This is a genomic window from Phascolarctobacterium succinatutens (assembly GCF_023497905.1).
In the GTDB taxonomy this organism is placed as follows: Bacteria; Bacillota; Negativicutes; order Acidaminococcales; family Acidaminococcaceae; genus Phascolarctobacterium_A; species Phascolarctobacterium_A succinatutens.
Map to the genome: position 1 here is coordinate 172,042 of NZ_CP097284.1, position 115,343 is coordinate 287,384.

Sequence of the window (115,343 nt, forward strand, 5' to 3'; positions counted from 1 at the left end):
TGGTTAATCTGGCAACAATTTTTACGGCGGCAATGACTATCAGCTTGGTGCCGTCGATTTCCGAATCTCGTGCGCTGGGCAGCTTTGATGCAATCCGTGATAAAATCCGTATCGCCTTCCGCGTAGCGATGATTATCACCTTCCCATGCTTTATGGGCTTGTATTGTCTGGCAGAAAAGGTTGCGGCGCTTGTGTATAACGCTCCCGGTGCGGCACCTGCGATTCAGACGATGAGCATCGGTATTCTGTTTTTAGGTATGCATCAAATCAGTACAGGTATTCTGCAAGGCCTTGGCCGCACGGCAATCCCTGTAATCAATATGATTATTGCCTGCATTGTAAAAATCGTTATGAGCTGGTATCTTACTGCTGTGCCGGAGCTGGGCATCCGCGGTGCGTCGATGGCGACGGTGGCAGATTTTGCCGTGGCAGCGATTATCAATATGGGCTTTATTTACAAGCTGACAGGCTATAGCTTCTCTGTTGGCAGCATTATCCGTCCCTGCTTTGCTTCCTGTGTCATGGGCGCGGCGATTTACGGCGTGCTGATGCTTACGGAAAGCATGGGTATGTGGTGTGTGCTGTTTGCTATGGCGGTAGCTGTTCCTGTCTATGCATTGGCGCTGCTGGCCTGCGGTGGTCTGAATAAAGAGGATTTGGACAACGTGCCCTTTGTGGGACGCAGATTGTTGGCAGTAGGCCAACGCTTTGGTCTTTTCAAGTGAGGTAATTAAAATAATGGAGGAAAGGAAATGTGAGCTGCGCTTGCCAAACGGCAAGGTAGTAAATTTTTCGTATGCTAAGCTCAAGGCAGGCATTGCTGTTACTGCCCTGGTGCTTGTCGGAGCAGTCGGCGGAGCCGGCTATTTATATCATCAGCTGGCGGATTATCGCAGCGAAGCAACCGATTATGCTGCCTATAAGCAAAACAAGGCTGAGCAGCAGACAAAGCTGCAGAAGCTTTTACAGGATAACGAAAGAATGCTGCGCGATATGGCCGAAATTTCCAATCTGGAGAAAAAGCTGCGCCGTGCTGTCATCCGTGATGTAGACAGCAGCAAGCTGGGCGAAGGTACCAGTATGGTTGATTCGACAGCGGCAAAGGAAACGTCTGCCAATACGTCTTATACAGGCAAGGGCGGGCCTGCTAAAATGGATATCAACGGTACCATGGCGGTGCTGACAGCGCAAAATGCCAATATCAAAAAGATGCTTGATAGTACCAAAAAATCTGTCAGCGAGCTCTTAAGTGAGGTTGAAGGCTCCGGTGGCGGCATGGCGTCCTTCCCGGACAAATGGCCGACCGACGGCGGCACTATCAGCAGTAATTACGGTGTGCGTACCGGTCCGATTGAGGGCGGGTATGATTGGCATCCCGGTCTGGATATAGCAGTCGATTTTGGCACACCGGTTTATGCTACGGCTGCCGGTACGATTGAACAGGCAGGTTGGAACGGTGGCTACGGACGTTATGTGCGTATCAATCATGGTAATGGCTATAAAACGGCCTACGGACATATGAGCGGCATTGCCGTTGCTGCAGGGCAGAGGGTCATCAAAGGCGAGATTATCGGCTTTGTCGGCAGTACAGGCTACAGTACAGGTCCGCATATTCATTATGAGGTACTGGCTGACGGACAGAATATCGATCCGTTCTATGTGCTGAAAAATAAATAAAGACTGCTGTGCATTGATATCAGCGGCAAAACAGTTCAGTGCTAAGCTGACCGTTAAAATTAAAAATAGATTTTGCAAGCCACTATGACAAATTTGTTGTAGTGGTTTTTTGTATGTCTTGGTCAGAATTTATGAGGGATATGCAGAGATGGATTTAGTGTAAAAAATACGTAAAACATTCTTTAGAGCGCTATTATTGCTTTACAGCAGGAAATGCAGGTGTTATCATTATCTTAATATTATAAATAATTACAGGCGAGGAGGTCCGCATTATGTCCATCAGAGAAATTTCCTTCCCTTCTGCCAACGGCAGAGATACCATCAAGGCCTGGTCCTACAGTCCTTTAGGCAAACCGAAAGCTATTGTACAGCTGATTCACGGCTATGGTGAGCATTCACGCCGCTATCTGCATATGATTAGCAAGTTCAATGAAGCAGGCTTTGTAGTGTTTGCTGATGACCATCTCGGTCACGGTAAAACCGGCTATGACGGAGGCACCCTGGGTGACCCGCATTCCGGCGGCTATATGACTTACCTGAAGGATGAAAAGGCTTTGCATGATATTGCTAAAGAGGCATATTCTGAGCTGCCGTATTTCGTTTTCGGCCATAGCTGGGGTTCTATGCTGGCGCGTGCTTATGCGTCAATCTACGGTGAAGATATCAAAGGTATGATGCTGTGCGGTGTCTGCTCGCAGTGGAAGGGCTGTGAGGATGCCTATGTTAATGCGGAATTCAAGGCTGCCTATGAGGCAGATCCGTATCAACCCTGCGGCGTCTGGTTTGAGCGTGTTTTCTGCGGTATGACGGACAGAGTGGAAAATCCCAACGGTCCTGCAGATTGGATTGCAACAGATCCGCGTATTGTTGAGGACCATGCAGGCGATATGTTCAATACCTTTGATACTACGCTGGAGCTGTGCTATGATTTCGTGCAGTTGTATCATTATATTGAAAATGATGAGTGGGCTGCCAAGGTGCCGCAAAATATTCCCAGCTATCTGATTGCCGGTGACCAGGATCCCTGCGGTAATTACGGCGAGGGCTTGTATCATGTAGCAAATCTGCTGGCAAAAACCGGACATAAGGTTTCTGTAAAGCCGTATCCGGGATTCCGTCATGAAATTCACAATGAGCTGTGCTTGCGTGACGAAGTTGAAGCCGGACTGATTAAATTTATGTATGATTGCTTAGCTTAAAATAGTTATAAAATAAGAGGCTGTCGTGAGGCAGCCTCTTTTACTTTATAAGCTTCCAGATATCGCCAACGGTTTCAGCCAGCAGCTTGGCACCATGTGCTTCCAAAAAGGCGCGGCCCCTGAAGCCCCAGCAGGCGCCGATGCAGTCTACGCCTGCATTGCTTGCGGTGGCAATGTCGGTATCCGAATCACCGATATAGATAGTGCTTGCAGGCTCAGCCTTTAATTGCTGCATGATTGCCAACAGCATATCCGGCGCAGGCTTTTTGGCGATGCCGGCGCGTTCGCCGCAGGCAGCATCGAGCTGTCCGTTAAAGTATTGTTTAGCCAGCGCTTGTACGCCGTAATCCGCTTTGTTGGAAACAATGGCGGTGCAGCAGCCTGCAGTGCGCAGCTGCTGCAAAAGCTGCGGTACGCCGTCATAGGGGCGGGTGCTGTCGGCGCAGTGCTGCTTATAGTATCTGTTGAAGCTTGCAAAGACCTCCTCTTGCAGCTCTGCAGGGGTGTCAGCCGGTACCGCACGCTCAATCAGCTTGCGGATGCCATTGCCGACAAACTGGCGCACCTCGTCTGTGGTGCGCTGAGGTAGCTTGTGCTCTGCTAAAGCATGGTTGGTAGCGACAGCTAAATCTGCCAATGTGTTGAGTAAGGTACCGTCAAGGTCAAAAATAATGGTTGTATATTTCATAGTTAATCTCCTTTGGAACTTCAGATTTTCTTCCTTGTCTATTGTAGCACAAAAAAGGCAAATGCTTTATAATATTGTTATATTTAAGTATGGAGGATAGGGCATGACTTATGATTACGCTCGCTTAGCGAAAATTAAGTGTTTTCTTTTTGATATGGACGGAACCATCAACCTGGGCAACGAACTGATTCCGGGTATGGAGGGCTTTTTTGATAAATTGAAGGCTGCAGGTAAGGAATATTATCTGCTGACAAATAATTCTTCCCGCAGCCACGAGCATTATGTGCAGAAGATGAACGGACTTGGCGTGCCGGTTACGCGTGAGAATATCCTGATCTCATCGGATGCGCTGACAAACTGGATGCAGAAGAATAAACCGGGCGCGAAGCTGTTTGTGCTGGGAACGCCGCAGCTGCTGGCAACGATTGAGAAAGCAGGTTTTACGCTGACGAATACGTTGGAGGAGGGCGCTGATTATGTAGTTGTCGGCTTTGACCAGACACTTACCTATGACCGCCTTACTACCGCCTGCCGCCTGATTGACAAGGGGGTGCCTTATGTTGCAACGCATCCTGACGTGCGCTGCCCGATTGAAGGCGGCGAATTCATTCCTGATACCGGTGCGATGTTGGAGCTGATTAAAACTGCTACCGGTAAAAAGCCGCAGCTGATTTTCGGTAAGCCTTATAAGTATATGGTAGACGTGGTTTTAGACAAAACCGGTTATAAAAAAGAGGAAATTGCTATGGTGGGTGACCGCCTGGCGACAGATATTGCCTTTGGCCTGAACAACGATATTCTTTCTGTGATGGTGCTGACTGGTGAGGCAACCATGGAAGATGTAGAAAACGGTTCTATTAAGCCGGATATTATTCTACCGCATGCTAAGGAAATTTTGCAATATCTTGGTTAATAACGTATAAATACTTTGCTTTGATAACGAAAGGAGTATTGCTATGGCTGTTTTGGAGCAGACTGCTGTATTGACTGATGCTATTCGCCCCGTGCCCGCAAGTGAGCTTGAGGCGCGTCTGGAGAAATTTCGCCGAATGATGGATGAAATGCATCCCGGTTGGGAGATGGCTGCAGTTAATCATAAGATTGCAATGTATTATTTTACAGGTACAATGCAGGAGGGTGTGCTGCTGATTCGTCCGCAGGATGCAATTTTCTGGGTGCGCCGCAATTATGAGCGTGCAGTAAATGAATCGCATTTCAGCGATATTCGTCCGATGCACAGCTTTCGTGAAGCTGCTGCCTATTATGGCAGTGCGCCGCGCATTATGTATGTAGAAACGAAGAAGGCTACCTTGGACTGGGAGCGTATGCTGCATAAGTATTTTGCTTTTGAAGAGGTTGGCTCCTTTGATGCTGTGCTGCAGGAGCTGCGTCTGCGCAAGAGTGCTTATGAGCTGCAGCAGATGGAACACTCCGGCGCTATTCACGAAACAGTGCTGGATGTTATTGCACCGAAGCTGATTCATGCAGGTATCAGCGAGGCTCAGCTGGCCATTGAGCTTTACAGCGAGATGGTGCAGCGCGGCTCGCACGGAACAGCGCGCTTTAACCAATCCTTGGGCGAGGAGGTTGTCGGTTTGGCTTCCTTTGGCAAGAGTGGTCTGGTACGCACAGGCTTTGACGGCCCCGGCGGTACCGGCGGCACATGTATAGCGGTGCAATCCATAGGCAATGCTTTCCGCAAGCTGCAGCATGGCAGACTGGTTTATCTTGATGTTCCCTGCGGTTTTGACGGTTACCATACAGATAAGACTGTCGTTTATTATTTCGGCAGTCTGCAAAAGGACGAGCAATGTGCAAGACTACTGGCAGCGCAGGAGCGTTGCCTGGAGCTGGAGCAAGAGGTAGTGTCCATGATGGTGCCGGGTGAGCCGATTGAAAACCTTTATTTGCGCACTATGGAAAAGTTTGATAATGTCTACGGCGATGCGTTTATGAACGGCGGTAAATTCCTGGGCCACAGCATTGGTCTGGTGATGGATGAAGCGCCGGCTATAGCGAAGGGCTTTAAGCAGCCGCTGGAGCCTGGTATGACTTTTGCCGTAGAGCCTAAAATTGCTTTGCCGGGTTTAGGTCTGGTAGGCACGGAAAATACCTATGTGGTTACGGAAAAGGGCGCACGTTCGCTGACTGGTCGCTCGCACGCGCTGCGTGAAATTGAATAGTAGTACAGTACAACAAAAATGCTGCGGGCGCAAAGCCTGCAGCATTTTTCAGTAATAGTCTTATTCAGCTAATTCCTTGGCGCACTCTACGAATTTTACTCCGGCAGCAGCCATTTCCTGCATAGCGCTCTCGATGGTTTCGGGAGCAATGCCGCGGCAGGCAGCTTTGTTCAGGATAACGTCGAAGCCTGCAGCCTTCAGCTGCAGTACAGTGTTTTTTACGCAGTAATCGGTTGCCAGACCGCCGCAGATAACGGTGGTGATACCGTGACAGCGCAGATATTCGATGGCACCGGTGGAAAGAGTGTCCTTCAGGTCATGGTAGCAGGCACCGTAGGGATGCTTGTCTGCTTCAATGCCCTTGAATACCTGATAGTTATAGGCAGCTTCATCGAGGCCGTCGATGAAGTCAAAGCCTTTGGTGCCGATAATAGCGTGTGCCGGCCAACGGATATCGAGATCAGGATAGCCGCTGATGGGAGTGAGCGGAGCGTGCTCGGCGTCGCTGATCCAGAGTGCGCAACGGCTGTGCGCATCGCGGGAAGCGAGGCGCAGGCTGGCGAATTGCGCTTGGGCGTTCAGCTCGGGAGCAATGGTATCGCCTTCGGCAACCGGCAGTTCATCGGGGCAGACCGGGGTGAAGGTGTTTTGCGCGTCAATATCAAAGGAGGCAATGTATTTTTTTTCCGGTAATTGCATAGTAAACCCTGCTTTCTGTTTTAATTTAGACTTATTGTAGTATACCGCAGTGATTTTATCAATAGGGAAAACGCTTTTGCTATAGGAATATATGGTGAGTTAAATAAAATGTCGCAAGCAATATATTGTTTCGCTCAGGAAAAATTTTCCAGTGTCACTCTTTCACAAAGAATTCATTTGTCAAAAGCATAATTTTGGTTTACACTATAGCTAGAATTCTTGGTTAATATAACAAATAATGATAATTATAAAGTGAGGCAGACTGATGGCAACCTATATTATTGGTGGTTTGTTGGTAATATTGGTGATTTTGGCAGTGCGCAGTTATTTTGGCAACAAGTATCGCGGCGGGTGCAACGGCTGTTCCGGCTGTCCGCATGCTAAAAACTGCAACTCGATAAAAAAATAAAATGTTGACAAAATCCCCTGTTGGTTATATGCTAATATTAGAGTTTTGTAAAATTATTGTATGCTAAACAAAATTCACGGGTAAGTTTGATGCCGCAGCAACGATGCTTTGCCTGCGGTTTATTTTTTGGACGATAAGCTGAGGAGGATGCCATTGTGCATATTCAACGTGGTGCGTGGGCAGAAATAAATTTAGATGCAGTTGCACATAACGTGCAGATGGCTAAGGCCAATCTGAAGCCGACAACCAAATTATGTGCTGTCGTCAAGGCAGATGCCTATGGTCATGGCGCTGTGCGCGTAGCGCAGGAAGCAGCGCGTAACGGTGCAGACTTTTTTGCGGTAGCTCTCCTGCAGGAGGGAGTGAAGCTGCGCGAGGCCGGTATTGAAACGCCGATTCTGGTGCTTGGCTCAATGCTACCGGAGGTTGCGGAAATTTGCGTGCGTTATGATATCAGCCATGCAGTATTTGATGAAGAACGCTTATATGCTTTGAATGCGGCGGCTTTGAAGCTGCATACTAAGGCTAAAATACATATTAAGATTGATACAGGTATGCACCGTATCGGTGTACATGTGCGTGATGCCGGCAGGTTTGCCAAGCTGGCAGCGTCCTTGCCCGGTATCTATATTGAGGGCGTGTTCAGTCACTTTGCGACTGCTGACGCTGATGATAAGCAGTATGCTGCCTATCAGTTTGAACGCTTTCAGGAGGCGTTGCGCCTGATTGAAGCGGAGGGAGTGCATATCCCTATCCGTCATATCGCCAACAGTGCTGCGCTGACGGAGCTGCAGGAATATCAGCTGGATATGGTGCGTCAGGGAATCACCCTGTATGGCCTGCACCCGGCGCATATGATTGACTGCTACAAGGATTTTGAACCTGTTATGACTGTGAAGACGCAGGTTGCTTTTGTGAAAACACTGCCGCCCGGTGAAACAATCGGCTATGGCAGAACCTATACATTGACGAGACCGAGTGTTATCGCTACTGTGCCTATCGGTTATGCCGACGGCGTGAGCCGCCGCTTATCTAACCGCGGGTATATGCTGGTCAACGGCAAAAAGGCGCCGATTATCGGACGCGTATGCATGGACCAGACGATGCTGGACGTAACGGATATTCCGGACGTTAAGCTGGGCAGTGAGGTCATCGTGTTTGGCGGTCGTGAGCTGCCAATGGAGCTGGTTGCGGAATGGGCAGATACTATCTGCTATGAAATTGTCTGCGACGTGAGCCCGCGTGTGCCGCGTGAATATGTACGCGGCAACTAAAAAGAAGCATTGGCGTGAACCGCTGCTTCTTAACTAAATACGCTTTCCCTTATTTTATGGCTGCTGGACGCATTTGCGAAAGGCAGTCCTTTTTTTGTTGGCGGGGGAGCTGTAGCAACCTAAAAAGGCTATTGCGTAAGCAATTTTACGCAATAGTCTTTTTTACATGCTTATTTTTCAGCAAAAGGTATCTTTATAGCGCTGCTGGCACTGCTTGATGATTTCCTTTGCTTTGTCTACATCATGTGCCTCTTCAAGAGCGGTGCTTTTGCCCTCGAGCGATTTATACACGCTGAAGAAGTGAATCATTTCATCGCTGATATGCTGCGGCAGCTCGCTGATGGATTTGTAGGAATTATACATCGGGTCACCGAAGGGAATCGCAATGATTTTTTCGTCCATATCACCGCTGTCCTCCATGATGATAACGCCGATGGGGTAGCAGCGCATCAAGGTCATCGGCACAACGTTTTCGGAGCATAAAACCAATACATCTAACGGGTCGTTATCTGCTGCGTAGGTACGGGGAATAAAGCCGTAGTTGGCAGGATAGTGAGTTGCGGTGTACAGGATGCGGTCCATTTTGAGCAGACCTGTTTCCTTGTCCAGCTCGTACTTAACCTTGCAGCCTTTGGGGATTTCGATAACTGCAATAAAATCGTCAGGAGAGATACGTTTGGGATCAATGTCATGCCAAATATTCATAGTCATTTCGTTTTTGCCTCCTCTTGTGCTTTGGGACAGAAATAAATATGTTTCTCACAAATTCCTCTCTTAATCATAGATGTTATGAAGGCTGATGTCAACTTTTGCAGGGCGATTTTGCATAACTTTTACCAAACGTTATTACAGCCTCATATAAGCACTCATTACGCACGCTCCGCGTGCTCCATTCGCTTGAAGCTCGGCGTGCTGCGCAGCATCGAAGCCTATGCCGCCGATAGCGTAAACCAGCAAGCTTACAGCACTGCAGACGGCCTGCAGAAAGCCAAGACCGCGCGGTGCAAGGCCTGCCTTACACTGCGTAGTATAGATGTGTCCGGCGATGAGTACAGTAGCACCAAGCGCTTGTGCTTCGATTGCTTCTTCAACGCTGTGAACAGATGTAGAAAGCCAGGTGAAATGCGCACACTCGCAAGTTGGCAGTTGGCGCAGCAGAGCAAGCGGCAGATGTAGTTTTTTTATGCCAAGTTCACTTGCCAGCTGCCAATCACTGTGCAAAATAAGCGGTATGCCTGCAGCTTCGCAGCTTTGTTGTGCTTGCAGCGCGAGCGTGCGATAGGCTGCTTTGTCTAAAGATTTCGCACGCAGGATAACAGCCTGCGGCCGCAACTTCGTAAGCTTTGCCAAACGCTCTATTTGCTCAGCCAGCGGACGGGGACAGGTGGCGCTGTCCGTAACGGCAATCAGCGGTAGCTCAGACATAAACGTACTCCGACATTACAGGCTGCAGGCCGATTTTCAGCAATGCATCATAGATTTCCTGCAGGCTTCTGCTGTCATCAATCTCAAACTGCTCGTCACCAAGCTCCTGCTTTTTGCTGTGTGCACCGATGCCTGTATTGACACCGGCGGAAATCTTGTTGGCGGCAATGAGCATCAAATTGTCACGCACACGCGCGCATTCACGGCTGGAAACGGTAATTGAAGCGAAGGGCATGAACAGGCGGTAGGCGCAGACAACCTGCAGCAGCTGGCGCTCGTGCACGTCCATCGGTTTAATTTTGTCGTTGTTGATGATGGGGCGCAGGCGGGGGCAGGAGAAAGCGATTTCCGCATGCGGATATTTCTTTTGCAGCAGGTAGGCATGCAGGCCGGTAGCGAGGGCGTCGCGACGGAAGTCGTCTAGGCCGAGCAGAGCAGCGAAGCCGACGCCGCGCATTTTGCCGCGCAGGGCACGCTCTTGTGCGTAAAAACGGTAGGGAAAAACGCGCTTATGACCTGCCAGATGCAGTTGTGCGTATTTATCCTTGTTATATGTTTCCTGGAAAACAGTTACGTAATCCACGCCGCATTCATGCAGATAAGTGTATTCATCGCTGTTGAGCGGATAAATCTCTACGCCGACTACCTTAAAGTATTGGCGTGCCTGCTTGCAGGCTTCACCGATGTAATGCACGTCGCTCATCTTGCGGCTTTCGCCTGTAAGAATGAGAATTTCCTGCTGGCCTGTGGCGGCGATTGCCTGCATTTCGGCAGCAATCTGTTCACTGCTGAGGCAGGCGCGCTGAATTTTGTTGTGACTGTTGAAGCCGCAGTAGATGCAGTAATTTTCGCAGTAGTTGGCGATATACAGCGGTGTGAAAAAGGTAACGTTATTGCCGAAGTAACGCTGGCGCTCAATCTGTGCGGCGCGGGCAATTTCCTCTAGAAGCGGCAATGCGGCAGGTGAAAGCAGGGCAGCGAAGTCATCGGGCGTACGCTCGCTGTGAGCGAGTGCTGCGCGTACGTCTGCTTCCGTATATTTTGTGTAATCATAAGCGGCACGGGCAGTCTGCACCTTATCAAAAATATCGGAGTCGATAATTTCCATGCCTTCCTGATACTGCATTGGGTCAGTCAGCTGTTTTTCACTGAAGGCTGCTGCCTGTTCATCATAAATGCTATTATTGAAAAATTTGTCTTCGTTCTTCATGCTGCCACCTCAATCATGCAGAAATCCTGTCAGCGGGGAACTGGCGCTGGCAGTGTCGCGGACACTGCCGCAGCCTGCGAGATAAGCCTTGCGGCCGGCGTTGATGGCATCGCGGAAGGCACTTGCCATAAGCGGCAGATTACCGGCGCTGGCAATCGCGGTGTTCGCCATGATAGCCGCAGCTCCCATTTCCATAGCCTCGCAGGCCTGAGAAGGCTTGCCGATGCCTGCGTCGACAATAATCGGCAGGTCGATTTCGTTAATCAGAATTTGAATGAAATCCTTCGTGCACAAGCCCTTGTTGCTGCCGATTGGTGCGCCCAGCGGCATGATGCAGGCAGCACCGGCGTCACGCATATCACGTGCGCTCTGCAGGTCAGGATACATATAGGGCATAACGATGAAGCCCTCTTTGGCAAGGATTTCTGTTGCCTTGATGGTTTCATGATTGTCGGGCAGCAGATATTTGCTGTCCTTAATTACTTCGATTTTTACAAAGTAGGTGTGGCAAAGCTCGCGTGCAAGGCGGGCGATGCGCACTGCTTCTTCGGCATTACGTGCACCGCTGGTGTTGGGCAGTAAGGTAACGTTTTCCGGCACATAATCAAGAATGTTGGCAAGAGCACCGCTGTTGGCGCGGCGCAGAGCGAGTGTAAGGATTTCCGCACCGGCCTGCTCTACGGCTGCTTTGATTAAGTCCAGCGAATATTTGCCGCTGCCTAAAATAAAACGGGAATGAAATTCGTGTCCGCCTAAAGTCCACGTATCGTTTGTCATTTTAATTTTCCTCCAAGTCTAAAATAATGCGTGCGGCAAGCAGTGCCTGCTGCATGGCGCAGAGTGCGACGCGCGCACCGCAGAGCGGTAAATCGTGAAAATCGCTGCTGCCGTCGCCGCAAAGATAAAGATTTTTTCTGATTTTTTTACTGGTGATTTCTTCAGCTTTGCCGAAGCCTGCAATGCCGCTGCCGGCGATAATCTTTTTATCACTCCAGGTGCTCAAAACAGTGCTCACGAGCATAGCCTTGCTTGAAGCATCATCGAGCGCTTCGCAGATAATATCGCAGTCACCTAAAAGTGCGGGGATATTTTCCTGATTTACCTTGACTACCTGCGAATGCAAAGTTGCGTAGGGGTTAATCCGGAGCAGATGCTTCACAAGGGCGTCGGCCTTGTAATGCCCTATATCATCAAGAAAATAATATTGGCGGTTGAGATTAGAAAGCTCTACCCTGTCAAAATCATAAAGATAAAGCTGAGCTATGCCAAGACGGGTTAAGGCGACTGCTATGTTGCTGCCAAGTCCGCCGAGGCCTACGACAGCAACGCGCGCGTTATGCAGAGCGTCGAGCTGCTCCTGTGTCAGTCCTTTGCCAAGTGCGGCATTGATTTCCTCCTTGCTAATCATTCAGCCACCTCCTACGAAGCTGACGATTTCCAATTTATCGGCGTCGGTAATTGTTGTACTGCCAAAGTCCGCCTGCTTGATGATATTGCCGTTAAGCTCGATGGCAACAAATGCAGCGCGATAGCCGAGCTGCGTGAGCAGCTCGCTGAGCACGGTGGGGCAGGCTAAAGCTTTTTCTTCTCCGTTGATAAGCATGATTTTCTCCTTTCGGGTAATAAAAAAGCTCATGAAAAAGCTACACCCGTGGTGGTGTACCCCTTCATGAGCTAAATTTCAGACTCACTCTAAGCTTTGTTTATGAAGTTGTTAGCATAAGTATAATGTTTTTGTCAGTAAGTGTCAAGGAGATAACTTACATATGCTGTCAGAGAAATATTTGCCTGCAGCGTCAAATAGGCATATAATGGAAGAAGTACAAAAAGAGGGGGCTTTGCTTATGAAAATAACAAACAGCAAAACAGACATCTGCGCCAACCGCTTTGGTGGCAATGGTGACGTAATTATTGAACATTATCTTGACGAGAGCATGCTTAATGACAGCGTAGTAATGTACGCTAAGGTAACTCTTAAACCGGGCTGCAGCCTTGGCTATCACATTCACGACGGCAACAGCGAAACTATCGTGGTGCTGCAGGGAACTGCCGAGTACAACGATAACGGCAAGGCCATGACGCTGCATGCAGGCGACAAGGTGCACTGTCCCAGCGGCGAAGGTCATGCTATCGGCAATCCGGCAGATGCTGCCGAGGATTTGCTGCTGCAGGCTCTGGTAATCAAAAAATAATTATAGCTTCTATGTCTAAACTAAAAGGACTGACGCCTTGGCTGTGCGTCAGTCCTGAATTTTTTTATTTACCTTTGAAAAGACTTCCTAAAATACCGCGTACCAGCTTGCTGCCGATTTGGTTGCCTACTGTGCGGGTAGCGGAATTGACAGCGCTGTCCAAAACCTTGTCCAACACGCTCTTGGTTTGGCGGCCGCTGCTTCTTTGTGCAGCACGTTCTGCTGCAATGCGCTCACGTTCCGCAGCTTTGGCGGCACGCTCCGCTTCCTTGGCCTGCTTGGCTTCTTCTTTTGCTCTCAGCGCTGCTTCCTTCGCTTCAGCTTCAGCCTTCGCTGCCGCTTCGGCTTCCGCCTGTGCTTCTTGCGCTTTTTGTGTCAGCAGCTCGTAGGCGGATTCACGGTCAACAGCTTCTGCATATTTGCTGTAGAGCGGGCAGTCCTTGATCAGCTGTTGGCGTTTGGCGTCATCACACACGCCAAGATAGCTGCGCGGCGGTATTACATAAGCACGCTGTACGATAGAAGGAATACCTTCGGGGTCCAGCATAGAAACGAGGACCTCGCCTGTGCCAAGCTCGCCTAAGGCAGCTTCTGAATCTAATGCAGGGTTTTCGCGGAAGGATTGTGCGGTAGCTTTAAGGCTCTTGCGTTCTTTAGGAGTGTAGGCGCGCAGTGCATGCTGCAGCTTGTTGCCCAACTGTGCCAGTACGCTTTCGGGTACGTCGGTTGGCTGTTGGGTGATAAAGTAAATACCGATGCCCTTGGAACGGATGAGGCGGACAATCTGTTCAATCTTATCCAAAAGGGATTGCGGTGCATCCTTAAAAATCAGATGAGCTTCGTCAAAGAAGAAAACCATTTTGGGTTTATCCAAATCGCCTGCTTCCGGCATCATTTCGTAGAGCTCGGAAAGCATCCACAGCAAGAAGGTGGAGTAGAGCAGCGGACGTTGGAACAGTTCGGTAGCATGCAGCAGGTTGATAACGCCGCGGCCGTCTTCTGCCGTAGCAAACCAGTCCTTGATATCAAGTGCCGGTTCACCGAAGAAAATATCCGCACCCTGGTCCTCCAGACGCAGTAAAGCTCTTTGGATAGCACCGATGCTGGCGGGAGTGATGTTGCCGTAGCTTGTTTTGAACTGGGCAGCATTATCACCGACGTATTGTACCATGCTGCGCAAATCCTTGAAATCCAACAGCAGCAGGCCTTGGTCATCTGCTACGCGGAAAACAATATTCATTACACCGCTTTGGGTTTCGTTCAGCTCCAGCAGACGGCTGAGCAGATCAGGTCCCATTTCCGAAACGGTAGCGCGTACGGGAATGCCTCCTTTGCCGTAAACGTCCCAGAAGCGTACCGGATAACCGGCGAATTTCCATTCTGTTTCCAGGCCAAGCTTATTTCTCAAACGCTTGCGGAAGCCTTCGCTGTCCTCACCGGGCAGGCACATACCGGAAACGTCGCCCTTGATATCTGCCAGAAAAACAGGTACGCCCATTTCACTGAAGCTTTCTGCCAGCACCTTGAGCGTAACGGTTTTGCCTGTACCGGTAGCACCGGCAATCAGGCCGTGACGATTTGCCATTTTGGGATACATATAGATACCGCCATTGTCATTTTGACAAAGCCAGATTTTGTGCAGTTTAGGGATATACATCTTGCATTCCTCCTTGCGGCATTATGATTTAGTACGAACGCTTACCCCACAGCGGATGAGTGCAGGGGCGCAGCGCAAGACGATGAACCTGCTGTGCCGCTTCTTCAAGAGGCAGGTCCTCGCGGCTGCCGCCGCGTTCCAGCACGCAAAGAGGCGCTTCGCTGCCAACCTCGCCGCCGGGCAGGTAAATATATTCTTCGTTATCATTATCGCCGAAAATAATTCCGGCGAGCAGTTTTTCTTGCGTAATTTTAGACATTTTCTAACCTCAGAACATTCGCTTCTTCCACAGCATGAAGGCAGTGCCGATGGCAATACACGCCGCCAGACTGATGACGATAAGGAACCCGAAGGGGTTTTCCGCAAAGGGGACAGGTACGTTCATGCCCCACAAACCGCTGATGAGTGTAGGAATCGCCAAAATAATGGTGACGGATGCCAAAAATTTCATGACCAGGTTCAGGTTGTTGCTGATGATGCTGGCAAAAACTTCCATCATGCTGTTAAGAATGTGGCTGTACATTTCAACCATTTCTACAGCCTGCTTATATTCGATGATAACATCGTCCAGCAAATCCTCATCTTCTTCGTATACCTTTATAAGATGCTGGGACTGTGTCGCATTGCGCAGACGCAGCAGTCTTTCCAGTACAATGGAATTACTGCGCAGAGATGTGGAAAAGTAGGTTAAGGACTTCTGCAGATCAAGTAGGTTGAAGAGCTCGCTGTTTTCCATGGACTGGCGCAGGTGAATTTCCAGTTCGTCCGTACGACGGATGATGATACGGATATATTTCAGATAGAGAGTAGCGGATTTATAAAGAATCTGGAACAAAAAGCGCGTTTTTTTGAAGGTGCTGAACATTTTGCTGTTGTGCGTGCCAAAATCTGCAGTTACGGCGTTTGGCTCCAAACAGATAGTGGCAATGCCTTCTTCGGTTACTACGATACCTAAAGGCAGGGTATCGTAATCTTTATTGCTGCGTAAAAAAGGAATATCGACCAAAATCAGAATCTGGTCATCCTCTACTTCGATACGGGATTTTTCTTCCTCGTCCAGTGCGGCACTCAAAAAATCCATCTGGATTTTTGTCGCTGCCGCTATTTCCTGCAGCTCTTCTACAGAAGGAGCCACTATGTCAAGCCAGTAGCCCTTTTCCAGATGTTCCAGCTCCAGCTCGTCCAATCCTTGGTCGGTACTTTTTAAAATTTTGTACATAGTAGGGTTCCTCCTTTCCTCTTTCCTGTCAGGCGTGATATAAAGCACCGTCTGCGTCACAACAATCTTTATATATTACAGATGCTCGGAGATAGCTTTGGCCAATTGGTCGGCGCAGCTGGTGCCGCGGCCGCGGCAGTCATTGCCCTTGAGCAAATCAGCAACTGCTTTGGCATCCTGGCCTTCTACCAGCTTGCCGATAGCAGCCAGGTTTCCGGGGCAGCCGCCGTCAAAGCTTACATTGTGCAGCTTGCCGTCAACTATATCAAAATGAATCTCGCGGGAGCATACTCCGATGGTTTTATAAGTAAACATATTTCTTTCCTCCATTGTATCACAACATACATTAGACAATTCGACAAAAATAAATAAAATCCTTTTTCTTACGCTTGCGCAAGAAAGATTTTACGTAAATTTTATTTCAAAAAATTTCCCGCTGCAGAAAAGTTTTGGCGGGAGCTTTAATTTACTAAAAAAAGTTGGTATAATATAAGACAAATTATTGTACGTTGTAGGATGGTAGCATGGTTTATATTCTTACAGCACAAGTATTATGCTTTTGTAGCATGGAAGAAAGGTAGTGTAGTTTTTATGTCTATTCAGTTGGTAATTGTTGTAGTGTACATCGCGTTGCTTTTTGGCATCAGCTTGTGGGTTAAGCACAAGGCTGATTCGGGTTCGACAGCGTTTTTGCTGGCCGGACGTAAGCTGAACACGATTCTGGTAGCTGTCAATGTTACCGGTCTGGCAGTCGGCGCTGCTTCTACAGTCGGCGTAGCACAGCGTGCCTTCAGTGTTGGTCTGGCAGCAGGCTGGTATAACGGTGCCTGGTCTATCGGTGCTATTGTTATGGGCCTTTTGGCAGCAGGCAAGCTGCGTTCTATGAAGGTTTCCACTATTCCGGAATTCTTTGAGTTCTACTATGATACTAAAGGCCGTGCAATCGCTGCTATTGGTCTGGTTATCATTATGTGCGTTATTACTGCTTTGCAGTACATGGCAGGCGGTGCGATTTTGTCCTCGCTGCTGCCGGAGATTTTCTCCTTCCATGGCGGTATGATTATGAGTGCCGTGGTATTTATCGGTATTACGCTGATTGGCGGTCTTTGGTCCAGCGGTCTGGCAAATATTGTCAGCGTTACCTTGATTTATATCGGTATTATCTACTCTGCAATTCAATCTGTATCCAACGTAGGCGGTTGGGATGCAGTGCTCAGTAAGCTGCCTAACCCCGAGGTTATGGGCAGTCCGGTAGCAGGCCTGGCTTTTGCTACTATTCTCGGCTGGATTATCGTTATGATTACTCAGACTATTACCGCGCAGGGTCCTGTACAGATTGCCTGCGGTGCAAAAAATGCCAAGGCTGCCCGTAACGGTTATGTGCTGGCCGGCCTGATGATTTTCCCTGTAGGCTTCATCTGCGCTGTATTGGGCGTTGTCTGCAAGGCAATGTATCCGGAAATGCCGGTAGCGCAGGCTGCACTTGCTATGCCTAAGGTTGTTATGACTCTGGATCCTCTTGCCGGCGGTGTAACTCTGGCTGCTTTGTGGGCTGCGGATGTATCTACTGCCTGCACTATTCTGCTGGGTGCGGCTACGCTCTTCAGTAATGATATTTACAAACGCTTTATTAATCCTACTGTTGCGGAAAATAAATTTGTCATCATCAATCGTCTGTCTGTTTTTGCTGTCGGCCTGATTACTCTGTGGTTTGCCTTCAATGCGGCAGGCATTGTTAAGACGATGATTGCCGGTTTGTCTATGACCTGCGGCCTGACCTGTGTATTCTTCTTTACGATGTTCGCTCCCGGCCTGTGCCGTCGCAGCTCTGCTTTCTGGACTACATTGGTGAGCCTTATCGGCATTGCTCTCTGGTTTGTTCCCGGCAGCCCGCTGGCAGGCATCAAACCGCTTTTTGCCAACGAAGTAATTTACTTTGAATGGCCTATCTGCATTATTACCTTCCTGTTGGTAGCAATGCTGGATAAAAATAAAATCAAAGAGGTTGTAGAGGTTCCTGAAAAGGACGAATAATCTCTGCGCCTGCTGATATAAAAATTGTTTTGTGAGGGGTGTGACTAACATGCATGAATGTGGTAAAAGCTGCATCAACAGCATCGAAATCGGCCGTGCTGCCTTGCGTATTGCACTTACCTCCAGTCGTGTGGAGGAAACGAATGTAAAGGAACGCTTAGCGGAGCATGGCATCCGTTCAACAGCTGTTGATTTCGGCGGTGAATTTATTCCTTCTATTGTAAAAATTGTCGAGCGTGCCGTAGTGGCTGCGCAGCGTCAGGGACTTGTAACCGAATCTCATGTGGGTGCCGGTGCTGTGGCCGGTGCGGCGCACGAAGCACTGGAACAGGTAAAGGTTAAGGCCTTTGGCTTCAATGTCGGCGGTAAAATAGGTATTGCCCGCGCCGGAGAGCATCTTTGTGTTGCTATTTATATGGGCGTTGGCGTGCTTAATCTCAATGAGCTGTGTGTCGGCTTGGCACATCGTTCGCTGGCCAGTGATGAATAGAGGTGCTTTATGAGTATTTTGGATATTATCGGACCGGTGATGATTGGTCCCTCCAGCTCGCATACTGCCGGTGCTGTCCGTCTGGGACTTTTGGCTACCAGTATTCTTGGCAGTAAGCCGGTAAAGGCAGAGATTTATCTGCATGGCTCCTTTGCTGAAACCTATAAGGGACATGGCACGGATATGGCGCTGCTTGCCGGCCTGATGGGCTGGCTGCCGGATGATGAACGCATTCCGCAGGCTGACCGCTATGCGGAGAAAAACGGCTTAGAATATTCTTATCATAAAATTGATTTGGGCAATAAGGCTCATCCCAATACTGTGTTTTTTAAGCTGACTGCAGCTAATGGTGCCCGTTGTGATATCGTCGGCTCTTCTGTTGGCGGCGGTCAGGTACAGGTTACGGAAATTGACGGGTTCCCAGTGGAGCTTACAGGACGCTTGCCTGCTATTTTGACAGTGCATATTGATACCAGAGGTGTTATTGCGCTGGTTACCAGTACCTTGGCCAATGCCGGTGTAAATATCGCTACGATGCGCTTGTTCCGCAGCGATAAGGGCGGTATGGCATCTATGGTTATTGAATGTGACGAGGCAGTGCCGCAGGAGATTATCAATCTTATAAGCGCGCTGCAGCAGATAGAATCGGTGCGTTTTATCGCCAGTGTTTTGTAAGGGGTGCAGCATGAAGAAAGAAATGCTGTCTTTGAACAGCTGGATTAAAGAGGCTGCTGAATGGCAGCAGCCGTTAGATGAATTTCTCATAGACTACAATATGCGTGAGCTGGAATGCAGTCAGGAAGATTTGTTGGCGAAAATGCAGGAAATGCTGGACGTTATGGAGAAATCAGTAGAGCATGGGTTAACCGGTGTCCGCTCGCACAGCGGTCTGACCGGCGGTGATGCCAAAAAGCTGGCTGCAGCCGCAGGTGCCGAAGGCTTTGTTAATCTTTTGGGCGAGAAGGCCTTAGATGCCGTTATCTATGCTACAGCAGTTGGCGAGTGCAACGCGGCTATGGGACGTATAGTTGCTGCTCCTACAGCAGGTGCCAGCGGCGTGCTTCCGGGAGTGTTATTCGCACTGAAAAAGCACTGTGGACTAGACGATGCAACCTTGCAGCGCGGTATGGTGGTTGCCGGCAGTATCGGTATGGTAATCAACGAGCGCGCTTCTCTGGCAGGTGCTATGGGTGGCTGTCAGGCAGAATGCGGCAGTGCTGCAGCGATGGCAGCAGGTGCTGCTGTTTCTATGCTGGGCGGCACACCGCAGCAGGTTGGTACAGCAGTAGCAGTCGTTTTTAAAAACGTGCTGGGCCTTGTTTGCGATCCTGTGGCAGGCCTGGTAGAAGTACCCTGCATTAAACGTAACGGAGCCTGTGCTTTGCAGGCGCTGTTGGCAGCAGAGCTGGCACTGGCCGGAATCAGCAGCTTTATTAATGCTGATGAAGCAATTGATGCCATGAAGAGCGTAGGGGATGCGCTTCCCTGTGCTTTGAAGGAAACCGCAGGCGGCGGTATGGCCGCAACGCCTTCGGCTATAGAGTGGGCAGCAAAATACTTTGCCCGTAAATAAAAAAATAGCAAAGGAGACTTTAATCATGGAAGTTATTGCAACAACAAATGCACCCAAAGCTTTAGGTCCTTATTCTCAAGCTGTATTGGCAGGTTCTATTCTGTTTGTATCCGGTCAGATTGCTATTAATCCGGAAACAGGTGAAATGGTTCAAAGCTCTATTGAAGCTGAAACTCAGCAGGTTTTAGACAATATTGAGGCTATCCTGACGGAAGCACGTTTCAGATTCATGGACGTTGTAAAAACTACTATTTTTGTAGATGACATCAAGAATTTTGATGCTATTAATGCTGTTTATGCAAAAACCTTTAAGATTGAGCCGCCGGCACGCTCCTTTGTACAGGTAGCAGCTCTGCCTAAAGGCGCTCATGTAGAAATTGAAGTTATTGCCCGCCGCTGATTGACAGCTGCAAAGCAATTTTTGACTATGTCCGGTGATTGCTGTAAAATTTTTTATAAAAATTAAATTTTCCTATTGACGCAGTGCCGGTAATATAGTATAATACTATTCGTCGCCAAGCTATTCAGCTTGGAAACAAGATGGTGGCTGTGGTGAAGTGGTTAACACGGCGGATTGTGGCTCCGTTACGCGTGGGTTCGACTCCCACCAGTCACCCCACCTTTTCAGATTTGGTAAATCTGAATAACCACTAATAAGCTTGGGGCGTAGCCAAGTCGGTAAGGCACGGGACTTTGACTCCCGCATGCGTTGGTTCGAGTCCAGCCGCCCCAGCCAATGATCCACTAGCTCAGTTGGTAGAGCACCTGACTTTTAATCAGGGTGTCCCGAGTTCGAGTCTCGGGTGGATCACCACGAATTTAAGGCCGTTCTTCGAAAGAAGGACGGCTTTTTGTTTACATGGACAGTTGCCATAGATGTTCTTGTTATGATATAATATTTTATATGCGAGTGTGGCGGAACTGGCAGACGCACTAGACTTAGGATCTAGCGCCTTTCGGCGTGCAGGTTCGATTCCTGTCACTCGCACCAACTTTATAAATCAGGCTCACGTGGAATGGTCACGTGAGCTTTTTGATTATTTGCTTCAACTGTTAAACAAAAGAATGCTGTTGGATGTTTTACTGCTCACGTGGCAATAGCTGCGTGGGCTTTTTTGTACACTGAAATCTGTAATAGTGTTTACACTAATAAGCTGTAATCAAAAAATAATATACAAATATTACACTTTTTGTTGACAAAAAAACTGCTTGCTGAAATAATAAAAAAACACTGATTATATGATGCCGGCAAGCCTGACAGATTTGTAAGAGCATCAGAGCTGTAGACATGTTATTGCAGGAGGGAAAGATATGGAGCAAATTTTATCGATTGTTGTACGTAATCAGCCTGGCGTACTGATGCGTGTAGCAGGCATGTTTTCACGCCGTGGCTTCAATATTGACAGCCTGGCGGTAGGCACGACGCAAAACCCGGAGTTCTCGCGTATGACAGTGACGATGGAAGCTGACGAGCCGACCATTATTCAGGTTACCAAACAGCTGGCGAAGCTGGTTGAGGTAGAGCGTGTCAAGGTGTTGCCTCCTAAATCCAGTGCTACCCGCAGTATGATTTTGGTTAAGGTAAAGGCCGGCAATAAGCGTCCGGAGCTGCTGCAGCTGGCGGAAGTGTTCCGTGCGCATGCCGTGGATGTAACCGGTGAGTCACTGATATTTGTTGCTACCGGCGATGAAGGCAAGCTGCGCGCTTTTGTTGATGTTATGCGTCCATATGGCGTAACCGAAATGGTACAGACCGGCCTTGTTGCTTTAGAGCGCGGAGATACGTCGCTGGCTGTGGAAAAATCACGTTTTGAATGGCCGCAGATGGATGATGGTCATGCGGCAATATAAGAGATAGATTTGCGGAAGGAAGTGAGCGTATGCAGTTAAGCGGCGCAGAGATTATGTGCAGAATACTGGCAGAAGAAGGGGTAACAACGGTTTTCGGATATCCCGGGGGTGCGATTCTCCCTTTTTATGATGCATTACGGCAAAGTACGATACAACATATATTAACGGCGCATGAGCAGGGTGCTACACATGTGGCAGACGGCTTTGCGCGTGCTTCAGGTAAGGTTGGCGTGTGTATAGCTACATCAGGTCCCGGTGCAACCAATCTGGTCACAGGTCTGGCAACGGCATTTTTAGATTCCGTACCGGTTGTGGCCATTACAGGTCAGGTAAACAGGGCGCTTATCGGCCATGACGCGTTCCAGGAGGTAGATATCACAGGTATTACAATGCCTATTACCAAGCATAATTTTTTAGTTAAAAAGCCGGAAAATCTGGCGCAGACATTGCGACTTGCCTTCCAGCTGGCGCGTGAAGGACGCCCGGGACCGGTGTTGGTAGATGTGCCGCGCGATGTGCAGACGGCACTGATAGATTTTGAGGAATCCCGTCTGGCGGAGCTGCAGCCGCTGGAGCCTGATGCTGAACGTGTGGCAGCGGCTGCAGCAGCTATCAATAAGGCAAAGCGTCCGGTAATGCTGGTCGGCGGTGGCGTTATCAATGCCAATGCAGAATATGATGCCATGCATTTGTGTGAAAAGCTGCATATTCCAGTTGTCAGCACGTTGATGGGGCTTGGTGCGATTAGTGCCTACAGACAGCTGTTTTTGGGAATGACAGGCCTGCATGGACATGAACGTGCCAATAATGCCGTTAAGGAAGCCGACCTGATTTTGGCTGTCGGCAGCCGCTTTAATGACCGCGTTACAGGCGAACGCAGCAGCTACAGTGCCAACAAGCTTATTATCCATCTTGATATTGACCCTGCCGAGGTAGATAAAAATATTGATTCGGGTATAGGCATAACCGGAGATATGGTAGCAACGCTGAATGCTTTGGAAAAGGCAGCGCAGCCGCACGATTTGAGCTCATGGTGGGATAAGATAAATTCCTGGCCGGGTATGGATGATGATTTTGGGGACGAGGAGGCGCCCCGGTTCTTTAAAGCATTGAATCCGGTGCTCAAGGACAAGGATTATATTATTACTACGGACGTAGGGCAGCATCAGATGTGGGCAGCGCAGCATTTGAAGATACAGTTTGCCCGCCAGTGGCTGACAAGCGGTGGCTTAGGTACGATGGGATTCGGCCTGCCTGCTGCGTTAGGCGCACAGCTGGCGCGTCCGCAGAGCCGTGTCATCAGCATAAGCGGTGACGGCGGCTTTAAGATGACAGGCAGCGAGCTTTTTACTATTGCCAGCAATAATGTGCCTGTTATCGCTATAGTGTTCAATAACAGCGGACTGGGAATGATACGCCAGCTGCAGACGGTGCAGTTTGCCAAACGCTTTACGGCCTGCGAGCTGCCGGGCTATGTTGATTTTGTAAAATATGCTGCTGCCTTCGGAATTGAAGGAGAGCATGCGGATACGCCGGAGGCTTTGGCTCAGGCAGTGGCCAAGGCGTGGGAATGCAGGAAGCCTTATCTTATAGAGGTTTGCATTAATCCTAAAAATATGGTACTCCCAATGGTAGCTCCGGGACTGGGAATTAATGATTTTGTAAAATTCGCTGACGATGAGATAAACTGAATTGGCTAAGATTTTGCTTAGTTACTCTTAAAACTCTTGCTGAAACAGGTTAAAAATGTTACGATAAAGGGACAGAAGAAAATATCATCTGTCCTTTTATTTTTTTATGCTTTGGAGAAGAAAATGGGAAATTTATCACAAACTTCTGCTCCGGTGTACGAGGCACTGGAGCGTTTTCGTAAAAAACGCGTTGTGCCATTTGATGTACCAGGTCATAAGCGCGGTCGTGGCAACCCGGAGCTTCGCGAGCTGCTGGGAGAAAAATGCGTAAACCTGGATGTCAATTCCATGAAGCCTCTTGATAATCTCTGCCATCCTGTTTCGGTAATCCGCGACGCAGAGGAGCTGGCAGCAGAGGCTTTCGGTGCGGCACACGCATTCTTTATGGTAGGAGGTACGACCTCGTCCGTGCAAAGCATGGTCTTGGCCTCCTGTAAGGCAGGCGATAAAATTATCCTGCCGCGCAATGTACACAAAAGTGTGATTAACGCGCTCGTACTTAATGGCGCGATTCCGGTTTATATCAATCCGCAGGTTGACAGTAAGCTGGGAATTTCTCTGGGGATGGAGATCGGCGAGGTAGCTAAGGCAATTAAGGCAAATCCCGATGCTACGGCGGTGCTCGTAAACAATCCTACTTATTATGGTATCTGTTCGGATTTGCGTTCTATCGTCAAGCTGGCGCATGAGCATAACATGCTCTGCCTGGTAGACGAGGCGCACGGTACACATTTTTATTTCGGAAAAAATATGCCTGTTAATGCGATGGCGGCCGGTGCTGACATGGCATCTGTTTCTATGCATAAATCAGGTGGCAGTCTGACGCAGAGTAGCCTTTTGCTGACAGGGCCTAATGTCAACTGGGAGTATGTAAGCCAGATTATCAATCTGACGCAGACTACCAGTGCTTCTTATCTTCTGCTTTCCAGCCTGGATATTTCACGCCGTAACCTGTATATGCGCGGTGAGGCATCCTTCGGCAAGGTGCAGGAGATGGCGGAATATGCCCGTGAGGAAATCAATTCTATCGGCGGCTTCTATGCTTACGGACGCGAGCTGAAAAACGGCAGCAGTATTTATGATTTTGATGTTACCAAGCTTTCGGTCTATACGCGTGATATCGGTCTTGCAGGCATCGAGGTTTATGACCTGTTGCGCGATGAATATGATATCCAGATTGAGTTTGGTGATATAGCCAACATTCTTGCTTATATTTCTATCGGTGACCGTATTCAGGATATTGAACGTCTTGTGGGTGCTTTGGCAGATATCAAGCGCCTGTATTCCAAGGATCCGTCGCAAATGCTCAATACCGAATATATCGCACCTAAGGTTGTTGTTTCGCCGCAGAAGGCTTTTTATGCCAAGGACGAATCTTTGCCTATACGCGAAACTGCGGGACGCATCTGCAGTGAATTTGTAATGTGCTACCCGCCGGGAATTCCTATTCTGGCGCCGGGTGAGGTTATCACCAAGGATATTATCGATTATATTATTTATGCCAAGGAAAAGGGTTGCTCCATGCAGGGACCTGAGGATCCGGATGTTAATAATATCAATGTATTAGTATAAAGGACGTGATTAAATGGAGCTATGGTTTTCTGACTATCATACAGAAGATGTGAAGCTGGATATCAAAATCGAAAAGCAGCTTTTCGGTGCGGATACGGATTTCCAAAGAATAGACGTTTTTGAATCCAAGGAATTCGGTCGCTTTATCAGCTGTGACGGTACCATAGTCTTTTCGGAAAAGGACGAATTTGTTTATGACGAAATGATTGTCCATGTGCCTATGGCAGTGCATCCGCATGTGCGCAAGGTACTGGTAATAGGCGGCGGCGACGGCGGTGTAGCGCGCGAGCTGACGCATTATGATGAAATAGAGGAAATCGACGTAGTAGAAACAGACCATGTTTTTATCGATGTCTGCCGTGACTATTTCCCGGACAACGCCTGCGGTCTTGATGACCCGCGCGTAACTGTATTCAACGCTAACGGTCTGCGCTTTTTGCGTACCAAGGTTGATGAATACGATTTGATTATCAGCGATGCTATCGATCCCTTAGGACATGCAGCGGGCCTGTTTACCAAGGAATTCTACGGTAACTGCTTCCGTGCGCTCAAGGAGGACGGCATCATGGTTTATCAGCATGGCAGCCCCTTCTACGATGAGGATGAGGAAACCTGCCGCGCTATGCACCGCAAGGCCAGCCACAGCTTCCCCATCAGCCGTGTATATCAGGCGCATATTCCGACATGTCCTTCCGGCTACTGGCTGTTCGGCTTCGCTTCCAAGAAGTATCATCCGCTGAAGGATTTTGATGCCAAGAAGTGGCTGGAGCGTGGTATTAAAACATGGTATTATTCCGAGCATCTGCATAAGGGAGCGTTTATGCTGCCTAAGTATGTTGAAGATATGTTGGAGGAAGAAGAGAGGTAGACGCACGATAGTGCATCATCTGCGTCGTTGCGGCTCCTAGACGTACTGGAAGTACGCCGTTGTTATTCTTTGCATCTGGGACACTATCATGTGTCTTTAAGATATAATTGATTTTATATGCAAGTTATTTATGAACAGGAGATGATTTGAATTATGAGTAAATTATTAGTAATCGGCTGCGGCGGTGTTGCCGGCGTAGCTATCGCAAAATGCTGTCAAAACAGTGATGTTTTCACCGAGCTGTGTATTGCCAGCCGTACGAAGTCCAAATGTGACGCAGTTAAAGAAAAGCTGCAGCCCACGACCTCTACTGTGATTACTACAGCACAGGTTGACGCTGACAGCAAGGAACAGCTTGTGCAGCTGATTAAGGCTTACCAACCGGATGCAGTGCTGAATGTTGCTCTGCCTTATCAGGACCTGACTATTATGGATGCCTGCCTGGAATGCAAGGTTGATTACATCGATACCGCTAACTATGAGCCGGAAAACATTGACGATCCCGCATGGCGTGCAGTTTATGACAAGCGCTGCAAGGAAGAGGGCTTCTCTGCTTACTTCGATTATTCCTGGCAATGGGCTTATAAAGAAAAATTTGAGCAGGCCGGCATCATGGCTCTGCTCGGCACCGGCTTTGACCCCGGTGTTACCAGTGTTTTCTCTGCTTATGCACTGAAGCATTATTTTGACGAAATCGAAACTATTGATATTCTGGACTGCAACGGCGGCGACCACGGTTATCCGTTCGCTACCAACTTCAACCCGGAAATTAACCTGCGTGAGGTTTCTGCTCCCGGTTCTTATTGGGAAAACGGTCATTGGGTAGAAATCCCGGCGATGGCTATTAAACGCGAGTATGATTTCCCTGAGGTTGGCATGAAGGATATGTATCTGCTGCACCATGAGGAAATTGAATCTCTGGCTAAGAATATCCCCGGCGTAAAACGCATTCGCTTCTTCATGACCTTCGGTCAAAGCTATCTGACATATATGAAGTGCCTGGAGAACGTTGGCATGCTGTCTACCAAGCCGATTAACTATGAAGGCAAGGAGATTGTTCCTATTCAGTTCCTTAAAGCGTTGCTGCCGGATCCTGCTTCCCTCGGTCCTCGCACCGTAGGCAAGACCAATATCGGTTGTATTTTCACCGGTACCAAAGATGGCAAGAAAAAGACCATTTATATTTATAATGTCTGCGACCATCAGGAATGCTACAAAGAGGTCGGCTCTCAGGCTATCAGCTACACCACCGGCGTTCCTGCAATGATCGGTACTGCTTTGGTTATTACCAAGCAATGGCAGGGTAAGGGCGTATTCAATGTGGAAGAATTCGATCCGGATCCGTACATGGATATGCTGAACAAGTTCGGCCTGCCGTGGGTTGTTGACGAAAACCCGGCTACGGTAGAATAAGATGACGGATGCTAAGGAAACTGTAATGCCGGCATATGTTGTCGACAAGGCTGAGGGGGCTTCCCGTCTGGCTGATTTGCAGAAGAATTTGCGCGCAGAGCGCGAGGAGACGGCGCTGAAGGCGCTGCCGACTCCCTGCTACGTGGTTGATGAAGCGAAGCTGCTGAATAATCTGCGCCTTTTGCAGCATGTGCAGCGTGCAAGCGGTGCGCATATTCTGCTGGCACAGAAATGCTTTTCTATGTTCCGCCTCTATCCGCTGATGGGTGAATATCTGGCAGGCACGACGGCAAGCGGTATTTACGAAGCGCGCCTCGGTCATGAGGAGATGGGCAAGGAGAACCATGTTTTTGCACCTGCTTTTAAGGAGCAGGATATGCAGGAGCTGGTGCAAATCTGCGACCATATTATTTTCAACAGCTTTGCGCAGTTTGAAAAGCATAAGGCTGTTTGCGCTCAGGCCGGTGTGAGCGTTGGTATCCGCGTGAACCCGGAATGCTCGACGCAGGAGGGTGAGCATGCAATTTATGATCCCTGTGCCTATGGCTCACGTTTGGGTGTAACACTGGCTAACTTCCCGCAGGTTTTACCGCCGGAAATCGAGGGCCTGCATTTCCATACGCTGTGTGAGCAGAACGCTGATGATCTGCTGACGACCTGGAAGGCCTTCGAGGCGAAGTTCAGCAAGTATTTTGCACAGCTTAAATGGCTGAATTTGGGCGGCGGTCATCATATTACGCGCAGTGATTATGATGTGGAAGCACTGATTGATTTAGTAAAATATATTCGCGCTACCTATCACGTTGAGGTATATCTGGAGCCCGGTGAGGCTGTGGCGCTTAATGCCGGCTATCTCGTAACAGAGGTGTTGGATATTGTGCATAACGGTTTGGATATTCTTATCCTTGATGCCTCGGCTGCCTGCCATATGCCTGACGTGCTGGAGATGCCTTACCGTCCGCCTCTGCGCGGCGGCTATGAGGCTGACGAAAAGCAATATAAATACCGTTTGTCCTCTATGACTTGTCTGGCCGGTGACGTGATTGGCGATTACAGCTTTGATAAGGAAATCAAGGTTGGCGATAAGCTGATTTTTGAGGATATGGCGATTTATTCCATGGTTAAAAATAATACCTTTAACGGCATTCCGCTGCCTGATATTGTGCTGTTGCACAAGGATGGTACTACGGAGCTTGTACGCCGTTTCGGTTATGAAGATTTTAAAGGACGTTTGTCATGATGTTAGAGAAAAACTTTACTCCCGCTGCCGACGGCTTTCACATGCCTGGCGAATACGAACCGCATGACGGCTGCATTATCGTTTGGCCGCAGCGTCCGGGCTCCTGGAGCTTTGGCGCAGTTGCGGCCTGCGAAGCGTTTACGGCTGTGATTAAGGCGATTGCGGCGAGCGAAAAGGTTTATGTTATCTGCGGTGCTAAGCACTTTGCCGTAGCGCAGGAATATCTTGCAGGTGTCGCTAACGTTGAGCTGCTAGCTATGGAAACAGATGACAGCTGGGCGCGTGACATCGGTCCGACGTTTGTTGTGCGTGACGGCGCGCAGGGACGCGAGCTGCGCGGTGTAAACTGGCGCTTTAACGCCTGGGGTGGCGAGGTAGACGGCCTGTATCCCGATTATGAGCAGGACGATGCTTTTGCGGAAAAGTTTGCCGAGCATTATGGTGCTGCGCTGTATGATGCTGTTCCCTTTGTGCTGGAAGGCGGTTCTATTCACTGCGACGGCGATGGTACGGCATTGGTGACGGAGGCCTGCCTGCTGAGCGCCGGGCGTAATCCCGACCTTTCCAAAGAGCAGATTGAGCAAAAGCTTAAGACTTACCTGGGCGTGGAAAAGGTTTTGTGGATTCCGCGCGGTATTTATAACGATGAAACAAACGAGCATGTAGATAATGTCTGTGCCTTTATCCGCCCCGGTGAGGTGGTGCTGGCGTGGACAGATAATGAAGCTGATCCGCAGTATGCTTTGAGCAAGGCTAGCCTGGATGCTTTGGAGCAGCTGACGGATGCCAAGGGACGTAAAATCATCGTGCATAAGCTGCCTGTGCCTGCGGTGCCTGTGTGCATCACCGAGGACGAGGTAGCAGGCTTCGACTTTGTTGAAGGAGAGGATATGCGCGAGGCCGGTGAACGTCTGGCGGCTTCGTATGTAAACTTTTATTTCAGTAATGACAGTGTTGTAGTGCCTGCCTTTGGCGGGGAGAATGCGGCAAGCGATGCGCTGGCTGCGGAAATTCTTGCCAAGCTCTGTCCTGAGCGTAAGGTAGTGCAGATACCGGCGCGGGCAATTTTGACCGGTGGCGGCAATATTCACTGCATTACACAGCAAATTCCGAAGGGAGTGTGCTTATGAGCAAGGTAAAGGTGGCAGCAGTGCAGATGCGCTGTGCGCCGACCGTAGAAGAAAATTTACAGCACGCTGAAGCACTGGTGCGTGAAGCTGCAGCGAACGGCGCGCAGCTTGTTCTGTTGCCGGAGCTGTGGGAGCGTCCGTATTTCTGCCAGCAGCGTCGCTATGATTTCTATCAGTATGCACTGCCTACGGAAGAAAATCCTGCGGTGCAGATGGGCAAGCGTTTAGCGAAGGAGCTGAATATCGTTCTGCCTATCAGTTTTTTTGAGCGTGATGTCAATGAATTATACAATTCCATCGCCTGCATTGATGCCGACGGTGAGATTTTAGGCGTTTATCGCAAAACACATATTCCTGACGATCATTTTTATCAGGAAAAATTTTACTTTAAACCGGGTAACAGCGGTTTTACGGTTTTCAATACCAAGTATGGCCGTGTCGGTATCGGTATCTGCTGGGATCAGTGGTTCCCTGAGACAGCACGCTGCCTGGCGCTGAACGGAGCAGAGCTTTTGTTCTATCCTACGGCGATTGGCTCCGAGCCTATCTTAGACTGTGACAGCATGCCGCATTGGCGCCGTGTTATGCAAGGTCATAGTGCAGCTAACCTGATGCCTGTGGTAGCAGCAAACCGCATTGGTCTGGAAACTGTGGAGCCCTGCGAAGGCAATGCAGGCCAACAGTCCTCCTTGCTGTTCTACGGCTCTTCCTTCATGACCGACGGTACCGGTGCGCTTGTGCAGGATGCATCGCGTGATCAGGAAGAAATTCTTTATGCGGAGTATGATTTGGCAGCCTTGTCTGAGGACAGACTGAGCTGGGGACTGTTCCGTGACCGCAGACCGGAATGCTATGGTAAGATTGCCGGTAAGTAAATATTGAAGCTATAATAAAAAATCACAATCGGCTATATGTGTAACCGGTTGTGATTTTTGTTTTATCCGATATTGAGCTCGTGCTTGAGAGCATCCTGTAAAATTTTGGAGAAGTTCAGCTTTTTGGCAATCGCCGCATCATTTAACCATTTAGGGATGGTGAGAGTTTTTTTGACTGCTTTGGTAAAGTGCTCTTTGGCATATGCTTCTACATCAACACTTACTATATTAACAAAGGCTTCTGCGTAATCGCTATATTCTTCGTTAACGTCAATAGTGTTTAATTCAGATGGTTCCGGAACAGCTTCATTGCTGAGCTTTGCTTCGTAAAGAAAGCCGGCAAGGCAGTCTGTTGCCATTTTCATGGCATTTTGTAAATCCGTACCACAGGTTGCCAGGTGGTTAAGGTCTGGGAAAATTACGGTGTATTGTCCGTCTTTTTCTTTATAAAAGCACGCAGGATACATTGATAACATAAAATCACCCTTTCTGAAAATCTAAACCGGCTTGTTTGAAAATAGCTTTAACTGTGCCTATGGGAATATCTCCCTTATGGTTAGGAACAGTTACTTTATTAGGTTGGCGTGGATGTACGTAATAAAAGTGGGAGCCTCTGGTCGAATATAATGTCCAACCGGCTTTTTTTTAGTAGCTTTTCCAGTTCTTTAAATTTCATGATATTGCTCCTTTCATAATTGTATCATTTAACACGTATAAAAACAATGCGTATTGATGATGCTATTAAAAAAGGAGTATTGCAGTTGGTACTACAATACTCCTAAGAGAACGACAACAGTATTAAATTTGTATGTTAGACTTATTATATCATAGAAAATATAGTTAGAGGTATATTTGCAAAAAATTCATAAGATGTTTGGATTAATGATGATAAAATTTTGACTATCTCATCCTCCTACTTTGTCATCAGGCAGATACATAATTGTTATGCTGTAAATAATGATAGTGCAGACCGCCAAACAAATAGCTATAATTATGAATAGCTTCAGCCAGGGAATTTCCTGCTGCAGATACTTGCGGCAGTAGCGCCAGAAGCAGGTGATGGTGAAGATGTTGAAGATGCTGCCTAAAATAAGCATAGTCCAGACGCTTTTGGCGAGCGGCAGATAGGACAGGCTGAGGTTGATCGCCGCAAGCACAGGCATAGCGGTCATGGTGTTATAGATTTTGCCGTCTGCTATGGCAAAGCTGGCAGTGAGCATTATGCTGCCTAAAATCAGCGGCAGCAAGGAGGCGCAAAGCAGCTGTGTGTTGCCGGGATTATATTGCTGCAGCCTGCTGCGCCAGAGAAAGCGCCCGAAGAGCTTGTAGAGGATTAATGCATAAAGTATTAGCAGAATGCCGCTGGCAAGGGTATCCATACCGCCGAAGCCGATGACAGCAACAAGAAAATGTATTATAAAAAAGCCCATGGCAGCCAGCAGGAAGAAGAGCTGATTATAGAACCAGTACCAAAAGGCCAGTATCAGAAAAGTACGCATGGCAGAACCTCCTCACATAATGTATTAAGCAACTCAAACTTCGCACACGGAAAACATCCCGTATGCCTTGATAAATCAGCTTGAACTGAATGTCGAAAGCCATTCACGCACACTTCTGTGCACGCAGACGACTCATCCAAAGAGCGGGCAGATCGTTCAGGAATCGTTCCAAGAGCGATTCGACCAGCAAGACTTCTGACGGATATTCTGCCCGAAGCTGCTCCGCAAACTCCTGCAACACGAGGCGAAGCGCTTCCATGTACTTCAAGTCCGGAAGCTCATCAAGCCCCAGATAGAAGAGCTCGCCGAGGCTTCGCCCATCCGTGTTCTCACGTTCCTCGACAGCCAGGAGCATATATCGTGTGCAGACGACGGCGACATGCGCCGTCATCGCATCGTAGGAGACGGAACGACAATCCTTGCCGAGCCGCAGGTAGGACTTGCACGCTTTGAAGAACACCTCGATGCCCCAGCGCTTCCCGTAGAGCTGGATGACTTCTTCCTCCGAAAGCGAGAGGTCTGTCGTGACGAGGACGAGATAATCCTTCCGCTTGTTGCGGTTCCGCACGAAGACCAATCGCACAGGCACGAGGGATTCTCCCTGTTTCGTCGCGACAGCATCGACGGACAGGAGGTAACGCGAGCGTCCGCGGCGTTTCTTGTGTTCCTTGTAGATGGCCTTGACGTTCGAGATCTTCCCTTCGCAGGGGTAGCGCACCTTCTTGCTCTTCTTTGCCATAGCGGTGACGTCATAGCCGAGGTCATGGATGGCTTTCAGCGACGACGGCGAGCAGAACCATGTGTCGAAGAGGACGTACTGCGCGGGGATTCCTGTCGCCTTGACCTCCTGCAACAAATTGAGGACGACGGCTGGCGCTTCCATCTGCGCGAGCTTGCGCTGCTTTCCGCCGTTGCTTCTTGCATCGACGGATGCGCTGGCCTCATTGAGCCGGTTCTTTTCCTTCGAGGTTGAAAGAAGGCAGAACGTGAGTGGCAGGAACGTGTTCCCGTCCGTCCAGCCGAGGACGAGCAAGCGGAAGCCCTTCGTATAGCGGCGGCTCACATGGTCGTAGACGTTCGCCAAGAGTTCCACGCGCTTGGAACGCGAGCGGCTGAAGAGCGAATCGTCGACGACGATGGCACAACGCCGGCCGGCATCCGTCAGCGGCTTGATGGTTTCGTTGATGATCCGCGCCGCAAGAAGCAGCGTGAACTTGCGCCAGTTCGTGTGGCAGGAGTTCAAGAAGCGGTAAGCCGTGTCCTTGCCGAACGGCAGCGAATCCTCGTGAAGTCGGCGCTGCATATAGAGCGAGCGGTTCTCGAAGATGATGCTTACGAGCACGAGGAAAACGAGAATGGAGGAAAATCCTTTGAGCTTGCAAGCGTTGGCCGCGCGCAGAATCTGGCCGACATGATAACGACGGAAGAACGCCGAAGTTTTCTTCGAGATGGATTCCATCTGCTGGGTGGTTTGTGATATACTTTTCATAGCATGAGCCTCCGGTGCTTGGTATGTTTTTGAGCCAACATAATTATACCAAACTGGCAAGACTCATGCTATTTTTCTGTTTACAAAGCCTGGACTTTCAAGGGGTGCAGGGGATTTTTACCTGCGAAGTTTGAGTTATTAACATTTTAAACAGCAATGCAGACGCCTTCTTCAAAGGCGGCGTCTGCTGCTATTACAGGCATATAAAAAAGGAGCTGAACGAACGATGATTAACGAACAAGATAAGCAAGCGCTGAAAGGCAGGCTTGCTAATTATTTACAGGCCATGGCAGAAAAAGGTAATGGCGGCAAATATAACTGCCCTATTTGCGGCAGCGGAACCGGTATACACCATACTAGCGCTTTCAGTATCGCACCGAACGGCCAAAGCTGGAAGTGCTTTTCCTGCAACCACGGCGGCGATGTATTCGAGCTGGCGGCGCTGGTAAACAACCTTGATTCCAAAAGCGATTTTAACAAAGTGGCTAACATCGTAGCGGATGCAGTGGGATACAATTTGCAGGACGAACCCACAGACGCACAGGAACGCACCGCCACAGCTACGAAACCTATTCCGGTTATGAATAGCGTGGCCGCTTATCCTGCCAAAATTCAAAACACGCCACAGGGCAAATCTGAAAGCGACACACAAAACAAAGCAGATTTCAGCCAGCTAGTAAAGGAAGCTGCCGGGAATGTATCGCAGACTGATTATTTTATCAATCGCGGCTTGAGTGCTGCCACGATAGAAAAGCATAAGCTGGGATATATTACCCCGGAACTTGCTAAAAAGTACGGCCTGCAGGCTAATAGCGTGCTTATTCCCTACTCTACCGGCAAAGAGGACGTATATAATTACTACATCACGAGAAGCACAGAGGGCAAAGAGTACCGGAAACCCAAAAAAGAAGTTGCTGGCGCTGAACCGGTATACAATCTGCCTGCACTCTATGAGCCTACGGACGCGCCGTTATTCGTCACTGAAGGGCAGATAGACGCGTTAAGCATTATGGAGTATGAGCACGCAGACGCTGTTGCCATTGGCGGTGTAGATATAAACAAGCTGCTGCAGGCTATAGAAGGCATAGAAGGCTTTCAAAGGCCGCTTATCATTGCCACAGACGCAGACGAACGCGGCAAAGAAACCTGCCGGAAGCTGCTGCATGAATTAAAAGGCCGCGCCATAAAAGCGGCGGCCTATGAACACATTGACGGCTACAAAGACATTAACGATGAACTGAACGCAGACCGGGACGCGCTGGAACGCAATATATACCGCCACATTCTGCAATTCGACAAAAACAGCCTGCCAGCGCGCTACAAAATGCAGGAATTTTTGCACCGCATTAAAGAAGGCAGGAACGCCAAAACCTATAGCACCGGCTTGAAGGCATTAGACAAGGCGCTGAACGGCGGCCTACGTGAAGGCCTTTACTGTATAGGAGCTATGAGCGGATTTGGTAAAACTACCCTTGTACTGCAGATAGCGGATACAATAGCATCGGCTGGGGACGATGTATTATATATCAGCCTGGAAATGAGCGCGGACGAATTGACGGCAAAGAGCATCAGCCGCCGTACATATCAGCAGTGTATAGAATACGGCGCAAACCGTGAAAGCCTATTAGCTGTTGCAAGAACAACGCTTGACGTGCTGCGTTGCGATATTGCCACCCAGGCACAAAGCAAAACATTCATGGAAGCAGCCACGGCCTACACAGAGCATGAAGCAAAGTGCTTGTATATCGTGGAAGGTATGCAAGACGTGAACGCCGCAAAGGTAAGGCAGCTAGTAAAGCAGCACCAACAGCGCCACGGACGGCCGCCGGTAGTGTTTATAGACTATATGCAGCTATTGACCATAGCAGACACAACGCAGAACACCGACAAGCAAAAAATGGATGCTGCCATTAAGGCGCTGAAGGACATCAGCCGTGACTTTAAAATTCCGGTAGTGGCCATAAGCAGCATGAACCGCGCCAGCTATGACGGCGGCTTGAATATGGCATCGTTCAAAGAAAGCGGCAATATCGAATATACGGCAGATGTATTATTAGCGCTGGAAGCTGCCATTCCGGACGATTGCAAAGGGGACACAAAAGAAGCAAAGAAAAAAAGGCTTGCAGTTTTCAAGCAGAACAACGCACGCCAGCGCCACGGCGAACCGGTAAAGGTTGATATAAAAATCTTGAAATGCAGGACGGCAGCGCCCTTTACTACGGCCACAGTCGATAGCTGCAATATGTTTAACTGTTTCATGGATTGCCGAGATGAAGTAAAGCAAGTGCCAAAATTAAAACTGTAGACAGAAGGGAACGGAAAAATGAAGCTTGATTTTAGCAAACTGCTACAACAACCACAGCGCCAAACAGAGCCTGCAGGCAATGCAATAACCAAAGACCGCACACAGGCCATTATTAAGGCGCTGGAGAGTGGCGGCGACATATACGCCATAGCGCTTATGTTATGCGATGCTTTAGCGGATAACCTGCACAATGAGCTTTTCCGCCAGCGTGCACATGATGCTTTATTCCTGCTTCATCACGATGTACTGCAGCAAGGCAGCGACGATTTTTCACAGAAGCGGTATGAAGAAGCCTATAAAAAATATAGCCTGCTAAGCAACAGCACCCGGGAGCATCAGAAACTTGATAAACTGATTGCAGCTGCACAATGGGCGCATAGAGCGACACAACACTAGATATACACAGCAAAGGCCGCGCACCAAAGCAGCGGCCTTTTTACTAAGGGGGAACAACCATGTCAGTATACCAAGACAAGGCCACAGGAAAATATTACTTTGTCTGCACCTATAAAGATTGGCAAGGCAAGTCACACAGAAAATATACTCGTGGCTTTAAATTAGCTAGGGACGCCAAAGCAGCCGAACGAGATTTTCTAAACCAACAGCACGGCACAAACTGCATGAGTTTTAAGGCCTTGTATGAATTATATATAGCTGATTGCCGGGCAAGGCTGAAAGAAAGTACAGTGATCAGCAAGGATTCACTTTTTCAACATTCCATACTGCCGTTCTTTCAGAGATTCGACAACATAGGCAACATAACGCCAGCGCACGTCCGGCAATGGCAAAATGAATTGCTGACAAAGTACAAGCCTACTTCTTGCCGACGGATTCACAGCCAGCTTTCAGCAATATTTAATTTCGCCGTAAAATATTACGGCCTTGCAAGGAACGTAGCCTGCATTGCTGGCGGTATTGGAAAACGCAAGGCAGATAGCTCCAGCTATTGGACGCTGGAAGAATTCGAAAAGGCTATTGAACAGGTACAGGCATTGCAGGACAAAGCAGCCTTGACAGTATTATTTTATAGCGGCCTGCGTGTTGGTGAATTATTGGCGCTGACAGTCGCAGACTATGATAACAAAGCCAATACCATAACAGTAACAAAGACACTGTCACGCACGGCCACAGGCTATGTAATAGCGCCACCAAAGACACCAAAGTCAAGAAGAACAGTCACTATTCCTTGCAAGGCTAGTGCCGTGTTAAATGCCTACATAGCGACACTATACGAACCACAGCCACGAGATACTATTTTTATTGGCTTGAACGGAAACCACCTTGCCTATGTTATTAAGCTGGCAGCCGCTGGCGCTGATGTAAAAAAAATCAGAGTGCATGACCTGCGACACAGTCACGCCAGCTTGCTGATAAACAACGGCGCAAATATAAAGGCCGTATCTGAACGGCTAGGGCATGACGATATAAAAACCACGCTGAACACCTACGGACACTTATACAAAAACCAAGATAACGCACTTGCCGCAATGCTGGACAAATTATAAAGTGTTGCAGAAGTGTTGCGCCTATAACAAAACAGAACGCCGAAACCCGCTTGCCTAACGGATTTTCAGCGTTCTGTCTGTTTTTGGAGGAGAAAATATGAATTTGCTTAAAAAGCAAATAGCAGCTCGTTTAAAAGTAGAGGAGCTAACCAATGCACTTAAGGAAATTATCAAGGTCAAAGGTCAAGGCTGCAATGCAAAATCATGAAGGGACGATATACATTGGTTAGCCATCACTAACTTCACGATTATTGTAGCACATATTTTTACAGTTAGCAATAGCTAATTTTAATTTTTTTATTTTTTTTCGCGATTAACGCTGCGTGCAAAAAAACAACGCAGTCACGTTGCCGTTTTACGGAATACGTAACTGCGTTTAAGCTTGTAATTGTTATTCTTCCGGAGTTTTCTCCTCTGCATTTTCTTTAGCCTGCTCCTGCTGCAGCAAAGCCATAAACTGCTCGCCGGTGATAGTTTCCTTTTCAAGCAGGTACTGTGCCAGTACATCCAGCTTATTTCTGTTGTCCTGCAAAATCGTGCGTGCCTTTGCGTGAGCCTCCTTAATCAACGCCAAAACCTTGGCATCAATCTTGCCGGCTGTAGTTTCACTGCACTGCAGGGCAGCGTCACCGCCCAGATAACGGTTGGCCACAACCTCGGTAGCCATCATATCAAATTCTTCCGTCATACCCAGACGCGTTACCATGCTGCGTGCCAGCTTGGTTGCCTGCTCGATATCATTGGAAGCGCCGCTAGTAATGCTGCCGAAAACAACCTCCTCGGCACTGCGGCCGCCGGTCATAGTTACAATCTTGTTGAACAGCTCTTCCTTGGTCATCAGCACGCTGTCATTTTCGCTGATTTGCATGGTGTAGCCTAAAGCGCCGTTGGTACGCGGAATAATAGTGATCTTATGAACCGGAGCACTGTGCTTCTGCATAGCAGCAACAAGTGCATGGCCAATTTCGTGGTAGGCAATAACCTTTTTCTCTGCGAGAGAAATTACCGCACCCTTACGCTGATAACCGGCGATAACGGTTTCAATGGATTCCTCCAGATCTTCCTGCTCCACCACGTTACGATGCATTTTTACAGCGCGCAACGCACCCTCGTTGATAATGTTGGCGAGCTCCGCACCGCTGGCTCCGGCTGTTGCCCGCGCCAACGTACCGTAATCGATATTGTCTGCCATACGCACATTACGTGCATGAACCTTCAGGATAGCCTCACGGCCTTTCAGATCTGGCAGCTCAACAGGAATGCGACGGTCAAAACGTCCCGGACGCAGCAGCGCCTTATCCAGAGATTCCGGACGGTTGGTAGCTGCCAGAATAACTACACCCTTGCTGCCGTCAAAGCCGTCCATTTCGCTCAGCAGCTGATTCAAAGTCTGCTCGCGTTCATCATTGCCGCCGAACTGGCCGTTATCACGGCGTTTGCCGATGGCATCGATTTCATCGATAAATACTATGCAAGGTGCCTTTTCCTGCGCCTGCTTGAACAAATCGCGCACACGGGCAGCGCCCATGCCAACGAACATTTCTACAAATTCACTGCCGCTGATGCTGAAGAACGGCACCTTGGCTTCACCTGCTACCGCACGCGCCAGCAAGGTTTTACCCGTACCGGGAGGGCCTACCAGCAATGCACCCTTCGGCATGTTAGCACCGATATCCTTGTACTTGCCTGGATTATGCAGAAAATCCACCAGCTCCATCAGTGCTTCCTTAGCCTCGTCCTGACCTGCTACATCGGCAAAGCTTTTGCCTGTCTGCGCTTCCACATAGACCTTGGCATTGCTCTTGCCGAAGCTCATGGCGTTGCCGCCCATGCGCTTGCCCATGAAGTACATAAATAACTGTCCCAGGCCAAAGAAAATCAGAATCGGCAGTACCCAATTGGTGAAAAAGGTTACCAGAGGACTTTGTTCCTTAGGCACAACCTGCGTAAATTCTACCTTACTCTTCATCAGACGGTTAGCCAGCTCCGGGTCTTCCACTCTGCCTGTAACGTAAATTTCTTTTTCGTTGTTCTTATCAACCGCAGCCAGACGCTTATCGGTAATTTCTACCTTAGATACCTTGCCTTCATCCACCATCTGAAGAAAATTATTATAGGAAACCTCCTTCATTTTCGGGTTAAAGAACATTGGCATGATTACGGAATTGAATACCAGAATCAAAACCAGCATCAGCATATAATAATACGTCAATGGCCGTTTTTTATCATTGTTATCGTTCATCATTTCATCTCCTCGCTATGCTTTATAAGTATTATTGTATACCTATTTATAGCAATAAACAAACGAAAAAAATGTGAAGCTGATTGTATCGTCAACACAAAAAGTGTTAAAAAATCACACTCTCCCCGTCCCCTGCAAGAATACTTGTATACATGCGTCCTATCCCTTGAATTTACATGTCATTTTCTATACAATTAGCTTGTAACTATCTAAGGAGGTCAAACTTATGCCTAAAATTAATACAGTTTTAGTTGCTAACCGCGGCGAAATCGCTATCCGCGTTTTCCGCGCCTGCAACGAATTAGGAATCCGTACTGTTGCTATATATTCCAAGGAGGACACCCTGTCCCTGCATCGCAATAAAGCCGACGAGGCCTACATGGTAGGCGAAGGCAAAAGTCCGACCGACGCTTATCTTGATATCGAAGACATTCTGCGCATAGCCAAGGAGCATGACGTAGATGCCATCCATCCCGGTTATGGCTTTTTATCCGAAAACAGTAATTTAGCACGCCGCTGTGCTGAGGAAGGCCTGATTTTCATCGGCCCGCGTCTGGAACACCTGGTAATGTTCGGCGACAAAATCAACGCCCGTAAGCAAGCCGAGCTGGCAGGCATCCCCATGATTCCCGGCAGCAAGGGTACAGTAAACAGCCTCGATGAGGTACTGGCCTTTGGCGAAAAATGCGGTTATCCTATCATCATTAAAGCAGTCAACGGCGGCGGCGGCCGCGGTATGCGCGTTGTTCACAGCGCCGAAGAAGCCATAACTGCCTACGACATGGCTAAAAGCGAAGCTAAAAAAGCCTTTGGCAATGATGAAATATATCTGGAAAAATATCTGCAAAATCCGAAACACATTGAAGTACAGATTATCGGCGATACCCACGGCAATTTAATGCATCTGTTCGAGCGCGACTGCTCCGTACAGCGCCGCCACCAGAAGCTGGTTGAAATTGCTCCGGCCTTCGCCCTGCCTATAGAACAGCGCAAAGCTATCTGCGAGGCTGCTGTCAAGCTGATGAAAAATGTTGACTACATCAGCGCCGGCACCGTAGAATTTTTGGCTACTCCCGACGGCAAGTTCTACTTCATCGAGGTTAACCCCCGCATTCAGGTTGAACACACCGTTACCGAGCAGATTACCGGTATCGACATTGTGCAAACACAAATCAAAATTGCTGAGGGGTACAACCTGCACGGCCCGGAAATCGCCCTGCCGCAGCAGGATGAGCTGACAACCATCGGCCACGCTATCCAATGCCGTATTACCACAGAGGACCCGTCCAATAACTTTATGCCCGATACCGGCAAGCTGATTACCTACCGCAGCGGCGGCGGCTTCGGCATCCGTCTAGACGGCGGCAACGCCTTCACCGGCTCCGTCATCACTCCGTACTACGATTCTCTGCTGGTTAAGGCTACCACCTGGGGCCTCACTCACCAGATTGCAATTACCAAGATGCTGCGCTGCTTGAAAGAATTCCGTATCCGCGGCGTCAAAACCAATATCCAGTTTTTGGAAAACGTACTGCAGAACCCGCACTTCATCAAGGGCGATTATACTACCGACTTTGTTGATAATACACCGGAGCTGTTTGTCTTCCAAAAAACCTTGGACCGCGGCAACAAGCTGCTGAACTACATTGCCGATATCACCGTCAACGGTTACTCTAACGTCGGCGTACAGCCGAAGCCTGACTTTGCTCCGCTGAATATGCCCAAGCCCTACAATGGCATTCTGGCGCTGGGTGCTAAGCACGTTCTCGATACCCGCGGACCTGAAGGTCTTGCTGAATGGGTACTGGCACAGCAGGAGATTCTGCTCACAGACACCACCTTCCGTGATGCGCATCAGTCCCTCTTCGCCACCCGTCTGCGTACTGCCGATATGCTGCGCGTTATGCGTGACACCGCCGGCAAGCTGCCCGGACTTTTCTCCTTTGAATGCTGGGGCGGCGCTACCTTCGACGTAGCCTATCGCTTCCTCGACGAAAGCCCCTGGCAGCGTCTGGCACAGTTCCGTCAGGCTGCACCGAACATTCTCTTCCAGATGCTGCTGCGCGGTGCCAACGCCGTAGGCTACACCAGCTATCCGGATAATGTTGTTAAGCAGTTCATTAAGCTGGCAGCCAAAAACGGTATCGACGTTTTCCGTATCTTCGACAGCCTCAACGGTCTGGACAATATGCGCCTGTCGATTGACACCGTCCGCGAATGCGGCAAGGTAGCAGAGGCAGCACTGTGCTACACCGGCGATATTCTCGACCCCAACCGCGATAAATACGATTTACATTACTACATCAATATGGCTAAGGAGCTGGAAAAAGCCGGCGCCAACATTATCGCCATCAAGGATATGGCAGGCCTGTTGAAGCCGGAAGCAGCTTACCGCCTGGTAAGCAGCCTCAAATCCTACGTCAACGTACCTATCCATCTGCACACCCATGAAGGCAGCGGCAACGCTATCTACACCTACGCGCGTGCTATTGATGCCGGCGTTGATATCGTAGATACTGCTATGAGCGCCATGAGCAACGGTACCTCCCAACCCAGCGGCAGCAGCCTGTACTACGCACTCAGCGGTCATCCGCGTCAACCGCGTCTTGACGTAGACGCTATGAACGAGCTGTCCCGTTATTGGGAAACCGTGCGTCCCTACTACAAGGCAGCCGACAGAACCGAAAACTTCCCCAACCCCGAGGTTTACGTACACGAAATGCCCGGCGGACAATATACCAACCTCAAACAGCAGGCACAAGCTCTGGGCCTCATCCATCGTTGGGAGGAAATCAAGGATATGTATCACCGCGTATCCATGATGTTCGGCGATTTAATCAAGGTTACTCCATCCTCCAAGGTTGTCGGTGACATGGCACTCTTCATGGTACAGAACGACCTGACGGAAGAAGATGTATATGCTAAGGGCGATATTCTGGACTTCCCGGCCTCCGTTGTGGAATTCTTCGAAGGACGCATCGGCACTCCGTACCAAGGGTTTCCCGAAAAGCTGCAGAAGCTGGTGCTCAAAGGACGCGCACCTATCAGCGAGCGTCCTGGCGCTGTACTGCCTCCGGTAGATTTTGAGGATGTACGCGCTAAGCTCAAAGAGCTTGAAGCACCTACTACGGACGAAGCAGTGAGCGCTTACTGCCTCTATCCTAAGGTATTCACCGACTGGGTAAACCGTTACAACCAATTCGGCGATGTATCCGTTCTCGATACTCCTACCTTCTTCTTCGGCATGACTCCGGGCGAGGTTATCAAGGTTGAAATTGAACAGGGCAAAGTGCTCGTTATCAAGCTGGACCACATATCCGAAGCCAACGCTGCCGGTATGCGCACCGTCTTCTTCGAATTCAACGGCCTGCCGCGTGAAATCGAAATCAAGGACCGCAACGCCAAGACCACCACTGTTACCCGCAAGAAAGCAGAAAAGGGCAACATGGGCGAAATCGGCGCTTCCCTTTCCGGCTCCGTTGTCAAGGTGCTAGTAGAAAAGGGCCAGTCCGTTACCAAGGGCACTCCGCTGATTGTTACCGAAGCTATGAAGATGGAAACCACGCTTTCGGCACCGATTTCCGGTATCGTCAGCGCTATCCATGTAGCTGCAGGCGAACGCGTAGAAAGCGGCGACTGCCTCCTGGAAATAAAAACTCAAATGTAAATTGCATACGCTTAAACTTAAGGCTGCTGCCGTGGCGGATTTCCGCTGCTACGGCAGCCTTACTTTTTTTGCTGGTCATTATTTTTCCTCTATGTTATGATATAGTTACTCTTTGCTTTTTTAAAACAGCATTATTTGCTGCAATACATATTTTTATTACGAGGTGAGCACATGAAGCAGACAATCTATCAATATGTAAACAGCTATCTGGACGAGCATGGCCGCTTTACTGCTACCAATCTGTGCGATGACCGCTACGCCACCATTCCACGTCCCCTTGGCTCCGAGGATGCCTTTCACTATACAATGGGCAACCTGCCCAATCCCAAATCCGCCAGCATACTGCTCAAGCTGCTGCAGGCCTATCTGAACGAGCCTACCACCCAGCAGCGCAGCAAACTGTACAATGAACTGAAGGGCATGGCCTTTGCGGAATATTGCGACCCCTTTATCGAAGCTTTAGACCAGAATGATATCAACAGTGTTGCCTTCGACCTGGCGCGACGCTTTTTCTATAACGCCGACGGACGTGAGCATGTTAAATTCGCCCTGCTGCTTTTCGGCATGTACGGCATGGAAAAAATTTGTCAGCAGGAGCCGGAGCTGTGGCAGGATTTGCTGCGCATAGCACACTGCGAGGAATTTACCTTCGCCTTTTTATATTCCTGCCGCGTAACAAATTTCAACCCGCAAAACGCTATCTGGGAGCTTATCCGCTGCACCAGTGGCTGGGGCAAGGTTTTCAGCATTACCGACTGCCACTGCCGTGATGAGGAGGAACGCCTCTGGCTGCTGCAGAACGGCCCCGATATCGACGTAGAATATCCGCCGTTGTCCGTCAAATTCATCAGAGAAACACATTTAGAGGAACAGCTGGCACATCCGCTTAACTACGCACAGTATAAAAGCGCTGTCATCATCGTGGGCAATTATCTGATTATGCTCAACCATTTCCCGGCAGAGGTAATCGAAGAGCAGTTCAACATCAGCGATATCCATCTGAACAAGCTGCTTACCTGCCTGCTTGCGCAGGCCGAAGCACATGTCAGCAAACCGGAGGATGTACTTGATTTAATCAGCTACGTTACGGCGCTGCAGCAGCTTTGCGATGAGCAGAACCATAGGCAGCTCACGCTTAACCAATGCCATGAGCAGATTGCCGCCTGCGAAAAAATCATCTACCGCAAGTACTGGCAGCCTGAAATTGACAGCGATTTAATCAAGGACAATAAGCTTGATTATCAGCTGTGCAACCTGGCAGTGGAGCTGGATATAGACATTTGGCCGCGGCTTTTCGATTTTTGGTTGGCACATCCGGACGAAACACCGCTGTTCCCGTACCTACTTTCCTACGAAGGCGAGCAGCGCTCCGAACGCGTGCTGCGTCAAATCGAAGCAGACCTGCCCCGCTACTGCGTAGAACAAAACGACCTGCTGGTACCGCTGCGTTATCTCAACACACATCCGGGTGAAAGCGATGCTATTATCTGCGCTGCCCTGGAATCCATCTTCGATTTGCCGCGCGGCATTGCCTGCGGTATCGTCGATGACTGGGGACAGGAATTTATCACGCCTGCCATCCGCCGCTCGCTGATTAAAGCGCGTCAGCTCAGCAATAACGATGTAGTTACCGCACGTATCGACTGCCTGCTGGCTGGCAAGCATTTCGACATCGGCAAATTCCTCAACAAACGCAAATAAGCAGACTGCTATGCAATGTTATTGCTTAGCTTAGACAGTTATTGTTAAGAAAAGCTTTCTCAGCACATAACAAAACCGGTTTCCCTATCAGCTTAAAAGCCTGGGAAACCGGTTTTTTAGTATGCACTTATTTACTTTTAGCCGCAATAGCCATGCGGATGGCCCTTATGCCACTTCCACGCGGTGCTGATAACCTCATCTACACTGCTGTGCTGCGGCTCCCAGCCAAGCTCCTCACGGATTTTTGCCGAAGAAGCAATGAGCACTGCGGGATCACCGGCACGACGCTCCTTCTCCACAACGGGGAAGTCAACGCCGGTAACCTTTTTGGCGCTGTCAATCATCTGGCGTACGCTAAAGCCGTTTTCACTGCCCAGATTATACACACGGCTGCTGCCACCGCTCAAAAGATGTTTGAGTGCCAGCACATGCGCCTTCGCCAAATCGCAGACATGAATATAATCACGCACACAGGTACCGTCAGCCGTCGGATAATCGGTACCGAAGATAGAAACCTGCTTGCGCACGCCCTGCGCCGTTTTCAGAATCAGCGGAATCAGATGGCTTTCCGGACTGTGGTCCTCGCCGATATCGCGCGTCGGAGAAGCACCGGCAGCGTTAAAATAACGCAAAGCCACATAACGCATATCGTAGGCATGGTCATAATCTGCCAGCATGCCTTCAATCGCCAGCTTGGTACGGCCGTAAACATTGGTCGGTGCCAGACGGCTGTCCTCGGTAATAGGTACTGCTTCCGGCTCACCGTAAACAGCTGCGGTAGAAGAAAATACCATGCGGTCCACACCTGCACCACGCATAGCCTCTAAAAGATGCAGGCTGCCTTCAACATTATTAAAATAATATTTCGCCGGGTCGGTCATAGATTCGCCAACCAGACTGCTGGCAGCAAAATGAATCACCGCATCAATTTTAAACTGCTCCATAATGTGCTTGGCAAAACGCACATCATGGATATCGCCCTCTACCAGCTGTACTTCGTCAGGCACTGCCGCCTCATGGCCAGTAGAAAAATTATCATAAACAATAGGAGTAAAGCCGCTCTTTTGCAGCTCCTCCACTACATGGGAGCCAATATAACCTGCTCCGCCGGTAACAAGGATATTCATTAATTATTTGCTCTCCTTTGCAACGATTCCCTGCAGATAAGTCAGGAACTTGTCACGCAGCTCAGGACACTTCAGCGCCATTTCTACAGTTGCCTCCAAGAAGCCCTGCTTATCGCCCACGTCATAACGACGGCCTACAAAGTCATAAGCATACATCGGCTGCTCCTTAGCCAATACCTTAAGCGCATCGGTCAGCTGGATTTCATTACCACGGCCGGGCTGAGTTTGCTCCAGAATCGGGAAAATTTCCGGTGTAATTACATAACGGCCCAAAACCGCCAGACGAGAGGGTGCTTCTTCTACTGCAGGCTTTTCTACCATATCGTTTACCTTAACGGTACGTGCTTCATCAGTCGGTTCACCGGCAACAATGCCATAGGCAGAAACCTTCTCCTGCGGCACCTCCTGCACACCTAAAACACTGGCACCGGTTTTATCGTAAACATCAATTAGCTGCTTCAGTGCAGGCACCCGGCTGTCAACAACATCATCGCCCAGCAGTACGGCAAAGGGCTCATCGCCAACAAAATGCTTAGCGCACAAAATAGCATGACCAAGTCCGCGCGGTTCCTTTTGGCGGATATAATGAATGCGAATATCGGAAATTTTGCGTACCAGCTCCAGCTCCTTGGTTTTGCCGCTGGCCTCCAGGTTCAGCTCAAGCTCGATGCTGCGGTCGAAATGATCCTCGATGGCACGCTTGCTGCGGCCGGTAATAATTAGGATGTCCTCAATGCCGGAAGCAAGAGCCTCTTCGATAATATATTGGATGGTCGGTTTATCAACAATAGGCAGCATCTCCTTCGGAGTTGCTTTGGTAGCAGGCAGGAAGCGTGTTCCCAGGCCTGCTGCCGGAATAACGGCTTTACGTACAGGTTTAAACATTTTATCTTATCTCCTTGTATAGACTCAATTTATAAATCGCGGTGACTCAGCAAGCGATGCTTTACGGGAAGCATCTAAAATCAGGCTTCCTCTCCGCCGATAACTTCCAAAAGCTCTGCAGTCTTAGCCGCCAGCAGCTCCTTGTCACTCTTAGTTTCTACGTTCAAGCGCATTACAGGCTCCGTATTTGATACACGCACATTAAAGCGCCAGTTGTCATAGGCAACGCTCAGGCCGTCCAGATGGTCCTGCTCGCCGTCAGCATATTTTTTGCCCAACTCAGCCAGCACTGCTGCGGAATCTGCCACCTTGCGGTTGATTTCGCCGCTGCAGGGATACATAGCAACGCGCTCGCCTACCAGCTCGCTAAGCTTTTTGCCGCTGCGGCACATCAGCTCGGTAACCAGCAGCCAGGGAATCATGCCGCTGTCGCAGCAGGAGAAATCGCGGAAATAATGATGCGCGCTCATTTCGCCGCCGTACAGCACGTCATTGTTGCGCATGCATTCCTTCATAAAGGCATGACCGCTCTTGCAGCGTACAGGCACACCGCCGTCACGCTGCAAAATAGCTTCGGTGTTCCAGGTAAGGCGCGGGTCGAACATAATCTTTGCACCCGGCTCATTGTGCAGGAAAACCTCCGCCAGCAGGCCGACAATATAATAGCCCTCGATAAAATCTGCCTTCTCGTCAAAGAGGAAGCAGCGGTCGAAGTCGCCATCCCAGGCAATACCAAGATCCGCACCGCTCTCACGTACAACCTTAGCCGTAGCTTCACGGTTGGGCAGCAGCAACGGGTTGGGCACACCGTTCGGGAAGGTACCGTCAGGAGTTTCGTTCAACGTGATAAATTCAAACGGCAGATGCTTCGCCAGCTCCTTCAAAATAGGACCGGCACCGCCATTGCCGGGGTTAGCAACAATTTTCATCGGCTTGAGCACGCTTGTATCAACATAGGTCAGCAAATGCTCGATATAGGCAGGCATAATATCCATATGCTCCAAAGCACCCATAGTTTTGCCTGCTACTACCTTATGCACGAACTCTTTGGTTGTAGCAACCATCTCACCGATTTCCTTCAGACCGGTATCGCTGGAAACAGGACGTGCATCACGGCGTACCAGCTTCATGCCGTTATATTCCTTGGGATTATGGCTGGCAGTAACCATAATACCGCCGTCTGCTTTCAGATGAGCAGTAGCAAAATAAATCATTTCCGTACCGCATTGGCCGATATCAATAACCCTGGTGCCGCCATGGCGCAGTCCCTCCGTCAGCGCATCCACCAGTGCTCTGCCGCTCAAGCGGATATCATGTCCGACAACAACAGTTTCCGCAGCGAACATTGCCGAAAAAATTCGTCCCATACGGTAAGCCATTTCCTCGTTAACTTCTGTGGGGTAAACGCCGCGTACATCGTAGGCCTTAAAAGCCTTGTTCGTAACTTGCATTTGTCTATTCTCCTTTTTTATAGTGTATTTAGCAAAATTTCATTGTTCAAGAACCATTTTATATTATTCTTCATCCAACAAAAAAATCCTGCCTGCATCGCAGACAGGATTTGAACGCTACAGCTTAGCACCGCTCGCACGGATAACTTCTTCCGCTGCCTCGCCCAGATACCAACGGATAACGGAAAAGAACGGCAGCGTCACGCCATTATAGTCAGGCACCAGACAGATGGTTGCCAACATTTCCAAAACTTCATCCAGCTCACGGCCCTTACTAAGCTCATCACTTATCTGGTCCTCCAGCGTATGGATTACCTCACGACGCATGCGCATCAGCCGCGGCGCGTTCAAGTTCAGCTCGCGGATAGTGCTGCGCGCCTTACCCTGCAAATCTTTGGGGCAGGTATCTTCGTCTACGTACATCCGCCCGCTATGCTCCGCATAACGGAACAGACGGATTTTGCCGGGAATCTTCAGCGGATTGAGGATATAGTTTGTAATTTCACGCCCACCCTTAGGCACATCGCAGCTGCGGTCACGCTTCTGGCTTGAATAGCGCCACTCGGGGTCAGGCACATAAGGCTGACTGCCGCCGTGGCACACGCCCAACAGATTGCGCCAATCCAGATGATAGTTGTGCCCATGCTCCTGCGTAGCATTTTTCGGATAAAAATGCTCCACGCGGAAGTCGTCAACCTCGCCTTCCTCATCCGCCAGCTTAATGCCTACCTCACAATAGGCGCAAAGGCCGTGCTGGTCACGCAAAATTGCTTCCCGCACCTGTTTATAGCCCCTGCGGCAGCGACGGCGGAAATGCTCCCAGGTTTCCTCGGGATTATGCAGCCTGTACTGCCTGAGAAGCTCAGGTTCTTCCTTGCTTTTATAAACACGTTTCATGAGCGCCTCCTGCGGAACTGACGCATACGGATATCCATATCCGCACGCAGCAGAGCAGGCTCCTTGCCCTTGGACCATTTATCCAGCTTTTTGCGCAGTTCCAGCGCTTCCGGCGTATCCCAGGCATCCTCGCTCACCAGCTGCAGATAACGCTTTAAATCCTGCACAATCGGCAGAGCTTGCGGACGTGGGCTCACATTCTGAATATCCTGCAGCAGCTGATAGCTGTTGGCGCCCAAGGAAAAATCTACGTGGCGCACGCCTTCGAACTGCTTGCCCCAGGCCAATACGCGTATGCTCTCGGCCGGCACGCTGCTAAGCACCTGCGCACTATGCGTAGTCACTACAAACTGTACCATCGGGAAGGTTTTCTGTAAATCCAGCAGTACCGTCTGCTGCCACAGCGGATGCAGATGCATTTCTACCTCATCAATCAATACAAGCCCCGGAGTCTTGGTTACCGCATCCTCACGCAGCTGCGGATTCAGACGCGCCATGCGATAGGCCAGGTCAGCCACCATGCTGATAATACTGCGAAAGCCGTCGCTCAATTCATCTACCACCATTTCACCCATATCGGGATGACTGACAACAAAGCATTTCAGGCGGTAATTATAATACAAATCACGCAGGCCGGTACTTTCCAGACACACGTCGACAGCGTTCTGAATCGCATTCTTCAGCATCACATTGCGCTTCACCTCTGCGCTGTACTGCTGCTCTGACTGCGCACACTTGGTGACATACTCAAACCATTTCCCGAAGGTGCTGTAGGAAGAAGACGGCTCCAGGCATTCCTCGTAGCCTACATTGCGTTCCATCAGCGATTTATGAAAATTTGTCATCAGCTTGCTGTCTACCCAAATGCGCTGAGTACCGTAATAGGCAAGCACCGGCAACAGCCTGTTGCCGTTCTCCTTGGCATCGTGCGCCAATGCACAGCCACGTTCGCACAGCTCATCAGCATCATCCTCAGGCACATTTCCCTCCAGCAGGCGGCGGTTACAGGTAAGCTTTTTGCCGTAAACCTCACCCTCCAGCTTAATTTCTACCGGATAATGGCATTCCATACCATCAATATGACGCATATCCTTTTTATAAACAGGCACACGCCGCACATCCTGGGGAGTAATTTGCCGGCCACTGGCATCAAAGCTGCGCAGATAGGGCTCCAGAGCAATTGCCAGCGCATCAAAAATCGCCGTCTTGCCCTTGCCGTTTTCGCCTACAATAACTGTCAGCTTAGGTTCAAAAGCAATATCAAGCTCATCGTAACAACGGAAATTCTTCAGTCTTAATCTTTCTATCTGCATAATCTGACCTCCGTTTCTGTATCTCTGCTTACATTATAGCATTATTTGCATCCCATACTAAGATTTTTTACAGTTTTATTATGATTTTTTTGTGGCAGGGTGTATAATAAATAAACATCATCAGCAATTACTTGGTACTTGCCAACAATTACGCAACCGAAAGGAAAACCTGTTTATGAACATATTTCTTCTGCTTACAATCGCCATGCTCATGATCATCCTCATGCTGAGGCGTCACATCCCCATCGGCCCCTGTATGCTCACCAGCGGTATTTTTATCTGGCTGATGAAAGCACCGGAGCTGCCGTATCTGGTACAGGCATTACGCGAAACATTAACAATGCCGCGCACCTATGATATTCTTTTTGCCCTTTATTTTGTCATGTGCCTGGAAATCGAGCTGCGCACCAGCGGTGCATTGGCAGGTATGGTGCAGGCGCTGCAGCGCATCTTTTCCAGCGCTAAGGTAACCCTGGCCGTGATGCCTGCCTTCTTAGGCCTGCTGCCGTCACTTGGTGGCGCACGCTTCTCGGCTCCTATTGTAGAGGAAGCCAGCAAAAATCTGCCTATCGAACAGGAGCATAAAGCTGCCATCAATTTCTGGTTCCGCCATATCTTTGAATTTTCCAGCCCGATTATTCCCGGTATGATTATGGCCTGCAACATCGCCGGCGTCAGCTACGGTGAATTCATTCTGCATCTGGCCTGGCTAACCGTACTGGCCTTCTCCGCAGGCTGGTTTGTCCTCATCCGCCCCATCAAAGCGGAAAACAGCCGTACCGAAACTATTGCCAATGACAGTCAGGGTACGCAGGATTTATGGCTGGCGCTTTCGCCTGTCATTATCACCTTTATTCTCGTAGTATTCTGCGGCTTGAACGCCTCCGCCGGCATGGGCCTGGTCACAGCCTGCCTGTTTCTGGTACTTCGCTTTACTAATCGCGAGGTTGGCCTCAAGGATGTTGTTATCGGCGCTCTGGACATCAAAATGTTCCTCAATGTGCTGTGCATCCTCTACTTCATTCAGATATTGACCGTCACCCACGTGCTGCAGGAAATCGTCGCAGCCTTCCAAAGCTCTCCGCTGCCGGTGCCTGTTATCATCGCCTGCGTCAGCTTCATCATCGGCGTGCTCACCGGCATGTCACAGGGACATGTGGCTATCGTTATGCCTATCGTTGCCGCTATGCAGACAGGCAGCCTGAACCTGGCCGGCGTTGCCATGGCCTTCGGTATTGCCGGTCAGATGCTCACACCGACGCATATGTGCCTTGTTATCACCGTCGATTATTTCAAAGCCAACTTTTTTAAAACGCTTAAGCCGGTTCTGCTTTGCGAAATCATCATTCTGACTCTCTTTACAGCTTATACATATTTCACATGGTAAATTTTCAGTGCTTAGTCAGCAGCAAGCAGTGTTCGGATTAGTCCTCAAAACACTGTCCGTTGCATATTAAGCATTTTATTTTTATTATTTACTTGCAGTAGCCTAAAGTTTAAGTGTATAATAGCATTATCTATTCTTAAATTTTGGAGGGGTGTTTGTGAATTATACGGAAATGGTAGTCTTCATCGTCTACCTGCTATTCATGCTGTCAATCGGTATCTGGTTCTTCTATAAAAATCGTCAGGGTGGTGAAAAGACCTACTTCCTCGGCGGCCGTCAGATGGGACCGTGGGTAACCGCTCTTTCTGCCGGTGCTTCTGATATGAGCGCCTGGGTGCTCATGGGCTTGCCGACATCTATCTATGCTCTTGGTCTCGGTCAGGCCTGGATCAGTATCGGCCTGCTCACCGGCTATTCCTTAAGCTGGATTTTCCAAGCACCGCGCCTGCGCCGTTTTTCTATCGTGGCAAACGATGCCATCACTATTCCGCAGTACCTCAGCAACCGCTTTTTATCTAAGTCCCATGTGCTGCAGGTAATCTGTGCAATCGTTTTCCTTATTGCCTACACTATTTATTCCGCATCAAGCATCAAGGCTTGCGGTACTCTGTTCAACACCGTTATCGGCATTGATCAGACCTACACCATGTATGTGGCAGCCTTCATCATCATCGGCTACACCTTCTTAGGCGGCTTCTCCGCTGTTTGCTGGACTGACTTCTATCAAGGCCTGATGATTCTCGGTTCTCTGCTGATTGCACCTATCTTCGCAGTGTCCTTAATCAATCCGCAGGCTGTTGCCGGCATTCCGCCCGATTACTGGAATCCGGTTGCCAAAACCTCTGATATTATCTCCGGCTTCGGCTGGGGGCTTGGCTACTTCGGTATGCCGCATATCATCATCCGCTTCATGTCCCTCAAATCCCAGAAGGAAATGAAGAAATCCGCTGTTATCGCTATCAGCTGGACCGCCCTCATCTGCTTCTTCGCTACCATGGTAGGCGTTGTCGGCCGTATGTATCTGGGCATGGATGAGAACATCAATCAAAACTCTCTGGTATTCATCGCCATGGTTCGCAGCATTTTCCCGGCTCTGATGAGCGGTATCCTGCTTTCCGGCGTATTGGCAGCTTCCATGAGTACTGCTTCCAGTCAGCTGCTCGCTTCCGCTTCTGCCTTTGCCAGCGACGTTTATAAACCTGTAATCCGTAAATACCAATCCGGTGACAAGGAAATGCTTTGGGCAGGACGTATCGTTGTACTCGTTATCTCCTTCGTAGCTCTGCTTATTGCCGATTCTCCGCGTGCAGGCAGCATTATGGAGCTGGTTGCCAACGCCTGGGGCGTATTCGGTGCAGCCTTCGGTTCTGCTATCATGCTCAGCCTTTTCTGGCGCGGCTTCACCTTCCAGGGTGCGGTAGCCTGCATCATCGTCGGTGCTGTTGTCGACATCGGCTGGTACCTGACTATGGCAGCCTCCACCGGCATCTACGAAATTATCCCCGGCTTTTTTGCCAGCCTTGTAGCAGGTGTCATTGTTTCCCTGCTCAGCGGCGGTCCTTCCAAGGATGTTGCTGCGCTTTATGATAAAGCCAACAACTACTTTGAGGAATAATTGTATAAGCCTAAAAAATTAGCCACATAAAAAAGTCCGATTTGTCATCACAGACGAATCGGACTTTTTATATTCTCAGCAAAATTTCAAGCTAATTTTACCCAAAGAGGCAAAAGCATAGCATTTTCCTCTCAATCATATTATAATAAAAGTGACCAATAAAATTGCTTAACTCAAACTTCGCACACGGAAAACATCCCGTATGCCTTGATAAATCAGCTTGAACTGAATGTCGAAAGCCATTCACGCACACTTCTGTGCACGCAGACGACTCATCCAAAGAGCGGGCAGATCGTTCAGGAATCGTTCCAAGAGCGATTCGACCAGCAAGACTTCTGACGGATATTCTGCCCGAAGCTGCTCCGCAAACTCCTGCAACACGAGGCGAAGCGCTTCCATGTACTTCAAGTCCGGAAGCTCATCAAGCCCCAGATAGAAGAGCTCGCCGAGGCTTCGCCCATCCGTGTTCTCACGTTCCTCGACAGCCAGGAGCATATATCGTGTGCAGACGACGGCGACATGCGCCGTCATCGCATCGTAGGAGACGGAACGACAATCCTTGCCGAGCCGCAGGTAGGACTTGCACGCTTTGAAGAACACCTCGATGCCCCAGCGCTTCCCGTAGAGCTGGATGACTTCTTCCTCCGAAAGCGAGAGGTCTGTCGTGACGAGGACGAGATAATCCTTCCGCTTGTTGCGGTTCCGCACGAAGACCAATCGCACAGGCACGAGGGATTCTCCCTGTTTCGTCGCGACAGCATCGACGGACAGGAGGTAACGCGAGCGTCCGCGGCGTTTCTTGTGTTCCTTGTAGATGGCCTTGACGTTCGAGATCTTCCCTTCGCAGAGGTAGCGCACCTTCTTGCTCTTCTTTGCCATAGCGGTGACGTCATAGCCGAGGTCATGGATGGCTTTCAGCGACGACGGCGAGCAGAACCATGTGTCGAAGAGGACGTACTGCGCGGGGATTCCTGTCGCCTTGACCTCCTGCAACAAATTGAGGACGACGGCTGGCGCTTCCATCTGCGCGAGCTTGCGCTGCTTTCCGCCGTTGCTCCTGGCATCGACGGACGCGTCGGCCTCGTTGAGACGATTCTTTCCCTTCGATGTCGAAAGGAGGCAGAACGTGAGCGGCAGGAAGGTGTTCCCATCCGTCCAGCCAAGGACGAGCAGGCGGAAGCCCTTCGTATAACGGTGGCTCACATGGTCGTAGACGTTCGCCAAGAGTTCCACGCGCTTGGAGCGCGAGCGGCTGAAGAGCGAATCGTCGACGATGATAGCGCAACGACGTCCGGCGTCTGTCAACGGTTTGATGGTTTCGTTGATGATCCGCGCCGCAAGGAGCAGCGTGAACCTGCGCCAGTTCGTGTGACAGGAGTTCAAGAAGCGGTAGGCCGTGTCCTTGCCAAACGGCAGGGATTCCTCGTGAAGCCGGCGTTGCATGTAAAGCGAGCGGTTCTCGAAGATGATGCTGACGAGCACAAGGAACACCAGAATAGCGGAAAAGCCCTTGAGTTTGCATGCGTTGGCAGACCGCAAAATCTGGCCGATGCGATATTGGTGGAAGAACAGCGAAGTTTTCTTCGAAATGGATTCCATCTGATGGGTGGTTTGTGGTATAATTTGCATAGCATGAACCTCCGCTTTAGTATGTTTTGTTTCACATCTTAATTACTCAAACTTCGCACACGGAAAACATCCCGTATGCCTTGATAAATCAGCTTGAACTGAATGTCGAAAGCCATTCACGCACACTTCTGTGCACGCAGACGACTCATCCAAAGAGCGGGCAGATCGTTCAGGAATCGTTCCAAGAGCGATTCGACCAGCAAGACTTCTGACGGATATTCTGCCCGAAGCTGCTCCGCAAACTCCTGCAACACGAGGCGAAGCGCTTCCATGTACTTCAAGTCCGGAAGCTCATCAAGCCCCAGATAGAAGAGCTCGCCGAGGCTTCGCCCATCCGTGTTCTCACGTTCCTCGACAGCCAGGAGCATATATCGTGTGCAGACGACGGCGACATGCGCCGTCATCGCATCGTAGGAGACGGAACGACAATCCTTGCCGAGCCGCAGGTAGGACTTGCACGCTTTGAAGAACACCTCGATGCCCCAGCGCTTCCCGTAGAGCTGGATGACTTCTTCCTCCGAAAGCGAGAGGTCTGTCGTGACGAGGACGAGATAATCCTTCCGCTTGTTGCGGTTCCGCACGAAGACCAATCGCACAGGCACGAGGGATTCTCCCTGTTTCGTCGCGACAGCATCGACGGACAGGAGGTAACGCGAGCGTCCGCGGCGTTTCTTGTGTTCCTTGTAGATGGCCTTGACGTTCGAGATCTTCCCTTCGCAGGGGTAGCGCACCTTCTTGCTCTTCTTTGCCATAGCGGTGACGTCATAGCCGAGGTCATGGATGGCTTTCAGCGACGACGGCGAGCAGAACCATGTGTCGAAGAGGACGTACTGCGCGGGGATTCCTGTCGCCTTGACCTCCTGCAACAAATTGAGGACGACGGCTGGCGCTTCCATCTGCGCGAGCTTGCGCTGCTTTCCGCCGTTGCTTCTTGCATCGACGGATGCGCTGGCCTCATTGAGCCGGTTCTTTTCCTTCGAGGTTGAAAGAAGGCAGAACGTGAGTGGCAGGAACGTGTTCCCGTCCGTCCAGCCGAGGACGAGCAGGCGGAAGCCCTTCGTATAGCGGCGGCTCACATGGTCGTAGACGTTCGCCAAGAGTTCCACGCGCTTGGAACGCGAGCGGCTGAAGAGCGAATCGTCGACGACGATGGCACAACGCCGGCCGGCATCCGTCAGCGGCTTGATGGTTTCGTTGATGATCCGCGCCGCAAGAAGCAGCGTGAACTTGCGCCAGTTCGTGTGGCAGGAGTTCAAGAAGCGGTAAGCCGTGTCCTTGCCGAACGGCAGCGAATCCTCGTGAAGTCGGCGCTGCATATAGAGCGAGCGGTTCTCGAAGATGATGCTTACGAGCACGAGGAAAACGAGAATGGAGGAAAATCCTTTGAGCTTGCAAGCGTTGGCCGCGCGCAGAATCTGGCCGACATGATAACGACGGAAGAACGCCGAAGTTTTCTTCGAGATGGATTCCATCTGCTGGGTGGTTTGTGATATACTTTTCATAGCATGAGCCTCCGGTGCTTGGTATGTTTTTGAGCCAACATAATTATACCAAACTGGCAAGACTCATGCTATTTTTCTGTTTACAAAGCCTGGACTTTCAAGGGGTGCAGGGGATTTTTACCTGCGAAGTTTGAGTAACAGTATCTATTTCCCAATGACCGAATTCATTGCGTTCATCCACATTAGAATCCCTCTCGTCTATGCTGCGACCCATATGCTTCAGATTTTTCTTTATGCTGCGGGTTGTTCTACGTCTTCTTACCTTTAATGGAAGGTCAATGTTGCGCAATCTAAGCAGCATGGAATCTACATAGTTATAGAGAGTCTTTACGCACACAATTTCTTTGAGAGGAAATAGATGATTGTCTAGGGCATAGCCATGGCAGGCATCCAAAGACCAGTGTTCTTGCAATACTTTTCGAACAGTCCAAGTAACAAAATTACTTGTAAGAAATCTTTTAGACTTGCAAATACTGTTGCTATGGCTAGCAATATAGGCACGTTGAGCACGAGCAGCTCCATATCTACCGGTATGAGGATGAGCACCACGCTTGAGTTCATTCCTGATAGTATTTGGAGCACAGTTAAAATACTTTGCCAGCTGACGAAGAGAATACTGTTTAGAGCTGTCAGACAGAATTCCTTGTAATTCCCTGCGGTCTCCTAAAGAAAAGTGTTTACCTTTTTGATGATTTGTGATATCTTTGGTGTAGTCCATTGTGATTACTCCTTAGTTAGTTTTTGTGTAGCAACTTAATCTTAACACAAAGGTATCACAATGGACTATTTTTTATTCAATTTTTCAGGTGTGCAATTTCATTATACAATGAGCCCAGATTTTTTATTTGCACAAAAACGGCCTTAGCGTTATAATAATCTATTACTGTTGTATGATTTTGTTTTATTTTGAGGTGGATTTTATGAAAAACTGGAAGATTGTTTTAGCCATTCTTACGGTTAATGTTGTGCTGATGGCTGCAGGCTATACTATGCTTATTCCCTTTTTGCCGATGTATCTGATGAACGAACTGGGAGTAAGTGCCGATGATGTAAAAATGTGGAACGGCGCGATTTTTTCCATAACCTTTCTGATTGGCGGTATCATGGCGCCTATCTGGGGTAAAATGGCTGATACGCACGGCAAAAAGATGATGGCGGTGCGTGCGGGTGCAGGCCTGGCTCTGTCGTACTTTTTGGGCGGCATAGTAACTACGCCGGAGCAGATGTTCGGTGTGCGTGTGCTGCAGGGCTTTGCTGCCGGCTTGTGGAGTGCGTGCCTGGCTATTGCTACCAGCCTGGTGCCGATGGAAAAGCTGGGCGTGAGCTTGGGCATTATGCAGGCAGGACTGACCTGCGGCAACGTCATTGGTCCGCTTGTAGGCGGTTCATTGGCAACGCTGTTTGGCATGCGTGCCTCATTCTTTGTTGCAGGTGGGTTACTGACAATTATTACGCTGGTATTTATGTTCTACATTCCCGAGCCGCCGAAGGCGGAGCCGAAAAAGCTTGCGTCCAAGCCGCAGGTACAGCTTTTACAGCAACCTGTAATTCGTGAAACGCTGATTTACATTGCTGTAGCTCAGATGGTTATCCTGCTGATTCAGCCGATTTTGAGCCTTTATATCGCAGAGCTGAACCATGGTGAGGGCAACATTATGTTTCTTTCCGGCGTGGCCTTCTCGCTCGTAGGCATTGCCAGTGCTATTACTGCGCCGAGCTGGGGACGCTTCGGACAGGAGCACGGCTTTTATAAAGCGTTGTGCGCTGCTACGCTGCTTTCCGGCTTGATGAGTGCGGTGACGGCAATGCCGCAGACACTGCTTTTGTTCTGTGTCTGTAATTTTTGCTATGGCTTGTGCTGTGCCGGTATTCAGCCTTCGCTGAGTGCGGTGTTGGCCAGCAATACAACTACCGACCAGCGCGGACGCGTTTTTGGCTTTATGTTCAGTGCGCAGCAGTTCGGTTCCATGGTAGGTCCTGTACTTGGCGGAGCTATTGCTACATTTGCGCCGTTGCAAAGTCTTTTTGTAGTAGCCGGCGTGATTCTTTTCGGCATTAGTGCTTGCGTTTGGCTTCGTCATGGTCATGAGCAAAATATTGTTGCTTAGACTGCTTAGAACGTTATAATTACAGATAATTTTCAGAAAATGGCTCATTGTATAATGAAATTGCACACCTGAAAAATTGAATAAAAAGTAGTCCATTGTGATACCTTTGTGTTAAGATTAAGTTGCTACACAAAAACTAACTAAGGAGTAATCACAATGGACTACACCAAAGATATCACAAATCATCAAAAAGGTAAACATTTTTCTTTAGGAGACCGCAGGGAATTACAAGGAATTCTGTCTGACAGCTCTAAACAGTATTCTCTTCGTCAGCTGGCAAAGTATTTTAACTGTGCTCCAAATACTATCAGGAATGAACTCAAGCGTGGTGCTCATCCTCATACCGGTAGATATGGAGCTGCTCGTGCTCAACGTGCCTATATTGCTAGCCATAGCAACAGTATTTGCAAGTCTAAAAGATTTCTTACAAGTAATTTTGTTACTTGGACTGTTCGAAAAGTATTGCAAGAACACTGGTCTTTGGATGCCTGCCATGGCTATGCCCTAGACAATCATCTATTTCCTCTCAAAGAAATTGTGTGCGTAAAGACTCTCTATAACTATGTAGATTCCATGCTGCTTAGATTGCGCAACATTGACCTTCCATTAAAGGTAAGAAGACGTAGAACAACCCGCAGCATAAAGAAAAATCTGAAGCATATGGGTCGCAGCATAGACGAGAGGGATTCTAATGTGGATGAACGCAATGAATTCGGTCATTGGGAAATAGATACTGTTATAGGAAGTAAAAGCAAGAGTGACAACGTGGTGTTGACTCTTGTGGAACGTATAACACGCAAGTATATCGCACTGAAAATAACTAGTAAAACATCCTTTGCTGTTAACGAAGGCATTGCTTACCTAAAGGAATACTATGGTACTAAATTCAGTCAGGTGTTTAAGACAATTACTAGCGATAATGGAAGCGAGTTTGCAGAACTCTCGCAAATAGAGAATGACACTTCTATAAAAATATACTTCGCACATCCTTACAGTTCTTGGGAAAGAGGCAGTAATGAGCGCCATAATGGTTTGCTCAGAAGATTCATCCGAAAAGGAAAGAGGATGGACAATTATAGCTACGAAGATATTATGTTTATCGCTGATTGGTGTAATTCACTTCCAAGGAAGATTCTGGGATATAAAACTCCAGATGAACTGTTTGACTTTGAGTTGGATAAGATCTATGCATCTTAATTTTCAAAAAGTGTGCAACTTCTTATTGCAATTTAGAATTTTCAGAAAATTAATCAGTTAAGAAAAACTCTGTAAGTCTTGTAATATGAGGCTTTCAGAGTTTTTTCTTTTGCTTGCGGTAAAAAAGATTTTCATGTCACACAGATTTCACATATGTGACAAATAAAATTAGACAGAAAATTCACAAATAGTCTATAATCGGCCATGTGGAGGTGATGAAAATTAAGCTTAGAGGAGGCGTGAGCCTGGCGGAGCAGATCAGCTTCTACAGGCAGCTGGCGGTAATCCTGCGCAGCGGCCTGCCGTTACTGAATGCGCTGCAGCTATTGCAAAAGCATGGCAGCGCTAAGCAGATGCTGCTCTGCTATCGTCTGCAGCAAAGGCTGCGCCGTGGCAGCAGCCTGGCACAGGCCTTGGCAGCGGAAGCGGATTGCTGTACTCAGCTGGCAGTTACTTTGGTGGCTGTGGGGGAAGAAAGCGGTGAGCTGGCCACGTTGCTGGAGCAGCTGGCAGATTATTACAGCCGCCAGCTTAAGCTGCGGCGTTTTGTGCAGAGGGCTGTAACTTATCCGGCATTTTTGCTGCTGGCATCGTTTTGCGTGCTGCTGCTGTTTTTACTGTACATCCTGCCGGTACTGGCGGATACCTACAGCGCTATGGGCGTGCTGCCGATGGGTACATTGGCTTTGCTGCTGACGCTGAAGGATGCTTTGCTGCAGCAGCCGTTGGCAGCGCTGGCGTTGACGGCAGGCGTAGCAGCTGCACTTTTTTTGCTGGGACGCAGGCTGCTGCGCTGTTTTTTACGCAGCCGGTTAAGCGGAAATTTTCATGGCCTTTTATTAGAAGTACGCTTTTGCAGATTGCTGGCCTTGCTTTTGGAAAGCGGTGTAGGCATAACAAGAGCGGTGGCGATTGTGACGGATACCATGGATGATGAGCAGTATGCCGGGCAGCTGCGCCTGCTGAATAGCAGGCTAAAGCGAGGCATTGCGATTGAACAGGCTGCAGGCGGCGCAAAAGAGCTTTTTTCGCCGCTGATGCTGGAGCTTGTATGCGTGGGCGCATCTACAGGCTATCTGCCGCAAATGCTGCAGGAAGCAGTAACGGCCGGTGAGCAGCGTCTGCAGCAGCAGCTTGGCAGGCTGCAGGAGCTGATGGTGCCCTTGCTGCTTTTAGTGGCAGCGATTATCATAGCGGGAATCGTCTGCATAGTTATCGGTCCGCTATTTGAGATGCTTTCGGCAATGCCGGAGTAAATTCAGGAGGTACGATTATGTTAAAAACAATGCGTAAACAGGGAGGCTTTACTTTAATCGAGGTAGTAGCAGCGGCGGCGCTGATTGGCATTATGGCTACCATGCTGCTGCCTTCGCTTTCGGGTGCTAACGACAGAGTGAAGAATGCCCGTCTGCAAAACGATCTGGTGACTATCGACCAGGCAATTCAGCTGTATAAGATGGATGCAGGCACTGTGCCGGCAGAGCTTACTACACTGGACAGCGAATATCTGGGCGGTAAGCTGGAATTCAAGGATGCCAAGGGCGAGGCACTTACCTATACACCAAATACAACCGACGGCACCTATACCCTCAGCGGCAAAAACAGCAAGGGTGCGGCAGTAACCTCACCGGGCAGTAAAGCTAACGCCGGTGAATAATAAGACAGCAGGCTATCTGCTGTTGGAGCTGCTGCTGGCACTTGGGTGCCTGGGACTTGCGGCAGTAATGCTGTATCCCGGAAGCAAGACGCTGCAGCGGCAGTATTACAGGCAGCAGCTGCGCTATACAGCATATCTTTTGGCGGCGGATATCAGACAGATGCAGCAGCAGACGCTGTTTCAGCCGGAAAATTATATGTACACGCTTAAAGTCAGCGATAAGGATAAGCATAGCTACAGAATTGAGCGCGCGCATAAAATCTGGAAGCGTGTAAGGCTCGATGCTGACATCAGCCTGACGTGCGAAAAAGCGATTAAGAATCTCAGCTATAATGAAAACGGCAATCCGACAGCCATTGGCGGTTACAGGCTGGAGCATAGACAGCTGCCTGATATGTACTGCCGGCTGACGGTGCAGCCGGTTACAGGCAGGGTGACTGTTTATGAAAAATAGCAGAGGCTTTTGCCTGGTACAGGAGCTGGTGTGCTTCTGCCTTACGGCAGTGCTGCTGGCGACAGCGATACAGGGCTTTTACCGCAGCAATTATCTGCTGAATGAAAGCCTTGAACTGCAGCAGGCGGTGCAGGCCGCACAGCAGGTGCTGGCGGGCGAAGAATATAGCGGCCGCTTTGACGTGACGCAAAGAATTAGCTCAGGCAGCACAGAATGTTTGGCGGTACAGGAGGTGCAGGCTGCTTATGGCAAGGTCAGGGTTACGCTTATCCGTGCGCTGCCGACGGCAGAGGGGCTATCTGCTTCTGGAGCTGCTGCTGGGACTTTTGCTGGCAGTAGTGCTGGTGACGTTGGTCTTTAAAGCAACAGGCACTGCCGGTCGCAGCTTTGGCCGCCTGCAGGATGAGCTGCAGCTGCAGGAAGCCAGACGGCATATTTTGACGCAGTTAGAAAAGATAGTCTGCTATGATGCACAGAGCGTGCGTCTGCAGACTGACGGCAAAATAAGTTGCAGGATGCTTGAGGGGTGTAAACAGGTGACTGTTTACAGCGATAAGCAGAGCATATACCAGAGGACGCGTACCAATAAAGGCACTGGTGTGAATCCGGTGTCGCTGGAGGAGGTAGGCGTTTTCGGATGGCAGGTGCGACGCTGCTCGCCGCAAATGCTGTGCGTAAGCTTCGATCTTTACCGTAACGGCAGAAGCATGCGGGTGACGCAGTATTTTATTTGTTATAGTGCGAGGATAACAGATGATGCATAGCGCAAAGGGCAGTATATCGCTTCCGTGCCTGCTGGCAGCGCTCTTGCTGGCACTCAGCGCCCAGCTTTGCCTGCTTTATGCAGTAAAGGGCTATGAGGCGGAAAAGGATTTTTTACGGGGGCAGCAGCTGCGGCTGTTGTGCGGCTCCGTATTGCAGGCTATAGGTCAAAAACCGCAGCCTGCGGGTACGCAGCTTTGCTATGAGGGCGAGCTGCAGCCGGGCAACGAACCGGTAAAAGTGACAAGCGAAAGCAGTTACAGCTCGGATGGGCAGATAGATTACCTGAAGGTGTCTGCCGTAGCCGCTAATCATGTTGGCGCAGTACAGCGGCTGCACAGGCTTAGGGTGAGCTTCAGTCCGGAGATGCGGAAGCTGGCATCTAAGAGCGTTCTTGCGGGACGTTCGCTGACAGGAGGAGAATATCTGCAGCAGGCAGCGTTATATACAAGCACAGAAGAAGTAAGGCTGCCGCAGATTAGCTTTCTGCAGAATAAATGCGCTGCTTCGCTGAACAAAAGGACTACGGAGGAAAACGGCCTCAGCGCCCGCTTTTATTATCTGAGGAGTAATACTTCGCTGATTCTTGGCAGCAAAGGCCTGCAGGGTGCAACATTGATAGCCAATAAGCTGTCGATAAATACCGCACCGGGTTCATATTACACGGACCGCATAGTGCTTATTAGTGAAGAGGGCGATATTACGCTGGGTGACGGTACCAAAATGGCACAGGCGCTGCTGCTGGCGAAGGGAACGGTGACGATAGGTGCAGGCTGTCAGCTGAACGGCTTTGTTCTGGCAGACAAAATCGTGCTCAGGGGAACAGCAGACCTTACTCCTGATACAGGTGCTGTTGAACCGATGCTGACACCGGCCTTCAATAAGCCGTAATTTTGTTGAATATATTGCATAACCAAAAAAAGAACTAGCCGGAGCTATGACTGCTCTTGCTAGTTCTTTTATATTGTTTATTCGGCTGCAGGTTTTTCAGCCTTAGCCTTTTTCTTGTTGTGCGCCTGCATAACCTCTTCGATATCGCCGGATTTAATCCATTCCTCCAGCGCTGTGGCCATTTCTGCTACTGCTGCTTCGATAGCGGTTTTGTCCTCGCCCTGGAAGGCATGCAGTACATGGTTGACAACTGCCTTATTATTGCGTGCCGGATGGCCGATGCCGATTTTAAAGCGCGGGTAAGCATCGGTGCCCAAATGCTCGGTAATGGATTTGATGCCGTTGTGGCCGCCGGCGCTGCCCTTGCGACGGATGCGCAGCTGACCTACGGGCATATCCATATCATCCTGGATAACAGCGATATCATCCGGATCGATGTGATAGAAGTTGGCGTAGGCACCAACAGCAACACCGCTGAGATTCATGTAGGTGGTTGGCTTGATGATGATGATTTTTTCGGGAGCGCGGTATTCTGCCATATAGGCACTGCGGTCCTCCTTACCGAAGCTTACACCAAGACGGCGTGCCAGCTCGTCAACTACCATAAAGCCGATGTTGTGACGGGTATTTTCGTATTCGCGGCCGATATTGCCAAGGCCGACAATTAGTTTCATATTGTTGCTCCTTTTTATTTATTAAGTTCTTCGATGGTGACAAATTCATATCCCTCTGCACGCAGACGGTCGATGATGAGGCCGACTGCCTCAATCGTCTGGTCACGCGGTGCCAGATTTTTGGGACTGTCGCCGTCATGCAGCAGGACAATAGCACCGGGGGATGCGTTCTCGCAGACTCTGTCGGCGATTACCTGCACGCCTGGGTTTGTCCAGTCGCGGGGAATGATGCTCCAGTTTACTATCTGCATACCTGCATCATTGATAGCCTTGACAGTGCTCCAGTCCTTGAAGCCGTGCGGCGGACGCATATACTGCGGTGCAGTACCGGTGATGCTTTGCAGCGTTTGCTTGCCATAGGCGATGTTGGCGGCAGCTTCGCTGCTGCTGAGCTTAAGCAAATCTTTGTGATAGCCTGCATGCAGAGCAATCAGGTGTCCTTGTGCCTGGACGAGCTTTACTGTTTCCGGATGCTTGGCAGCGTTTTCGCCCACCATAAAGAAGGTGGCATGCACGTTTTTGGCAGCCAAAAGCTTGAGCAGCTTCTGGGTATAGGGCGGATAAGGGCCGTCATCAAAGGTGAGGGCAATGAGCTTGCGCCCGTGGGTATTTTCCGCATGTGTTATAACCTTGCCATAAAAGCTGTTGCCGGGAAGTACGGCGAGCAAGAGCAGCGCGCCTGCAAGCGTAAGACTGAGAGCAGCGCTTATAGCGGCAGTCTTTCTGCTGATTTTTTTGTATATCCCCAGCCACAGCAGCAGTACGCCGGCAAGGGAACAGATAATAAGAAGATAAATGATACGCATAGTTACTCCAAATATTAAAGCCGGTAGTTTTGCCGGCTTTAATCATAACAAAAAGGCTTGCCAGAGGCAAGCCTTTTTATATTACGCTTAGTGTTTGGTATCGAATAATTGGCTTACAGACCAGTCATTGTAAATGCGCAGAATGGTTTCTGCCAGAATCGGCGCAATGGAGAGCACCTTAATTTTCGGGTGCTTTTTGGAAGGAGCCAGAGGAATGGTGTTGGTAACAACCAGCTCGGTGATATCGGATTGAGCAATGCGGGACAGTGCCGGATCGGTCAGGATCGGGTGAGTGCAGCATGCATATACTTCTTTAGCACCAAATTTCTTCAGGGCACGTGCGCCTTCGGTCAGGGAGCCTGCGGTATCAACCATGTCGTCTACCATGATGCAGGTTTTGCCTTTAACATCGCCAATCAGGTTCATAACCTCAGCAACGCCGGGTTCCGGACGACGTTTGTCGATGATAGCCAGCGGTGCATTCAGCATTTCAGCGAAATTGCGGGCACGGCTTACGCCACCAAGGTCCGGAGAGATAACAACCATGTCTTCCAGATTCTTGGATTTAATGTATTCTGCCATCAGCGGGCCGCCGGGCATATGGTCAAAGGGGATGTTGAAGAAGCCTTGAATTTGTGCAGCGTGCAGGTCGATGGTTACTACACGGGTAATGCCTGCAGTTTCCAGCAGGTCTGCCATCAGCTTAGCAGTGATAGGCTCACGGCCGCGTGCTTTGCGGTCCTGGCGTGCATAGCCATAGTAGGGGATAACAGCAGTGATGTGGTTAGCGCTGGCGCGTTTGAAGGCATCAGCCATAATCAAAAGCTCCATTACGTTATCGTTAACGATAGGGCCGCAGGTCGGTTGTACAATGAAGATATCCTTGCCACGTACACTTTCGTTAATCATTACCTGAACTTCGCCGTTGTTGAAACGGTTAACTACAGAATCACCAACGGTGGTTCCGAGGTAAGCAGCGATTTCGCGTGCCAGATCAGGGTTTGCATTACCGGTAAATATTCTTAACTTATTCTCGTCAGACAACATGTCCAATCCCTCCAAAATTACCTTGTTGTAGTTTGCTGGTGCGATGAGCAAAACTTTACTTAAATTTAATTATACACAAAAAACACGTAAATCACAAGTTTTTTGTAAACTTTTTGACACATATGTGACTATAAAAGCTTATTTACCCTCGTTACGGTATTTTTCGGCCCAGCCTTCGATATTTTTCTGACGGGCACGTGCAATGCCCAGAGCATTTTCGGGTACTTCCTTGGTGATAGTGCTGCCTGCACCGATGTAGGTGTTGGCCTGTACGGTTACAGGTGCAACAAGGTTGGTGTTGCAGCCGACGAAGGCGTTGTCACCGATAACGGTGCGGTGCTTCTTCTTGCCGTCGTAGTTGACTGTGATGCAGCCGCAGCCCATGTTAACGCCGCTGCCGATATCGCTGTCGCCGATGTAGGTGAGGTGAGGCAGCTTGGTGCCTTCGCCTACGTTAGAGTTTTTAACCTCTACATAGTTGCCGATTTTAACGTGGTCGCTGATAACGGTGTCGGGACGCAGATGAACGTACGGACCGGCGGTAACGTGGTTTTTAACCTCGCAGTCATGGCCGTAGATGAATTGCAGATGGTTGTCGTCACCGATTTTTACATTAGTGAAGCGGGCGTTAGGACCGATTTCGCAGTCCTCGCCGATTTCAGTTGTACCTTCCAGCCAGGTGTAGGGATAAATAACGGTATCGCGGCCGATTTTTACGCTTGCTTCGATGAAGGTGCTGGCAGGATCCATAATGGTTACGCCTGCATCCATCAGCTTATCCAAAATGCGTTGGCGCATAACGCCTTCAGCAACGGAAAGCTGCTTGCGGGAGTTGATACCCATAACCATATCGCTGTCGGCAGTGGAAATACCGCCAACCTTAGCACCTGCTTCGTTGAGCTTTTGCAGTACGTCAGTCAGGTAATATTCGCCCTGCGCGTTGTCGTTAGTCAGGGTAGCCAGCACGTCAAACATTTGCGGGCATTCCATGCAGTAAATACCGGTGTTGATTTCCTTGATAGCTTTCTGTTCTTCGGTAGCATCCTTCTGCTCTACGATGCCATGTACATTGCCGTCAGCATCGCGTACAATGCGGCCGTAGCCGAACGGATCGTCCATAATTGCCGTAAGTACGGTAGCAGCAGCGCCGCTTTCCTGATGTGCTTCGCAGAATTTTTTCAGCTCTTCGCCGTCCAGCAGCGGGGTGTCGCCGCACAGGATGAGCGCAGTGCCGTGGAAGTCCTTCAGGGTATCGGCAGTCTGCATTACAGCGTGGCCGGTGCCAAGCTGCTGGGCCTGCAGGGCGATGGTTCCCTGATTGCCTACCATTGCTTCTACCAGTTCTGCCTCATGGCCGACGATAACAACCTTTTTGTCTGCGCCGGCAGCGCTTGCAGCGTTAATTACGTGCTGCAACATGGGCTTGCCGCCTACCTTGTGCAGTACTTTGGGGTATTTGCTGCGCATTCTTGTGCCTTTGCCTGCGGCGAGGATTATTGCTACTAATTCTGACATGTGAGTTCTTCCTTTCCTGACTGCCTATAAGGCATCATCTGCGTCACAACGTTTCCTAGACGTACAAGTAGTACGCCGTCGTCACCGTCGTTTAGCATCTGATACCTTCCAAACAGCCTGACGTAGTTTATAGTTGATAAAAATTCGGTCTGCCCATAAGGCATCATCTAAAAATACCTTCTAGCCAGCCTTATGTATTCTATATTATTTATTTACTTCCAATGTTACTTTCTGCTGTTCTTCGTCTACGTTATGCAGGGTGAAGAAGGCAGTGTAATCTTCTACCAGCTTGCGGTCCGGTGCAGCGGTGGCGATTAAAAAGGCTTTGCCTACAACCTGAGCGCCGACTTCGTGAGCCAAAGCAATCATGCCTTTGGCGGTGCCACCGCCCTTCATAACATCATCCACAATCAGCACACGGCTGCCGGGCTGCAATGCGCGCTTGGGCATGGCCATGTTTTGGATAACCTTGGTGGAGCCGCTGACGTAATTGATGTTGACGGTGCTGCCTTCGGTAATATCACTGGTGTGACGGGCGATGACAAGAGGCACGTTAAATGCACGCGCAGTTTGCATAGCCAGCGGAATACCGCTTGTTTCAACCGTCATGATGCAGTCCGGTGCCAGCTCCTGCAGACGGAGCATGAAGATTTCACCCAGACGCACTACGGTTTCCGGATGGCAAAGAATATCGGTAGTATAAAGCATACCGCCGGGCAGGATGCGGTCCGGGGAGGTGAGGCGGGCAGCAAGCTCTTCCAAGAAGGCTGCGTCGTCCTCCGGCAGATGGCCGGGGATAAAGCGTACACCGCCGGCAGCGCCGGAAACGGTTTCTACCTTGCCGAGGCCGTAAAGCTCCAGTCCGGATTTTACGGCTAAAACATCCTCGCTGAGGGTGGATTTGGCGATAGCAAATTTTTTGCAGAAATATGAAAATGAAAACAGCCGATATGGATGATCGGCTAAAAGTTTACTTAACGCTGCTACGCGTTCAATTCTTTTGGCTTTTACCATATGTAAGCGTCCTCCTTGCAAGTTCTAAATCACTTGGTTTATCTATATCCATGCCGATACAGGCATGACGGGTGATGATGGCTTTGCAGCGCATTTCCAGAAGTGCGGAGGTGCGTGTTTCCGCATCGGCCACTGTCAGACGATGGCACAGGAGCTTTATCAAGAAGCCCCATCCGAGCCAGTTGCACAGCTTAAGCGGTGATTTGCGGCGGGCAAAGATTTCGCGTGCTTTTTGCTGGCCGCCGGGAATAATCTCTTTGGCCATCAGCATCATATTGCCGCCGGTAAAGATGCCGTCGCGCAACTTGCCGTAGGTACGCTTTGCATCGGGATAAGCACTCAGGCAGGCATCCTTGGGGATGATGGGATAATAAAGCTGGCTTTCGGGGAAGGCATTGCAGGCTGCAAGAAAGTCGCGTACTGCAAGGGAGGTCAGCAGCGGAATGTCGTCGCATACTCCTAGCAGCTTTTCGCTGGCATCAGGACCTAAGGCTTCGGAGGCAGCGACGGCTGTAGCCGGCAGGTCGCCTGCGGCTTCACACAGCAGAACGTCGGCCGGTAACGTACCCTCTAAAAGCGCCAAGGCTTCGGGGCGGGCAGCTACGACAATACGGCGGATGCGTCCGCTTCCCTGCAGGGCTGCAATGATATAGTCTATGAGGCGCTTATCGCCAAGCGGTGCCAGGCAGCGGTGTTCGGTGCCGGCATAGGACTTCAGCCAGGGACTGAGGCCGCCTGCTACAATAAAAGCATCTATATTAGCAGTTGTCATGCTTACGCCTTCTTCTGCGGCAGATGCTCGCTGAGGGAACGCATAAGGGTGTGCTCGGCGTTTTCCAAGTGGATACGGGCTGCGTATTGCGCACGTTCTACATCATGTGCGGCAATTGCTTCTACCAGATTGCGATGTTCGTCCATGGTTTCCACTAAACGTCCCGGGTAGCTCATAGAACGGCCGCGGATAGTAGTCATCTGCTCGCGCAGGTTATTGATGATGCTGCGCAGACGCTCGTTGCGGCTGGCAGTGTATAACATATCATGGAAGGCAGTATCTACTTCGACGATTTTATCCATATCATTGTTGGCGATATGCTGGCCAATTTCGATAAGATAACCGTTAAGCTGTTCAAGCTCCTCATCCGTAATACGCTCGGCAGCCAGACCGGCAGCCAGAATATCAAGGCTGATACGGATTTCGTAAATTTCGGTGATATCTTTAATGGAAATATCGGCAACATAGGTACCGCGACGGGGAATCATAACTACAAAGCCTTCCAGCTCCAGCTTACGGATTGCTTCGCGCACGGGCGTACGGCTTACGCCCATTTCGTCAGCCAGCTGGATTTCCATGAGGCGTTCGCCGGGGCTGAAGGTGCCGTCAATAATAGCTTGACGGATATTTTCACAGACAAGCTCACGCAGAGGCTTGTAGCTGTCTAGTTTTATAGGCTGCAAATGTCCGGACATATTAGTTTCTCCTTCCGATAGTTGTCGTAATTGCTGTTTCTACATCAAAATCTGTCAGTGCCTGCTGTACGCGCTTGGCAGTTTCTTTGTCAGCAGTAAGGCCGAAGACGGTCGGGCCGCTGCCGCTCATAAGAGAATAGTAGGCGCCTGCTCCCAGCATAGCAGCCTTAATAGAGGCTATAACGGGGTGTGCCGGGATTGTAACTGTTTCTAAAACATTGCCCATATAGGGAACGATGGCTTTGCCGCCTTCGCGCAGATATGCTTCCAGCTGCCAGATGCAGGGTGCATGTACTACACGGCCGTGGTTAAAGTTCTTGTAAACCCAGGCGGTGGAAACCTCCAGTCCGCGGGGCTTGGCCAGTACCAGCCAGGTTTCGGGCATGTCCTCCAGCTTGATGAGGACTTCGCCGCGACCTGTTGCCAGCATGGTGCCGCCTTCGATGCAGAATGGGATATCGCTGCCCAACTGCGCAGCGAGCTGTTCCAACTCATAATTTTCCAGGTTAAGCTCCCAGTAACGGTTCAGACCGCGCAAAACTGCTGCCGCATCACTGCTGCCACCTGCCAGTCCTGCCGCTAGAAAAATTTTTTTGTTCAAGGCGATGTGAACGTTCGGAATAATATCGCAGTGACCTGCGAGCAATGCGGCTGCTCTGTAGGCCAGGTTGTCAGGACCGCAACTGAGGTTGTGCAGATTGCAGCTGATCTGAATGCCGTTACCCTTGCTGATAACAACCTCGTCGCTCAGGCCGACGCTTTGCATAATCATACTTACCTCGTGGTAGCCGTCATCACGCTTGCCGAGAATATCAAGTCCCAGATTTATTTTGGCATATGCCGTTTCTTTTATTTGCTTCATTATAAGTTCACCTGCCTAATGTTGTATACAGTATTATTTTATACTGCTTATGCCTGCATAGCAAGAATTTTTTTCGAACGTTCGGGATTTTGGCGAGAAAAATATTTAGTAGTTGCCTTTCTGCGTTAAAGTGTTACAATATATACATAAAAAACATATTCAGAATATTTTGCTTGCAAAGGAGAATTTTATGAATCCCGCTTTGAAGAAAAAAATTTACCATTATGCTATGGTGACCTTGGCCTGTGCGATTATGGGTATTGCCATGAATACCTTTTATATGCCTAATAAGATGCTCAGCGGCGGCATCGGCGGCGTTGCCGTACTTGCCTATTATGTTGCCGGCCTGCCGATGGGCGCTACCAGCTTAATCTGCAATGTGCCACTGTTCTTTTTAGCCTATAAGTATATGGACCGTGAATATACTATCAGCGCGCTGTATGGTATTATTGCTTTTTCTGTATCTTTGGATTTCTTTCATTTTCTGTCAAACTATACTGTAGTGCATGAGAAGCTGCTGGCCTGCATTGCCGGCGGTGTGCTTTACGGCATCGGTGCCGCGTGCATGTACCGCGTGGGCGGCTCCAGCGGCGGTACGGATATTATCGGCGCTATTATCCAGAAAAATTATTCTATCTCTATCAGTACAACTGGTTTTGCCTTCAACATCTGCCTGCTGCTGGCCAGTGTTTCCTTATTCGGTATTGAGCCGGTGTTGTACACATTGCTTACCTTTTTTGTGATGACCAAAACCTGTAATGCGTTTACGACAGGCTTTGATTATAAAAAGAAGGTTATTATCATCAGCGAGCATCACGAGGAAATTGCGGAAGCGATTATTAAAATCGTCGGCCGCGGTGTTACCTATATCAGCGGCGAGGGCTGCTTTACGCATCGTCACCGCGAGCTGGTTTTTGTAGTCATCAAGCTGACACAGCTGGCGAAGGTACGCTCCATTGTGCGCGAGATTGACCCCAGTGCTTTTATGATTATCAGTGATGTTAACGATGTCTTCGGCCGTGGCTTTACGCTTAAGCCGTCCGGTCCTAACTTCCCCAGACCTAAATTTCCGGAGAAGCATGAATAAGATTATACTTTCTTCCCCTGCCTGTTCGCCGGCAGGGGATTTTCTTTTACTATAAATACGAAAATATTTTTATAATATTACAGACATGTACGTTTGAAAGTGCTATAATAGAAACAAAACAGATAGTAAAGGAGAAGAAAAAGTTGCAGCGTACATATATTTCTATAGATTTAAAATCGTTTTATGCGTCGGTAGAATGTCGCGAGCGAGGATTTGATCCTCTGGATACTAATCTGGTAGTGGCAGATGAACGGCGGACGGATAAAACTATTTGTCTGGCGGTGACGCCTTCGCTGAAAAGCTATGGTATTCCGGGGCGCGGGCGCTTGTTTGAGGTGAAGCAGCGTGTGCAGCAGATAAATGCCGCACGGCGTTTTGCTGCTCCCGGCAGGCAGCTTTGCGGTTCGTCGTGCTCTTATGCGCAGCTGCAGAGCGAGCCGCAGCTGGCACTGGATTTTATTATTGCGCCGCCGCGTATGGCCTATTATATGGAATACAGCACGCGAATTTACGAAATTTATCTGCGTTATGTGGCGCCGGAGGATATCATCGTCTATTCTGTGGACGAGGTGTTTATGGATGTAACGCAATATTTTGAGCTTTACGGATTGTCGGCGCGGGAGCTGGCGATGCGGATTATTTTGGATGTTTTGCGCGAAACAGGTATTACCGCTACTGCAGGCATCGGCACTAATTTGTTTTTGGCGAAGGTGGCGATGGATGTGCGGGCGAAGCATATTGCGGCGGATGCCAACGGCGTGCGGATTGCGGAGCTGGACGAGCAGAGCTACCGGCGTGAGCTGTGGCAGCATCGGCCGCTGACGGATTTCTGGCGCGTCGGCCGTGGCTACGCGAGCAAGCTGGAGGCGCGGGGCATATATACTATGGGAGATATAGCGCGCTGCTCGGTATATAATGAAGAGCTGCTGTACCGTCTTTTCGGAAAAAATGCGGAGCTTTTGATTGACCACGCCTGGGGCTGGGAGCCTTGTACGATTGCCGATGTGAAGGGATACCGGCCGCAGGTCTGCAGCCTGAGCTCGGGGCAGGTGCTGCATCGTGCGTATGAATCGGCGGAGGCACTTTTGGTGCTGCGTGAGATGGCAGATGCGTTGGCGCTGGAGCTGGTGAGCAAGGCGCTGGTGACCGACCAGATAGTGCTTACGGTGGGCTATGATATCGACAATCTGAAGCAGGGCAGCAGCTACCAGGGTGTGGTGAAGATTGACTGTTACGGGCGCAGGGTGCCGCAGCATGCGCATGGCAGCTTTAATCTTGGGTGTTTTTCTTCATCATCTAAATTGCTGGTGCAGGCGGCAGCGGATTTGTACGAGCGCATTACGGACAGCAATCTTTTGGTGCGGAGGCTGACCTTGGCGGCGAATCATGTGCTTCCGGCGCAGGCTGCTGCCAAGAAGCAGGAACAGGAGCTGAGCTTGTTTAACTTTGGGAATGAGGCAGTGCAGCAGGCTGCATGGCAGCGCGAAAACAGATTGCAGCAGGCACAGCTGGAGATTAAGCGGCGCTTTGGCAAGAATTCCGTTTTGAAGGGCATGAGCCTGCTTGACGGGGCAACAGCAAAGGAGCGCAACGAACAGATAGGAGGTCACAAGGCATGAACGATAGTTATGAGGATATTATCAATTTGCCGCATCATGTATCAAAGCGGCACCGGCAGATGCCGCTGGCAGAGCGGGCAGCGCAGTTTGCACCCTTCGCAGCTTTGGAGGGACACGCTGTCGCTGTGCGCAGTACGGCGCAGCGGGTGCGCCTGCAGATGGATGAGCAGGAGAAGCAGCAGGCTGGCTGGGACTGCTGAAAGAGGTCATACAAAAAAGAAGCTGCGGCACATCGGTGCCTGTCAGCTTCTTTTTGCGTAAGGTATATGGTTATAATTTAGATTTTAGCCTTGCCGCTTAAATCTGCCAGCGTAAAGTTGAACAGCTTATCATAATTTCTGCGGATGGCAACCTGCGCTGTCAGGTCATGCAGATTATATACTACGGACCATTGCGTCATGCTGGTTGCTTCTTCGGTTTCCGGCTGGCTGACAAGGGAAAGCAGGGACATAGCTTCAAAGGGCGTAAAGATGCTCTTTTTAAACTTTACAGCAGAATCCAGTACAGCAAAGCGGTCATAGGCGTGTCCCAATCCATGCATTTTGGGTGCCAGATAATGGTTGGCAACATAATTGGTATCGATAACAGTCATATCACCAATAGTATATTCCAAAACAACGTTTTTTCCGTCTGCATCGCTGAGCAGAAAATGGAAGTTGGCAGTTTCCATAGATGAATTCATATCATATTTTTCCAATAATGCTAAAGCTTCGTCTACATTGGCTGCCTTATCAAGCATCAGGCGCAGAGCAGCTGTTGTTGTAATCTGAGGCTTGCCGGTGCGTTGGTGCGTAGGCTTGCCGTCCAGCTTCAGCACGCTGACAGCAAGGCCCTTTTCGTTCATACCGTCCATAATCAGGTATGGCATTGCTACTGCTGCCGATAAATCACTCTTGCCGTCGCTGAGGCTGCCGATATCGTAGCCTACCCAGCCTGCATCCGCCATACCGATAGAGCGATATCCGTCCTTAGGAGCAGTACGTACCATTACGGCAGTCATTTTCATTTTATAGTCAAAATTGCGTCCGTAGATAGGCTTGCCTTCTTCCGTGCGTCCGGCGAAGGCACTGCAGCCGGCGTCAATGGCGCCCGGAGCCGGTTTGGCTGCGCCGAGAAGCTCCCTGCCGACGAAGGCCAGCATGGTGTCAACGCTGTTGATATTCTGCTGCAGCATTTTGTCCAGCTTATAGTCTGCCGTATAATCCATTACGTACAAACGCCCGTTATCCAAATCTTTAATGGTAGAAATTGATGCCTTTTGCGCTTTGTCGGTTACAGAGGCAGCAGGATTTTTAGCCATGATGCTGCTGCAGGGACACATAATAAGTGTTGCCATAAGTAAAGCGGTGATTGTTTTCATGCCGGAACCTCCTCTTTGGTTTTAATAATAAAATGTTAAAAGCTGTAGCTCAGGCCGCCGTACCAACCGGAAAGTTTGTACAGACCGGTGCCGTCATCGTTTTTGATTTTCAAATCCAGAACACGGTAGCCGGCGTTGGCGCTGAGGTTTTTACAAGGACTGTATTTTACGCCGATATCAAGGTCGTAGGTGTGCCCGCGGCCGCCTAAGGGCAAGCCGGAAAGCTCGCTGTAAAGCTGCAGCCGGTGTGCCTCATCAAGGTAATGCTTGCCGCCGATGCCGAAGGCAGGGGCGAACTGGTTCAGCTGCTTAGCACACTTTTTATTAAGTACGGGACTGCTGAACTGCAACGCAGTATCGAAGCGGTAACAGCGCAGGCCTGCGAGCCAGTAGGCGGTGCCGTTTTCAGTTGTTTTGATGGGAGAAAGATAGTTAAAGGAAGCATAGTCCAGATTCAGCTTGGTGCGGCTGTCCGCCGGAATCAGGCTGCCTGGTGCCGGTATGTGGTGCGAAGCATAGCCTTTTTCGTGGATAGCGATGTAATCTACATACCAGTTTTTGCCGCTTAGCCTGTATTCGGGTGCATTACCGTTTTTAATGTTGAGCGTATCGCGGAAATTACTGTAAGCAGCAGGCACAATTCCGTGAGATGTAAATTTCAGTTTAGGTGCATAATAACGCAGCTCCAGCTGCAGATCATCATCTGCTGTCTGTGCGCTTGCCATAGCAGGCAGAAGCAGCAGAATTGTTGTGAAAAATGAGCTCTTGGACAGCATTCTCATCCCTCCCTTTCTTAAATTTAATTTTAGCAGAAAATGGACAAAAAAACTATAAATTTAACATAAATTTTCGCTTTGTTACGATAGAGGAGTTTACTTGACTTTTTTTAGAGCAGATTTACAGCAGACAGGAGCAAAGTGAAGTTAAAAAAGCCTTAACGGTGATTATTTCGGAAAAATCATCTGTAAAAAGTCTGCGATATGAGATAAATCCGTAAGAATTTTTAAAAGGCAACATCCGGAGAACCCAAACAACATATAAGTTATGCCAAAAGGATATATTCCCTTGATGATATTATGCTATAATAAATGGGAATAATTTGGTATAATTTTGCGGAAAAAAAGGTTTATTACAGCATTTTTGTAATAAAAGTAATTGACGCAAGTGTCAAAAATGTTATACTATATAAGGAACGAATAGTTTAGTGTTTTTCGTGTGCAAGGAATCAGGTTTCGGTGGAGAAAGAAATAAATGTTAAGTGCTTACGGTTTTCCCTTTCTGCTTGCCGCTTTGGTAAGCTATATATTGACCCCTTATATTAAAACATTAGCCTTTAAAATCGGCGCGATTGACAAGCCCGATAACCGCAAGGTGCATAAGAAGATTATGCCGCGTCTTGGCGGTTTGGCTATTTATATTGCCTTTATGATTGCCGCAGTGGCAAGCTTGGAGCTGACGAAGGATATTGTCGGCATTCTGCTTGGCGGCAGCGTGATTGCCATCGTAGGCGTACTGGATGACAAATATCAGCTGCCGGCAAAGGTCAAGCTGCTGGGGCAGATTTTTGCTGCCTGCGTACTTGTGGCCTTTGATATCCGTATCGAATGGCTGAACAATCCCTTCGGCGGCTATTTTTATCTTAACGAATGGTTTATTTCTATACCGCTGACAATTTTCTGGGTTATCAGCTTTACGAACGTTGTCAACCTGATTGACGGTCTGGACGGCCTGGCAGCAGGCGTATCCGCTATCGCTTCGATGACAGTCATTCTGGTTGCGGTTCAGATGGGTTATTACCATATAGCTGTAATGACTGCGGCTCTGGCCGGCGGCATTATCGGTTTTATCCGCTATAATTTTAATCCCGCTACTATTTTCATGGGCGATACAGGCAGTATGTTCATCGGCTATATGCTGGCAGCTATTTCGGTTTATGGCGCAGTCAAGACTGCTGCTACCGTAGCGCTGATTGTACCGGCGATTGCACTGGGCCTGCCGATTATGGATACAGCCTTTGCGATTATGCGCCGCTACAGCAACGGCCGTCCAATTTTCCAGCCCGATAAGGGACACTTGCATCACCGCCTGTTGGCGATGGGCATGAACCAGAAGCAGGCAGTTCTGCTGATGTATGCTATTACAGCCGTGCTCGGTATCGCAGCTGTGCTGTGGGCAGAGTTTGACGGCTTTTACGCCGCACTTATTATAGCGGTTATTATTACGGCAGTTGCCGTTGGTGCTAAGAAAATCGGTATTCTGAACGACAGATAAGGGGGAGGAAGAACCGTGGAGAAGATAAAGTTAATGACAGTTTTCGGCACTCGTCCGGAGGCTATCAAAATGTGCCCGCTGGTGCTGGCAATGCGTAAATATCCCAAATATATTCAGCCGATTGTGGCAGTTACCGCACAGCATCGCGAGATGCTTGATCAGGTACTGGATTTGTTTGGCATTACGCCTGATTATGATTTGAACATTATGTCGGCAGGTCAAACCCTGTATGATGTTACTACCCGCGCGCTGATGGGCCTGAAATCCGTTATGGAGGAAGCAAAGCCCGATATGGTGCTGGTGCATGGTGACACCTCGACTACCTTTGCCGGTGCTCTGGCTGCCTTTTATGCGCAGATTCCTGTAGGCCATGTGGAAGCAGGCCTGCGTACTGGTAATAAATATTCTCCTTACCCGGAGGAAATGAACCGCAAGCTGACCGGTGCGATTGCCGATATGCATTTTGCGCCTACCTCTACCAGCAAGGCTAACCTGCTGAAGGAAAACATCTGCCCCGAGCAGATTCTGGTAACAGGCAACACTGTTATCGATGCTCTGCAGACTACGGTGAAGGAAGGCTACCGCTTTGAGGACGAGGAGTTCAATAAGGTATTTGCCAGCGGTCATCGTCTGATTCTGATGACTACCCACCGCCGTGAAAACCTGGGCGAGCCTATGCGTCATGTTTACCGCGCTTTGAAGAGCGTGCTGGAAGCGCATCCCGATGTGGAAGCAATCTTCCCGGTACACAAAAACCCCAAGGTGCGTGAAATCGTGCGCGAGGAGCTGGGACATTTAGACAGAGTGCATCTGATTGAGCCTATGGAATATGAACCGTTTGCCAATCTGATGGCTAAGGTTGATATCGTGCTCACAGACAGCGGCGGAATTCAGGAGGAGGCTCCTGCCTTAGGCAAGCCGGTTCTGGTTCTGCGTGATACCACTGAGCGTCCGGAGGCTGTTGAAGCCGGTACGGTTAAGCTCGTAGGCACAGCTTATGATGATGTGCTGCGCGAAACAAATCTGCTTTTAGATGATGCCGAGCATTATCGCTCTATGGCGGAGGCTGCTAATCCTTACGGCGACGGCAAGGCCTGTGAACGCATTATTCATGCGATTTTAAGAAAAAATGGCTTTGATGTAGAAATTTTGCCGGAATTCGCGTCTAAAGCGTAGACAAACACTGTGAAAAATATTAAAATTAAAAGAGTAAATATGATTAATTTGTGAATTTATGCTAGGGTGTGGAATCATGCAACAATATAAGCCCGATCAGGAACATATCAGAATGTTGGAAGCTCTGGCTACAGTTTCTTCGCTGGCTTTTATGGCTGTGATTGATTTTATGCTGGCTTATTTTGGCGGTGACTGGCTCGACCGTCATCTGGAAACCGGTGACCATACAATGCGGGGTATCTGCATTGCTCTGGCAGTAATATCACTGATTATGACCTACTATAATCTTATTCAAAGAAGCATCTATTCAAGAAATGATGCCGGAAAAAAGAAAAAGCAGGATGAAAAATAATTTTGACTTAACGCCATTGGTCAGACAGGGCGGTACGCCTGTGATTATACGTACTGCGCTGTGTGTACTGGTTTTGGCGGTTATAACAAGGCTTGCAGGTCTTGATGAAATCTCTACCGGGTTGTTCCGCGGCATGGTCGTGGGTGCGCTGGACATGGTTATTATGTGCAGCGGTGCGCGTAAGGCTCTGGTATTTAAAGATGATCCTGAGCGCGGCGTGAAGCTTTTAAAGCGTTATCGCTACTACCGGATTTTTGCGGCAGGCAGCCTTTTTGTTGCGATGTTGAAGATGAAATACCATGTGTTTTATGTGGCCGTGGGCTTTCTTCTTACACATATATTCTATATTTTAAATTTAATATTTATCGCGTGCCAACTCCAAAAAGAAGAGGAACGTGAAGAAAGGAGTGTGAAAGATGGGAAATGAAGCTGCTGCTATGGCGCAAGAGGCTGAACAATCCAAAGAGATAATCCATTATCTTGCAACCAACACCTTTTTGGGTGAGGTTAATATGCAAACTATGTATATGACCTGGATTGCAATGGCTATCGTATTTGTTTTGTTTTTTGCTGCTTCCAGAAATCCGAAGTTAGTACCTTCCGGATTGCAGAATGTCATGGAGTTCTTTGTCGATTTTCTGAATGGTTTAATGGAAGACAATCTTGGTGGTGTGAAAGGCCGCAAATATATGGCACCTTTCATTATTACTCTCTTTATGTTTATCCTTGTATCCAATGAAATTGGCATGCTTCCTCAGGTCGGTGTTCACTGGACTTCTCCTACTAACGATATCAATACCTGCTTTGGTTTGTCCTTGTTAGTAGCTTTCAGTGCATATCTTGTTGGCGTTATGCAACAAGGTATCGGCCATTTCAAACATTTTGTCAGCCCCAGTCCGGCTTTCCTGCCGTTGCACCTTTTGGATGCAGTGACTAAACCGCTGACTATGGCCCTTCGTCTCTTTGGTAACATCCTGGCAGGCGAAATCCTGCTGATCGTTTTGTATCAGCTGGCTCCGTGGGTTGTCCCTGAACTGTGGGTAATGTTCTCCCTGTTCATCGGCTTTGTACAGGCCTTTATCTTTACTATCTTGGCTTTGGGCTCTTATGCTCTGGCTTTTGCCGGCCACGAAGAATAACTCTTTAACACAAAAATTTTATATTCTGAAAGGATGAAACAAATGTCTGAAAATGCAATCATTACTGCTGCATCCGTAATCGGTGCAGGTCTCGTTTGCCTGGGCGCTGCTATGGGTGCTGGCTTTGGTAACGGCAACATGTGCGGCAAATCTATCGAATCCATGGCTCGTCAACCGGAAGAGTCTGGTAAAATCTTCACCAACATGCTGGTTTGCGTAGGCTTGATCGAATCCATGCCTATTCTGTGCTATGTAATCGCTATCGTTCTGGTATTCGCTAACCCGTTCATTAAATAATTTTATTTTGCAAGATATTACAAAAGGAGCGTGCTATAATTGGTTAACTTCAACGCAACACTTATCGCGCAGATCCTGAACTTTTTGGTTTTAGTTATTGTTCTTGCAAAATTTGCTTACAAACCCTTATGCAACATTATGGATGAACGTAAGAATAAAATTGCAAGCGACCTGGAGTCTGCTGAAAAGGCTAAGACTGACGCAGAAGCAGTTAAAGCTGAATACGCTGCAAAGCTGGCTGAAGCTAAACAAGAAGCTCAAGCTATTGTTGATGCTGCTCGCAAAACTGCTCAGGCTGCACATGACAAGATCATGGCTGACACTAAAGCTGAACAAGATCAGGTTATTGCAACCGCTAAAGAAGCAATCGCACTGGAACAGAAGAAAGCTATGGACGAAGTTCGTGCACAAGTTATCAACCTGTCCATGATTGCTGCTAGCAAGATCGTAGAACAAAAGTTAGGTTCTGAAGAAGACAAACAAATGGCTAGCAAAATCGTTGATTCTATCATGAAATAATTTTGCTGCTTTTCCTAATAAGCCGGATATATGCCGCTGTAATGCGAAGCAGCAGGCTAAAAGCCGGTATTCGGAGGTGATTGGTACAACATGAAGACAGAAGAAAATATTGCTTTAATTAAGCAACAATTGTCCGACTTCAAAATTGATCTGGGCTCCATTAAAGAGCTGTTAGATGTAAACGTAACTACTGCCAAGAGATTATCTGCAGCAGAGTATCAATCCATTTCTGTAATCCTGACCGAGAAACTGGGCCGTGAGATTTTCCTGAACAAGAAAGTTGACCCGTCCATCCTCGGCGGCATCATCGTACAAGTTGGCGATAAGGTATTCGACGCTTCCGCACTGCGCAAGCTGAAGAAAATGGAAGTTGCTCTGAACGGCATTGACGTTCACGAGTACACCAAACCGGAAGCCCTGGGTGATGCTCTCAGCAACAAACTGGAGAATTACAATGTGGATGCTGATCTGGAAGAAGTTGGTATCGTAGAAAAAATCGGTGACGGCATCGCAACCGTTATCGGTATGAAAAACGCTATGGCTGGCGAATTAGTTGAACTGCCCCACAACGTATCCGGCATGGTTCTGAACCTGAACCCGGACAGCGTTGGTATCGTACTGATGGGCGGCGAGACCAAAATCAAAGAAGGCGACGTAGTTCGCCGTACCGGCCGCATCATGGAGGTTCCTGTTGGTGAAAACCTGCTGGGCCGTGTAGTTAGCGCTATCGGCGACCCGATCGACGGCAAAGGCGAAATCGCTGCTGCTGAACGTCGTCCGGTTGAATCTCCTGCACATGGTATCGCAGATCGTAAATCCGTTGATACCCCGCTGCAAACCGGTATTAAATGTATCGACGCACTTGTTCCTATCGGACGTGGTCAGCGCGAACTTATCATCGGCGACCGTGGTACCGGTAAGACTGCAGTTGCAATCGACACCATTATCAACCAAAAAGGTCTGGGCGTTATCTGCATTTATGTAGCTATCGGCCAAAAGGCTTCTAACATCGCTCGTATTGTTCGTACTCTGGAACAACACGGCGCTATGGAATACACCATCATCGTTGCTGCTACTGCTGCTGACTCCGCTCCGCTGCAATACCTGGCTCCGTACGCTGGCGTAACCATGGCTGAATACTTCATGGATCAGGGCAAAGACGTTCTGTGCGTATACGACGACCTGTCTAAACACGCTGTTGCATACCGTGCAATGTCCCTGCTGCTCCGTCGTCCTCCAGGACGTGAAGCATACCCTGGCGACGTATTCTATTTGCATTCCCGTCTGCTGGAACGCGCTGCTAAGCTGAACGATGAACTGAAGGGCGGTTCCATCACCGCACTGCCGATCATCGAAACCCTGGCAGGTGACGTAGGCGGCTTCATTCCGACCAACGTAATTTCTATTACCGACGGTCAGATCTTCCTTGAATCCGAGCTGTTCTACTCCGGTATCCGTCCGGCTATCAACTCCGGCCTGTCTGTATCCCGTGTAGGTGGTGCTGCTCAGATTAAAGCTATGAAGCAGGTTGCAGGTACTTTACGTCTGGATCTGGCTCAGTTCCGCGAGCTGGCAGCATTTGCTCAGTTTGCTTCTGACCTTGATAAAGCTACCAAAGCACAGCTGGACCGTGGTCAACGTCTGACCGAGGTTCTGAAACAAGGCCAATACAGCCCGTTGTCTGTTGAAAAACAGGTTATGGCTATTTACCTTGGCACCAAAGGCTATCTGGATGACGTAGCAGTTAAAGATGTAACTCGCTGCGAAAAAGAATTCCTGGACTTCATGGAAGCTAACCATCCGGAAGTTGGCGGAGACATCATCAAAACCAAGAAAATCACTGATGAGAACGAAGAAGCTCTGAAGAAAGCTATCGCCGAGTTCAAGGAAACCTTTGTTAGTGAAGGTAGGTGATTAACTAATGGCTACTGCACGCGAGATTCATCGCCACATGAAAAGCGTAGGTAACATTGGCAAGATCACGAAGGCTATGAAAATGGTTGCTGCTGCCCGCCTCAGAAGAGCGCAGGAAAAAGCTGCAGCAAGCCGTCCTTATGCTATCAAGATCAAAGAAGTGTTATCCAACGTTGTGAGCGATCCGAGCATCCTTGCAGGCTTAAGTGCCAAAAAACACCCGCTGCTTCAACATCGTGATGTTAAAAAAGTTGGTTATCTGGTGCTCGCCTCTGATAAAGGTCTGGCAGGCGCATATAGTTCCAACGCTTTGAAAAAAGCAGTTGCGGAGATTTCCGAATGTGAGCATGACGTAGTCATTATCACCAGCGGCCGTAAGGCTAGAGATTTCTTCCAACGTCGCGGCTATAAAGTGCTAAGTAGCCACTTCGGCTACTCCGACAGACCGTCTTACGCAAATGCGGTAGAAATTGCTCAGGATGCAATCAAACAATTTGCTGACGAGCATTTCGACGAGCTGCATGTTGTGTTTACACTATTCAAAACCGCTTTGTCCCAAATTCCTACCAGCGACAAGATTCTGCCGGTAGAGCCTCCTGTAAAGGAGAAAGGCAAAGCTAGCGCAAGCTTTATTTTCGAGCCTAGTGAAGACGAAACTCTGCAGGTACTTGCACCTAAGTATCTGGAAACCGTAGTTTACGCTGCACTGGTACAATCTGCTGCCAGTGAGTTGGGCTCTCGTATGACTGCTATGAGCTCTGCTACCGATAACGCAGGCAAGCTGGTACAAAACCTGGAGCTGTCCTATAACAAGGCTCGTCAGGCATCCATTACCCGCGAGCTGAACGAAATCGTTGGCGGCGTAGAAGCTCTGAAACAGGCACAAAACTAATTAGATATTTCGTAGGGAGGCTAAAACCTTGAATACAGGTAGAATCGTACAAGTTGTAGGCCCTGTTATCGACGTAGAGTTTCCTCCTAAAAGCATGCCTGCTATCCTCAACGCATTGCACATTGACGGCACCACCGATGAGGGTAAAGTAAAAATCCACCTGACCGCAGAAGTTATGCAACATATCGGCAATAACATTGTCCGCGCTGTTGCTATGAGCTCCACCGACGGTCTGGTTCGTGGCATGGAAGTTGTAGATACCGGCGCTCCTATCAGCGTTCCGGTAGGTCCTGGTGTACTGGGCCGTATCTTCAACGTTTTAGGTGAAACTGTAGACCATGATGACACTCCGGTTGAAGCAGCTGATCACTGGCCTATTCATAGACCGGCTCCGAGCTTTGACCAACAGGCTACAGCTACTAAAATTTTGGAAACCGGCATTAAAGTCGTTGACCTTATCGCTCCGTATGCAATGGGCGGTAAAATCGGTCTGTTCGGCGGTGCTGGCGTAGGTAAAACCGTTATTATTATGGAGCTTATCCATAACATTGCTACTGCACACGGCGGCTATTCCGTATTCGCAGGCGTTGGCGAACGTACTCGTGAAGGCAACGACCTGTGGGGCGAAATGAAAGAGTCTGGCGTTATCAACAAGACTGCTCTTGTATACGGCCAGATGAACGAGCCTCCTGGAGCACGTATGCGTGTTGGTCTGACCGGCCTGACCATGGCAGAATACTTCCGTGATGTTGGCGGCCAGGACGTACTGCTCTTTATCGATAACATTTTCCGTTTCATTCAGGCTGGTTCCGAAGTATCCGCATTGCTCGGCCGTATGCCTTCCGCAGTAGGTTACCAACCTACTTTGGCAAACGATATCGGCGCACTGCAAGAGCGTATTACCTCCACCAAGACCGGTTCTATCACATCCGTACAGGCTGTATATGTACCTGCGGATGACTTGACTGACCCGGCTCCGGCAGGCACCTTCGCTCACTTGGATGCAACCACCGTATTGTCTCGTCAAATCGCAGAGCTTGGTATTTATCCGGCAGTTGACCCGCTCGACTCCACCAGCCGTATCCTCGATCCGCTGGTAATCGGCGAAGAGCATTATCATGTTGCTCGTGGCGTACAGGCTATCCTGCAACGTTACAAAGAATTGCAAGATATCATCGCAATTCTGGGTATGGAAGAATTGAGCGAGGAAGACAAAGTAACTGTTGCTCGTGCTCGTAAGATTCAGAAGTTCCTCAGCCAGGCATTCTTCGTTGCTGAACAGTTCACCGGTACCCCCGGTCAATATGTTCCTCTGAAGGAAACCATCCGCGGCTTCAAAGAAATCCTCGAAGGCAAGCATGATGACCTGCCGGAAGGTGCTTTCTACATGGTTGGTACCATTGATGACGCTGTTGCCAAGGCTGCAACTATGAAGGATTAATAGATGGCTACTCCGTTTTCTTTTGAAATTGTCACGCCGGATAAGATGCTGTTCACTTCTGAAGAAGTAACTTATGTGGGTTTCCGTGCTTTGTCCGGTAATCTGGGCCTCAAAGCTAGACATATGCCTATCATTGCGACCATGGATATTGCGCCGATGAAGCTGGAGTTCACTGACGGCAGCGTTAAAGAATTTGCTGTTTGCGGCGGCTTTCTGGAAATGAAAGACAATAAATGCACCGTTTTGGCAACTATTGCCGAAGCTGATGCAGATATTGATACCGCTCGTGCAGCAGCAGCTAAAGAACGTGCAGAGCAACGTCTTGCTTCCAAGAGCGAAGACATTGATACTGTTCGTGCCGAAAACGCGCTGAAGAGAGCTGTTGCCCGCTTGCGTACTACTCACAAGCTGTAATAAGCATTGCGACAATGCCAAAAAAATTACCCCCCCGTCCGTCAGGGCGGGGGTTTTTGTATTGTATACATTTCCCTTCCTCTCCCCAAAAGGTGCTATTTGTGGTATGATTTACATAGTGTCGTTTGGCACTGCTTACTAAAGCTTATACAAGGAGTGATAGATTATGACAACTGCAAAGGAATTGCAAAAGAATTTGACATGGGAATTCTCCCATATCGCTAAGAAGAACACTGCTGCCAAGGAAGCAGCGTTTGCGTACTGCGAAGGCTACAAGGAATTTTTGAATACAGCAAAAACAGAGCGTGAATTTACCGCTAAGGCTGTAGAAAAGCTGGCTGCTGCAGGCTATGTTCCCTTCGAAGAAGGCAAGGCATATAAACCCGGCGACAAGGTTTATTTCGTAAACCGCGGCAAATCTATGGCTATGTCCACCTTCGGCACCGCACCGTTGGAGGCAGGCGTGCGCCTGAACGCTGCGCATATCGATTCTCCGCGTCTGGATTTAAAACCGAACCCGGTATACGAAAACCATGAGATGGCCTACTTCAAAACGCATTATTACGGCGGTATCCGCAAATACCAATGGGTGACCGTGCCTCTGGCAATGCATGGCGTTATCATCAAAAAGAACGGCGAGCTGGTGAAGGTCTGCGTGGGCGAAAATGCCGGTGACCCCGTATTCTGCGTAACCGATTTGCTGCCGCATCTTGGCGCTAAACAGAACGAGCGCAAGCTGAGCGAAGGCATTAAGGGCGAGGAGCTGAACATTGTTATCGGCAGCCTGCCTTTTGTTGACGAAAGCGAAGAGGAAGGTGTAAAAGATGCCGTTAAGCTGAACGCACTGGCTTTGCTCAACGAAATGTACGGTATTACCGAGCATGATTTTATGCGTGCGGAAATTGAATTTGTTCCCGCAACCAAGGCACAGGATGTAGGCCTGGACCGCAGCCTGATCGGTGCCTACGGCCAGGATGATAAGGTTTGCGCTTATACCGCACTGACTGCGGAAATTGATACAAAAGCACCGTACTACACCACTGTTACGGTTTTGGCAGATAAAGAAGAAATCGGTTCCTACGGCAACACCGGCCTGAATTCCGATTTCGTGCTGCACTATCTGGAGGATCTGGCAGCAACTCAGGGTGCCAACATCCGCAAGCTGCTGCGCAATACCACCGCACTTTCCTCCGATGTTAACGGTGCCTACGATCCGAGCTTTGCTTCCGTATATGAAGAGCGCAACAGCTGCTTCGTGAACAAAGGTCCTGTACTGACCAAATATACCGGTGCGCGCGGCAAATCCGGCTCCAATGATGCCAGCGCTGAAACGATGGCCAAGGTTATCAGCATTATGGATGAGGCTGATGTTTTCTGGCAAATCGGCGAGCTGGGCGCTGTAGACGAAGGCGGCGGCGGTACCGTTGCATTGTATGTTGCTTCTATGGATATGGACGTAGTCGATCTTGGTGTGCCTATTCTGTGCATGCATTCTCCGTTCGAGCTGAGCTCTAAGCTGGATGTTTATTACACCTATAAAGCATTCGCTGCTTTCCTGGAGAGCGACAAATGAATACAGCAGCTGTAACAGCTTTGCTTGCAGGCAAGGAGCCTGTGCGCGCACTTGTTCTGGCTTCTGAGAAAGAAGTGGCAGAACTGGCTGATTTGGGACTTCCTGTAAATACTGTTGACAGCAGCTTATCGATGCAGCATCTGGCAAGCGCAAAATTTGCTGCCGAGCGCATGCTTGGCAAGGCCGGCAGGCTGCAGGTAATGACAGTTACGCGCGAGGAGCCGCAGGCTACGGAAGCGGAGCGGGCGCTGATTTATGCGATGCTTGTGCGTTGCCGTAAGGTTATCAGCTGCCGTGACAAGCTGGAGGATATGCTGAAATTTGACGACCGTGAGGGCTGGAATGAATATAAGGCTGCTTATGAAAATAAGGTGCTGGATATTTTTAAGGCTACCTGGAGGGAGAAGGATGTTTATCCCTATAACATTATTGACAACATCAAAGAGTACAACAAAAATGAAAGCTATATTTTAAAGCAGCTTTACTGGCATCTGGCAGAGCGTACTCCGGGCATAATTAATGACGGTGACGCCAGGATGATTAACGAGCTGCGGCAGATGTTCAGCGACATCAGCATCAGTCTGCTGGCACCGGATACGGTGCTTGTGGGTGATGTGGCGCAGGATGCGCAGCTTGCTGCGTTAGCGGAAATGTTTGCTGGTAAAGCCGAAATTATCAGGCTGTAAAGTTAAGCCGTCCGGCGGGATGCTCCTGTCGGGCGGTTTTTGCGTTTTGTCACAGATTTTTCCTTGCATATTAAACTTGCTTATAGTAGACTATAATATGTAGAACTAGGCAAGGCCGCTAAGTTTCTTGAGAAGAAGCACAAGATATATAAGTAAGGACGGTGACTGTAAGATGGCTGATATCGTAGAAAGTCTGGCAGGAAACAAAATGCTGATGCTGAAGCAGGATATAGCTTTTTTGCGCAAGCGTCTGGCGGAATGTGCTGATGAGGATGCTAAAAAGGCTATCCGCAGGGAATTAATGGAGAAGGAAACCTATTATAATATTTTAGCAGACCGCCAGCGGGTGAATTTCTGAGCCGGAAGCAGTGCCGGCTTTTTCTTATAAGGTCGGGTGAAATATGCCTGTGGCAAAATTTTCCGGATTTTTATTAAGTCTTGAAAAGAGCCTGTGTTTGATGATAAAATATTTGTTACGGAAAAATTTTTCCGACTTCGCATATGCAGGAGGGTTATTTTGGAAAAACTAATTGTGAAGGGCGGAAACCGCCTCGTTGGTGCAGTTAAAACCAGCGGTGCGAAAAACGCTGTACTGCCGATTATTGCAGCTTCTATCCTGGGAACTACCCCAAGTCATCTTGATGAAGTTCCGATGCTGGAAGATGTGCATACTATAAGTGAAGTTTTAAAATGTCTGGGACTGGCTGTAGAATGCAGTCCGGAAAAGAATGTGCTGGATATCGACAGCACTGAGATAACCTCGTATGAAGCACCGTATGAGCTGGTGCGTACCATGCGTGCGTCCTTTCTGGTAATGGGACCTCTGCTGGCGCGTATCGGTAAAGCGCGTATTTCCATGCCCGGCGGTTGCGCTATCGGTGCCCGTCCGATTGATATTCATCTCAAGGGCTTTGAGGCTCTGGGTGTAAAAATCGAACAGGGTCATGGCTATATTGAAGCAAGTGCTCCCGAGGGACTGAAGGGTACCAGCATTTATTTTGATTTTCCGAGCGTAGGTGCTACCGAAAATATTATGATGGCAGCTTCTCTTGCTGAGGGTACTACTATTTTGGAAAATGCTGCCGAGGAACCGGAGATTGTAGATTTGGCCAACTATCTGAATAAGATGGGTGCCAAAATCCGCGGTGCCGGTACCGATACTATTCGCATTGAGGGTGTAGAGAAGCTGCATGGCGCAGACTATACCATTATTCCGGATCGTATTGAGGCAGGCACTTATATGATTGCTGCTGCCATGACCGGCGGTGATATTGTTGTGGAAAATGTTCTGCCGGAGCACCAGAAGCCGCTGATTGCCAAGCTGCGTGAGGCAGGTGCCGTGGTTGAGGAGGATATTGATAAGGTACGTGTTATCGGCAAGAATCCGCTGAAGGCCGTATCTATCAAAACTCTGCCTTATCCAGGCTTCCCGACTGATATGCAGGCTCAGATGATGGCGATGATGGTTATTGCCGAGGGGCGCAGCAAGGTTACGGAAACTGTTTTTGAGAATCGTTTCATGCATGTGGTTGAGCTGAACCGCATGGGTGCGCAGATTTCTACCGAAGGCCGCAGTGCCGTTATCGACGGTCCCTGCAAGCTGACAGGCTGTGATGTGCGTGCAACCGATTTGCGTGCCGGTGCAGCTATGATTCTGGCAGGCCTTGTGGCCGAAGGTACGACACGTATCGGCGATTTGCACCATATTGACCGTGGCTATGAGAACATTGTTGCTAAGCTGAAAAATCTGGGTGCAGATATTGAACGCGTAGATGTAGATTAAGGAGATATGACTAATGTTTAAAAGTATGGATATCGGTATTGATTTGGGTACCGCTAACATTCTTGTTTATGTCAAGGGCAAGGGCGTTGTCCTGAAGGAGCCTTCTGTTGTGGCTATTGATAAGGTACGCAACAAGGTATTGGCTGTGGGCGATGATGCCAGAGAAATGCTGGGACGTGCTCCCGGCAGTATCGTTGCTATCCGTCCGCTGAAGGAAGGCGTTATTGCGAACTATACCGTAACGCAGAAGCTACTTGCTTACGTTATTGAGAAGGTTGCGGGCAAGAGCCTGTTTTTCAAACCGCGTGTTATGACCTGTGTTCCTATCGGCATTACTTCAGTAGAAAAGCGTGCTGTTATGGAGGCTACTACCCAGGGCGGTGCTTCCAAAACCTATCTGATTGAGGAACCGCTGGCAGCGGCTCTTGGTGCCGGTATTGATATTTCCGTACCGCGCGGCAATATGGTTGTTGATATAGGCGGCGGTACTACCGATATCGCTGTGCTGAGCCTTGGCGGTATTGTTGTTGATTCTTCTATCCGTATCGGCGGCGACCATTTTGATGAGGCTATTGTGCGTCATGTGAAGAAGGTACATAATGTGCTTATCGGTGAGCGCACGGCTGAAGAAATCAAAATGAATGTTGCTACTGTTATTGCCGACGGACGCAATGAGTCTATTACTGTACGCGGCCGTGATATGGTTACCGGCCTGCCGACTACCTTTAGCGTAAGCTCCGAGGATTGCCGTGTGGCATTGGAGGATGCTGTTGCTTCTCTGATTGCTACTGTGCGCGGTGTTCTGGAAAAATGCCCGCCGGAGCTGGCTGCTGATATTGTTGATAACGGTATTTATCTGACCGGCGGCGGCGCGCTGCTTGACGGCCTGGCTGAGATTATGCAGCGTGAAACCGGTATTACTACGCATATTGCCGATGATCCGCTGGAGTGTGTTGCTCTTGGCACCGGCAAGGCGCTGGAGAATCTGGATAAGCTGCATCCTGGCACTGTTTATACTGCGTCTAATCTGGCTGATTGATGTTTGGGTATTGATTGTTGATTATTGATTTTGGGGAGGAGCTGCCTTTGGCAGCTCCTTTTGTGTAGATGTGAAGAAGAAGGGCGTATGGTGTCGCAATTAATATATTGCAACCCTTCCGTCTGCTCGCAAAAGCTCGCAGCAACCTCCCCTTTCAGGGGAGATATAAAGTGCTTGTCAAATGCTGACTGTCGCAAGTTCGTCGAACTTTTATATGCTCCCTGAAAGGGAGCTGGCATCGCCGAAGGCGATGACTGAGGGTTGTGTTGCGATATATTAATTGCTCGTTAGAGCGTTCTGCTAACTTTCTTGCCTGCCCCTTTGGGGAAGGTGCCGAGCGTAGCGAGGCGGAAGGGGGCGTATACACACGACGCTCTAATACACTCTTCTTCCTTCTACCTTCGTTTTTCTCTTAAGAGGTCCTAGATATGAATTTCAAAAAACTTATATGTTCTGTTTTTATGCTGGCTGCGCTGTGTGCCGCTCCGCTTGCGGCGAGCGCCGCTCCCGTCACAGCGGTGCGCAGCAGCGTTAGTCCTGCTCGTGTACGTCTGGTGTTCGACAGCAGGGAGCCTGTTAAATATACTGCCGAAAAAAACGGCTTGCAGCTGGTGGTTACGTTGCCTGAGGGTACGGCGCTGACGCAGAAGCCTGTCTTTAAGCAGGATGCGGTGATTAAAAGCATCACTGTTCCTGCCAAAAAGAAGAAAAAGGCACAGGTGGTTATAGATTTAACTAAGGATTGCCAGTATAAGCTTTATCCGCTGAAGAATCCTGACCGTCTGGTGCTGGATATTTACCGCATTCCTATCAGCAAAACAACGATGCAGCTTTCCGGCGGCGTTACCTATACCTATGCGCAGGAGGAGCTAAACGGCAGACCGCTGGTAAGCTATCTGGTGAGCGTTGCGCCTTCGGCGCGCCTGGAGCTGAGGCCGTTTTCTGCCGCAGGTATGTATAACGGACGCGGCAGCCTGGCTAAGCAGGCGGCGGAAAGAGGTCTTGTGGCTGCCATCAATGCGTCGTATTTTGATACCGACGGCTGGGTTATCGGCAACGTTAAGGATAAGGGCAATTTTGTCGCTATGGATGCTACGCCGCGCAGCGGTTATGTAGTGCAGGGCAACGAGCAGAAGATTGTGCGCGACATTGCTTACACCGGCAGCGTAACACTTCCTGACGGCAGAGCGCTGCAGCTGAAGGGCATGAACCGTGCGCGCATTGCCAATGATTTGGTGCTGTTTAATTCCTATTACGCTACGTCGACCAAAACGAATCAGTACGGGCGTGAGGTGAAAATCAAAAACGGTCGCGTTGTTGCTGTTTCCACAGCAGGCAATATGTCTTTGGAGCCGGGTTGCGTAGTGCTTTCCGGTCATGGCACAAATGCGGCTGCTCTGGCAGGCCTGCGCCTGGGCGACCATGTAATACTCACGCAGAGCCTTGGCAGCAGCATTGCGGATGCGGCAACGACTGTTGTCAGCGGCGGTCCACTGCTGGTAGAAAACGGCAGGGTGAATGTGCGTACTGCGGAGGAGCAGATGGCTCCCGATATTGCGCGTGGCAGAGCACCGCGTACTGCAATCGGACTGAAGCAGGACGGCACGCTTTTAATGCTTGTTGTTGACGGCAGAAGCAGTGCTTCCGCAGGCATGACACTTGCGGAGCTGGCGCAGTATTTTGTGAAGCTGGGTGCGGTGAGCGCTGTCAATTATGATGGCGGAGGCAGCAGCGAAATGGTCATCAACGGCAAAATCGTCAACAAGCCTTCGGACGGGCGCGAGCGTTTGGTGAGCATCGGTCTGGGATTGTTCATCAAATAAGCTGGTTGTATAGGCAAAATAAAAAACAAGGGGCGGTCACGCGTTAGCTGTGACAGCTCCTTGTTTTGTTGTTGCGGGTTATAGCTTAATCCTCGGTGATGATAACGCCGGTGCCTATGCCGCCGTTATCACTGCAGACAAGCTCCTTAAGGGTTTGGATATCCGCATTGCGCAGGCGGATACAGCCTTCGGAGGCCATGGTGCCGATAGAGGCTGGGTCATGCGTACCATGAATGCCGATGCCGATCCAGCCGGTGTCCAGCGAAAGGAACCAGGGGCCGTAGGCACCTTCGATTACGCCCTTGCCGTCACTGAAATCGTGCGTCCAGTAATGCGCCGGGCAAATCTCTTCGATGCGGAAGGGAACCTGCGCCGAAGGTACGCCTACTGCCGCACCTGTGTAGTAGGAGGGAATAGCTGCTGCACTGCCCCAGGAGGTGGGGGTGCGGTTGTCGCCGGTGTACTGCTTGTCACCGGGATTTTTGGCAACAGCGATAGGATAGCTGCAGACTGCTTGCTCTACGCCCTGCTGATAGACGTCAAGGCGGTAGCTTTGCTTATGGATGCAGATGAGATATCTGGCGTTGCCGAACAGCGCGGACGCAGGCGCCGCAGCTGCCAAGCTGCAGCTTAGCAGCAGGCAGACGCTAAATATTAAGCCTAAAAGTTTTTTGAGCATTGGTGATACTTCCTTAATGCTTATTTAGCAGGCCACGCGTACAAAATCTGCACTTACATAGCCAACCTCACCTTGAGCGTTAATAGCCTTCCACCATTGGCGTCCCTCGGCTTCGAATGCGCCTTTTAACGGTGCTATTTCTTCGCCGGACATCAGCGAATCAATTACATTGCTGTCCGTGGAGGGGGCGGTGCGGAAGTTTACATAGTCGCCGGTTAAAACCAGTTTTACGCCGGGAGCCCAATAGCTTTCCATGTTTTCAAATTTGCTGTAGAGGTTGGATATTCTTTGATTGGAGTATTGCAAACTTTCGGCAGACATGTTGTCTCCGTATTGAGCATAGCTTTTGCTGGCAGGGATAGAGTGTGCATTTTCGGAGCGGAGCTCATCGTAGGTACTGATAAAGGCATTGATATATTTTTTGTTGTCATAAATAGTAGTCAGCCAGTAATCACCGTCACCGGAATCGGCTTCGCCCTTGGCGCTGAAGCTTACTGTGGCGCCGTTACTGTTTTGCTGCACATCATACATCTGCAAGGCGGCAAAGGCAATAGCTTTGGCCTCCATATCGCTTATGTAGATGCCCTTGCGGCTGAAGCAGGGAGCAACATATTCCTCGGCATATTTTTCGGTCATGGTATGCTTCACATCAAAGCGGGTATTTTTCAGCAGAAAGGCTTCTGTTCTGCCGCAGCGGGAGTCAATATCAGTAGGGAGCCTGCTTGCGGATGTATTATATACTGCCGCCTCCATAACAGATGTGCCGGTGAAGAGCATTGCTGCTGCCAGTGCTCCGATAGCAAAATTTTTGATTTTCATAACAACATCTCCTTTCCAGATGTGGAAATTCTAATCTTTGATGCTTATATTATAGCCAAAAAAACGCTTTTGCACCCTACCCCAAAGGGTGATTTCGGGTAGGATAGGCAAAAAAAGCGTAAAAAATTATGTGCCGGTAATTTTTTAACTGCAGATGATTTTCATAATGTTTTATTTAAGAGCGGTTTACAGTCTGTTCACTTGTCAAAATATTGCTGAGGCTGTATAATTTATGTTAGAGAAATATATCTGAAATGAGGTGAGTCACATGGGTAAAAAGTTAATAGTGATTTTGACTATTGCCGCTTTAGGCATCTTTACACTTGCTGCCGTTGGCTGTGCTGCTGTGACTGACCAGCGCGCCGCTGTCAGCGGTATTGTAGTTGCCGATGGACTGGCACAGGAGGGCACCCAGGTTAAGCAGGGTGACATTCTGGTAAAGGTAAAATCTATAGCTGGCGGCAGTATTGCTGCTGCGCGTGCTACAACTGCAGGTAAGGTTAGCCAGGTACTGGTTAAACCGGGTGATAAGATTGAGGCACAGCAGGTTGTAGCTAAGGTTAGTGAATAACGGTAAAGAAAACCGGCGAGCTTCTTAGCCGCCGGTTTTTGTAGTATTATAGAGCAAAATACCGGAAGCGGACCGGTAAATATTTTATTTTTAGGAGCGAGTATGAGAGTATTTTTATTAGCATTATTGTTTTGCTGCCAGCTGCTGACGGCAGCTGCCGCCAATGTTCCTCTGATGCCGGTGCGTGACCTGCGCGCAGGTATGCAGGGCATAGGCAAAACCGTTATCAGCGGTGATACTATTGAAACCTTCAATGTAGAAATTTTAGGTGTCAACGGCAGTGAAGCTATGGGATATAATATTTTTGTGCGCCTTTACGGCGATTTGATTGAAAAGACAGGCGGTGTTGCTCAGGGCATGAGTGGCAGTCCTGTTTATGTAGACGGCAGACTTGTCGGTGCTGTGGCCTTCGGCAAGACCTTCAACGACCCGCATTACTGCTTCCTGACACCGATCGGCAAAATGCTGCCGCTGCTGGACGAACCGAGAGAGCTGCCGGCAGACTGGATTCCTAAGGGAACGGCGCTGATGGCAGGCGGTTTTACAGAATACGGCATGGAATATCTGCAGGAGAAGCTGCAGCCCTTCGGCCTGACTGCTGTCAACAGCGGCGGCACGGGCGCTTCCAGCGATAAGCCGTTGGAGCCCGGCAGCAGTGTCGGTGTTGCTCTGATGCAGGGTGATATGACTCTTGGCGCTCTCGGCACTGTTACCTGGACCGATGACAGCGGTAAGATTCTGGCCTTCGGCCATCCCTTTATGCAGCGTGGCAGCAGCAATTTCTTTATGAATAAGGTGTGGGTGCTGGGCGTAGTTCCTAACCTGCAGAGCAGCTATAAGGTAGGCAATCTGGGCGAGGCTATCGGCAGCATTACACAGGACCGTTCCAGCGGTATCGGCGGTGTAGTAGGCAAGCAGCCCGATTCTATTCCGATGTTTGTTACGGTCAACGACAGCAGCCGCGGACAGGCAAACAGCATGCGCATGCGTCTGATTGACGACGAGCAACTGGTGCCTTCGATGGTGGATGCGGCTGTAGTAAATACAGTGAGCAAGACTGTGGACCGCAACGGCGGCGGTACGGCCAAGCTGCATTTTACCATTACCGGCGTGGACAGCAAAAAGGAAATACTGACTATTGACCGCGAAAATATGTATTATTCCAATGACGCGCTGCTGAAAAATCTGGATGCGGAGCTGACGGAGGCTGTAACAATTCTGATGCAGAACAAGTTCGAGCCTGTGCAGATTTACGGTATCAACGTAGAGGCAGAGGTCAGCAATGCGGTGCAGGTAGCGGAAATTCTTAACGTGCGCACCAAGAATGCCAAGGTTAAGCCCGGTGATAAGGTAGCTGTTGATGTTACTATGAAGCCTTACCGCGGCGAAGAATTTACCAAGACAGTTTATTTCAAGGTGCCTAAGGATCATCCGGGCGGCAAGCTGGCGCTGAACGTGCGCGGTGGCATCAGCATGGCCTGGGTTATCGAATTGCTGCGCAAGCAGCAGTCCGAGGGTGTTCCCGCTGCCAAGAAAAAGGAAACACGCCACAAGCTCAGCGATTATATCAAGAGCGTGAATACGGCCGACAAGAATAATGAGCTGATTATTGATGTGGCGATGGGACAAATGCAGCCGCCAAATCCGGAGGCTGCGGCTAACGATGCCGGCCTTGCGGGTATGCTGCAGGGCTCTCCGTTCAAGCAGAAGTATCCCTTTGATTTTATTATTGACGGCGAGAGCGAAATCGTGCTTACTGTTGACAAGTAAATCTACAGAGTGATATTTTCTTTCGCTTAACAAAATTTTTCCCGTTACTGTATCGGTATGGCTGTTTTGTGTCATACATTCGCCATAATTTGGCGGTATAATAATTATGTAAAAAAAGCTGAAGATAAGGATGTAAAGATGCTGAAATCTCTCTGTGAAGCAATGGGCAACAGAATATTGGACTTCTGTGCCGCCAGCGGCAGGCTGACGCTGCTGCTGTTGGCAACGCTGCGACATCTGAAGGATGCCAACGCTAAGGAGGTTGTGCGTCAGATGGCACTGTTGGGAGCGGATTCGCTGCCGATTGTGATGATGACGATTCTCTGTACCGGTATGGTATTTTCCGTACAGACGGCCAAGGAGTTCGTGCGTCTGGGTGCGTCCTCTTCCGTAGGCGGCATTGTAGCTATCGCTATGGCGCGTGAGCTGGTGCCGGTGCTGACAGGCGTTGTTGTTGCCGGCCGTATAGGCGCGGCGATTGCGGCGGAGCTTGGCACGATGAAGGTTACCGAGCAGATTGACGCGCTGCGTGTTATGGCTGCCAATCCGGTGAGCTATCTGGTGGTGCCGCGCTTTATCGCGCTGGTGCTGATGATGCCAGTGCTGGTTGTTTTTGCCAACTTTATCGGTAATATTGGCGGCTGGGTTGTGGCGCATTATTACGCCGGCATCGGCAGCTTTACTTATGAAAATTCTATCAGGACACTGGCAGAGTTCTATGACGTATTTGGCGGCATGGTCAAAAGCTGTGTCTTTGGTGCGATAATTGCTATCGTGGGCTGCTATAAGGGCCTGAACGCGCCGAACGGCGCTGAGGGCGTTGGTCTGGCGACCACGGCCTCGGTAGTGCTTTCGATTATTCTGGTGTTTATCACCAACTATTTTCTTTCTATCGTTTTGTATGTGTAAGGAGCCGGAAATATGTCCAACGAAGCAATGATTCAGCTCCGACAACTTAAAATGGCCTTCGGCAGCAAGGTAATTCTTGATAATCTTGATTTGGATGTACGTCAGGGTGAAACGCTGGCGGTTATCGGTCCTTCCGGTACCGGCAAGAGTACCATCATCAAGCTGCTGACAGGACTGCTGCCACCTACTTCCGGCAGCATTGTTATCGACGGTCAGGAGGTAAGCGCCTTCACCGAGGATGAATGGGATGGCCTACGCCAGCATATGGGCGTAGTTTTTCAGTATTCAGCTTTGTTCGATTTTTTGAGCGTAGGCGAGAATGTAGCCTTTGGCCTGCGGCGGCATTTTAAGCTGCCGGAGGATGAAATACAGGAGCGTGTCGGCAAGCTGCTGGAGATGGTAGGCATGCCGAATACGCAGCACATGCTGCCGGCAGAGCTTTCCGGCGGTATGAAAAAGCGCGTCGGTTTGGCGCGGGCGCTGGCTATGCAGCCGCAGATGGTTTTTTATGACGAGCCCACCTCAGGTCTGGACCCGGTAATGACGATGACCATCAGCAGGCTAATACGCAAAACTCAGCAGACGCTGGGAGTAACATCGGTTTTGGTAACACACGATATGGAATCGGCCTATTACGCCGCAGACCGTATCGCTATGCTATATAATGGACGCATTGTGCAGATAGGCACGGTTGCGGAGATAAAAAACAGCACTAATCCTATCGTTAAAGCATTTATTAACGGTACTGAATTGAAAGAGGAGGAGAAGGATGAGCAGCAGTGAGGTTAAGGTAGGTGCCTTTGCATTAGGCGGCGCAGTGGTGCTGGCCGGCATTATTACCTTTATGGGTGCTTTCAGCTTTGGCAAAAAAGGCTATGAGCTGCGCATTAACTATCCTCAGGTAAGCGGACTGATGCCTGGGCATGTTGTGCGCTATGCAGGCGTGCAGGTAGGCACGGTTAAAAAAATTAATGTGGCACACGATAAGGTAGAGGTTATCACAGAAATCAACGATGATATCAAAATACCGCAGGGAGCAACCTTTACGATTTCTTCCGACGGTATTATGGGCGAAAAATTTGTCAGTGTCATTCCTCCTGCTAAGCAGGGTAACGGCTATGTAGCTGAAGGCAGCACGATTAACGGTGTTCCCGGCGGCGGTATGGATGAGTTTTTTGCTTCCTCCGGTGATTTGGTGAAGCGTATGGAAAATATAGCCAATGCCTTTGAAAATGTTTTTGGGGACAAGGAAGTACAGCAGGCCATGAAATCCGGCTTTAAGAATATGAATGACATCGCCGAGAACATGAATACCTTCACGAAGGTCATGGCTGATGTGGCAGTAGCCAACCAGCAGGATATTACTTCGATGATTCATCAGATTAATGAGCTGAGCCAACGTATGAACGGCACGGCGGCACATATCGAAAGCATTATGGCCGGTGTGGACAATAACGGCAAGACAGGCCAGAATGTGGCTGCGATTGCTCAAAATATGGCGGACACCAGCCAGCGTATGGAAAATATTGTCGAGGTGCTGGAAACTGTAGCCAAGGATCCGGTAACACAGAAATCGCTGAAGGAAACGCTGGTCAACGTCAAGGAAACGAGCGAGCGTGCCAACAGAATTTTGGGAACCATCACCGAGGCGAAGGTTTCGACTGACGCCGGCTTTGCCGCCAAGGGCGGTGACTGGCGCGGCAGCTTGGGCGTAACGCTGCATCCTGCGGATGATACCTTCCTTTATATGGGCGGTTATGACATCGGCAATGCCAATAAATTCGATTTTCTCGTAGGCCGTCAGTATGGCAACGCTGCTTTCAGTATGGGTGCCATGCAGGGTGACTTCGGCGTCGGCGCCAGCTATGATTTAGGCAGGGATTTCAGATTGTATTCCCAGTTATACGATTTTGATGATCTCAAGGTGCGTCTGGGCGGCGAATTCCGCTTGCATGATAACCTGTCGCTTTACGGCGAAACCATGGATGTGCGCGGTAATAAAGCTAATACTTATATGGGTGTGCGTACTTATTTCTAAAAAATATTTGACAAACAGCCCTAAATAAATATATAATTTTACTACTGACTGGTTAGTCAGTTTTAGAAAATGGAGGTTTTTCGGATGAATAGAAATAAATTAACAAAACGTTTCTTGCTTTTATCTGCAGCGCTGACCATGGCACTGAGCCAAAGTGCTTTTGCCGGCGAAACCGTTGCTTTAAACCTGGACGACGCTATGCTGCGTGCGTTCCAGACCAACCCGACTGTAAGCATTGCTCAATACGAGCTTGACAGTGCACGTGCCAGCTACAACGCTGCCCGCCAGAGCCGCGGTATCAGCATTAGCGCTAATCATACTACTCAGCGCGGCGGTTATGATGATCTTCATCAAGATATTACCGGTCTTTGGACTAAGGGTATCGGCAATAACCATGCCAACAGCCTGAGCGCTTCTCTGCCTATTTTTACCGGCGGTAAATTAAGCGGTACTATTAAGCAGGCAAAGGCTAACTATCAATACAATGAGGTTGGCGTACAGCGCACCTATAACGAAATGCGTTCTACCGTTACCGACGGTTATTTTAATATGTTGCAGGCAGATAATATCCAAAAGCTCAGTGCGGAATCCGTTACCCGCCTGGAGGACCATCTGAAAAATGTTCAGGCACAGTATGACGTTGGCGTGGTAGCCAAGGTTGACGTGTTGCGCTCTCAGGTTGAGCTGGCCAATGCTAAGCAGACACTGATTCAGGCAGAAAATACCTATCAGGTTGCTGAAGCGAACATGAACAAAATCGTCGGCCTGCCGATGGATACAACCTTAAAGCTTGATAATCTGCTGGTTTATAATGCATATGATAAAAACATGGATGATTGCCTTGCTTATGCTGCCGAGCACCGCCCGGAACTGATGCAGGCTAAATATGGCGTGGACGCTGCCAAGGGTGCTTTGATGGTTGCCCGTAGCGGTCATATGCCGCAGGTTGCTGCAAGTGCTACTCAGCAATGGAGTGACAGCAACTGGCCCGGTGATGAAGATGGCAAATGGGGCGTTGGTGTAAATGTCAGCCTGAACGTTTTTGATACCGGCGTAACCCTGTCCAAGATTCACGGCGCTGAGGCTGATTTGAAAAAGGCTGAAGCAACATATCGCGATACCGTGAATGCTGTAAACCTTGATGTTCGCAGCAATTATCTGGGACTGCGCGAAGCAGAAAAACGTATCAGCACCACTAAGCTGGCTGTAGAGCAGGCTGATGAGGATTACCGTATCGCTCAGCTGCGTTATATGTCCGGCGTGGGTACCAACACTGACGTACTCGATGCTCAGGTTGCGCTGACTCAGGCTAAGACCAACTATACTAAGGCTCTGTATGATTACAATACCTCCAAGACAGCATTGGAAACCTCTATCGGAGTACCGATGAGCAATCCTGCTACTGCCGTAAAGGTACAGGCTGCCAAAACTGCAAAAGCTGTTAAAGCAGCCGAAGAAAAAACCGAAGAGGCTGCCAAATAATTAAGGCGTAAATTTAATAAACAGTGACACAATCAGGCCGGTGGGGCATAAATCTCACCGGCTTTTTTATGCGGCTTTAGCCGAGATTTCAGCGGATAAAAGAAATTTCTTCTCAATAAGAGGATGTTTTCTGCTAATGTCGAATAAATAAAAGTCGAAGTATATAAAAAACAGTCTTGTCATATTTTTGTCATAGAATTTTGTTAAACTATTGAATGGTGAAGTGTCATGAAAAAATATCTACAATTTGTTGGAGCATTAATCATACTGCTTGCGGCAGGCTATATCTTTTTAGTTCATACGGTGATGCCTAAATACATTAAGGAGGCGATACCGCAAATGCAGCAGCTGGCAGCGGAATACATCAACGGCAGTGTTTCTATCGGCGGCCTGAAATGGGAAGGCGGCCTGACAGCCGAGCTGACGGATGTTGTCGTAAAGGATGCCAAGGGTGAGAAGGTGGCCGAGCTGCCGCGTACTGTGCTTACGCTGCGCCCATGGCTGGCAATGCAGAAGCCTGAGCGTGCGCTGAGCAGGATTGATGTGATGCGCCCGAAAATATATCTCACAATGAATGACAAAAATAAATGGAATATGCAGAATCTGCTGAAGCCGTCGGATTCTGAGGAAACGCCTTTTTACGGTACGCTGGCGGTAGACAAGGGCGAGCTGGTGGTAACTATGCCGCAGGGCAAGTGGCAGTTTGGCGTGGAAGGCAATATCAACGGCGGTGCCAATCCTGATTTTGCCGTGGATTTGTCTGTGACAAGCGGTGCCGATAAGCTGAAGCTGACCGGCACGATGACTACCAAGGGCGAAGGCCGCATGAAGCTGACCGGCGATAAGCTGGCGCTGGCACCCTATGCTGCTTTGGCCAAGCAATACGGTAATGTCGATGAGCTGCAGGGCGGCTTAGGCAAGCTCGCTCTGATTTATGTGAATAAGAACGGCAAGCAGCGCTTTAGCGGTGAAGTGAAGCTGGCAGCACTCAGCGGTAAGCTGAGCCTGGCAGGCGAGCAGCACAGTCTGCAGCTTGACGGCTTGGTACGCGCGGATGAAAATCTGGTGAGCGTCAGCAGTCTTGACGCTCTGGTTGACGGGCAGAAGCTGCACCTGGAGGGTGAAGCCGATTTGCGCAACACCGATTCTCCTTCAGGCTTTGGCGTGCTGAGCAGTGATGCCTTGGCCTATAAAGGATATAAGGCAGAAAAGCTGCGTGTGCCGTTTGATGTATCTAAGGACGTTGTGCAGCTGCATGATGTGAGTGCGCAATACGGCGGCGGTACGATTACCGCTAACGGTACGTATGACCTTAAGGAGCAGGTGCTGACGGCAGACGCACAGCTGCAGCAGGTTACGCAGAGTTTGCCCGGCAAACAGCAGGAGCAGGTGCATATTAACGGCAAGCTTGCTGTTCTGGCCAAGCTGGTGCAGGATAAGCTTACGCTGCACGCTGCTGCCGATACAATGGATATCAGCTGGCGCAGCCTGAAGCTTAACCGATTGGCCTTTGACGGCAGCTATGACAGTAAGGGCTTAGTTATTGATGATCTCAGCTTTTTTGCCGACGGCGGCGGTACCTTGGCTGCCAAAGGACGTGTTGCCAAGGATGGCGCTTTAGCTGTGCATGGACGTATGGCAGATTTCCCGATTGATTCCGTGCTGGCTGCGGCTGGTCAGGATGGACGCGGACTGTGCTCCACCGGCTTTGATGTTGGCGGCACGCTTGATGCTCCGGAGTTTTCCGGTATGGTACAGCTGACGCAGGCTGAATTTATGTCGCAGAAGCTTAACGAAGCACATGGCATTATCAGCATGAAGGATAATATCCTGGGCTTTAAGGAGTTTGCCGCGCATATGGATCAGGGACAGCATATTCTTAATGGTACGATTAATCTGCAGGGCACAGAGCCTGTGGCGGACCTTACGCTGACAACGAAGAACGTGCGCATTGAGCCGCTGATGGTGCTTGTGGGCAAGCCCGATATAGTTACCGGTAATCTTGATAATGTGATGCAGGTAAAAGGCAGCCTCAGCCATCCTTATATTCATGGCGAGGTGCATGCTGCCGATGGCAGTGCCGCCAAGCAGCTGTTTAATAATATCAGCGGTCATTATGCTTATGAGGACGGTCTGCTGAGATTGCAGGATTTTGTAGTCAATGCCTTTTACGGCAGCCTGACCTTGGATGGCACTATGACGGCAGACCAAAGACTGAACTTTGTTATGGATGCCAAGAATGTTGATCTGGAGCATTTGCCGATAAGTGATGATACAGTCGATTTGGGCGGCAAGGTTAATGCTAAGGGACATTTGAGCGGTACCCTCACAGCTCCCTTCTTTGACGGCGAAGTCAGCAGTGAAAAGATAACTGTCAATGGTGAAGCTTTAACGGAGCTGGAAGGAACGCTTGCCAGCAACGGACGTGATAAGAATAAGCTGAATGCTTCTTTTAAGCAGCCTTATCGTGACGACCCTGTCAATTACGGCTTATACAGTGCAGACCTCAATCTCAACCTTGTGCAGCATTATATTGAGGGCAAGGTGGAAAATATTTGGGGTGATATCGGCGGCCTGCTGCGCATGGCGCGCCTGGATTACGATATCAACGGCCTGATGCAGGGACAACTGCTGTTCAGCTACAACGGCCGTGGTGAAGGCGTAAAGATTACAGCTGCAGCCGATAATGTAAAAATTCATGATCTTAATTATGCCCACATGCGTTTTGAAGGACGCGTGGATAAGGGCGGCGTGCTGCATTTTGACAATGTCAGACTGCAGGAGCAGGACGGCGTAAGCGATAAGGGAATTATTGCCGTCGGCGGTTCTGTTGACTTTAAGAAAAAGCTGCTGGATGTAGAGGTGGCCGCAGTTAAGGCTAATCCGGCAATCGTTACCGCAGTCATGAAGGACCCGCCGGAAATTAAAGGCGAAACGGATATGCTGGTGCAGGTGCATGGCAGCTTTGACAATCCTCAGGGAACAGTTTCGCTGGAAATTGCCAACGGTTCTGTTGCCGGCGTAAGTGTGGACGAGCTTACCGCAATGCTGGCGCTGGCTGACGACAATATTAAGCTGCAGCAGCTGATTGCCACTAAGGATGCTTACGGCGTCAGCGCAGCGGGTGATATTCCGCTGGATTTGTTCCGCGATAAAAAGCAGCGCCGTAATCCTGATGCACAGATGAATATTGTGATGGATCTGGATAAGGCGCGCCTGGGAATTTTGCCGGCGCTTACCAAAATGGTTGAATGGGGTGTAGGCGATACACAGGGCAAAATCCGTCTGGCCGGTACGCTGGAGGAGCCGTTGCTTTTCGGTTCTGTTAAAATAGCCGGCGGCAGTGTTAAGGCTAAGTATATCAACACAGTCTTTGATGATATTAATCTGGATGTGCTGTTTAACGGCAATACTGTACAGCTGAAGAATCTTTCTGCTAAATTAGGCAAGGGCACGCTCAGTGCTGAAGGCAGCTATGCACTGCATACCGATGCTGATACAGCCTACAGCCTGCATATCAAGGCGGATAAGGTACAGCTGGCCTCCAAGATTTTCACCGGTACGATTACGAGTGATGTAACCTTGCAGCCGGAGCAATATCCGGATATGAAAAACCGTAAGGGCAATGCTGCACCGCCGATGGCCTTCCGCCCGCGTATCAGCGGCAGTTTGCGTCTGGATGATGTTCTTATTAATATGCCGACAGTGCCCGAGCTGGGTGAGGGCGACAGCAACATAGGCCTCGATATGAAGCTGGTACTGGGCCCGAAGGTACATTTGTATAACAGCTATCTGTATGATATCTGGCTGAAGGGCGGCATTGATATCAAGGGCAGCACACGCTTCCCGATGATTGATGGTACGATTAAGGCCGATAAGGGTACAGTAAAATATCTGCGTACAGACTTTAAGCTGAATCAGGCCGGTCTGGTATGGGTTGATCCCGGCAGCTTCCTGCCGAACGTAAATCTGGACAGCACAGCGCGCTTCAGCCGTTATAACATTTTTATGAAGATTAACGGTCCTGTAAGCGAAATGGATTTGCAGCTTACCAGTGATCCGCCGCTGACACAAAATACGATTGTACGTATGCTGACGCTGCAGCGCGAAAGTGCAGGCAGTAACGAGGTTACCGGTGATGATATGGCAAATCTGATGACTGTCGGCCTGCAGATGACAGTGCTGGGTGACGTGGAGATGTTTGTCAAACAGACATTGGGACTTGACCAGTTCCGTATCTACACCGGCAAAACACGCTCCGGTATCGGCTTTGAAAGCGCTTACGACCGGAATAAAGAGTTGACGGCAGATGAGAAAAACCAGTATAATGTTTTAGTAAGCAAATATCTTAATGATAATTTTATGCTTGGTTATACAACAAGCTTTGATGCTGTTGACAGAAGCATTTTCGGACAGTACGATATCAGTAAGCACATGAATATCACTTATTCACGCAGTTACGATATGTCGAAGGATCCGAAGGACTGGTATGGCTTGGAATATAAGATTTCGTTCTAAGCAAAGAATATTTTACGAGAGGAGGTGAACAGATGCTGCAAGGATATCTGGAAGAGTTGCGCAAGACTTCGCTGCTGGAGCCGGAAGAAGAGCTGGAGCTTTGGCGGCGTGACGCTGCCGGTGACGAAGCAGCGCATCAGCGCCTGATGACAGCTTACCAGCCGTTGGTTTTCAAAATTGCGTCGAGCTTCAGGCTGCCTGAGGCCGATACAATGGAGCTGATTCAGGAAGGCATGGTGGGACTGCTGGAAGCGGCGGAAAGCTATGATTATAAGCGGCAGGTAGCCTTCAGCCTGTTTGCCTCATACCGTATCAGAGGAAGCATGGTAGATTATCTGCGGCACAGCACGGATAAGGGCATGCTTTATCTTGACAGTGAGCTGTCCAAGGGCTTTACCTTAAGTGATGCTCTGCCGTCGGAGCTGGCATCTCCCAGCGAGGTGACGGAACAGCATCTGCTCTGCGAAAAGGTGGCGCAGGCGATGGACCGCCTGCCGCTGAAGGAGCAGCAGGTGCTGCAGGGAATGTACTTGGAGGACAGGCCGGCGCAGGCAGTTGCCGATGCTATTGATGTAAGCCTCGGTCATGTTTACCGTCTGCAGAAGCAGGGTGTGCGCCGTATCCGCGGCATGCTTTCCCGCTTTATACATGAATTTAATAAGGAATAGTATTTAGGCTGATAAATAACGAAAAAAAGCGAAAACGCAAGTTAGCTTTACTAAATCTGTTGTAATCATCTGAAATGACTTGTGAAAACTCAAGGTAGCAGACGATTATATAAGACATAGTTATTAAAAACAATTATGCACAGAAAGGGGTAAAAGCATGACGCAGTCAAGCCGTACATTGTTTCAACGCATCCGCTGTATAAAGAGCAGTCTGGATAAGGCGGAGCAAAGCTTTATGGATAATAAGGATATACGGGGCGAGCTTGATTTGATGCTGGCGGAGGCTGAGCTGAAAAATCTGCGTCGGAAGAAGGACCGCCCCTGGAGCTGGAACCGGCAGGTTCTGGCAGGATGTGCAGCTGTTTTGCTGATAGTTGCCGGTTTTGGCGGCTGGTGCTTTGCCAGAAACCATTACCGTGTGAAGGCGCAGGCTGCGTTGCCGCCGCCTGTGGCAGCACCTGTGGTCAAGCTGGAGCAGAAAATACCGGTGCAGGCTGTGGTGCCCAAGACTGCAGCTATACAGAAACAGCAAGCTAAGGATACACCGGTACAGGAGAAACAAGGCACTCCCGACCGTGTTACTATATCTAAAGCCGATATGCACAAATTAGTGCAGTCAGCGCGAGTTGAGTTGAGTAACTCTAAATGAAATATGAGGAGGAATATCAATTGAAGAAACAAAAATTATGGCGGCCTTTGACAGTGGGCCTGACAGCAATGATGCTGGCCTCACCTGTCTATGCCGAAGAAATTCAGACACCTGCTATAGGTGCTGATACCTCTGTAACGCAGACTGCACAGTCACAACATCAGGAGGAAAACAAGCTGGCTCCCTATATCGGTAAGATCATTACCAAGCAGATTATTGAGGGTAATGTTGCTGTGCCTGAGGCTGAAATTGCCGCTGCTTTGAAAACCAAACCGGGAATGCAATTTACCGAAGCAGGCCTGAGCGAGGATTTGAGTGCTATTTATGATTTGGGATGGTTCTATGACCTGCGTCCGGAATTCAAGACGGTACCGGAAGGCGTACAGGTAATTTACCATGTTATGGAAAACCCTGTATACCAAAAGACTGAAGTTGAAGGCAACACTGTACTGAACAAGCAAAGAGTTGCAAGCTTCTTTGACCTGGAGCAGGGCAAAATCGCTAATCTGAAGAATATCAATAAATGCGTACAGAAGCTGGAAGAGGAATACCGTTCCAACGGTTACATCCTGGCGCGTGTTACCGACGTGCATATGGAAAAGGACGGTACTCTGAAGGTTGCTGTCAACGAAGGCGTTGTTGAAGGCTTCAAGGTTAAGGGCAACGTAAAAACCAAGGATTATGTTGTTACCCGTGAAATGAAGCTGAAAAAAGGTGAGCCGTTCAATGCCAAGGCTGCCCGCCGCAGTATGCAGCGCGTATATAACCTGGGCTATTTTGAAGACGTTAACATTAAGCTGAATCCGGGCCGTGAGCCTAACGGTGTTGAAGTAGAAATTTCCGTAGTTGAAATGAATACCGGCACCTTCGGTATCGGCGCAGGCTACAGCAATGCCGACGGCTTTGTAGGCATGGTTTCCATCGGCGATAAGAACTTCCGTGGTATTGGTGACAAGATTAACCTGCGCTGGGAGTTCGGCGGCGAGGATAACAAGAACTATGACTTCAGCTATACCCGCCCCTGGCTGGATGATAAAGAAACCAGTGCTACCATTAACCTTTACGATATCACCAACGAATATGCCGATTACAATATCTACGGTGACGAAATTGCCCGCTACGACAAAAAACGTCGCGGTCAGGAAATTACCTTCAGCCGCAGAACCCATAATGAATTTATCAGCAACTACATTACGATTAAAAACCGTGATGATATTTATAAGGGCGAAGCTGACGGCTACGAAGGCGATGAGAATCAATACTACGAGGATAAATTCAATCAAAGTAGTAAATATGAATCCTGGATGCCTAAGACTGCTGCAGAGCGCCGTAAGGAAAACTTTGGTGTTACCCGCAGCATTACCTTCGGCCGCGTATATGATTCCCGCGACAACGTCTATGATCCGCATGAAGGCAAGCGCATCGGCTACAGCGTAGAATGGGCCGGCGGCATGGGCGGTGACTTTGACTTCACCAAATGGACCGCTGACTGGCGCTACTACTTCCGTGCAGGCGGCGAAAGCGTTTGGGCATTGAATTTGGGCGCAGGCTATGCAAGCGGCGATATGCCGTTGTCTCAACGCTTCACCATGGGCGGCAGTGACACCCTGCGTGGCTATGAGGATGACCAGTTCCGCGGCAACAGCATGCTGAAGGCAACTCTGGAATACCGCTTCCCGATTGTCAAGAAGGTTCAGGGCGTACTCTTTACCGATAACGGTTATGCATGGGATAAACGACATGAGGATGAATTTGATATGGGCCTGCTCAAGAACAGCTACGGCGTTGGCCTGCGTATCAACTCTCCGCTGGGACCGGTAAAACTGGACTATGGCTACGGCGAGGATGGTGGCAAGTTCCACTTTAGCTTTGGTGGACAGTTCTGATTTTGCGGAGAATATTTAGGCTATGAAGCTGAATAAGATTCTGTTCTGTGCTGCAATGACAAGCATCTTGCCATTGCAGCATGCTTTTTCTGCACCGGTTAACAGTGTAGAAGTACAAGTTATAGATACTAACGGCGGCACCAGCCAACTGCTGCTGCAAAAGATGAGCGGCAGCATGCAGGTGGTGGCGGACCAGCTGTTTATTGATAAGGATACGGCGATGATTACCGCGGCCGGGGAGGACTATGCCCGCCTGCTGACGGAAATCGGCGACAGGGTATTCACCGGCTACGAGCTTACTGATGTTAAGCTGGATGTAGGCGAAACTACACAGGTGAAGCTGTATGCACGTCCCTGGAACAAGGTTATCGAAAAACCGTTTATCGATTTGCAGTTTTCCGGAGTAGAGCCGCAGACGGCGGCGCTGCTGGAGCGGCGTATTCCTGCGCTGCATGCTCAGCTGGAGCAGGCCATCAGCGGTGCATCGGTGGATGCGGGTGACTGGGCCGGCGGCGTACTGCGCAAGCTGGTACGCAGCGAGGTGCAGGCACAGCTGCCGGAATTTAAGCCGGCGGTGGATGTGTTGCAGGAAAACGGACGCACGGTAGTGCAGGTCGTTATCTATCCCGTAGGACAACTGGTGCGTAATATCCGCTATGAATTACGCAGTGAGGCTATTCCCAATGTGCTTTTGATGAAGCTGAAGTATAAATATGCCGGCGAATGCGACAAGCTGCGCGGTTTGCCTGTTGCTTATGTGCAAAGGCACCGTCAGGAGCTGGAGCAGCAGCTTTTAGAAAAGCTCATGACTGAGCCGGAGGTAAAAAATTATCAGCTGCGCCCGGAGATTAAAATTACTCCCGGTGCTGATCTCGGCGTAAATATTATGATTGAATCGGATGATTATAAAATCTGGTTTGAGGGCTATGGCGACATCGGCCGTGATAAGGAAAATCTTTCCGGCAAGGCGCATCTTGGTAAAATGATTTCGCCGCACGATGAGATTTTCGGTGAGGCGGAGGTTATCCTGAATAACGTACAATGGCGTTTCGGCACAGGATATACGCATTATTGGGGCAAGAGCGGCTGGAGCTACGTACGGCGCATACCGATAGGCGACAATAATTATCGTCTGGAGTACAGCATGAGTCCTAAATGGCGTTTGCGTGTCGAGCATTTTTCCGGTGATAACCGTAATGAATTTGCGGTGCGCTACCGCATTCATGAATTCCTTAGCGCGGAATATGTTTACGGCGGTAAGGATTTTTACCTGCGTCTGATAGGAAATCTCTAGCAATTCTTGAAAGAATTAGCGCAGGCTGATATAATAAGATATATTATTGCAACAGACAGTACAAAAACGGATGACGGCAGCTTGCTGTTGTTTTCTGCTGTTGTAGCTTCTGAATTTTTGTATGAGGAAAAGAAGGTAGGGATTTAGATTATGATGCAGAAATTGCGTAACCCTAAAAATGTAAAGCTGATCTCCTTGTTTGTAGCAGCGATTTTCGTACTGGGCTGCTTTGCGCTTTCCGTAACGCAGAGCGGTGTAGGCAAGAGTGCTTTTGCCGCTTCCAGCGAATCCGCTATCGGTGTAGTTAACTATCAGATGCTGGTAGCACAAAGCCCGGATCTGAACGACGTTAATACAGCCATGAACAAAGAAATCGAAGCTGCCCAAAAGGATTTCAATGAGAAAAGCAAAACCATGAATGAGGCAGAAAAGAGAAAGTATTATACTCAGACTCAGGAACGTCTGGCTAACAAACAAAAAGAGCTGATGGACCCTGTACTGAAGAAGATTGAAGCCAGCATCAAAAAGATTGCTGACAAAAAAGGTCTGGCAGTTGTAGTAGATAAGAACACTGTTGTTTTCGGCGGTGTAGATATTACCGACGAGGTTGCCAAGGCTATGCAGGCAGGCAAATAACAGCTTCTGCAGCGCTGCTGCTCTGAAGTTGGCAGCTTGCCTTGTGTAATGGCAATTTAATCGCGGTATTTACGGATGGACAGCAATGTTATTGGAGGCAGGCATGAAGAAGAACAAGCTGGTAAAAATAAGTGCTATTATTGCAGCTGCTCTGCTGATTTCGGCATGCAGTACCAATGTCCGGGGACCGCAGGAAAAAATTGCTGTTATCAACTGGGAGCAGGCGGTAAGCGCCCATCCTCAGTATGCTAAGCTGGAGCAGGGTGAAAAAATTCTGCAGGATTTGCTTAATAAGCGTAAAGGTCAGGAAGAGCTGGCCAAGGCGCAGCTAAGCAGCCTGAATAAGCTGCGCAGTTTGCGGCAGCTCAGCCAGCAAAGCTTTATGGAGGCGGATTTCAATACCCGTATGGTAGAACAGAGGGAGATTGAAAATGCCAAGCTCCAGAAGTTTGTGGCACAGGCTGAGGCAGATGCTGACAATCAGCTGGCTGCACGCAAAAAAGATGTCGAAGATGCCTATAAGCTGAAATTATTTAATCTGCGGGCTCTTCTGGAGGCTGTTAAAATGAAGCCTGATGAACGTCAGGCCGTTGAAAAACAGCTGCAGGAGCTGCAGAAAGAGCGCGGTGCGCAGATTGCCGAGCTGCAGGCGGAAAAACGCCGTCTGGTTGATGCTAAGGTACTGCCGTATAAGGCAGAAGCCGAGCAGCGGATACGTGATATGGCGCAGCAGCAGCATGCTCAGGCTATACAGCAGCTTAAATCGCCGGAGGAACGCGACAAGGAAATGCTTGACGCAGCACCGAAGGCCTTCAATAATGCACTGAGTATTATAGACAGAGAAATTGATAAGCAGCAGGAAAAGAACGATAGCCTGAAGAAGCAAATCAATCAGGATATCGAAAGCCAGGCTGTGAAGCTGGCGCATGAGCGCGGCTATACTATTGTTTTCAATAAGTTTAGAGTTAATATGAAGGCAGAGGATATTACCGCTGCTATAATAAAGGCCCTGAAAAAGGCATGATATTGTTAAGTGCCCGGGCCTGATATGAGCTATAATTAAGTGAGGTTAAAAATTATGAAAAAAATTATTGCCGGTCTGATGATTGCAGCGTCTATGTTTACTTTCGGCTGCAGCGGACGTAATGCTGATTTTGGTACTGTTGATATGAGCAAGATTGAAGCAGAAGCTCCTATCGTAAAAACAACTCAGGAAGATGTAACTAAAAAAATGACCGACCTGAAAACCCAGATGGATAAGGACATGGAAGGCAAAACCGGCGATGATGCCAAAAAGGTTGCCGAAGATTACGGTGCAAAAGCTAAGCTGATTCAAAGCGAAGCACAAAATAAGCTGAAGGCCAGCTTGGATACTGCTCTGAAGCAGGTTTCCGACGAGAAAAAGCTGGGCGCTATTTTAGACAAGCGTGCCGTTCCTCAGGGCGGTACCGATGTTACCGGTGACGTAATTGCAAAAATGAAATAAGCAGCACCCTGAAGCGGGCGGATAGTCCGTCCGCTTTTTGCGTAAGCGGCTTTATGGTGGAGGTATGAAATGGAGAAGAGTGTACAAGAATTAGCAGAATTTTTAAAAGGCACGGTAGAGCATGATAACCCCGAATTGCGCATTACCGGCGTTAACGGACTGGTTGAGGCAGGACCGAAGGATATTTCCTTTGCGGTGCCGCCGCATGTAGAGCACTGTCATCTCAGCAAGGCCGGCGTAATGGTTCTCAGTTCCGAAGACCCGGAGCTTGACGGACGCCCTGTTATCAGAGTTGCCAACCCGCGTGCAGCCTTTGCCGCACTGCTGGAGCTGTTCCGTCCGCAGGAAGAGGTTGAGCGTGTTATCAGTCCTTATGCTTATGTATCCAAGAAGGCAAAGATTGGCAGCAATGTTGCTATTCAGCCCTTTGCTGTTGTTGAGGATGATGCCGAAATCGGCGACGGCTGCGTAATCTATCCGCATGCTTATGTCGGCAAGCGCGTAAAAATGGGCAAGGATTGTACCATTTATCCTAATACCACTATCCGTGAGGACTGTGTACTGGGTGACAGAGTTATTCTGCAGTCCGGTTCTGTAATCGGTGGCGACGGCTTTGGCTATATTACCCAAAACGGCAAGCACAGCAAGGTGCTGCAGACCGGTAATGTAGTGCTGCAGGATGATGTAGAAATCGGCAATAACACCTGTATCGACCGTGCTACAGTTGACAGCACTATCGTTGGCAAGGGCACCAAGATCGATAACCTGGTACATCTCGGCCACAACGATATCTTAGGTGAAAACTGCCTGGTTGTTGCTCATGTAGGTATTTCCGGCAGTGTAACCGTAGGCAACAATGTTACCTTTGCTGGTCAGGTTGGTACTGTCGGTCATATTACCATCGGCAGCAACTGCGTCTTTGGCGGCAAAACCGGTATTACCAATAACGTTCCTGACAATTCCGTTATGGGCGGCTTCCCTGCAATGCCTATGAAGGAATGGCTGCGTCAGGAAGCAAATCTGCGCAAGGTGGGCGATATGCTCAAGCGCGTCAAAGCTCTGGAAAAGGAATTGGCAGAGCTGAAAAAATAATAGGGTGGTGAAAGCTTGTTAGGTTATTATATAGTCAAGCTTTTTAGTAAATTTATGTGCATCTCCCCCATGTTGCTGCGCAAGCTGGTGGCAAAATTCCTGGGCAGCGTAGCAGTGGCGGTTGTACCGCGCTGGCGTATGCAGATGGCAGAGGCCAATATCCGCGAATGCCTGGGGGTTGACGAAGCAAGAGCTGCGGAAATCGCTGCAGACAGTCTGCATCGCTTCGGCCGCATGGTCGTTGAGGTTATGCGCTTCCCGCTGCTGAATAAGGATAATATTGACAAGAAGGTAAAGGTAGAGGGCCTGGAATATCTGGAGGCTGCTTATGCTCAGGGCAAGGGCGTCATTATGGCTACAGGTCACTACGGCAACTGGGAGCTTTTGGGCGCTACCGTAGCGCTGCACGGTTATCCGATGCTTTCTATTACCCGTAAGCAGAACAACGGTCATATGGATAAGCTTATCAATGAATTCCGCCAGATGGTGGGACAGAAGGTTACCTATAACCGTGGCGAGCATGGCCTGCTGGCTATCAGCCGTATGCTGCGCGAAAAAAATCTTCTGGGCATCCTTTATGACCAGGATACGAACGACGATGGCGTACGTATCGACCTGTTCGGCAAGGATTCTGTTATCCCTATGGGACCGGCGGCGCTTTCGCGTATTTACGGTTCGCCGATTTTACCAATCTTTTTGCACAATAATACAGATGGCACCTGTACGGCTAAAATCTATCCTCCCTTGTACACCCCGAAAACAAAAAACAAGGAGCAGGATTTTTATGCGGTAACCCGTGAGCTGGTGACAATACTGGAGCATGAGATTATTGCGCATCCGGAAATGTGGTTCTGGGTGCATGACCGTTGGAAAGACGGACGCCAACGTTTTGGCAGAAAAAAATAAATTTGATAAAGGAGGAGCAAAATGACCGAGCAAAAAAAGGAATACCAGCATACAATTGCTAAAGAGGTATCCTATTCCGGCATTGGTCTGCATTCCGGCAAGGATGTGCTGATGACACTGAAGCCGGCTGAGGCTGACACAGGTATTGTCTTCGTCCGTACCGATTTACCGGGCAGACCGGAAATAAAAGCTTTGCCGGAGAATGTAAGCTCCACGGTAAAGGCAACAACACTTAGTGCAAACGGTGCTGAGGTTTTTACGGTTGAGCATCTTATGGGTGCGCTGTCTATGATGGCGATTGACAATATCCGTATTGAAATGTCTTCCCCGGAGCCGCCGGTAACCGACGGCAGTGCCAAGGTTTTCTGCGAGCTGATTGAAAAAGCAGAACCGATGCAGCAGGAGGCAGAGCGTCATATATATGCCGTTGACAAAGCATTTTCCGTTTATGACAATGACCGTTATATCGTTATTTTACCTTATGACGGCTACAGAATTTCTTTTACATCCATTAACAGTCATCCGATGCTGGGAACCCAGTATTTCGATATCCTGCTCGATAAGGAGAGCTTTAAAAAGGATATTATGGCTGCCAGAACAGTTGCTTTTACTTCCGAGCTGGAAATGCTGCGTAAGATGGGCCTGGGCCTTGGCGGTTCGTTAGAGAATGTAGTTGTTTTTGATGATGAAAAAATTCTTTCGGTTCCGCGTTTTGACGATGAACTGATCAGACACAAGATTCTTGATGCCATTGGCGATTTGTATCTGCTGGGACCGATTAAAGCGCATGTTATTGCCGTAAAAACCGGACATGCGTTTAACTCGCAAATCGCTAAACAAATTCAGGCTTACAGAACAAAGGGGGAGTAATAAATGACAGTATTAGATATTAACGAAATTAAAAAGATCCTGCCGCATCGTTATCCGATGCTTTTGGTTGACCGCATTCTGGAAGTTGAACCTATGAAACGCGCAGTAGGTATTAAAAACATTACCGCTAATGAAATGCAGTTCTTAGGTCATTTTCCTAATGAACCGATTATGCCCGGTGTTCTGCTGATTGAGGCTATGGCTCAGGTTGGCGGCGTTGCTATGCTGTATCCGGAAGAAAACCGCGGCAAGATTGCTGTTTTCGCTAAAATAGACAATGTACGCTTCCGCAAGCAGGTTGTGCCCGGCGACCAGGTTGTAACCACCGCTGAGGTAACTAAAATTATGCGCGGCAGCATGGGTATCATTCATTGCGAGGGTAAGGTTGACGGCAAGGTTGCCTGCGAATGCGACTGCACCTTTGCTATTATGGACCCGAAAGAAAATT

The 115,343-nt window shown here is 49.3% G+C and carries 109 protein-coding genes, 4 tRNA genes and 2 pseudogenes (2 of these 115 only partly in view); 78 read left to right on the plus strand and 37 right to left on the minus strand.

Translation table 11 applies throughout. The features are described from left to right. The 3 genes from M5E81_RS00835 to M5E81_RS00845 all read left to right on the plus strand — a co-directional run. Positions 1-725: the end of a putative polysaccharide biosynthesis protein gene (locus tag M5E81_RS00835; RefSeq protein WP_249747636.1), read on the plus strand. It extends 886 nt beyond the left edge of the window; the window shows 725 of its 1,611 coding nt (coding positions 887-1,611); its start codon lies off the left edge, out of view; it ends in the stop codon at positions 723-725. A gap of 13 nt (positions 726-738) precedes the next feature. After that, the gene (locus tag M5E81_RS00840) at positions 739-1,677 is read left to right on the plus strand and encodes a M23 family metallopeptidase (RefSeq protein ID WP_009144450.1); all 939 of its coding nucleotides are present in this window, start codon (positions 739-741) and stop codon (positions 1,675-1,677) included. 272 nt (positions 1,678-1,949) lie between these two features. Then, positions 1,950-2,876 (plus strand): alpha/beta hydrolase, encoded by a 927-nt coding sequence (locus tag M5E81_RS00845; protein ID WP_249747637.1) that lies wholly within the window; start codon positions 1,950-1,952, stop codon positions 2,874-2,876. 40 nt (positions 2,877-2,916) lie between these two features. Here the strand turns inward: M5E81_RS00845 and M5E81_RS00850 are convergent, their stop codons facing one another. Next, positions 2,917-3,564 carry an HAD family hydrolase gene (locus M5E81_RS00850; protein ID WP_249747638.1) on the minus strand — a complete coding sequence of 216 codons (648 nt, stop codon included), beginning with the start codon at positions 3,562-3,564 and terminating at the stop codon, positions 2,917-2,919. Positions 3,565-3,667: 103 nt separating this feature from the next. On the opposite strand from M5E81_RS00850, the gene M5E81_RS00855 reads away from it, so the two are divergent. Both M5E81_RS00855 and M5E81_RS00860 read left to right on the plus strand, forming a co-directional pair. Next, a complete protein-coding gene (locus tag M5E81_RS00855; protein ID WP_249747639.1) occupies positions 3,668-4,477 on the plus strand; it encodes an HAD-IIA family hydrolase in 810 nt (269 codons plus the stop codon). Between the two features lie 43 nt (positions 4,478-4,520). Continuing rightward, positions 4,521-5,747 carry a M24 family metallopeptidase gene (locus M5E81_RS00860; protein ID WP_249747640.1) on the plus strand — a complete coding sequence of 409 codons (1,227 nt, stop codon included), beginning with the start codon at positions 4,521-4,523 and terminating at the stop codon, positions 5,745-5,747. 60 nt (positions 5,748-5,807) lie between these two features. Here M5E81_RS00860 and M5E81_RS00865 read toward each other — a convergent pair whose 3' ends face one another. Beyond that, complete coding sequence (locus M5E81_RS00865; RefSeq protein WP_249747641.1) at positions 5,808-6,446, minus strand: isochorismatase family protein; 639 nt, start codon at positions 6,444-6,446, stop codon at positions 5,808-5,810. A 265-nt stretch (positions 6,447-6,711) separates the two neighbouring features. On the opposite strand from M5E81_RS00865, the gene M5E81_RS11365 reads away from it, so the two are divergent. Both M5E81_RS11365 and alr read left to right on the plus strand, forming a co-directional pair. Beyond that, on the plus strand, positions 6,712-6,855 hold the full coding sequence (locus M5E81_RS11365; protein WP_210685100.1) for a FeoB-associated Cys-rich membrane protein: 144 nt from the start codon (positions 6,712-6,714) through the stop codon (positions 6,853-6,855). Positions 6,856-7,010: 155 nt separating this feature from the next. Beyond that, complete coding sequence (gene alr / locus M5E81_RS00870; RefSeq protein WP_009144443.1) at positions 7,011-8,129, plus strand: alanine racemase; 1,119 nt, start codon at positions 7,011-7,013, stop codon at positions 8,127-8,129. 177 nt (positions 8,130-8,306) lie between these two features. Here alr and M5E81_RS00875 read toward each other — a convergent pair whose 3' ends face one another. From M5E81_RS00875 to thiS, 6 genes are all read right to left on the minus strand, one after another. After that, entirely contained in the window at positions 8,307-8,834 is a 528-nt protein-coding gene (locus M5E81_RS00875; RefSeq protein ID WP_040564460.1) for an inorganic diphosphatase, read from the minus strand. A gap of 141 nt (positions 8,835-8,975) precedes the next feature. Then, complete coding sequence (locus tag M5E81_RS00880) at positions 8,976-9,554, minus strand: thiamine phosphate synthase (RefSeq protein WP_249747642.1); 579 nt, start codon at positions 9,552-9,554, stop codon at positions 8,976-8,978. Further along, complete coding sequence (gene thiH, locus M5E81_RS00885; RefSeq protein ID WP_249747643.1) at positions 9,547-10,764, minus strand: 2-iminoacetate synthase ThiH; 1,218 nt, start codon at positions 10,762-10,764, stop codon at positions 9,547-9,549. The genes M5E81_RS00880 and thiH overlap by 8 nt, the downstream gene beginning before the upstream one ends. Positions 10,765-10,773: 9 nt before the next feature. Then, complete coding sequence (locus tag M5E81_RS00890; RefSeq protein ID WP_249747644.1) at positions 10,774-11,541, minus strand: thiazole synthase; 768 nt, start codon at positions 11,539-11,541, stop codon at positions 10,774-10,776. 1 nt (position 11,542) lies between these two features. Beyond that, entirely contained in the window at positions 11,543-12,172 is a 630-nt protein-coding gene (gene thiF, locus M5E81_RS00895; RefSeq protein WP_009144438.1) for a sulfur carrier protein ThiS adenylyltransferase ThiF, read from the minus strand. Then, positions 12,173-12,367 carry a sulfur carrier protein ThiS gene (gene thiS, locus M5E81_RS00900; protein ID WP_040564455.1) on the minus strand — a complete coding sequence of 65 codons (195 nt, stop codon included), beginning with the start codon at positions 12,365-12,367 and terminating at the stop codon, positions 12,173-12,175. 241 nt (positions 12,368-12,608) lie between these two features. Between thiS and M5E81_RS00905 the strand changes: the two genes are divergently transcribed. Then, the gene (locus M5E81_RS00905; RefSeq protein WP_044484707.1) at positions 12,609-12,956 is read left to right on the plus strand and encodes a cupin domain-containing protein; all 348 of its coding nucleotides are present in this window, start codon (positions 12,609-12,611) and stop codon (positions 12,954-12,956) included. Between the two features lie 64 nt (positions 12,957-13,020). On the opposite strand, the gene M5E81_RS00910 is transcribed toward M5E81_RS00905, so the two are convergent. The 4 genes from M5E81_RS00910 to M5E81_RS00925 all read right to left on the minus strand — a co-directional run bounded on the left by M5E81_RS00910 (position 13,021) and on the right by M5E81_RS00925 (position 16,147). Next, positions 13,021-14,613 carry a helicase HerA-like domain-containing protein gene (locus tag M5E81_RS00910; RefSeq protein ID WP_009144435.1) on the minus strand — a complete coding sequence of 531 codons (1,593 nt, stop codon included), beginning with the start codon at positions 14,611-14,613 and terminating at the stop codon, positions 13,021-13,023. Positions 14,614-14,641: 28 nt separating this feature from the next. Further along, a complete protein-coding gene (locus M5E81_RS00915) occupies positions 14,642-14,872 on the minus strand; it encodes a hypothetical protein (RefSeq protein WP_009144434.1) in 231 nt (76 codons plus the stop codon). 9 nt (positions 14,873-14,881) lie between these two features. Beyond that, positions 14,882-15,832 (minus strand): magnesium transporter CorA family protein, encoded by a 951-nt coding sequence (locus M5E81_RS00920; protein WP_249747645.1) that lies wholly within the window; start codon positions 15,830-15,832, stop codon positions 14,882-14,884. Between the two features lie 75 nt (positions 15,833-15,907). Then, positions 15,908-16,147 carry a TIGR03905 family TSCPD domain-containing protein gene (locus M5E81_RS00925; RefSeq protein WP_040564446.1) on the minus strand — a complete coding sequence of 80 codons (240 nt, stop codon included), beginning with the start codon at positions 16,145-16,147 and terminating at the stop codon, positions 15,908-15,910. Between the two features lie 276 nt (positions 16,148-16,423). Here M5E81_RS00925 and M5E81_RS00930 point away from each other — a divergent pair, with 276 nt between their 5' ends. The 17 genes from M5E81_RS00930 to aguB all read left to right on the plus strand — a co-directional run bounded on the left by M5E81_RS00930 (position 16,424) and on the right by aguB (position 30,569). Further along, complete coding sequence (locus tag M5E81_RS00930) at positions 16,424-17,866, plus strand: sodium:solute symporter family protein (protein ID WP_040564445.1); 1,443 nt, start codon at positions 16,424-16,426, stop codon at positions 17,864-17,866. 49 nt (positions 17,867-17,915) lie between these two features. After that, entirely contained in the window at positions 17,916-18,356 is a 441-nt protein-coding gene (locus M5E81_RS00935) for a HutP family protein (protein WP_249747646.1), read from the plus strand. Between the two features lie 9 nt (positions 18,357-18,365). Next, positions 18,366-19,031: an L-serine ammonia-lyase, iron-sulfur-dependent subunit beta gene (sdaAB, locus tag M5E81_RS00940; RefSeq protein ID WP_009144429.1), complete on the plus strand. Its 666-nt coding sequence runs from the start codon at positions 18,366-18,368 to the stop codon at positions 19,029-19,031. Between the two features lie 10 nt (positions 19,032-19,041). Next, positions 19,042-19,929, plus strand: coding sequence for an L-serine ammonia-lyase, iron-sulfur-dependent, subunit alpha (sdaAA, locus tag M5E81_RS00945; RefSeq protein ID WP_249747647.1), 888 nt, complete (start codon positions 19,042-19,044; stop codon positions 19,927-19,929). 25 nt (positions 19,930-19,954) lie between these two features. Continuing rightward, on the plus strand, positions 19,955-20,329 hold the full coding sequence (locus M5E81_RS00950; protein WP_021720424.1) for a RidA family protein: 375 nt from the start codon (positions 19,955-19,957) through the stop codon (positions 20,327-20,329). Between the two features lie 143 nt (positions 20,330-20,472). After that, positions 20,473-20,548, plus strand: a tRNA-His gene (locus tag M5E81_RS00955). Between the two features lie 41 nt (positions 20,549-20,589). After that, positions 20,590-20,665: transfer RNA gene (locus M5E81_RS00960), tRNA-Gln, on the plus strand. Between the two features lie 2 nt (positions 20,666-20,667). Beyond that, positions 20,668-20,743 (plus strand) — tRNA-Lys (locus M5E81_RS00965). Positions 20,744-20,835: 92 nt separating this feature from the next. Then, positions 20,836-20,920: transfer RNA gene (locus tag M5E81_RS00970), tRNA-Leu, on the plus strand. A gap of 320 nt (positions 20,921-21,240) precedes the next feature. After that, positions 21,241-21,780, plus strand: coding sequence for an acetolactate synthase small subunit (ilvN, locus tag M5E81_RS00975; RefSeq protein WP_009144905.1), 540 nt, complete (start codon positions 21,241-21,243; stop codon positions 21,778-21,780). Between the two features lie 29 nt (positions 21,781-21,809). Further along, a complete protein-coding gene (gene ilvB, locus M5E81_RS00980; protein ID WP_272881135.1) occupies positions 21,810-23,471 on the plus strand; it encodes a biosynthetic-type acetolactate synthase large subunit in 1,662 nt (553 codons plus the stop codon). A gap of 123 nt (positions 23,472-23,594) precedes the next feature. Continuing rightward, a complete protein-coding gene (locus tag M5E81_RS00985; protein WP_249747648.1) occupies positions 23,595-25,043 on the plus strand; it encodes an aminotransferase class I/II-fold pyridoxal phosphate-dependent enzyme in 1,449 nt (482 codons plus the stop codon). A gap of 13 nt (positions 25,044-25,056) precedes the next feature. After that, positions 25,057-25,911 carry a polyamine aminopropyltransferase gene (gene speE / locus M5E81_RS00990; protein WP_009144908.1) on the plus strand — a complete coding sequence of 285 codons (855 nt, stop codon included), beginning with the start codon at positions 25,057-25,059 and terminating at the stop codon, positions 25,909-25,911. A 153-nt stretch (positions 25,912-26,064) separates the two neighbouring features. Beyond that, the gene (locus tag M5E81_RS00995; RefSeq protein ID WP_249747649.1) at positions 26,065-27,324 is read left to right on the plus strand and encodes a saccharopine dehydrogenase family protein; all 1,260 of its coding nucleotides are present in this window, start codon (positions 26,065-26,067) and stop codon (positions 27,322-27,324) included. 1 nt (position 27,325) lies between these two features. Then, entirely contained in the window at positions 27,326-28,564 is a 1,239-nt protein-coding gene (gene nspC / locus M5E81_RS01000) for a carboxynorspermidine decarboxylase (RefSeq protein WP_249747650.1), read from the plus strand. Beyond that, on the plus strand, positions 28,561-29,694 hold the full coding sequence (gene aguA / locus M5E81_RS01005) for an agmatine deiminase (protein ID WP_009144911.1): 1,134 nt from the start codon (positions 28,561-28,563) through the stop codon (positions 29,692-29,694). The genes nspC and aguA overlap by 4 nt, the downstream gene beginning before the upstream one ends. Then, positions 29,691-30,569 (plus strand): N-carbamoylputrescine amidase, encoded by an 879-nt coding sequence (gene aguB / locus M5E81_RS01010; RefSeq protein ID WP_249747651.1) that lies wholly within the window; start codon positions 29,691-29,693, stop codon positions 30,567-30,569. The genes aguA and aguB overlap by 4 nt, the downstream gene beginning before the upstream one ends. Before the next feature lie 62 nt (positions 30,570-30,631). On the opposite strand, the gene M5E81_RS01015 is transcribed toward aguB, so the two are convergent. From M5E81_RS01015 to M5E81_RS01030, 4 genes and pseudogenes are all read right to left on the minus strand, one after another. Beyond that, the gene (locus M5E81_RS01015; RefSeq protein WP_249747652.1) at positions 30,632-31,045 is read right to left on the minus strand and encodes a type II toxin-antitoxin system HicB family antitoxin; all 414 of its coding nucleotides are present in this window, start codon (positions 31,043-31,045) and stop codon (positions 30,632-30,634) included. Between the two features lie 4 nt (positions 31,046-31,049). Continuing rightward, positions 31,050-31,154, minus strand: a pseudogene (locus M5E81_RS01020) (type II toxin-antitoxin system HicA family toxin); the annotation flags it as partial. A gap of 320 nt (positions 31,155-31,474) precedes the next feature. Continuing rightward, entirely contained in the window at positions 31,475-32,068 is a 594-nt protein-coding gene (locus tag M5E81_RS01025; RefSeq protein WP_249747653.1) for a hypothetical protein, read from the minus strand. 103 nt (positions 32,069-32,171) lie between these two features. After that, positions 32,172-33,557, minus strand: a complete 1,386-nt coding sequence (locus M5E81_RS01030) for an IS4 family transposase (protein WP_249747014.1) — start codon at positions 33,555-33,557, stop codon at positions 32,172-32,174. Between the two features lie 226 nt (positions 33,558-33,783). Between M5E81_RS01030 and M5E81_RS01035 the strand changes: the two genes are divergently transcribed. The 3 genes from M5E81_RS01035 to M5E81_RS01045 are packed head-to-tail and all read left to right on the plus strand — an operon-like array spanning position 33,784 to position 37,367. Further along, the gene (locus tag M5E81_RS01035; protein WP_249747654.1) at positions 33,784-35,862 is read left to right on the plus strand and encodes a DnaB-like helicase C-terminal domain-containing protein; all 2,079 of its coding nucleotides are present in this window, start codon (positions 33,784-33,786) and stop codon (positions 35,860-35,862) included. Between the two features lie 18 nt (positions 35,863-35,880). Further along, the gene (locus M5E81_RS01040) at positions 35,881-36,258 is read left to right on the plus strand and encodes a hypothetical protein (protein ID WP_249747655.1); all 378 of its coding nucleotides are present in this window, start codon (positions 35,881-35,883) and stop codon (positions 36,256-36,258) included. Positions 36,259-36,317: 59 nt separating this feature from the next. Further along, positions 36,318-37,367 carry a site-specific integrase gene (locus tag M5E81_RS01045; protein ID WP_249747656.1) on the plus strand — a complete coding sequence of 350 codons (1,050 nt, stop codon included), beginning with the start codon at positions 36,318-36,320 and terminating at the stop codon, positions 37,365-37,367. Positions 37,368-37,758: 391 nt separating this feature from the next. Here M5E81_RS01045 and ftsH read toward each other — a convergent pair whose 3' ends face one another. Beyond that, complete coding sequence (ftsH, locus tag M5E81_RS01050; RefSeq protein ID WP_040564822.1) at positions 37,759-39,609, minus strand: ATP-dependent zinc metalloprotease FtsH; 1,851 nt, start codon at positions 39,607-39,609, stop codon at positions 37,759-37,761. Positions 39,610-39,835: 226 nt separating this feature from the next. Between ftsH and pyc the strand changes: the two genes are divergently transcribed. Beyond that, on the plus strand, positions 39,836-43,276 hold the full coding sequence (pyc, locus tag M5E81_RS01055) for a pyruvate carboxylase (RefSeq protein ID WP_249747657.1): 3,441 nt from the start codon (positions 39,836-39,838) through the stop codon (positions 43,274-43,276). 171 nt (positions 43,277-43,447) lie between these two features. After that, positions 43,448-44,977 carry a hypothetical protein gene (locus M5E81_RS01060; RefSeq protein WP_249747658.1) on the plus strand — a complete coding sequence of 510 codons (1,530 nt, stop codon included), beginning with the start codon at positions 43,448-43,450 and terminating at the stop codon, positions 44,975-44,977. Positions 44,978-45,114: 137 nt separating this feature from the next. Here the strand turns inward: M5E81_RS01060 and galE are convergent, their stop codons facing one another. From galE to M5E81_RS01085, 5 genes are all read right to left on the minus strand, one after another. Beyond that, positions 45,115-46,104, minus strand: a complete 990-nt coding sequence (gene galE, locus M5E81_RS01065) for a UDP-glucose 4-epimerase GalE (RefSeq protein WP_249747659.1) — start codon at positions 46,102-46,104, stop codon at positions 45,115-45,117. A gap of 3 nt (positions 46,105-46,107) precedes the next feature. After that, a complete protein-coding gene (galU, locus tag M5E81_RS01070; RefSeq protein WP_249747660.1) occupies positions 46,108-46,989 on the minus strand; it encodes a UTP--glucose-1-phosphate uridylyltransferase GalU in 882 nt (293 codons plus the stop codon). Positions 46,990-47,069: 80 nt separating this feature from the next. Next, positions 47,070-48,440: a phosphohexomutase domain-containing protein gene (locus tag M5E81_RS01075; RefSeq protein WP_249747661.1), complete on the minus strand. Its 1,371-nt coding sequence runs from the start codon at positions 48,438-48,440 to the stop codon at positions 47,070-47,072. 117 nt (positions 48,441-48,557) lie between these two features. Further along, positions 48,558-49,337 (minus strand): retron system putative HNH endonuclease, encoded by a 780-nt coding sequence (locus M5E81_RS01080; protein WP_249747662.1) that lies wholly within the window; start codon positions 49,335-49,337, stop codon positions 48,558-48,560. Then, a complete protein-coding gene (locus M5E81_RS01085) occupies positions 49,334-50,650 on the minus strand; it encodes an AAA family ATPase (protein ID WP_249747663.1) in 1,317 nt (438 codons plus the stop codon). The genes M5E81_RS01080 and M5E81_RS01085 overlap by 4 nt, the downstream gene beginning before the upstream one ends. A gap of 175 nt (positions 50,651-50,825) precedes the next feature. Between M5E81_RS01085 and M5E81_RS01090 the strand changes: the two genes are divergently transcribed. Further along, the gene (locus M5E81_RS01090; RefSeq protein WP_249747664.1) at positions 50,826-52,037 is read left to right on the plus strand and encodes a DUF401 family protein; all 1,212 of its coding nucleotides are present in this window, start codon (positions 50,826-50,828) and stop codon (positions 52,035-52,037) included. Between the two features lie 157 nt (positions 52,038-52,194). Next, complete coding sequence (locus M5E81_RS01095; protein WP_040564819.1) at positions 52,195-53,652, plus strand: sodium/proline symporter; 1,458 nt, start codon at positions 52,195-52,197, stop codon at positions 53,650-53,652. Between the two features lie 243 nt (positions 53,653-53,895). Here M5E81_RS01095 and M5E81_RS01100 read toward each other — a convergent pair whose 3' ends face one another. The 3 genes and pseudogenes from M5E81_RS01100 to M5E81_RS01110 all read right to left on the minus strand — a co-directional run. Beyond that, positions 53,896-55,281 (minus strand): IS4 family transposase, encoded by a 1,386-nt coding sequence (locus M5E81_RS01100; RefSeq protein ID WP_249747153.1) that lies wholly within the window; start codon positions 55,279-55,281, stop codon positions 53,896-53,898. Positions 55,282-55,397: 116 nt separating this feature from the next. Then, the gene (locus tag M5E81_RS01105) at positions 55,398-56,783 is read right to left on the minus strand and encodes an IS4 family transposase (RefSeq protein WP_249747014.1); all 1,386 of its coding nucleotides are present in this window, start codon (positions 56,781-56,783) and stop codon (positions 55,398-55,400) included. A 136-nt stretch (positions 56,784-56,919) separates the two neighbouring features. After that, positions 56,920-57,501 (minus strand): annotated as a pseudogene (locus M5E81_RS01110) (IS30 family transposase); the annotation flags it as partial. 202 nt (positions 57,502-57,703) lie between these two features. Here M5E81_RS01110 and M5E81_RS01115 point away from each other — a divergent pair. From M5E81_RS01115 to M5E81_RS01150, 8 genes are all read left to right on the plus strand, one after another. After that, entirely contained in the window at positions 57,704-58,891 is a 1,188-nt protein-coding gene (locus M5E81_RS01115; protein ID WP_040564858.1) for an MFS transporter, read from the plus strand. A gap of 156 nt (positions 58,892-59,047) precedes the next feature. Then, positions 59,048-60,088: an IS30 family transposase gene (locus M5E81_RS01120; protein WP_249746999.1), complete on the plus strand. Its 1,041-nt coding sequence runs from the start codon at positions 59,048-59,050 to the stop codon at positions 60,086-60,088. Between the two features lie 215 nt (positions 60,089-60,303). Next, positions 60,304-61,344, plus strand: a complete 1,041-nt coding sequence (locus M5E81_RS01125; protein ID WP_249747666.1) for a type II secretion system F family protein — start codon at positions 60,304-60,306, stop codon at positions 61,342-61,344. A 17-nt stretch (positions 61,345-61,361) separates the two neighbouring features. Then, complete coding sequence (locus M5E81_RS01130; protein ID WP_009144929.1) at positions 61,362-61,745, plus strand: type II secretion system protein; 384 nt, start codon at positions 61,362-61,364, stop codon at positions 61,743-61,745. Further along, the gene (locus M5E81_RS01135) at positions 61,738-62,199 is read left to right on the plus strand and encodes a hypothetical protein (protein ID WP_009144930.1); all 462 of its coding nucleotides are present in this window, start codon (positions 61,738-61,740) and stop codon (positions 62,197-62,199) included. Before M5E81_RS01130 ends, M5E81_RS01135 begins: the two co-directional genes overlap by 8 nt. Further along, entirely contained in the window at positions 62,189-62,560 is a 372-nt protein-coding gene (locus tag M5E81_RS01140; RefSeq protein ID WP_009144931.1) for a hypothetical protein, read from the plus strand. Before M5E81_RS01135 ends, M5E81_RS01140 begins: the two co-directional genes overlap by 11 nt. Beyond that, positions 62,445-62,963, plus strand: a complete 519-nt coding sequence (locus M5E81_RS01145; protein ID WP_249747667.1) for a hypothetical protein — start codon at positions 62,445-62,447, stop codon at positions 62,961-62,963. Before M5E81_RS01140 ends, M5E81_RS01145 begins: the two co-directional genes overlap by 116 nt. Next, positions 62,953-63,852 (plus strand): hypothetical protein, encoded by a 900-nt coding sequence (locus M5E81_RS01150; protein WP_249747668.1) that lies wholly within the window; start codon positions 62,953-62,955, stop codon positions 63,850-63,852. The genes M5E81_RS01145 and M5E81_RS01150 overlap by 11 nt, the downstream gene beginning before the upstream one ends. 77 nt (positions 63,853-63,929) lie before the next feature. On the opposite strand, the gene pth is transcribed toward M5E81_RS01150, so the two are convergent. From pth to ispE, 8 genes are all read right to left on the minus strand, one after another. Continuing rightward, positions 63,930-64,526, minus strand: coding sequence for an aminoacyl-tRNA hydrolase (pth, locus tag M5E81_RS01155; protein WP_009144934.1), 597 nt, complete (start codon positions 64,524-64,526; stop codon positions 63,930-63,932). A 14-nt stretch (positions 64,527-64,540) separates the two neighbouring features. Continuing rightward, positions 64,541-65,332 (minus strand): polysaccharide deacetylase family protein, encoded by a 792-nt coding sequence (locus M5E81_RS01160; protein WP_249747669.1) that lies wholly within the window; start codon positions 65,330-65,332, stop codon positions 64,541-64,543. A gap of 87 nt (positions 65,333-65,419) precedes the next feature. Continuing rightward, positions 65,420-66,379, minus strand: coding sequence for a ribose-phosphate diphosphokinase (locus M5E81_RS01165; RefSeq protein WP_021719247.1), 960 nt, complete (start codon positions 66,377-66,379; stop codon positions 65,420-65,422). A 138-nt stretch (positions 66,380-66,517) separates the two neighbouring features. Then, positions 66,518-67,894 carry a bifunctional UDP-N-acetylglucosamine diphosphorylase/glucosamine-1-phosphate N-acetyltransferase GlmU gene (gene glmU, locus M5E81_RS01170; RefSeq protein WP_249747670.1) on the minus strand — a complete coding sequence of 459 codons (1,377 nt, stop codon included), beginning with the start codon at positions 67,892-67,894 and terminating at the stop codon, positions 66,518-66,520. Positions 67,895-68,098: 204 nt separating this feature from the next. Beyond that, the gene (gene purR, locus M5E81_RS01175; protein WP_009144939.1) at positions 68,099-68,908 is read right to left on the minus strand and encodes a pur operon repressor; all 810 of its coding nucleotides are present in this window, start codon (positions 68,906-68,908) and stop codon (positions 68,099-68,101) included. Beyond that, on the minus strand, positions 68,886-69,680 hold the full coding sequence (locus tag M5E81_RS01180) for an NTP transferase domain-containing protein (RefSeq protein WP_009144940.1): 795 nt from the start codon (positions 69,678-69,680) through the stop codon (positions 68,886-68,888). The genes purR and M5E81_RS01180 overlap by 23 nt, the downstream gene beginning before the upstream one ends. A gap of 2 nt (positions 69,681-69,682) precedes the next feature. Next, positions 69,683-70,375, minus strand: a complete 693-nt coding sequence (locus M5E81_RS01185) for a GntR family transcriptional regulator (RefSeq protein ID WP_009144941.1) — start codon at positions 70,373-70,375, stop codon at positions 69,683-69,685. 1 nt (position 70,376) lies between these two features. Continuing rightward, the gene (gene ispE / locus M5E81_RS01190; RefSeq protein ID WP_249747671.1) at positions 70,377-71,237 is read right to left on the minus strand and encodes a 4-(cytidine 5'-diphospho)-2-C-methyl-D-erythritol kinase; all 861 of its coding nucleotides are present in this window, start codon (positions 71,235-71,237) and stop codon (positions 70,377-70,379) included. A gap of 190 nt (positions 71,238-71,427) precedes the next feature. Here ispE and M5E81_RS01195 point away from each other — a divergent pair, with 190 nt between their 5' ends. From M5E81_RS01195 to M5E81_RS01205, 3 genes are all read left to right on the plus strand, one after another. Further along, the gene (locus M5E81_RS01195) at positions 71,428-72,324 is read left to right on the plus strand and encodes a YitT family protein (RefSeq protein ID WP_249747672.1); all 897 of its coding nucleotides are present in this window, start codon (positions 71,428-71,430) and stop codon (positions 72,322-72,324) included. Positions 72,325-72,467: 143 nt separating this feature from the next. Then, positions 72,468-73,943 carry a Y-family DNA polymerase gene (locus M5E81_RS01200; protein WP_249747673.1) on the plus strand — a complete coding sequence of 492 codons (1,476 nt, stop codon included), beginning with the start codon at positions 72,468-72,470 and terminating at the stop codon, positions 73,941-73,943. Continuing rightward, positions 73,940-74,143, plus strand: coding sequence for a hypothetical protein (locus tag M5E81_RS01205; protein ID WP_009144945.1), 204 nt, complete (start codon positions 73,940-73,942; stop codon positions 74,141-74,143). Before M5E81_RS01200 ends, M5E81_RS01205 begins: the two co-directional genes overlap by 4 nt. 77 nt (positions 74,144-74,220) lie before the next feature. On the opposite strand, the gene M5E81_RS01210 is transcribed toward M5E81_RS01205, so the two are convergent. Together M5E81_RS01210 and M5E81_RS01215 are read right to left on the minus strand one after the other, a co-directional pair. Further along, the gene (locus M5E81_RS01210) at positions 74,221-75,303 is read right to left on the minus strand and encodes a carcinine hydrolase/isopenicillin-N N-acyltransferase family protein (RefSeq protein ID WP_249747674.1); all 1,083 of its coding nucleotides are present in this window, start codon (positions 75,301-75,303) and stop codon (positions 74,221-74,223) included. Positions 75,304-75,338: 35 nt separating this feature from the next. Continuing rightward, positions 75,339-76,079, minus strand: coding sequence for a porin family protein (locus M5E81_RS01215; protein ID WP_040564831.1), 741 nt, complete (start codon positions 76,077-76,079; stop codon positions 75,339-75,341). A gap of 475 nt (positions 76,080-76,554) precedes the next feature. Between M5E81_RS01215 and M5E81_RS01220 the strand changes: the two genes are divergently transcribed. The 17 genes from M5E81_RS01220 (at position 76,555) to M5E81_RS01300 (ending at position 92,622) form a co-directional block, all read left to right on the plus strand. Beyond that, positions 76,555-77,574 carry a glycosyltransferase family 4 protein gene (locus tag M5E81_RS01220; protein WP_009144949.1) on the plus strand — a complete coding sequence of 340 codons (1,020 nt, stop codon included), beginning with the start codon at positions 76,555-76,557 and terminating at the stop codon, positions 77,572-77,574. Positions 77,575-77,589: 15 nt separating this feature from the next. Next, positions 77,590-78,750 carry a non-hydrolyzing UDP-N-acetylglucosamine 2-epimerase gene (gene wecB, locus M5E81_RS01225; RefSeq protein ID WP_009144950.1) on the plus strand — a complete coding sequence of 387 codons (1,161 nt, stop codon included), beginning with the start codon at positions 77,590-77,592 and terminating at the stop codon, positions 78,748-78,750. Positions 78,751-78,826: 76 nt separating this feature from the next. Continuing rightward, a complete protein-coding gene (locus tag M5E81_RS01230) occupies positions 78,827-79,102 on the plus strand; it encodes a hypothetical protein (protein WP_148495312.1) in 276 nt (91 codons plus the stop codon). Next, the gene (locus M5E81_RS01235; protein ID WP_249747675.1) at positions 79,065-79,529 is read left to right on the plus strand and encodes a hypothetical protein; all 465 of its coding nucleotides are present in this window, start codon (positions 79,065-79,067) and stop codon (positions 79,527-79,529) included. The genes M5E81_RS01230 and M5E81_RS01235 overlap by 38 nt, the downstream gene beginning before the upstream one ends. Then, positions 79,519-80,241 (plus strand): F0F1 ATP synthase subunit A, encoded by a 723-nt coding sequence (atpB, locus tag M5E81_RS01240; RefSeq protein ID WP_009144953.1) that lies wholly within the window; start codon positions 79,519-79,521, stop codon positions 80,239-80,241. Before M5E81_RS01235 ends, atpB begins: the two co-directional genes overlap by 11 nt. Before the next feature lie 33 nt (positions 80,242-80,274). Next, on the plus strand, positions 80,275-80,538 hold the full coding sequence (atpE, locus tag M5E81_RS01245) for a F0F1 ATP synthase subunit C (protein ID WP_009144954.1): 264 nt from the start codon (positions 80,275-80,277) through the stop codon (positions 80,536-80,538). Between the two features lie 39 nt (positions 80,539-80,577). Next, complete coding sequence (gene atpF, locus M5E81_RS01250; protein WP_009144955.1) at positions 80,578-81,057, plus strand: F0F1 ATP synthase subunit B; 480 nt, start codon at positions 80,578-80,580, stop codon at positions 81,055-81,057. A gap of 90 nt (positions 81,058-81,147) precedes the next feature. Next, positions 81,148-82,971: a F0F1 ATP synthase subunit alpha gene (gene atpA / locus M5E81_RS01255; RefSeq protein ID WP_009144956.1), complete on the plus strand. Its 1,824-nt coding sequence runs from the start codon at positions 81,148-81,150 to the stop codon at positions 82,969-82,971. Positions 82,972-82,978: 7 nt separating this feature from the next. After that, positions 82,979-83,863 carry an ATP synthase F1 subunit gamma gene (atpG, locus tag M5E81_RS01260; protein ID WP_009144957.1) on the plus strand — a complete coding sequence of 295 codons (885 nt, stop codon included), beginning with the start codon at positions 82,979-82,981 and terminating at the stop codon, positions 83,861-83,863. A 28-nt stretch (positions 83,864-83,891) separates the two neighbouring features. Further along, positions 83,892-85,304: a F0F1 ATP synthase subunit beta gene (atpD, locus tag M5E81_RS01265; RefSeq protein ID WP_021719232.1), complete on the plus strand. Its 1,413-nt coding sequence runs from the start codon at positions 83,892-83,894 to the stop codon at positions 85,302-85,304. A gap of 3 nt (positions 85,305-85,307) precedes the next feature. Further along, positions 85,308-85,718 (plus strand): ATP synthase F1 subunit epsilon, encoded by a 411-nt coding sequence (gene atpC / locus M5E81_RS01270; RefSeq protein WP_009144959.1) that lies wholly within the window; start codon positions 85,308-85,310, stop codon positions 85,716-85,718. Between the two features lie 166 nt (positions 85,719-85,884). Then, positions 85,885-87,291, plus strand: a complete 1,407-nt coding sequence (locus M5E81_RS01275; protein WP_009144960.1) for an aminopeptidase — start codon at positions 85,885-85,887, stop codon at positions 87,289-87,291. Beyond that, positions 87,288-87,977: a hypothetical protein gene (locus M5E81_RS01280; RefSeq protein ID WP_009144961.1), complete on the plus strand. Its 690-nt coding sequence runs from the start codon at positions 87,288-87,290 to the stop codon at positions 87,975-87,977. The genes M5E81_RS01275 and M5E81_RS01280 overlap by 4 nt, the downstream gene beginning before the upstream one ends. Positions 87,978-88,149: 172 nt before the next feature. Beyond that, entirely contained in the window at positions 88,150-88,335 is a 186-nt protein-coding gene (locus M5E81_RS01285; protein WP_009144962.1) for a hypothetical protein, read from the plus strand. Positions 88,336-88,494: 159 nt separating this feature from the next. After that, complete coding sequence (murA, locus tag M5E81_RS01290; protein WP_040564839.1) at positions 88,495-89,760, plus strand: UDP-N-acetylglucosamine 1-carboxyvinyltransferase; 1,266 nt, start codon at positions 88,495-88,497, stop codon at positions 89,758-89,760. Between the two features lie 13 nt (positions 89,761-89,773). Further along, a complete protein-coding gene (gene mreB, locus M5E81_RS01295; protein WP_009144964.1) occupies positions 89,774-90,799 on the plus strand; it encodes a rod shape-determining protein in 1,026 nt (341 codons plus the stop codon). 428 nt (positions 90,800-91,227) lie between these two features. Further along, positions 91,228-92,622, plus strand: coding sequence for a phosphodiester glycosidase family protein (locus M5E81_RS01300; protein WP_009144965.1), 1,395 nt, complete (start codon positions 91,228-91,230; stop codon positions 92,620-92,622). An 85-nt stretch (positions 92,623-92,707) separates the two neighbouring features. On the opposite strand, the gene M5E81_RS01305 is transcribed toward M5E81_RS01300, so the two are convergent. Together M5E81_RS01305 and M5E81_RS01310 are read right to left on the minus strand one after the other, a co-directional pair. Next, positions 92,708-93,301, minus strand: coding sequence for a L,D-transpeptidase (locus M5E81_RS01305; RefSeq protein ID WP_249747676.1), 594 nt, complete (start codon positions 93,299-93,301; stop codon positions 92,708-92,710). A 24-nt stretch (positions 93,302-93,325) separates the two neighbouring features. Then, complete coding sequence (locus M5E81_RS01310; protein WP_249747677.1) at positions 93,326-94,120, minus strand: SH3 domain-containing protein; 795 nt, start codon at positions 94,118-94,120, stop codon at positions 93,326-93,328. A 268-nt stretch (positions 94,121-94,388) separates the two neighbouring features. Between M5E81_RS01310 and M5E81_RS01315 the strand changes: the two genes are divergently transcribed. The 18 genes from M5E81_RS01315 to fabZ form a co-directional block, all read left to right on the plus strand. Next, positions 94,389-94,691 (plus strand): hypothetical protein, encoded by a 303-nt coding sequence (locus M5E81_RS01315; protein ID WP_009144968.1) that lies wholly within the window; start codon positions 94,389-94,391, stop codon positions 94,689-94,691. A 102-nt stretch (positions 94,692-94,793) separates the two neighbouring features. Then, positions 94,794-96,461: a SpoIVB peptidase S55 domain-containing protein gene (locus tag M5E81_RS01320; protein ID WP_249747678.1), complete on the plus strand. Its 1,668-nt coding sequence runs from the start codon at positions 94,794-94,796 to the stop codon at positions 96,459-96,461. A gap of 138 nt (positions 96,462-96,599) precedes the next feature. Continuing rightward, positions 96,600-97,370 carry an MlaE family ABC transporter permease gene (locus tag M5E81_RS01325; protein ID WP_249747679.1) on the plus strand — a complete coding sequence of 257 codons (771 nt, stop codon included), beginning with the start codon at positions 96,600-96,602 and terminating at the stop codon, positions 97,368-97,370. A gap of 27 nt (positions 97,371-97,397) precedes the next feature. Beyond that, positions 97,398-98,153 (plus strand): ABC transporter ATP-binding protein, encoded by a 756-nt coding sequence (locus tag M5E81_RS01330; protein WP_419720851.1) that lies wholly within the window; start codon positions 97,398-97,400, stop codon positions 98,151-98,153. Further along, positions 98,140-99,408: an MlaD family protein gene (locus M5E81_RS01335; protein WP_009144972.1), complete on the plus strand. Its 1,269-nt coding sequence runs from the start codon at positions 98,140-98,142 to the stop codon at positions 99,406-99,408. The genes M5E81_RS01330 and M5E81_RS01335 overlap by 14 nt, the downstream gene beginning before the upstream one ends. Before the next feature lie 84 nt (positions 99,409-99,492). Beyond that, positions 99,493-100,890 (plus strand): TolC family protein, encoded by a 1,398-nt coding sequence (locus M5E81_RS01340; RefSeq protein WP_249747681.1) that lies wholly within the window; start codon positions 99,493-99,495, stop codon positions 100,888-100,890. A gap of 339 nt (positions 100,891-101,229) precedes the next feature. Further along, positions 101,230-105,408, plus strand: coding sequence for a translocation/assembly module TamB domain-containing protein (locus tag M5E81_RS01345; protein ID WP_249747682.1), 4,179 nt, complete (start codon positions 101,230-101,232; stop codon positions 105,406-105,408). 32 nt (positions 105,409-105,440) lie between these two features. Continuing rightward, on the plus strand, positions 105,441-106,076 hold the full coding sequence (locus M5E81_RS01350) for a sigma-70 family RNA polymerase sigma factor (protein ID WP_009144975.1): 636 nt from the start codon (positions 105,441-105,443) through the stop codon (positions 106,074-106,076). A 157-nt stretch (positions 106,077-106,233) separates the two neighbouring features. After that, positions 106,234-106,725, plus strand: coding sequence for a hypothetical protein (locus M5E81_RS01355; protein ID WP_249747683.1), 492 nt, complete (start codon positions 106,234-106,236; stop codon positions 106,723-106,725). A gap of 20 nt (positions 106,726-106,745) precedes the next feature. Continuing rightward, complete coding sequence (locus M5E81_RS01360; protein WP_249747684.1) at positions 106,746-108,611, plus strand: BamA/OMP85 family outer membrane protein; 1,866 nt, start codon at positions 106,746-106,748, stop codon at positions 108,609-108,611. Between the two features lie 22 nt (positions 108,612-108,633). After that, entirely contained in the window at positions 108,634-109,905 is a 1,272-nt protein-coding gene (locus M5E81_RS01365) for a hypothetical protein (RefSeq protein WP_249747685.1), read from the plus strand. A gap of 150 nt (positions 109,906-110,055) precedes the next feature. Next, on the plus strand, positions 110,056-110,541 hold the full coding sequence (locus M5E81_RS01370) for an OmpH/Skp family outer membrane protein (protein ID WP_009144980.1): 486 nt from the start codon (positions 110,056-110,058) through the stop codon (positions 110,539-110,541). A gap of 103 nt (positions 110,542-110,644) precedes the next feature. Then, entirely contained in the window at positions 110,645-111,565 is a 921-nt protein-coding gene (locus M5E81_RS01375) for a hypothetical protein (RefSeq protein WP_249747686.1), read from the plus strand. A gap of 54 nt (positions 111,566-111,619) precedes the next feature. After that, on the plus strand, positions 111,620-112,027 hold the full coding sequence (locus M5E81_RS01380) for an OmpH/Skp family outer membrane protein (protein ID WP_009144982.1): 408 nt from the start codon (positions 111,620-111,622) through the stop codon (positions 112,025-112,027). Between the two features lie 69 nt (positions 112,028-112,096). Next, positions 112,097-113,119 carry a UDP-3-O-(3-hydroxymyristoyl)glucosamine N-acyltransferase gene (lpxD, locus tag M5E81_RS01385; protein ID WP_009144983.1) on the plus strand — a complete coding sequence of 341 codons (1,023 nt, stop codon included), beginning with the start codon at positions 112,097-112,099 and terminating at the stop codon, positions 113,117-113,119. 15 nt (positions 113,120-113,134) lie between these two features. Continuing rightward, a complete protein-coding gene (locus tag M5E81_RS01390) occupies positions 113,135-114,025 on the plus strand; it encodes a lysophospholipid acyltransferase family protein (protein ID WP_040564845.1) in 891 nt (296 codons plus the stop codon). Positions 114,026-114,046: 21 nt separating this feature from the next. Further along, entirely contained in the window at positions 114,047-114,895 is an 849-nt protein-coding gene (lpxC, locus tag M5E81_RS01395) for a UDP-3-O-acyl-N-acetylglucosamine deacetylase (RefSeq protein ID WP_009144985.1), read from the plus strand. A 3-nt stretch (positions 114,896-114,898) separates the two neighbouring features. Further along, positions 114,899-115,343, plus strand: the 5' portion of a protein-coding gene (gene fabZ / locus M5E81_RS01400) for a 3-hydroxyacyl-ACP dehydratase FabZ (protein ID WP_021720680.1). It continues 2 nt past the right edge of the window; 445 of the gene's 447 nt are visible here — the first part of the coding sequence; it begins with the start codon at positions 114,899-114,901; its stop codon straddles the right edge of the window (only 1 of its three bases is visible, at position 115,343).

Excerpts from the sequence above, each read along its gene's own strand:
- M5E81_RS00985 (WP_249747648.1), top strand. The coding sequence starts at position 23,595 with ATGGGAAATTTATCACAAACTTCTGCTCCGGTGTACGAGGCACTGGAG.
- M5E81_RS01325 (WP_249747679.1), top strand. The coding sequence starts at position 96,600 with ATGCTGAAATCTCTCTGTGAAGCAATGGGCAACAGAATATTGGACTTC.
- M5E81_RS01210 (WP_249747674.1), bottom strand. The coding sequence starts at position 75,303 with ATGAAAACAATCACCGCTTTACTTATGGCAACACTTATTATGTGTCCC.
- M5E81_RS00935 (WP_249747646.1), top strand. The coding sequence starts at position 17,916 with ATGCATGAATGTGGTAAAAGCTGCATCAACAGCATCGAAATCGGCCGT.
- atpB (WP_009144953.1), top strand. The coding sequence starts at position 79,519 with ATGGGAAATGAAGCTGCTGCTATGGCGCAAGAGGCTGAACAATCCAAA.
- M5E81_RS01215 (WP_040564831.1), bottom strand. The coding sequence starts at position 76,079 with ATGCTGTCCAAGAGCTCATTTTTCACAACAATTCTGCTGCTTCTGCCT.
- M5E81_RS01125 (WP_249747666.1), top strand. The coding sequence starts at position 60,304 with ATGAAAATTAAGCTTAGAGGAGGCGTGAGCCTGGCGGAGCAGATCAGC.
- speE (WP_009144908.1), top strand. The coding sequence starts at position 25,057 with ATGGAGCTATGGTTTTCTGACTATCATACAGAAGATGTGAAGCTGGAT.
- M5E81_RS00875 (WP_040564460.1), bottom strand. The coding sequence starts at position 8,834 with ATGAATATTTGGCATGACATTGATCCCAAACGTATCTCTCCTGACGAT.
- M5E81_RS01285 (WP_009144962.1), top strand. The coding sequence starts at position 88,150 with ATGGCTGATATCGTAGAAAGTCTGGCAGGAAACAAAATGCTGATGCTG.
- M5E81_RS00950 (WP_021720424.1), top strand. The coding sequence starts at position 19,955 with ATGGAAGTTATTGCAACAACAAATGCACCCAAAGCTTTAGGTCCTTAT.
- M5E81_RS01145 (WP_249747667.1), top strand. The coding sequence starts at position 62,445 with ATGGCAAGGTCAGGGTTACGCTTATCCGTGCGCTGCCGACGGCAGAGG.
- thiH (WP_249747643.1), bottom strand. The coding sequence starts at position 10,764 with ATGAAGAACGAAGACAAATTTTTCAATAATAGCATTTATGATGAACAG.
- lpxD (WP_009144983.1), top strand. The coding sequence starts at position 112,097 with ATGGAGAAGAGTGTACAAGAATTAGCAGAATTTTTAAAAGGCACGGTA.
- M5E81_RS01165 (WP_021719247.1), bottom strand. The coding sequence starts at position 66,379 with ATGTTGTCTGACGAGAATAAGTTAAGAATATTTACCGGTAATGCAAAC.
- M5E81_RS00865 (WP_249747641.1), bottom strand. The coding sequence starts at position 6,446 with ATGCAATTACCGGAAAAAAAATACATTGCCTCCTTTGATATTGACGCG.
- M5E81_RS01185 (WP_009144941.1), bottom strand. The coding sequence starts at position 70,375 with ATGTCCGGACATTTGCAGCCTATAAAACTAGACAGCTACAAGCCTCTG.
- M5E81_RS01315 (WP_009144968.1), top strand. The coding sequence starts at position 94,389 with ATGGGTAAAAAGTTAATAGTGATTTTGACTATTGCCGCTTTAGGCATC.
- M5E81_RS01340 (WP_249747681.1), top strand. The coding sequence starts at position 99,493 with ATGAATAGAAATAAATTAACAAAACGTTTCTTGCTTTTATCTGCAGCG.
- M5E81_RS01150 (WP_249747668.1), top strand. The coding sequence starts at position 62,953 with ATGATGCATAGCGCAAAGGGCAGTATATCGCTTCCGTGCCTGCTGGCA.
- M5E81_RS00850 (WP_249747638.1), bottom strand. The coding sequence starts at position 3,564 with ATGAAATATACAACCATTATTTTTGACCTTGACGGTACCTTACTCAAC.
- ilvN (WP_009144905.1), top strand. The coding sequence starts at position 21,241 with ATGGAGCAAATTTTATCGATTGTTGTACGTAATCAGCCTGGCGTACTG.
- M5E81_RS01365 (WP_249747685.1), top strand. The coding sequence starts at position 108,634 with ATGAAGCTGAATAAGATTCTGTTCTGTGCTGCAATGACAAGCATCTTG.
- M5E81_RS00995 (WP_249747649.1), top strand. The coding sequence starts at position 26,065 with ATGAGTAAATTATTAGTAATCGGCTGCGGCGGTGTTGCCGGCGTAGCT.
- galE (WP_249747659.1), bottom strand. The coding sequence starts at position 46,104 with ATGAATATCCTTGTTACCGGCGGAGCAGGTTATATTGGCTCCCATGTA.
- M5E81_RS01205 (WP_009144945.1), top strand. The coding sequence starts at position 73,940 with ATGAACGATAGTTATGAGGATATTATCAATTTGCCGCATCATGTATCA.
- M5E81_RS01035 (WP_249747654.1), top strand. The coding sequence starts at position 33,784 with ATGATTAACGAACAAGATAAGCAAGCGCTGAAAGGCAGGCTTGCTAAT.
- sdaAB (WP_009144429.1), top strand. The coding sequence starts at position 18,366 with ATGAGTATTTTGGATATTATCGGACCGGTGATGATTGGTCCCTCCAGC.
- M5E81_RS01300 (WP_009144965.1), top strand. The coding sequence starts at position 91,228 with ATGAATTTCAAAAAACTTATATGTTCTGTTTTTATGCTGGCTGCGCTG.
- M5E81_RS01235 (WP_249747675.1), top strand. The coding sequence starts at position 79,065 with ATGATGCCGGAAAAAAGAAAAAGCAGGATGAAAAATAATTTTGACTTA.
- M5E81_RS00925 (WP_040564446.1), bottom strand. The coding sequence starts at position 16,147 with ATGTTTACTTATAAAACCATCGGAGTATGCTCCCGCGAGATTCATTTT.
- M5E81_RS00890 (WP_249747644.1), bottom strand. The coding sequence starts at position 11,541 with ATGACAAACGATACGTGGACTTTAGGCGGACACGAATTTCATTCCCGT.
- M5E81_RS01045 (WP_249747656.1), top strand. The coding sequence starts at position 36,318 with ATGTCAGTATACCAAGACAAGGCCACAGGAAAATATTACTTTGTCTGC.
- M5E81_RS01105 (WP_249747014.1), bottom strand. The coding sequence starts at position 56,783 with ATGAAAAGTATATCACAAACCACCCAGCAGATGGAATCCATCTCGAAG.
- M5E81_RS01160 (WP_249747669.1), bottom strand. The coding sequence starts at position 65,332 with ATGCGTATCATTTATCTTCTTATTATCTGTTCCCTTGCCGGCGTACTG.
- aguA (WP_009144911.1), top strand. The coding sequence starts at position 28,561 with ATGATGTTAGAGAAAAACTTTACTCCCGCTGCCGACGGCTTTCACATG.
- thiF (WP_009144438.1), bottom strand. The coding sequence starts at position 12,172 with ATGATTAGCAAGGAGGAAATCAATGCCGCACTTGGCAAAGGACTGACA.
- M5E81_RS00930 (WP_040564445.1), top strand. The coding sequence starts at position 16,424 with ATGTCTATTCAGTTGGTAATTGTTGTAGTGTACATCGCGTTGCTTTTT.
- M5E81_RS01370 (WP_009144980.1), top strand. The coding sequence starts at position 110,056 with ATGATGCAGAAATTGCGTAACCCTAAAAATGTAAAGCTGATCTCCTTG.
- ispE (WP_249747671.1), bottom strand. The coding sequence starts at position 71,237 with ATGAAGCAAATAAAAGAAACGGCATATGCCAAAATAAATCTGGGACTT.
- M5E81_RS00915 (WP_009144434.1), bottom strand. The coding sequence starts at position 14,872 with ATGTCTAAAATTACGCAAGAAAAACTGCTCGCCGGAATTATTTTCGGC.
- M5E81_RS00860 (WP_249747640.1), top strand. The coding sequence starts at position 4,521 with ATGGCTGTTTTGGAGCAGACTGCTGTATTGACTGATGCTATTCGCCCC.
- aguB (WP_249747651.1), top strand. The coding sequence starts at position 29,691 with ATGAGCAAGGTAAAGGTGGCAGCAGTGCAGATGCGCTGTGCGCCGACC.
- M5E81_RS01090 (WP_249747664.1), top strand. The coding sequence starts at position 50,826 with ATGAACATATTTCTTCTGCTTACAATCGCCATGCTCATGATCATCCTC.
- M5E81_RS01275 (WP_009144960.1), top strand. The coding sequence starts at position 85,885 with ATGACAACTGCAAAGGAATTGCAAAAGAATTTGACATGGGAATTCTCC.
- M5E81_RS11365 (WP_210685100.1), top strand. The coding sequence starts at position 6,712 with ATGGCAACCTATATTATTGGTGGTTTGTTGGTAATATTGGTGATTTTG.
- ilvB (WP_272881135.1), top strand. The coding sequence starts at position 21,810 with ATGCAGTTAAGCGGCGCAGAGATTATGTGCAGAATACTGGCAGAAGAA.
- M5E81_RS01085 (WP_249747663.1), bottom strand. The coding sequence starts at position 50,650 with ATGCAGATAGAAAGATTAAGACTGAAGAATTTCCGTTGTTACGATGAG.
- M5E81_RS01320 (WP_249747678.1), top strand. The coding sequence starts at position 94,794 with ATGAGAGTATTTTTATTAGCATTATTGTTTTGCTGCCAGCTGCTGACG.
- M5E81_RS01100 (WP_249747153.1), bottom strand. The coding sequence starts at position 55,281 with ATGCAAATTATACCACAAACCACCCATCAGATGGAATCCATTTCGAAG.
- nspC (WP_249747650.1), top strand. The coding sequence starts at position 27,326 with ATGACGGATGCTAAGGAAACTGTAATGCCGGCATATGTTGTCGACAAG.
- M5E81_RS01030 (WP_249747014.1), bottom strand. The coding sequence starts at position 33,557 with ATGAAAAGTATATCACAAACCACCCAGCAGATGGAATCCATCTCGAAG.
- M5E81_RS01115 (WP_040564858.1), top strand. The coding sequence starts at position 57,704 with ATGAAAAACTGGAAGATTGTTTTAGCCATTCTTACGGTTAATGTTGTG.
- galU (WP_249747660.1), bottom strand. The coding sequence starts at position 46,989 with ATGTTTAAACCTGTACGTAAAGCCGTTATTCCGGCAGCAGGCCTGGGA.
- M5E81_RS00855 (WP_249747639.1), top strand. The coding sequence starts at position 3,668 with ATGACTTATGATTACGCTCGCTTAGCGAAAATTAAGTGTTTTCTTTTT.
- M5E81_RS01060 (WP_249747658.1), top strand. The coding sequence starts at position 43,448 with ATGAAGCAGACAATCTATCAATATGTAAACAGCTATCTGGACGAGCAT.
- M5E81_RS00910 (WP_009144435.1), bottom strand. The coding sequence starts at position 14,613 with ATGTATATCCCTAAACTGCACAAAATCTGGCTTTGTCAAAATGACAAT.
- M5E81_RS01280 (WP_009144961.1), top strand. The coding sequence starts at position 87,288 with ATGAATACAGCAGCTGTAACAGCTTTGCTTGCAGGCAAGGAGCCTGTG.
- M5E81_RS01310 (WP_249747677.1), bottom strand. The coding sequence starts at position 94,120 with ATGAAAATCAAAAATTTTGCTATCGGAGCACTGGCAGCAGCAATGCTC.
- M5E81_RS00920 (WP_249747645.1), bottom strand. The coding sequence starts at position 15,832 with ATGTACAAAATTTTAAAAAGTACCGACCAAGGATTGGACGAGCTGGAG.
- M5E81_RS01230 (WP_148495312.1), top strand. The coding sequence starts at position 78,827 with ATGCAACAATATAAGCCCGATCAGGAACATATCAGAATGTTGGAAGCT.
- M5E81_RS01335 (WP_009144972.1), top strand. The coding sequence starts at position 98,140 with ATGAGCAGCAGTGAGGTTAAGGTAGGTGCCTTTGCATTAGGCGGCGCA.
- ftsH (WP_040564822.1), bottom strand. The coding sequence starts at position 39,609 with ATGAACGATAACAATGATAAAAAACGGCCATTGACGTATTATTATATG.
- M5E81_RS00905 (WP_044484707.1), top strand. The coding sequence starts at position 12,609 with ATGAAAATAACAAACAGCAAAACAGACATCTGCGCCAACCGCTTTGGT.
- M5E81_RS01195 (WP_249747672.1), top strand. The coding sequence starts at position 71,428 with ATGAATCCCGCTTTGAAGAAAAAAATTTACCATTATGCTATGGTGACC.
- M5E81_RS00880 (WP_249747642.1), bottom strand. The coding sequence starts at position 9,554 with ATGTCTGAGCTACCGCTGATTGCCGTTACGGACAGCGCCACCTGTCCC.
- M5E81_RS01375 (WP_249747686.1), top strand. The coding sequence starts at position 110,645 with ATGAAGAAGAACAAGCTGGTAAAAATAAGTGCTATTATTGCAGCTGCT.
- M5E81_RS01355 (WP_249747683.1), top strand. The coding sequence starts at position 106,234 with ATGACGCAGTCAAGCCGTACATTGTTTCAACGCATCCGCTGTATAAAG.
- M5E81_RS00845 (WP_249747637.1), top strand. The coding sequence starts at position 1,950 with ATGTCCATCAGAGAAATTTCCTTCCCTTCTGCCAACGGCAGAGATACC.
- M5E81_RS01025 (WP_249747653.1), bottom strand. The coding sequence starts at position 32,068 with ATGCGTACTTTTCTGATACTGGCCTTTTGGTACTGGTTCTATAATCAG.
- M5E81_RS01075 (WP_249747661.1), bottom strand. The coding sequence starts at position 48,440 with ATGCAAGTTACGAACAAGGCTTTTAAGGCCTACGATGTACGCGGCGTT.
- M5E81_RS01015 (WP_249747652.1), bottom strand. The coding sequence starts at position 31,045 with ATGTTATCAATGTATCCTGCGTGCTTTTATAAAGAAAAAGACGGACAA.
- atpA (WP_009144956.1), top strand. The coding sequence starts at position 81,148 with ATGAAGACAGAAGAAAATATTGCTTTAATTAAGCAACAATTGTCCGAC.
- M5E81_RS00840 (WP_009144450.1), top strand. The coding sequence starts at position 739 with ATGGAGGAAAGGAAATGTGAGCTGCGCTTGCCAAACGGCAAGGTAGTA.
- M5E81_RS01380 (WP_009144982.1), top strand. The coding sequence starts at position 111,620 with ATGAAAAAAATTATTGCCGGTCTGATGATTGCAGCGTCTATGTTTACT.
- M5E81_RS01220 (WP_009144949.1), top strand. The coding sequence starts at position 76,555 with ATGTTAAGTGCTTACGGTTTTCCCTTTCTGCTTGCCGCTTTGGTAAGC.
- M5E81_RS01140 (WP_009144931.1), top strand. The coding sequence starts at position 62,189 with ATGAAAAATAGCAGAGGCTTTTGCCTGGTACAGGAGCTGGTGTGCTTC.
- M5E81_RS01080 (WP_249747662.1), bottom strand. The coding sequence starts at position 49,337 with ATGAAACGTGTTTATAAAAGCAAGGAAGAACCTGAGCTTCTCAGGCAG.
- lpxC (WP_009144985.1), top strand. The coding sequence starts at position 114,047 with ATGACCGAGCAAAAAAAGGAATACCAGCATACAATTGCTAAAGAGGTA.
- pyc (WP_249747657.1), top strand. The coding sequence starts at position 39,836 with ATGCCTAAAATTAATACAGTTTTAGTTGCTAACCGCGGCGAAATCGCT.
- M5E81_RS01040 (WP_249747655.1), top strand. The coding sequence starts at position 35,881 with ATGAAGCTTGATTTTAGCAAACTGCTACAACAACCACAGCGCCAAACA.
- M5E81_RS01120 (WP_249746999.1), top strand. The coding sequence starts at position 59,048 with ATGGACTACACCAAAGATATCACAAATCATCAAAAAGGTAAACATTTT.
- M5E81_RS01330 (WP_419720851.1), top strand. The coding sequence starts at position 97,398 with ATGATTCAGCTCCGACAACTTAAAATGGCCTTCGGCAGCAAGGTAATT.
- M5E81_RS01345 (WP_249747682.1), top strand. The coding sequence starts at position 101,230 with ATGCAGCAGCTGGCAGCGGAATACATCAACGGCAGTGTTTCTATCGGC.
- atpG (WP_009144957.1), top strand. The coding sequence starts at position 82,979 with ATGGCTACTGCACGCGAGATTCATCGCCACATGAAAAGCGTAGGTAAC.
- M5E81_RS01130 (WP_009144929.1), top strand. The coding sequence starts at position 61,362 with ATGTTAAAAACAATGCGTAAACAGGGAGGCTTTACTTTAATCGAGGTA.
- pth (WP_009144934.1), bottom strand. The coding sequence starts at position 64,526 with ATGAAACTAATTGTCGGCCTTGGCAATATCGGCCGCGAATACGAAAAT.
- sdaAA (WP_249747647.1), top strand. The coding sequence starts at position 19,042 with ATGAAGAAAGAAATGCTGTCTTTGAACAGCTGGATTAAAGAGGCTGCT.
- M5E81_RS01350 (WP_009144975.1), top strand. The coding sequence starts at position 105,441 with ATGCTGCAAGGATATCTGGAAGAGTTGCGCAAGACTTCGCTGCTGGAG.
- atpE (WP_009144954.1), top strand. The coding sequence starts at position 80,275 with ATGAAACAAATGTCTGAAAATGCAATCATTACTGCTGCATCCGTAATC.
- M5E81_RS01305 (WP_249747676.1), bottom strand. The coding sequence starts at position 93,301 with ATGCTCAAAAAACTTTTAGGCTTAATATTTAGCGTCTGCCTGCTGCTA.
- thiS (WP_040564455.1), bottom strand. The coding sequence starts at position 12,367 with ATGCTTATCAACGGAGAAGAAAAAGCTTTAGCCTGCCCCACCGTGCTC.
- atpC (WP_009144959.1), top strand. The coding sequence starts at position 85,308 with ATGGCTACTCCGTTTTCTTTTGAAATTGTCACGCCGGATAAGATGCTG.
- mreB (WP_009144964.1), top strand. The coding sequence starts at position 89,774 with ATGTTTAAAAGTATGGATATCGGTATTGATTTGGGTACCGCTAACATT.
- M5E81_RS01180 (WP_009144940.1), bottom strand. The coding sequence starts at position 69,680 with ATGACAACTGCTAATATAGATGCTTTTATTGTAGCAGGCGGCCTCAGT.
- glmU (WP_249747670.1), bottom strand. The coding sequence starts at position 67,894 with ATGTCAGAATTAGTAGCAATAATCCTCGCCGCAGGCAAAGGCACAAGA.
- purR (WP_009144939.1), bottom strand. The coding sequence starts at position 68,908 with ATGGTAAAAGCCAAAAGAATTGAACGCGTAGCAGCGTTAAGTAAACTT.